Here is a 115343-nt window from a genome sequence, read left to right as displayed (position 1 = left end):
GAACACCGCATCGGCTAACGCGCCAGTCCCGCCCCTTTGCCCACGAATGCCCGCCCCGGGAGGCGACGCAGGCGCGGAAATCGGCGCTGCTTTCGCAAACCCGAGTTCCTCCAGCACCTCGTCAGGCGTCTCGACGAGCTTTGCCCCCTGCTTGATCATTCGATGACACCCGCGCGACAGCGGCGCGTGGATCGAGCCGGGTAACGCAAAGATGTCGCGGCCCATCTCGTTGGCGAGCCGCGCGGTGATGAGCGAGCCCGAGCGCATGGCCGCCTCGACAATCAGCACGCCGCTGACCAGCCCGGCGATCAGCCGGTTGCGCTGCGGGAAGTTGGCGGCGCGCGCCGGCGTGCCGAGCGGCCATTCCGACAGAATGGCGCCTTGCGCGGCAATCTGCCTTGCGAGCGCGTGATGCGCGGACGGATAGACGAGATCCGCGCCCGTGCCGATTACCGCGACCGTACTGCCGATACCGTCGAGTCCGCCGCGATGCGCCGCGCCGTCGATTCCTTGCGCGAGTCCCGACACGACGGTCACGCCTGCCGTGGAAATCGTGCGCGCGAAGCGCTCCGCATCTTCCAGACCTTGCGGCGTCGCGCTGCGGCTGCCTACCAGCGCGACCGCACGCCTGTGCAGCAGCTCGAGCCGCCCCTTTATATATAGCAGCGGCGGCGGGTCGGGCATGGTCAGGAGCGCGGGCGGGTAAGCCGGGTCGTCGAGCGTCACGATCTGATTGCCGGGCAGTTCCCGCCAGGCGATCACCGCGTCGAGCTGGGCGTCGAATTCAGGGCCGGTGGGAGCCAGCGCCGCGCGCGCCGCGGCCTCGCCAGCAATCGCGGCGAGCGTTTCATGCTCCTGCTGCAAAATCGCCGCGGGGAGGCCGAAGGCGCTCAGCAAGAGGCGCAGCGCCGCGGGTTTGAGTCCCGGCGCGAGAGAGAGCCGCAGCCACGCGGCAAGTTCCAATTCCGTTGAAGGCAAGGTGTGCATTGCGGGTCGATCCTCCTGCAGGGCCAGCGGGCAGGCGGGCGCCATGCTAAAATTTTCATCATCCGAAATAACGGTAGCGCCGCGCCCACCCGCGCGGGCTCGTCGTCTGCGCGCGGGGCGCGTTGAATCGAACCGGTTCGACAGCATCTATCGTGTGCGTATTGCGACGGGCCCACAACCTGGCCGAATGGCCAACGCGAGCCTTCCCGCGGTCAGCGGCGCCGAAAATCACACTCGAAATCATGGCCTTACTGAACATCCTCAATTACCCGGACAAACGGCTGCACAAGGTTGCGAAGCCGGTTGAAGAGGTCAACGACCGTATCCGCCGCCTCGTCGCGGATATGGCGGAGACCATGTACGCGGCGCCGGGCGTCGGCCTCGCGGCCACCCAGGTCGACGTGCACGAGCGCGTGATCGTGATCGACGTATCGGACGCGCACGATCAGCTGCTCGCTTTCATCAACCCGGAAATCATCTGGTCGAGCGACGAGAAAAAGCTGTCGGAAGAGGGCTGTCTCTCGGTGCCCGGCATTTACGACAATGTGGAGCGCGCGGAGAAAGTGCGCGTGCGCGCGCTGAACGAGAAGGGCGAAACGTTCGAGCTGGACTGCGAGGGCTTGCTCGCCGTGTGCATTCAGCACGAGATGGATCACCTGATGGGCCGCGTGTTCGTCGAATATCTGTCGCCGCTCAAGCAGACGCGCATCAAGAGCAAGATGAAGAAGCTCGCCCACGCAATGTGATGCGCGCCTGTTCCGATACCCGCCGCCTCTCCCGCTCATGAGTCATTCGTTGCGCGTTGTCTTCGCCGGTACGCCGGAATTCGCCTCGGCTGCGCTGGCCGCCATCCACGGTGCCGGTTTTCCTGTGCCGCTCGTGCTCACGCAGCCCGACCGGCCGGCGGGGCGCGGCATGAAGTTGCAGGCGAGCCCCGTGAAGCGCTACGCCGTGGAGCACGGGCTCGCTGTCGCGCAGCCGCCGTCGCTGCGCCGCGCGGGCAAGTATCCGGGCGAGGCCGCGGCTGCCATCGAGCAGTTGCGCGCCACGCCGCACGACGTGATGGTGGTGGCCGCTTACGGCCTTATCCTGCCGCAGGAAGTGCTCGATATCGCGCCGTTCGGCTGCATCAACATTCACGCGTCGCTGTTGCCGCGCTGGCGCGGCGCGGCGCCGATTCACCGCGCGATCGAGGCAGGCGACGCCGAAACCGGCATTACCCTCATGCAGATGGACGCCGGCCTCGACACGGGCGCCATGATCTCCGAAACGCGCACGCCCATTTCCGCCGACGACACCACCGCCAGCTTGCACGACCGCTTGGCGCAAGACGGCGCAAGGCTGATCGTCGAGGCACTCGCCGAGCTGGAACGCAGCGGCAAGCTGAGCGCTACACCGCAACCCGCCGACGGCGTGACCTACGCCGAGAAAATCGGCAAGCACGAAGCCGCGCTCGACTGGCGCCGCCCGGCCGCGGCGCTGGCGCGTCAGGTGCGCGCATTCGACCCGTTTCCGGGCGGCGTGGCGACCCTTGAGGACGGCACGGCGATCAAGATCTGGGCCGCTTCCGCGGAAGTCGTGAAAAGCACCGCGGCGCCCGGCACGCTCATCAGCGTTTCTCCCGAAGGTGTGCTCGTGGCCTGCGGCGAAGGCGCGCTGCGTCTCACGCAACTGCAAAAACCCGGCGGCAAACGTCTGCCGGTGCGCGAATTCCTGGCCGGCTTTGCGCTCGCGCCGGGGCAGCGTTTCCAACTTCCGGCGGCAAATTAACACGGGGCGGCGGCGCTCCGCCATCGTCCGTTCGGCCGATGGCGAGCGGCCCCCGCCGGGCGCGCGCCGCGCGTTAGAATTCTCGTTGCGCAGCCAGTTTTTCGAGGATTCCCATGTTCGGCATCACCCATTTCGAGTTTTTCGTCGTTGCCGTTTTCCTGCTGAATGTCACGCCCGGGCCGGATACGGCTTATATCGTCGGGCGTAGCGTCGCGCAGGGCCGCGGCGCCGGGCTCATGTCCGCGCTCGGCATTTCGGCGGGCTGCTGCGTGCACTCACTGGCTTGCGCGTTTGGCCTGACGGCGCTGCTCGCGGCGTCGGCCACGGCATTCACGGTCATCAAGTTCGTGGGCGCGATCTATCTGATTTATCTGGGCGTGCGCCTCATTTTCGCGAAGCCTGCCGCCGACGAAGCCCGCGGCGAAGCACGCGCGGCCGGCGCGCCCAAGTCGCTGCGTCAGCTTTTCTTGCAAGGCTTCTGGACCAATGTGCTGAACCCGAAGGTCGTGCTCTTCTTCGTGTCGTTTTTCCCGCAGTTCGTGGCCGCGGGCACGGAGCAGAAGGCGCTCGCCTTTCTCACGCTCGGCGCGGTGTTCGTGGTGATGAGCATGATCTGGAACAGCTTCGTCGCGTGGATCGCCGGCAGTGTGACGCAGCGCTTCTCCGGCAAGCCCTCGGTGAAGAAGTGGCTCGACCGCGGCGTCGGCAGCGCCTTTGTCGGCTTGGGGATCAAGCTCGCCACCGCATCAAGATGATTGAATTTTCCGTGCGCGCCCATATCTAACATTTCGCTTACAATCGGGCGCCGCGATGATGCGGCACAGAGATAAACCCCGCGTTAGGGCAAGGAGTGGCAGACATGTTCAATTGGGTCAAAACCGCGATGTTGATGGCCGCGATCACGGCCCTTTTCATCGTGATCGGCGGAGTGATAGGCGGCTCGCGCGGCATGACGATCGCGCTCGTCATTGCGCTCGGGATGAATTTTTTCTCGTACTGGTTCTCGGACAAAATGGTCTTGCGCATGTACAACGCGCAGGAAGTCGACGAAACCAGCGCGCCGCAGTTCTATCGCATGGTGCGTGAGCTGTCCACGCGGGCCGGCTTGCCGATGCCGCGCGTGTATCTGATCAACGAAGACGCGCCGAACGCCTTTGCCACCGGCCGCAATCCGGAGCATGCGGCGGTTGCCGCGACCACCGGCATTTTGCGCGTGCTGTCCGAGCGCGAAATGCGCGGCGTCATGGCGCACGAACTCGCGCACGTGAAGCATCGCGACATTCTGATTTCGACGATATCGGCCACCATGGCCGGGGCGATTTCCGCGCTCGCGAACTTCGCGATGTTCTTCGGCGGCCGCGACGAAAACGGGCGGCCGGCGAATCCGATTGCGGGCATTGCCGTTGCGCTGCTCGCGCCGATCGCCGGCGCGCTCATCCAGATGGCGATTTCGCGCGCGCGCGAATTCGAGGCGGATCGCGGCGGCGCGCAGATTTCCGGCGACCCGCAGGCGCTCGCCTCGGCGCTCGACAAGATTCATCGCTATGCGAGCGGTATTCCGTTCCCCGCGGCGGAACAGCATCCCGCCACCGCGCAGATGATGATCATGAACCCGCTGTCGGGCGGCGGCATCGCCAATCTGTTTTCAACGCACCCGGCGACGGAAGAACGCATCGCGCGTTTGATGGAAATGGCGCGCACCGGGCGCTTCGAATAAGCGCAGGCGCGCGGCTGCCTAAGCGTCGGGTCAAGGCGGGTCTTCGGACTCGCCTTTTTGTTTGCCGAAACCGGCCTGCACCGGCTGCCCAGGCCTGCCGGCGGCCCGCGCGCCGCGCCACGCTACAATGTGTGTCCATTGTGCCGTGCCTACCGCGCGGTCTGCCTTTGCCTTCCCATGATCCCAAAGTCTTCTTCGCGTTCTGCTTCCTCGCCGGCGCGTCCGCGCGAATCCCGCTTGTCCGTGTTGCATCTCGCGCCGGAGTCGCTCGGCTTTGCGCTTGACTGCGCCGCGCAGGCCGTCGGCGCCGTGCGTCTGGGCGCGGCGTTGCCGGCCGCGCTGCAATCCGTGTTCGTGTCCGCGCCCGAGGGCAGTGCCGCTGCCGCGCGCGGCGCGGTGCAGGACATCGCGTATCGCACGATGCGGCGTTTCGGCACGGCCGAGTGGCTGATCGCGAGGCTCGTCAAGAAGGCACCGCCGCCGCACGTGGGCCATGTGCTGGCCTGCGCGCTCGCCCTGTTGATCGACGACGAAGCGAGCGCCGCCTACACGCCGTTCACGGTGGTCGACCAGGCGGTCAGGGCAATTTCGGCGCGCCGCGAATTCTCGTTTGCGAAGGGGCTCGTCAACGCCGTGCTGCGCAACTTCCTACGCGAGAGGGATGTGCTGCTGACAGAAGCGCAAGCCGACGAAGTCGCGCATTGGAACTACCCGACATGGTGGATCGATGCAGTGAGACGCGCATGGCCCGACGCATGGCAAGACGTGCTCGCGGCCGGCAACACGCAAGGTCCGCTCACGCTGCGCGTGAACGCGCGTCATTCGACGGTCGAGGCGTATCTGCACGTCCTCGAGCAGCATCACATTGCGGCGAGCAAAGTCGGCGAATACGCGGTGAAGCTCGCGACGCCGATGCCGGTCGATCGTATTCCCGGTTTCAACGAGGGCGTGGTCTCGGTGCAGGACGCCGGCGCGCAACTCGCCGCGCAGCTGCTCGGCGTGCGTGACGGCATGCGCGTGCTCGACGCGTGTGCGGCGCCGGGCGGCAAGACCGGGCATCTGCTGGAACTCGCGAACCTGCAGCTGGTGGCGCTCGAAAGCGACGTGTCGCGCGCGCGGCGCATCGGCGAAAACCTGCAGCGGCTGAAACTGGAAGCCGAGGTGCGGATTGGCGACGCCGGTGCGCCGTCCAAATGGCACGACGACATCGACCAGCCGTTCGACCGCATTCTCGCCGACGTGCCGTGCTCGGCGTCGGGCATCGTCCGGCGTCATCCGGACATTCGCTGGTTGCGCCGTGCATCCGATATCCCCGCGCTCGTCGAGGAACAGCGGCGCATTCTCGACGCGCTCTGGCCGCTTGTGAAACCTGGCGGCGAATTGCTCTACGTTACGTGCTCGATCTTTCCCGAAGAAGGCGAGTTGCAGGCGCAGTGGTTTGGAAACAAGCACCAGGATGCGGTACGATTGGACGCGCCGGGGCAACTTTTACCCTCAGTCGCCCGCGCGCCCGCCGACCCATCGGCCGGTTCTCATGCCGGAGAATTCGCTGAGCCCAGCGCCGGCACGAACTCAGACCACGACGGATTTTTCTACGCGCGCTTTCAGAAACGGTGACCATCAAACGCTTCTTCCCGCTTCGGCTCGCCGCCGTGCTTTGGGTCGCGCTGGCCGTCTGGCTTGCGCTGCCGGGCGCGGCGCACGCCGACTCGATCGCCGTGCAGCGCGCTTCGCTGCAGGCCGACAACACCGGTTGGAGCCTCGACGCGCGTTTCGACTTTGAGTTGAACAGCAATCTCGAAGATGCGGTCAATAAAGGCATTCCGCTGTACTTCACGACAGATTTCGAACTGAGCCGGCCGCGCTGGTACTGGTTCGACGAGCAGCCGGTCAACGTGTCGCAAAGCCTGCGGCTGTCGTTTCAGCCGCTCACGCGCGAATATCGGGTGTCGAGTGTGTCGTCCGGCGGGTTGCAGCTCGGCTTCTCCACGCTCAAGGACGCGCTCGCGGTCATCAAGCATGTGTCCTCTTGGCACGTGATCGATCGCAACGACGTGCATGTCGGCGAAACGTACACCGCCTCGGTGCGCATGCAGCTCGACATCGCGTTGATGCCCAAGCCGTTCCAGATCGACGCGGTGAACAATCGCGACTGGAACCTCGCTTCCGAATGGAAGCGCTTTACTTTTACGGTGACCGAACGTGCTAAATAAAGTGCGCTCCGCCACCAGCGTCAGCAGCATCGTCGTGCGCGTGCTGGTGTCCACGGTCGCGGTGACGGCCGTGCTGCTGCTCGTGCTGCTCGCGGCGGCAAGCGCGAACACCGAATTCTTCGACCGCTATTACCAGTGGCTCTATGCCGCGAATCTCGTCGTCGCGATGATCTTCCTGCTGGTGGTGGCGACGCTCGTCGTCATCATCATTGCGCGATTGCGCAAGGGCAAGTTCGGCACACGGCTGCTCGCGAAGCTGGCGTTTTTCATGGCGCTCGTCGGGGTGGTGCCGGGCGGCATCATTTATGTGGTCTCGTATCAGTTCGTGTCGCGCAGTATCGAATCGTGGTTCGACGTGAACGTGGAAACCGCGCTCACCTCCGGCCTCAATCTCGGCCGCGGCATGCTGGACGCGTCGCTGTCCGATCTGCAAACGAAGGCGCGGCTCATGTCGGAGCAGCTCGCGAGCGCGGACGCCGCCGGCACGACGCTCACGCTGCTGCGTCTGCGCGACCAGTTCGGCGTGCAGGACGCGACCATCGTCGAGCCCACGCGCAGCATGTCCGGCGCCACGCCCGACATGCACGTGGTCGCGCAGGCGTCGGGCAATTTCGCGACGCTCGTGCCGAGCGACCTGCCCACCCAGCTGATGATCGACCAGGCGCGAGGGCGCGGCTATGCGGCGATTGAAGGCGAAGTGGACGGCGATCCGCACGCGCACGGCAGCAAGGGCGCGCTGCGCCTGCGCGTCGTGCAGCGCATTCCCGATTCGAACGCGGCGCTTCTGCAACCCACGGAGCGTTTTTTGCAACTGACGCAGCCGGTGTCGCAGTCGCTCGCGCGTAATGCCGACGCCGTGCAGCGCGCCTATCGCGAGTATCAGGAGAAAGCGCTCGGGCGTACCGGTTTGCGCAAGATGTACATCGGCACCCTGACGCTCGCGCTCTTTCTCGCCACCTTTATCGCGATGATGCTCGCGCTTGCGCTCGGCAATCAGCTCGCGCGGCCGCTGTTTCTGCTCGCGCAGGGCACGAAGGAAATCACCGAGGGCGATTACACGCCGAAGCGCGAGATCAAATCGCGCGACGAACTGGGCTTTCTCACGCAGTCGTTCAATGCGATGACGCGGCAACTCTCCGAGGCGCGCGCGGCGGTCGAAAACAACCGCATCGCGCTCGAGCATTCGAAGGCCTATCTGGAGAGCATTCTTGCGAACCTGACGGCGGGCGTGTTCGTGTTCGATCGCCAGTTCCGGCTCACCACCGCGAATCGCGGCGCCGAGCGCATCTTCCGTCAGCAGTTCCAGGAGGTGCTCGGCTCGGCGCTCGAAAAGATCGGCGTGCTGAGCGAATTCGGCGGCATGGTGCGCAAGGCGTTTGCGGACCGCGAAGCGGCCAGCGGCGACGCTCATGACGACGGCGGGCATTGGCAGCAGCAGTTTTCGATTCAGGTGGCGGGCGAATCCGAGCCGCTCACGCTGCTCGTGCGTGGCGCGCGCCTCGTGTCCGCCACCGATCCCGACGCGCAGGACCTGCAGACATCCGGCTACGTGGTCGTGTTCGACGACATCTCCGACGTGATCTCCGCGCAGCGCTCCATCGCGTGGGGCGAGGTCGCGCGGCGGCTCGCGCACGAGATCAAGAATCCGCTCACGCCGATTCAGCTTTCCGCCGAGCGCCTGCAGATGAAGCTGGCCGACAAGCTCGCGCCGTCGGATGCGGACGTGCTCAAGCGCGGCGCGACCACGATCGTCAATCAGGTCGCCGCGATGAAGCAGATGGTCGACAATTTCCGCGACTACGCGCGCACGCCGCCGGCCGTGCTTGCGCACCTGCAATTGAACGATCTGGTGAGCGAAGTGCTGACGCTTTACGGCATCGAAGAAGGCAAAGGCGCGATTCAGGTCGAGCTCTCGGAACTGCCCGCCATTCGCGGCGATGCGACGCAATTGCGGCAGGTGATCCACAACCTGCTGCAGAATGCGCAGGACGCGGTGGCCGAGGTCGAGCGCCCGCGTGTGCTGCTCGAGACGAGGACAGTAGAATACGGAGACCCCGACGCGGAAGGCAAGGCGCGCGTCGCGGTACGTCTGACAGTGTCGGATAACGGTCCGGGTTTCCCCACGCGCATTCTCACGCGCGCATTCGAGCCCTACGTGACGACGAAGGCCAAAGGCACGGGCCTGGGTCTTGCGATGGTCAAGAAGATCGTCGACGAACACGGCGCGCGCATCGACATTCGCAATCGCATGAAAGCGGGCGATGTCATCGAAGGCGCGCAGATTTCGATTCTCTTCCTTCAACTGGCAGACGACGCCGCGGCTCCCGAAGCGGGACCGCGTCCTGCGCATGGCGGCACGTCGCAGGGAAAGACAAAAGCAACAGTGCAGACAAAGGCAGCGTAAATGGCAACCATCCTGGTGGTAGATGATGAAATGGGCATCCGGGAATTGCTCTCGGAGATCCTGAGCGACGAGGGGCATGTCGTGGAGGCAGCGGAAAACGCGCAGCAGGCGCGCGAGTTCCGTTTGCGTCAGGCGCCGGACCTGGTGCTGCTCGACATCTGGATGCCCGATACCGACGGCGTCACGTTGCTCAAGGAATGGGCCGCGCAAGGGCAGCTCACCATGCCGGTCATCATGATGTCCGGTCACGCGACCATCGACACGGCAGTCGAAGCAACCAAGATCGGCGCGCTTAACTTTCTGGAAAAACCGATCGCGTTGCAGAAGCTGCTGAAGGCCGTCGAGCAGGGTCTCGCGCGCGGCACCGCGGCCGTGGCGCCGGGCGGTGCGGCCGCGAAATCCGCCATGCCGATGAATTCGTCGACGGTCGCTTCCGCGGCGGCGTTGCCCATGCTGTCCGCCGACGGCCACGGCAGCGGCGTGCTCGCGGCGCAAACGGCATCCATCTCGTTCGACATTCCGCTGCGCGATGCCCGCGACGCATTCGAGCGCGCGTACTTCGAGTATCACCTCGCGCGCGAGAACGGCAGCATGACGCGGGTCGCGGAAAAGACGGGACTGGAGCGCACGCATTTGTATCGCAAGCTCAAGCAGCTCGGCGTGGATCTCGGCAAGAACAAAGGTGAGTGAGCGCGGCGGCGCGGCGGGCGAGCATCGCGTGTGCAGATTTTTTGGAGAAGGGGCTTGCCCAGTAGATGACCCTTTGATATTATTTCGTTCTTCGTTGGCCCGGTAGCTCAGTTGGTAGAGCAGCGGATTGAAAATCCGCGTGTCGATGGTTCGATTCCGTCCCAGGCCACCAGGATTCAGCCCCAGGAAATCGCAAGATTCCTGGGGCTTTTCCTTTTGCGGTGAGGTTTGTTGGTTCGGCGGTTGTTGGTTCGGTGGCCGATCCTGCGCCGGGCGCGCCCGGCGAGCTTCGGCGTCGCGTGATAAAATCGCGCCAGTTCAAGGACTTGCATGAGAGTGCGGCGCCCGCCGAATGGGTTCATGAGGCGTTCATGGGCGAGCGGTCAGTCTGCGATCCGCACGAAACCCCTCGCCCGACGATCAACGGTATAAGGGCCCAGCAGCTTTGCAGCCAGAGGCGCGGCCTATACTGCTTTGGGCCGGCAGCAGTGCCGGCTCGCGTCGCGCCGCGTTGCTTGCATGGTGCACCTCGCGCAGCGCGACGCGGCACTCATCATTCACGGAGTTTCACGGTGATCCGCAAAGACGCTAAACGTAGCGCTCTGGTGCTGTTTTCCGGCGGCCAGGATTCCGCCACGTGCCTCGCATGGGCGCTTGAACGCTATGAGACGGTCGAGACGCTCGGCTTCGATTATGGTCAGCGGCATCGCGTCGAACTGGAGTGCCGCGAGGGCTTCCGCAACGCGGTGGCGCGCACGTTCCCGGCGTGGGGTGAGCGCCTCGGCGACGATCACATGGTCGATCTGTCCGTGCTCGGCGCGATCAGCGAAACCGCCATGACGCGCGAAATCGAGATCGAGGCCACGGCCAACGGTTTGCCGAACACCTTCGTGCCGGGCCGCAACCTGATGTTCATGACGATTGCTGCGGCCATCGCTTATCGGCGCGGTTTGCAGGTGCTCGTCGGCGGAATGTGTGAAACGGACTTCTCGGGCTATCCCGATTGCCGCGACGACACCATGAAGGCGCTGCAGGTCGCGCTGAATCTGGGCATGGACTCGCGCTTCGTGCTCGAAACTCCGCTCATGTGGCTCGACAAGGCGGACACGTGGCGCCTCGCACACGAGCTGGGCGGCGATGAACTGGTGGAACTGGTGCGCGTGGAAACGCATACCTGCTATGTCGGCGAGCGCGCGGAGTTGCACGCATGGGGCTTCGGCTGCGGCGAATGTCCGGCCTGCCGCTTGCGCAAGCGTGGCTACGAGGCTTGGCTCGCGGGCGAGAGGGTAACCGAGCCGGTGTGAGCAACCCGCGCAACGGCGCGGCTTCGGCAATCATTCGTAGGTACACAAGCTCGACAAGGTACGCGAGTACAAGGACAAGGCACAGGGCGGTAAGCATGACGTACGCGGTCAAGGAAATCTTCTACACGTTGCAAGGCGAGGGCGCGAATGCCGGGCGCCCCGCCGTGTTTTGCCGCTTTGCCGGCTGCAATCTGTGGTCGGGCCGTGAGGAAGATCGCGCCGAGGCCGTATGCCGCTTCTGCGACACGGATTTCGTCGGCACCGATGGTGAAAACGGCGGGAAGTACCGCACCCCCGAAGAGCTCGTGCAGATGATCGCGTCGCAATGGCCGGAAGGCGAGGGCCAGCGCTTTGTCGTGTGCACGGGCGGCGAGCCGATGTTGCAGATCGACGCGCCGCTCGTCGACGCGCTGCACGCAGCGGGCTTTGAAATCGCCATTGAAACCAACGGCTCGTTGCCGGTGCTCGAGACAATCGACTGGATTTGCGTGAGCCCGAAGGCCGACGCGCCGCTCGTCGTGACTAAAGGCAACGAGCTGAAGGTCGTGATTCCGCAGGACAACCAGCGTCTGTCCGATTACGCGAAGCTCGACTTCGAGTATTTCCTCGTCCAGCCCATGGACGGTCCGTCGCGCGACATCAACACCAGGCTCGCCATCGACTGGTGCAAACGCCATCCGCAATGGCGCCTGTCGATGCAGACCCACAAGTATCTGAACATTCCCTGATTTGCCGTGCTGACGATTACACGAAAACTCGAATTCGACGCGGGTCACCGCATTCCCGATCACCGTAGCCAGTGCCGCAATCTGCACGGCCATCGCTATGTGCTCGAAATCACGCTGCAAGGCGATCTCGTCGACACCGAAGGCGCGCCCGATCGCGGCATGGTGATGGACTTCGCCGACGTGAAGTCGCTCGCTGTCGAGCATCTCGTCGACAAATGGGACCACGCGTTCCTCGTCTACGAAGGCGACTCGCAGGTGCGCGGCTTTCTCGACACCATGGCCGGGCACAAGACGGTCGTGCTCGACCGCATTCCGACGGTGGAAAATCTCGCGGCCGTCGCGTTCGAGGTCCTCGCGAACGTCTATGACGCGCACTACGGCGTGAACCTGCGGCTCCATAAGGTGCGCCTGTACGAGACGCCGAACTGCTGGGCCGACGTGGTCCGCGACTAACGTCCGTGCGCGCTGCGCTGGGCAGACCGACCCAGCCGCCGCGTTATTGTCACGGTATGATCGCTCCATAACCACACGGAGCGAGACATGCCGGTCACCGCATTGCGCCGCAGCAGGCAGAAAGGCCGCCCACGTCCGGGCGCGGCTCGTTGGCGCGCTTATTGGAAAGGCGCGCTGACCCGCTTCCCGGATCCTGACGCAGTTCAACGTCACGGAGCGCGGCCATGAGCACCTTCACGAATCCCCTCAAGCAACGTCTGAAAGAAGCGGATCCGCTGTTCGGCCTATGGCTGTCGCTCGGCAGCGACGCCGCCGCAGAGGCACTCGCGCACGCCGGCTTCGACTGGCTGCTGATCGACATGGAACATGCGCCCAATGACAGCGGCGACGTCACATCGCAATTACGCGCCATTGCGGCCGCGCATCTGCCGAGCGAACCTGTGGTGCGTCTGCCGGCTCGCGAGCCGTGGCTCGTCAAGCGTGTGATGGATGCCGGCGCGCGCACGCTGATGTTTCCGAATATCGAGTCCGCCGAAGAAGCCGCGCACGCCGTGCGGCTCACGCAATATCCGAGCGCCGAGGCGGTGAACGGTCTGCGCGGCGTCGCGGGCGCCGTGCGCGCCGCGGCATACGGCATGCGGCGCGACTATGTGCAAACGGCCAATGCGCAGATTGCCACCATCGTGCAGATAGAGTCGGCGCGCGGTCTGGATGAAGTGGAAAAGATCGCGGCGACGCCGGGCGTCGATTGCCTGTTTGTCGGACCCGCCGATCTCGCCGCGAGCCTCGGGCATCTCGGCGATTCGAAGCACGCCGACGTGCAGGCGGCGATGGCACGCATTGTCAGCGCCGCGGACAAGGCGGGCATTGCCGCCGGCATTTTTTCGATGGACGCCGCGAGCGCAAGGCAGCATCGCGACGCCGGTTTTCGTTTTATCGCTCTGGCCGCCGACGTCATGTGGATGTTGCGCGCAACCCGCCAGGCGTTGCAGGAGGTGAGAGCATGAAGTGGCTGATGCAAGGCGTGGTCGCGCGGGTAGCGCTAGCGGCGGCGTTGACGACGGGTATGGCGGCGCAGGCGCAGGCGCAGGAGCGCATCGCCAAACCGAACGATCCCGAGACGCAAACCGCGGTCGCCGACTACAACGCCGGCAACCTGACCGCGGCGCTTGCCGAGTTCCGCAAAGCCGCCGAGCGCGGCAGCCGTCTCGCGCAGTTCAATTACGCGATGATGCTGCTCAATGGCGAAGGCACCGCAACCAACGTCGACGAAGGCAAGAAATGGCTGCGCAAGGCCGCCGACGCCAACATGTCGCACGCGCAATACGTGTACGGCAAGATGTACGACGATGGCGAGTTTGTCGGGCGCGATCCGGTCGAGGCGCACCGCTGGTTTCTGAAGGCGGCGCAACAGGGACACGTGCAGGCGGAGCTCGCGCTCGCCAATCAGTTCCTCGACGGACGCGGCACCGATCGCGACAACAAGCAGGCGTTCGTCTGGTACAAAAAGGCCGCGGAAGGCGGCGACATGACCGCGCAGTACGTGACCGGCTCTTTCTACGAGCGTGGCGGCGACGGCGTGGACAAGAATCTGAATGTGGCGCGAGCTTATTACGCTGCGGCCGCCGCGCAGGGCGATCCGGCGGCGCGCCTGAAGTATCAGCAGCTGAGTGCGCAGTTGCGCGATCACAAGGAAGTGAAACCGCAGTAAGCGAAAGGGGCGCGTCACACGACGCGCCCCTTGTTTTCGCGGGTTGCCGCAGGCAATGTTCCTTTGCCTAGCTCTGCATCAATCGCTTTTGACGCGCGACGCTCATGATGAGGCCGATTGCCACGCCGAGCGTCGTGAGCGCGGTGCCGCCGTAGCTCATGAACGGCAACGGCACGCCGACCACCGGCAGGATGCCGCTCACCATCCCGATATTGACGAACGCGTAGGTGAAGAACGCCATGGTCAGCGAGCCGGCGAGCAGGCGCCCGAAGAGCGTCGCGCCGTTGGCCGCGATATACAGTCCGCGCGCGATGAGCAGCATATAAAGCGTCAGCAGCACGATGCCGCCCGCGAGCCCGAATTCCTCGGAGAACACGGCGAAAATGAAGTCCGTGTGCTTTTCGGGGATGAACTCCAGATGCGCCTGCGTGCCCTTCAGCCAGCCTTTGCCGAGCGGGCCGCCCGAGCCGATGGCGATCACGGCCTGAATGGTGTGGAAGCCTTTGCCGAGCGGATCGGAAGTCGGGTCGAGCAGCGTGCAGATGCGGTGCTTCTGATAGTCGTGCATGAGCGGCCATTGCACTTCGGGCTGACAGATCTTGTCCTGGAACGCCGCAATGGATGCCACCGCGATCACGCCCGCAATCAGCACGGGCACGATCAGTTTGAAGCTCAGGCCCGCGAAATAAATCACGAAAAAGCCGGCAGCGAAGACCAGTACCGCTGTGCCGAGGTCGGGCTGCTTGGCGATCAGCCCAACAGGCACGGCAAGAATCAGCAGTCCGACCAGATAGTCGTACCAGCGCATCACGCCTTCGCGCCGCTGGTAGTACCAGGCGAGCATCAGCGGGGTCGCGATCTTCAGAATCTCCGAGGGCTGGATGACCACGCCCACGTTGATCCAGCGCTTCGCGCCCTTGCGCGTGAGGCCGAACAGCGCGACCGCGACCAGTAACGCGATCCCGAATGTATAGAGCGGCACCGCGAAGCGCATCAGCGTGGTGGGCGGCACGTTGGCGAGCGCCCACATCAGCACGAACGTCAGCATGATGTTGCGCAACTGGTCTTCCACGCGGCCCGGCACGTCCAGACTCGCGCTGTACAAGGTAACGATGCCTACGCACAGCAGCAGAAACACAATCAGTGCGAGCGGGCGGTCGAAGCCCGCAAACATCCGCTTGATGCGGTCGAGCCAGGCGCGCTTGTCGAATTGCATGCCTTTCTCCTTATTCGTCGATGCCGCCGGAAACCGGCTGGCGTGGCGACGCGGGCTCAGTGCCGCTATCGCGCGATGAGGTCCGGGCCGCATTCGCTGCGGGGCGCGCGGCAGCCGCGGGTGCAGATTCGCTTGCGGGCCTCGGCTGACGCGGGGCGCCCGATTTGTGCGAGGTCGCGTTCCTTGCCGCCGACGCCGGCGCGGGCGGGTTTGGCGCGGTGGCGGCCGTGGGTGCTGCGGCGCTTGCCGCCGCGCCTGTCGTCGATGTGGACCGGCTGCGCGGTAATGCGGCGTTTGCGGCGGGCGCAGTCGGTTTCGATACCGCAGGGACGGCCGCCGAAGCTGCCGCCGCCGGCCCCCCCGACGCGCCGTCCGCCGCGGAGGCGGCAGATGCCGCCGCAGCCGCAGCCGCAGCCGCAGCCGCACCGGGCATCGGCAGCGCGGTATAGCCCGCCGCGATCTTGACCGGCTGCCCGGCTTCCTGTGGCGCCGGCGCAGTGCCGACTTCGGGCGCGGACGCGTCCTCGGTAGCGGAGGCCGCCGCCGCGACGGCTGCCGCTGCGGCGCCCGGCTTGTTCTTGCCGACGAGGTAGTAGTCGAGCACCTTGCGCGCAATCGGGCCGGCGGCCTCTGCGCCCCAGCCGCCGTTCTCGACGATCAGCGCGAGCGCGATCTTCGGCTGCTCGGCCGGCGCGAAGGCGATGAAGAGCGCGTGGTCGCGCAAATGTTCGGCGATCGCGTGACCCTTGTAGTTGGCGCCCTGCAGCGAATACACCTGCGCCGTGCCGGTCTTGCCCGCCGCCAGATACGGTGCGCCGATGAACACCTTCGACGCCGTGCCGTTCGTTACGACGCCTTCCATGGCGTGCTTGATGATGTCGATGTCCGACTGCTTGACCGCGATCTTGTCGCTCGGATCGCGCACGACCGGACGCGTGTCTTTGGTGATCGGGTTCTCGATGTCGCGCACGAGGTGCGGTTTCATCACGACGCCGTTGTTCGCGAGCGTGGCCGTGGCGTGCGCGAGTTGCAGAATCGTGAAGGAGTTATACCCTTGGCCGATGCCGAGGCTGATCGTCTCGCCTTCGTACCACTTCTGCTGTTCAGGCTTGCGGTACGCCTTGCGCTTCCATTCCGTGGACGGCAGGATGCCGCGCGCCTCGCCCGCGATGTCGATGCCGGTGATCTGGCCGAAACCCCACGGCTTCATGAAGTTCGCGATGTTATTCACGCCGAGGTCGTGCGCGAGCATGTAGAAATATGTGTCGTTCGACACCACGATCGCGCGGTTCATGTCGACCCAGCCCTGACCGGAGCGCACGTCGTTGCGGAACGTGTGGCCGCCGAAGGTGTACGAGCCAGGATCCTGGAAGCCCCAGCCCGGCGTGCGCTTGTGCAGCGTCAGCGCGGCGAGCGCCATGAACGGCTTGTAGGTCGAGCCCGGCGGGTAGGTGCCGTGCAGCGGCCGGTTCAGGAGCGGGTGGTCGGGCGAGTTGTTGAGCTCGTCCCACGTCTGCTGATCGATACCGTCGACGAACGAGTTCGGGTCGAAGCTCGGCGCGGAAACGAACGCAAGCACGTCGCCGGTGGACGGCTCGATAGCGACGAGCGCGCCGCGGCGGCCCGCGAACGCCTGCTCGGCGACCTGCTGCAAGCCGATGTCCAGCGACAGCACGAGGTTGTTGCCGGGCGTAGCCTGCGTGCGGGACAGCGTGCGCACGGGCCGGCCGCCGGCGGTGACTTCGACTTCCTCGAAACCGGTCTGGCCGTGCAGCTCCGTCTCGTAACTCTGCTCGACGCCGATCTTGCCGATGTAGTCGGTGCCCTTATAGTTGTTTGCGTCGAGGCGCGGATCGTAGTGTTCCGGGTCGCTGTCGTTCTGGTCGCTCGCGTCGTCAATGCGTTCCTGGTCGCGCTGCGAAATCCGCCCGATATAGCCGATCACGTGCGCGGCCGTCGGCCCGAGCGGGTATTGGCGGAACAGGCGCGCACGCACTTCGACGCCGGGAAAACGGAAGCGCTGGGCGGTGAAGCGCGCAACTTCGTCGTCGGTGAGACGCGTGCGGATCGGCAGGCTTTCGAAGTTCTTGGAATCTTCCTGCAGCTTCTTGAAGCGGCGGCGGTCGCGGGCGTCGATCGAGACGACCGTGGCCAGATCGTCGATCACGCTTTCGAGCGGCGCGTTGAGCTTGGACGGCGTGATTTCGAGCGTGTACGCCGAGTAGTTCTTGGCCAGCACGACGCCGTTACGGTCGGTGATGATGCCGCGATTCGGCACGATGGGCGCGACGGAAATGCGGTTTTCGTCGGCCTGCAGCGAGTACTTGCTGTAGTGCCACACCTGCAGGAACAGGAAACGAAAGCCGATCAGCCCGAAGCAGACGAACACGAACAGACCCGCCGCCGCGACGCGCAGGCGGAACTTCGAGAGCTGTTGCTGGGTGTCCTTGAATTCGGTCATGCTATTTCAGCAAAAGGCCGGACGACGGCCATCATGAGTGTGCGCCTGATCCGGGCCGTGCCGGAAGGCATGAACGACCATGGGCGTCGAGCGGGCGGAAGAGGTGCGTTTCATGGCAACGGCCTGCGCGCGTGGCGCCGCGTTAAATGGGCCGCGTATCGTCGGGGTCGGCGGGGCGGCGCTGCGGCATTAACAGCAGCACGCTCGCGACCGGCCACAGTGCGGCCTCGACGAACCCGTCGATCAGATAACCCCAGCCAGGAAACGCCGCGCCCGTCAGCAGACGGATCACGAACGGCACCAGTTGCGCGGTGACGAGAAGCGGCATGACCGCGAAAGTCTGCACGCCGAGCGACATCCACAGCACGCGGCGGTGGATCGTGATCGCGCCATACGACAGCAGCGTGTACGCCAGCGCATGCTCGCCGAGCAGGCTTGCGTTGTGCACGTCCATCAGCAGGCCGAGCAGAAACGCGATGCCCATTCCGACCTTGCGCGGCTGATGGACGTTCCAGAACAGCAGCACGAGCGCGACGAAGTCCGGCACGCCGATCAGGCGCCCCCACGGCATCAGGTTCAGCAGGAACGCCGCGGCGAGGCTGAACGCGATGAAGTACGGATTGACCGGCTGCAGAATGTATTGCGGACGGTTCATGGTTTTGCCCCCGGCGCGGCTTGCGGCTTCGCTTTTTCAGCAGCGGCGGATTTTTCCGATGCCGCGGATTTCTGGTCGGCGGCGCCTGCCTTACCCGTTTGTGCCGTTTGTGCCGTTTGTGTGCTTTGGCCCGCCGCCTTGTCTGCCGGCTTTTCCGCCGGTTTTTCGCCCGGTTTCGCGGATTTGTCCGCGGCGGCCTTGCTGTCGGCTGACTTTGCGCCTTTCTTCGCCTTCGCGTCTTTCGCGGACACTTCAGGCTCCTCGACAGGACGCGGCGGCACGTCGTTCACGTAGTGCAGCACCAGCAACTGACGCGCGCCGCGCACCGGCGCGATGGGCAGGCAGATCACGCGGGCAAAGGCGGTGTCCGCCTGCCTGTCGACCCGCACCACCTTGGCGACGGGCAGACCCGGCGGATAGACGCCGTCGAGGCCGCTCGTGACGAGTTCGTCGCCCGTTTGCACGTCGGCGCTGATCGGCACGAAGCGCAGGTCGAGCGTGTCGCCCTTCGGGGTGCCGTAAATCACGCTGCGCAAACCGGTGCGCACGATCTGCACCGGCACGGCCTGGTCCTTGTCGGTCAGCAGCGTGACTTCCGCCTGCAGCGGGAACACGCGGGTCACCTGGCCGATTACGCCGTCTTCATTGACGACCGGCGAGCCGTTCTGAATGCCTTGCTGCGCGCCGCGGTTGATCACGACCTTCTGCGTGAACGGATCGCGCGTGTCGTACTGGATTTCCGCGGGCAGCGACTGCGTGGTCGCGCGCTGCGACAGCTGCAGCAATGCGCGCAAATGCGCGTTTTCGGCGGATAGTTCGGCGGCCGTATTGGCCTGCTGCGAAAGCTGGAGGTTTTTGGTGCGCAGCTTCTCGTTGTCGCTGCGCAGCGTGGCGCTCGTTACCGCGAGGTCGGCGGCGCCCATGAAAACGTCGCGCGGCACGAGCGCCGCGCGCTGCAACGGATAAAGACCCGCGCCGAGCACGCCGCGAACGATTTCGAGCGTCTTGAAGCGTGCGTCGGAGATCAGCAGGGCGAGCGCCAGCACGACGAAAAACACGAGTCGTGCGAGGGCGGACGGGCCTTGCTTGAACAGGGGCGGCGGACTGTATTCCATGGTCGGCGCCGGGGGCGTAAGCGGTTGGGTGAGGCGGCGGCGCGCTGAGAACGCGGTTCAGCGTGCGGACGCTGAGCGGCCGAACCAATGGCAAACCGGCCCGCATGGGGCCGTTTGCCAGATCCGCGCTACTGACATCGAACTCGCTCGCTTACTCGTACGAGAAGATGCTGCCGAGCTTGTCCATGCGCTCGAGCGCCATGCCGGAGCCGCGCACGACGCACGTGAGCGGGTCTTCGGCGACGAGCACCGGCAGGCCCGTCTCTTCCGCGAGCAAACGGTCCAGGTCGCGCAGCAGTGCGCCGCCGCCCGTGAGCATCATGCCGCGTTCGGCGATGTCCGCGCCGAGTTCCGGCGGCGTTTGCTCGAGCGCGATCTTCACCGACGAGACGATCTGGTTCAGCGGGTCGGTGAGCGCTTCGAGAATTTCGTTGCTGGAGATGGTGAAGCTGCGCGGAATGCCTTCCGACAGATTGCGGCCCTTCACTTCCATTTCCTTCACTTCCGAGCCCGGGAAGGCCGAGCCGATTTCCTTCTTGATGGCCTCGGCGGTTTGCTCGCCGATCAGCATGCCGTAGTTGCGGCGGATGTAGTTGACGATAGCTTCGTCGAACTTGTCGCCGCCCACGCGCACGGAGCCCTTATAAACGATGCCGCCGAGCGAGATCACGCCGACTTCCGTCGTGCCGCCGCCGATGTCGACCACCATGGAGCCGGTGGCTTCCGACACCGGCAGGCCCGCGCCGATTGCGGCGGCCATGGGTTCTTCAATGAGATACACCTGCGAGGCGCCCGCGCCGTGTGCGGCTTCCTTGATGGCCCGGCGCTCGACCTGGGTCGAACCGCACGGCACGCAAATGATGATGCGCGGCGACGGCGAAAACATGCGCGATTCGTGAGCCGTTTTGATGAACTGCTTGATCATCTGCTCGGTCACCGTGAAGTCGGCGATCACGCCGTCTTTCATGGGGCGGATCGCCTCGATGTTGCCTGGCACCTTGCCGAGCATCTGCTTGGCTTCCTTGCCGACTGCCTGGATGGTCTTCTTGCCGTTGGGTCCGCCTTCCTGGCGGATGGACACGACCGACGGTTCGTCAAGAACGATGCCCTTGCCACGCATGTAGATGAGCGTGTTGGCGGTACCGAGGTCAATCGCCAGATCGTTGGAGAAGTAGCTGCGCAAAAAACCGAACATTCAAAATCCTGTCTCGCTTGGGGCCGGGCCTCGCAACGTTTGCGCAGGGCGGCAGCGGAAAAAATAACAGCTTCAACCGGGCGAAGCGGCGCCACAGGAACTTGAAGCTGCGAGGGAGTCTACCGGAGGCCGGTGCAAAGCCAGGCCAGAAATATCCGAACCATCTTCACGAAATGTCCAGAATGGCCTTGGTAAGTCGGTCCGGGTTTGGGTCGAACGCGTAATGATACCTTATAATTTTGGTTGTTTTGAAGGAAACGGACGGCACTTTTTGCCGCCGCTGGCCCCTTTTTCGAGGTCTTCCTCCAACGTCGTAACTCGCTGTTGCAGCGCTCTTTTTGTGCTGCGGCGGTCCGCCACTTTTTCCGGTGACTGCATGGCTTTGACCCTGACCGATGTTAAGCGCATCGCGCATCTCGCGCGGCTCGAACTGGCCGACGCCGACGCCGAACACACGCTTGTCCAGCTCAACGAGTTTTTTGGCCTCGTCGAGCAGATGCAGGCGGTCGACACCACGGGCATCGCGCCGCTTGCCCATCCGATCGAGCAGATCGAGGACGTCGCGCTGCGCCTGCGCGACGACGCGGTGACCGAAACGATCGACCGCGAAGCTTTCCAGCGCCACGCGCCGGCCGTGCAGGACGGGCTGTATCTCGTGCCGAAGGTGATCGAGTAATACGCGCGCGGCGAGCCCCGCCCGGCCGGCAGGCTGCACGGGCGGCTTGCCGCTTTCGGGCTGGCGCTCGCAGGTTCGCTTTTCGCCGATACCTCGGCCCGGTTCGCCGGCGGGCAATCGAACGCCTCCACGGCAGCGCGATCCGCGCTGCCGCGCTTTCCAGGACATCACGCAATGCATGAAAAAAGTTTGACCGAACTGCGCGCCGCGTTGACGGCGAAGGAATGCTCCGCAGTCGAGCTGGCGCAGCTTTATCTGAAACGCATCGAGGCGGCGAGCGGCCTCAATGCATTCATCCAGGTCGACCCGGACCTTACCCTCGCACAGGCCAAAGCCGCGGACGCGCTGCTGCACGCGGGTCACGGCGGTCCGCTGACCGGCGTGCCCATCGCGCATAAGGACGTGTTCGTGACGAAGGGCTGGCGCTCCACCGCCGGCTCGAAAATGCTGTCGAACTACGAAAGTCCGTTCGACGCGACCGTGGTCGAGCGTCTCTCCAACGCCGGCATGGTGTGCGTCGGCAAGACCAACATGGACGAGTTCGCGATGGGCTCGTCGAACGAAAACTCCTACTTTGGCGCGGTGAAAAATCCTTGGGATCGTCAGGCGGTGCCGGGCGGTTCGTCGGGCGGTTCGGCTGCGGCTGTCGCTGCGCGCCTCGCGCCCGCAGCAACCGGTACGGATACGGGCGGCTCGATCCGCCAGCCGGCCTCGTTCTCGGGCATCACCGGCATCAAGCCGACCTACGGCCGCGTGTCGCGCTACGGCATGATCGCGTTCGCTTCGTCGCTGGATCAGGGCGGGCCGATGGCGCAAAGCGCCGCGGATTGCGCGCTGCTGCTCAACGCCATGGCCGGCTTCGACGAGCGCGATTCGACGAGCCTCGTGCGCGACGACGAAGACTACACGCGCTATCTCGGCCAGCCCTGGCAGCAAGGGGAGGCGGCCAAGCCGCTCGCCGGCTTGCGCATCGGCTTGCCGAAGGAATATTTCGGCGCCGGTCTCGCCGACGACGTCCGCGCATCCATCGACGCCGCGCTGAAGCAATACGAGGCGCTCGGCGCCACGCTCGTCGAGGTATCGCTGCCGAAGACCGAGCTGTCCATTCCGGTCTATTACGTCATCGCGCCGGCGGAGGCCTCGTCGAACCTGTCGCGCTTTGACGGCGTGCGCTTCGGCCATCGCGCCGCGGAATACCGCGATCTGCTCGACATGTACAAGAAGTCGCGCGCGGAAGGCTTCGGGCCCGAAGTGAAGCGCCGCATCATGGTCGGCGCCTACGTGCTGTCGCACGGCTATTACGACGCGTATTACCTGCAGGCTCAGAAAATTCGCCGCATCATCGCGCAGGATTTCCAGCAAGCGTTCAAGGAATGCGACGTCATCATGGGACCGGTCGCGCCGTCGGTGGCGTGGGATCTGGGCGCGAAGGGCGACGACCCGGTGCAGATGTACCTCGCCGACGTCTACACGCTGTCGGTCAGCCTTGCCGGCTTGCCGGGCATGAGCGTGCCGTGCGGCTTCGGCGCGGGCGCCAACGCGCAGCGTCCGGTGGGATTGCAGATCATCGGCAACTATTTCAATGAAGCCCGGATGCTCCAGGTGACCGACGCGTTCCAGCGCGCGACCGACTGGCACCGCAAGGCACCGGCAGGAGTGTGAGCACCATGACCAAGCAATGGGAAGTCGTGATCGGTCTGGAGACCCACGCGCAGCTGTCCACGCAATCCAAGATTTTCTCGGGCGCGCCTACGCAGTTCGGCGCCGCGCCTAACACGCAGGCCTGTCCCGTGGATCTGGCCTTGCCGGGCACCTTGCCGGTGATGAACCGCGGCGCCGTGGAACGCGCAATCCAGTTCGGCCTCGCAATCGGTGCAACGGTCGCGCCGCGCAGCATCTTCGCGCGCAAGAACTACTTTTACCCCGACCTGCCGAAGGGCTATCAGATCAGCCAGTACGAGATTCCCGTGGTGCAAGGCGGCCAGGTGACGATCCAGGTGCCGGCCAACGAGAAAGCGGGCACGGCAGCCTACGCGAAGGTCGTCAATCTCACGCGCGCGCATCTCGAGGAAGATGCCGGCAAGTCGCTGCACGAAGACTTCGCGGGCATGACGGGCATCGACCTGAACCGCGCCGGCACGCCGCTGCTCGAAATCGTCACCGAGCCGGAAATGCGCAGCGCGGCGGAAGCGGTGGCTTACGCGAAGACGCTGCACACGCTCGTCACGTGGCTCGGCATTTGCGACGGCAACATGCAGGAAGGCTCGTTCCGCTGCGACGCCAACGTGTCGGTGCGCCCGCTCGGTCAGGCGGAATTCGGCACGCGCGCCGAGATCAAGAACCTGAACTCGTTCCGTTTCCTTGAAGAAGCCATTCAGTACGAAGTGCGCCGCCAGATCGAACTGATCGAAGACGGCGGCACGGTGGTGCAGGAAACGCGTCTCTACGATCCGGACCGGCGCGAAACGCGCTCCATGCGCAGCAAGGAAGACGCGCACGATTACCGGTATTTCCCCGATCCGGATCTGATGCCGCTCGTGATCGACGCGGCGTGGGTCGAGCGCGTGAAGCGCGAAATGCCGGAACTGCCGGAGGCGATCCAGCAGCGCTTCGTCTCGCAATACGGTTTGACGCCGTACGACGCCAACGTCCTGACGTCGAGCAAGGCGACGGCCGCGTACTTCGAAGCGGTGGTCGAGAAGCTTGGTGCGGCCAATGCGAAGGTCGCGGCGAACTGGGTGATGGGCGAGGTGTCGTCGCAACTGAATCGCGAAGGCCTCGACATTGCTGAATGCCCGGTGTCGTCCGCACAGCTCGCGCTGGTGCTGCAACGTATTGCCGACGGCACGATCTCAAACAAGATCGCGAAGGAGATTTTCCTCGCCATCTGGGAAGAGAAGGCGACGGACGACGTCGCGGCCGACCGCATTATCGAAGCGAAGGGCCTGAAGCAGATTTCGGATACCGGCGCGCTCGAAGCGATCATCGACGAGGTGCTGGCCGCCAACCAGAAGTCGGTCGAGGAATTCCGCGCGGGCAAGGAGAAGGCGTTCAACGCGCTGATCGGCCAGGCGATGAAGGCGACCAAGGGCAAGGCGAACCCGGCGCAGGTGAACGAACTGCTGAAGAAGAAGCTGGGCTGATGCCCGGTTGAACTCAGTTTGCAGCCAGGTTCAAGCCTGGCCCGCGAGCTGACAAAATGCGCTCGAACGCAGATAGCTGAAGCGCTCGCTTCGGCGCCCGCGGGCTGTTGCCGGAAACGAAAGTGCGGGCAACGGCCCGTTTCATTTGCAAGCCCGCTTTGGCGTACCGGGCGCAGATTACGGAGTGTGTGGATGGCGAAGCAACCCGATCTCGACGATTTCCGCGTGCCTTACTTCGACGGCAAGAAGAAAAACAAATTTTCCCTCGACGACTTCGATCCCGCCGCGAAGCCTTTTTCGACGGGTACGAAAGAGTCTGATCGTCAGCGGCTTTCGGAAATCGGCGCGGAGCTCGACGTCTTCCAGGAGCGATTGCATGCGCAGCGAAAACGCCGCGTGTTGCTGGTGCTCCAAGGTATGGACACGAGCGGCAAGGACGGCACGATTCGCGCCGTGTTCCACGAAGTCGATCCGCTCGGTCTGCGCATCGCGCCGTTCAGGGCGCCCACACCCGACGAACTCGCGCACGATTTCCTGTGGCGCGTGCACGCGCAAGCGCCCGCGGCGGGCGAACTCACCATCTTCAACCGCAGCCATTACGAAGATCTGCTCGTGCCGACAGTGCTCGGCAGCATCGACGAAAACGCATTCGACGTGCGCTGCCGCCACATTCGCCAGTTCGAGGAACTGCTCGCCGACAGCGACACGACGATCATCAAGTGCATGCTGCATATTTCGAAAGACGAGCAGCGCGAGCGGCTGCAGGCGCGGATCGACGATGAAACCAAGCACTGGAAATTCGACGTGTCGGACCTCGACGCGCGCAAGCAGTGGGACAAATACCAGGCCGTCTATCGTGACACGCTGGCCGCGACTTCCACCGAATACGCGCCGTGGTACGTGATTCCCGCGGACTCCAAAACGCACCGCAACGTGATGGTGGCCGAGTTGCTGTTGCGCACTTTCCAGGGGCTGAAGCTCGACTATCCGCCGGCCAAAGAATCGCTGAAAGGCGTCAAGGTCGAATAGCCGCGGGCTTCGTCAGCGAGGCATCGAACACGAATCTGAAACCAAGCGAACACAAAGGAACGACATGTTGCGAGTGATTACCGCCAACCTGAACGGCATCCGCTCAGCGGCAAAGAAGGGATTCTTCGACTGGTTCGGCGAGCAGAATGCCGACGTGCTGTGCGTGCAGGAAATCAAATGTTCGCAGGACGACATGACGCCGGAATTCATGGCGCCGCACGATTTCACCGGCTATTTCCAGCATGCGGTGAAGAAGGGCTATAGCGGCGCCGGCGTCTATACGCGCCACGAGCCGGACGAGGTCGTGATCGGCTTTGGCAGCGAGGAGTTCGACCCCGAAGGGCGCTATGTCGAACTGCGTTTCGGCAAGCTGTCCGTTGTGTCCGTGTACGTGCCGTCAGGCTCGAGCGGCGAAGAGCGTCAGCAGGCCAAGTACCGTTTCATGGACGAGTTCATGCCGCATCTCGCCGAACTCGCGCGCGAGCGGGAAGTGATCGTGTGCGGCGACGTGAATATCGTCCACAAGGAAATCGACATCAAGAACTGGAAGAGCAACCAGAAGAACTCCGGCTGCCTGCCGGAAGAACGCGCGTGGCTCACCAAACTGTTCGACGAAGTGGGTTACGTCGACGTCTTCCGGACCCTCGATCAGCGGCCCGAGCAATACACGTGGTGGAGCAATCGCGGCCAGGCGTATGCGAAGAACGTGGGGTGGCGGATCGATTATCAGATTGCGACGCCGGGCATCGCGAGCACGGCGAAACGCACCGAGGTGTTTCGCGACATCAAGTTCAGCGACCACGCGCCGCTGACAGTCGACTACGACCACGACGTGAAGAAGTAAGGTTCAGGTTTCGCGGGGCGCGGTTCAGACGCGTGCGATGAAACGCAGGCGTCCTCCTAATCGCGCGCCAGCTTGCGGCGCGGACGGCCCATGCCGGCGTAATCCGGCAGCGCATCCACGGTTTTGCCGATAGCCTTCGCGTAAAGCGGCAGCATGTCCGGCAGGCGCTTGATGATGTCCTGGCGCCGCGCCGGCGGGTACGGATGCACGTAAATAAAGCCCTGCTGATTGCTGCGCGTGGCCTGCGCGAGCTTGTCCCACAGCGTGACCGCCGCGCGCGGATCGAAGCCGGCGCGCGAGGCGATGTCGCTGCCGATCACATCGGCTTCCGTTTCGTCCGTGTTTTCGTACTTCATTTCGAGCAGCCGCGAGCCGATGCCGAGCGGCGCCATGCCGAGGTCCGCAAGGCCGAACAACTGCGGAATGGTGCCCGACGAATCCAGCTGGCTCGCCTGCAACTGGCCGAGCCGCTCGCGCGCATGTTCGCGCAGTGCGTGGGCAATCTCATGGCCCAGCAGCATGCCGAGTTCGTTGTCGTTCAGACGCGCGCGGTCGAGCAGGCCGCCGTACACGACGATCTTGCCACCCGGCAGACAGTACATGCGGATGTCCGGCGAGCGCACCACGGCGATGTCCCACTTCCAGCCTTTGGCGCGCTCGTTCCATTTGAGCGAGTAGGGCACCATCTTGTCGACGATCGAGCGCACGCGCGTAACGTGCGCGTCCGTTTCGCCGTAGAGACGGTTGGCGTGCTCGGCACCGTACGCGATCTGGCTGAACTCTTCGGCGGCTTGCGCCTCCAGCATCGGCGATGGAATCAGGTTGCGGAACACCAGATAGCCGCCGTAGCGCAACTGGTTGTTGGGGCTGTACGGCGCGGACGCAGGTGCGGCGGCCGGCGGCCTGGCCGCGCCCGCGGGCGACGACGTGGCTGCCGTCGCCGCCGCTTTCGCGTTCGGAGAGGGTTGCGGCGATGATCCCGGCGAGGCGCCCGCGGCCGGCGCGCTGCCCGAGTTGGCTGTGCTATTTGCGGCTGGTGCGGCAGGCGGCGCGCTTTCGGCGCCGGCAGCGGCCGCCGCGGATTTCGCAGTGGCGGCCGGTGCTTGCGGCGCCGCGGCGGTTGCAGGATTGGCCGTGTTCGCAGACGTCGCCGTAGTGGCGCTGTTCGCGGCTGCTGCGGTCGCCGCTGCATCTGCACCGGACGGCATCAGCAAACCGCCGATAAAGCTCAGACAGCCTGCGCTCAGCACAGCACCGAGCGCGCTGCGGCCAGCGTCGCGCCCCGTGCCGGAGCCGGCGCGCAAGCACAAGGGCTTGTGGTCAAAAAGCGCCTTCACGACCGGACTCTCCACGGCGCGATGCGCAACAGCAGCAGCATGCCCGGCACAGCGAGCGCGGTGCAGACGATGAAATAGTCGAACCAGCCGATTTTCGCGACCACATAGCCGCTCGCCGCCGAGGCCAGCGTGCGCGGCACCGAGGCGAGGCTCGTGAACAGCGCGAACTGGGTGGCCGTGTAACGCGGGTCGGTCGTGCTGGCGATGTACGCGGTAAAGGCCGCCATCGTCAGACCGGTGGAAAAGGTCTCGAAACCGTAGACGAGCGCAAGCGCAACCGAGCGCGGCTCCAACTGCACCGACCAGTCGATGCCGACCCACGACAGCAGCTTCGTCGTGCCTTCGCTGATTCCTACCGCGATGTCGTAAATTGCCGTCAGGCCGGGCGAAGCCGGCCCGAGGTGCGCGAGCCATGCAAAGCCGAGCGTCGACACCATCTGCAGAATGCCGAAAATCCACAAGCCCCGGCCGATGCCGATTTTCATGAGCCACACGCCGCCGACAATGCCGCCCGCGAGACTCGCACCGAATGCCGTCGTTTTCGCGATCACGCCGATCTGCGTGCGCGAGAAGCCAATGTCGAGAAAGAACGAGGTGGACAGCGTGGTCGCCATCGTGTCCCCGAGCTTGTAGAGAAAGATGAAGCCGAGCACGAAGAGCGCGCCGCGCCAGCCGTCGCGCTCGAGGAATTCACGGAACGGCTGCACGATGGCTTCGCGCAGATTCTTGGGCGGCGTGCCGTGCACTTCGGGTTCGCGGACTACGAGCGTCATGACGATTCCCGGCAGCATGAAGGCGCCCGTCACCATGAAAACCGTCGTCCACGGCAAATGATCCGACAGAATAAGCGCCAGCGATCCGGGCACCAGCGCCGCAATCTTGTAGGCGTTCACGTGCACGGCATTGCCGAGACCTTGCTCCGTGTCGCTCAGCAACTCGCGCCGGTAGGCGTCGATCGAAATATCCTGGCTCGCGCCGAAAAACGCGACGAGCGCTGTCAGTGCGGCGACCGTCCAGATGGAGTCGCGCGGCGACACGAATCCCAACGCGGCGATGGCGCCCGCGACGAGAATCTGCGTGACGAGCATCCAGCCGCGGCGCCTACCCGGACGCCAGCCGGGCAGCCGCGGGACGTAGCGGTCCATGAGCGGCGCCCAGATGAATTTCCATGTGTAGGGAAACTGGATCAGCGCAAAAAGACCGATTTCCTTCAGATTGACGCCTTCCGAGCGCAACCAGGCTTGCACCAGATAGACGAGCGTGAACAGCGGCAATCCCGACGTAAAACCGAGAAAGACGCAGATCAGCATGCGCGTATTGAAAAACGCGCGCCAGCCGGGATGTTCTTGGTGAGCGGTAAGTGCGGGCGCCTCGTGCGGCGGGTTCGACATGTGAATAAGTTGCGTTAGCTTTTCTTGACGCGATAGACCGCAAGACTACCACGCCAGTTCACCCCCCACCGCACCGTCTGACCGTCGTGCAGCACGACGCGGTCGAGAATCTCGATGCCGACTTCGGGCGCGAGCGCTTCGAAGTCCTTGATGGTCAGCACGCGCACGTTCGGCGTGTTGTGCCATTGATAGGGCAGCGACTTCGACACCGGCATGCGTCCTTGCAGCACCGAGAGCCGATGCGCCCAATAGCCGAAGTTCGGAAACGATACGATGCATTCGCGACCGACGCGCACCGTTTCGCGCAGAATTGCAGCGGTCTGATGAATGGTTTGCAGCGTCTGCGACAGAATCGCGAAATCGAAGCTGCCGTCCTCGAAAAGGCGCAGGCCGTCTTCGAGATTCTGCTGGATCACGTTGACGCCGTTTTGCGTCGCGGCCAGCACGCCCGCGTCGTTGATCTCGATGCCGTAGCCCTGCACGTCCAGCTCCTCGCTGAGAAGCGAGAGCAGCGAGCCGTCGCCGCAGCCCAGATCCAGCACCGTGGCGCGCGGTTCCACCCAGCGGGCGATGGCGCGGAAGTCCGGGCGCAGCGCCAGATAATCGAGTGCTCGCTGGTTCATGCGTTCACCTCGTTTGCAATGCGTTCGTAGTAGGCGCGCATCAGGTTGTGATAGCGCGCGTCGTCGAGCAGAAAGGCGTCGTGGCCGTGCGGCGCGTCGATTTCCGCGTAGGTGACCGTGCGCTTGTGATCCAGCAGCGCCTTCACCAGCTCGCGCGAGCGGGCCGGCGCAAAACGCCAGTCGGTTGTGAAACTCGCAATCAGATATTTCGCCGTGGTGTGCGCAAGAGCCGCTGTCAGATCGCCCTCAAACGCCTTGGCAGGATCGAAGTAATCCAGCGCGCGCGTGATGAGCAGATAGGTGTTCGCGTCGAAATAGTCGGCAAACTTGTCGCCCTGATAGCGCAAATACGACTCCACTTCGAACTCCACGTCGAAATTGAAGTTGTAGGCGTCGAGCGCGCCTTCCGCGCGGCGCAGCGACCGGCCGAATTTCTCGGCCATGTCGTCGTCCGACAGATAGGTGATGTGGCCGATCATTCGCGCGACGCGCAAGCCGCGTTTCGGCTTCACGTTGTGCGCGTAGTAGTTGCCGCCATGGAAGTCCGGGTCCGACAGAATCGCCGAGCGCGCCACTTCGTTAAACGCAATGTTCTGCGCGGACAGCTTCGGCGTGGACGCCACCACGATGCAATGCGCGACGCGCTCCGGATACATCATGCTCCACGCGAGCGCCTGCATGCCGCCGAGGCTGCCGCCCATGACCGCCGCGAAGCGCTCAATGCCGAACTGATCGGCGACGCGCGCCTGCGCATTGACCCAGTCTTCCACGGTGACGACCGGGAACGTCGCGCCGTACGGCTTGCCCGTGGCCGGATCGATGCTCATGGGGCCGGTCGAGCCGAAGCACGAGCCGAGATTGTTGACGCCGATCACGAAGAACCGGTCGGTATCGAGCGGCTTGCCGGGGCCGACCATGTTGTCCCACCAGCCGATGTCCTTCGGATTGTCCGCATACACGCCCGCCACGTGATGCGACGCGTTGAGCGCGTGGCAGACGAGCACCGCATTGCTGCGCGCGGCATTGAGCGTGCCGTAGGTCTCGACCATCAGGTCATAGCCCGCGAGCGAGCTGCCGCTTTGCAGACGCAACGGCTCGGGGAAATGCATTTTTTGTGGAGCGACGATGCCGATCGATTCCATTCATTCCGCCATTTGACAAATACAGGGCGGCTAGACGGCGTCGGCAAAGCACGGGGGAAAACGACTTGTGCGCGGCTGACGACCTCTTTAGCCGCATTTATAGTGAACCGGGGAGTGATTCCACTGGTTCGCGCGCCCGCAATCGAGTCAGCAAATCGGCGCGTATGACGTATTCAGTTCTGAAGCGCGGCGCCCGATACCGGAAGAGGGTTTGAGGCAGATGCAGCGCCGCAGTCAGGCGCAAAGTATAGCGGAAAATTCCGCGCGGCAGCGTCTGGCTGACTGTCGGTGCGCCGTCCCGCGCACTACTGCAAGATCACGCGCAATTGCGGGTCGGCCTCGTCGGCGGGCAGGCGCACAAAGCCGCTGCGGACAAAGCGATGCCAGCGCCCAATCACATAGCTGAGCAGCAGGCTCGCGCGGATGGCGGGATCGTAGTCCGCCGGCACGAGCGCCGGTGCGTGTTGCGCCCCGGCGCCGGCATTCGCCGCGGCGACGCGCAGGCATTGCTTGAGCGAAGCTTCCACACGCTCCAGCATCTGATTGACGCGCGCCGTCAGCCGTTCATGTTCGCCGACGAGCGCTTCGCAGGTCAGCACGCGCGTCATGCCAGGATTTTTCGCAGAGAAATTCAGAAGCATCAGCGCGATGGCGCGCGCCTGCAGCACGCCATTGTTTTCCTTGTCGACGATCTGATTGATCAGGCCGAAGATGGTCTGCTCGATGAACTCGATGAGTCCTTCGAACATTTGCGCCTTGCTCGCGAAGTGCCGGTAGAGCGCGGCTTCGGATACGCCAAGCCGCGCGGCAAGCGCCGCGGTCGTGATCTTTTCGCTTTTGGGCGCTTCCAGCATTGCGGCGAGCGTCTGCAGGATGTGCACGCGGCGCTCGCCGGGCTTCAGGCGCTGCGCGCGCGGGACGGCCGGCGCAGCGGGTTCGGGTTCGGCTAGGGCTTCGTCAGGCTTGTCGATCGGCTGCATGGCTGTCGTCCCGTCTGCTGGCGCTTCAATCGAACGGAGCGGGTGCTCAGTCGTAGCGATTTTAACGAACGAATGCTGCGATCCACATAATGCGGGCGGCCCGTGCCCGGCAGCCGCGTGGGCACGCCGTCCGCATGCGGTTTGCGCGGCAGGTGGCCGGTGATCCACACCGTGCGGATGCCGAGCCGCCGGTAGTTCTTCAGGTGCGAGCGCGTGTCTTCGACGAGAATCACGTCCTTCAGCGACACATGGGTGTCGCGCATCGCCTTGCGCAGCATCGCGTGGTCGGGCTTCGCGCGCCAGCGGCGCCGGTCGCGCATGTGCTCGATTGCGATGACCTGCTCGAACAGACGCTCGATGCGCAGTTGCGCGAGCACCGCGCGCGCATAGGCCTCCGGTGCGTTGGTCAGCACGATCTTGCGGCCCGGCAACGCTGCCACGAGACGTGCGACGCCGCGCTCGTGGCGAATCATGGAGCCGAGATCGGGAAACGTGTGTACGACTTTGAGGAAGTCGGTGGCATCGAGCGGATGGTGGCGCGTGAGGCCGAGGAGCGCCGCGCCGTAGCGCTGGGTGTAGCCGGTGCGCAGACGGTTCGCTTCGTCGAGTTCCACCTGCAGCGCGTCGACGATGTACTGCGTCATCGCCTGATTGATTGCGGGGAAGATCGCGTGCGACGCGTGGTGCAGCGTATTGTCGAGATCGAACAGCCAGACCGGGCGACCACCTGCGATAAGCGGACGACGGCGCCGGGAAGTCGGAGTGCGCATGGGAAAGAGGGCGGTTCAGGCGCCGGCGCCGCGATTAGCATGCTACCGGGCTGTGAATGGAACGGGGCGCGACTGGGGCGTAACCGGGCGCCTGATCTGGCGTGATGCGGACCCGGTGCCGACCCGGCGACCGATCCGGCGCGGCGCAGACGCCGCGCAGCCCACGGGGCGGCATACGAGGCGGCACACGAGGCGGCACACGAGGCGGCACACGAGGCGGCACACGAGGCGCGTTACAGCAGCGCGCTTCATATGCCGGTCGGCCGCTGCAATCAATGCGAGCGGATCATCGTGCCGAACGGCTGTTCGGTGAGAATTTCCAACAGCACCGAATGTTCGATGCGCCCGTCGATAATGTGCACCGAGCGCACGCCGCTCTTCGCGGCGTCGAGTGCGGACGAGATCTTGGGCAGCATGCCGCCCGAGATGGTGCCGTCGGCGAACAGGCCGTCGATTTCACGCGCGGATAGGTCGGTGAGCAGATTGCCTTCCTTGTCCATCACGCCGGGAATGTTCGTCATCATCACGAGCTTTTCGGCGTTCAGCACCACCGCCAGCTTGCCCGCGACGAGGTCGGCGTTGATGTTGTACGACAGCCCGTCTTCGCCGAAGCCGATCGGTGAGATGACCGGAATGAATGCGTCGTCCTGCAGTGCCTTCACCACGGCCGGATTAATTGCCTCGACTTCGCCCACCTGGCCGATGTCCACATACTGCCCGGGATTGTCGCGGTCCGGCATCAGCATCTTGCGCGCGTGGATCAGGCCGCCGTCCTTGCCGGTCAGACCCACTGCGTGACCGCCGAAGTGATTGATCAGCGTGACGATGTCCTGCTGCACTTCGCCCCCGAGCACCCATTCGACGACTTCCATCGTCTCTTCGTCGGTGACGCGCATGCCCTGAATGAACGTGCCCTGCTTGCCGACCTTCTTGAGCGCCTGGTCGATTTGCGGACCGCCGCCGTGCACGATGACCGGATTGATGCCGACCAGCTTGAGCAGAATCACGTCGCGCGCAAAGCCCTGCTTCAGCCGCTCTTCCGTCATGGCGTTGCCGCCATATTTGATGACCACGGTCTTGCCGTGATACTGGCGAATGTAAGGCAGCGCCTCGGCCAGGATTTCAGCCTTCAGGGTGGGCGCAATCTGCGAAAGGTCGGGAAGCTCGGACATGGCGGCAGGCTCGGGCACGGAACAGTTGAAACAGGGCGAATTGTACAGGACTGGCGCACTGCAACAGGGTTTTCGACACGCGTGGGCGGCGGCGCGCAACGCGCCGTTTCCGCACTGCGACACCGCGGTTTGCAGCGCGATCCGACGGCAAAGCGTAGCGCGCAAACGGCGCGCCTGTGAATTAGCCGAATGGACGACTCACGGTAGGACGCGAGCCGTGGCATCATTTCTTCGTCGATGTCCCCCGAGAACGCCGTCTGTCATGAAACCGTCTGCCTCCCGCTCTCAGGGCAGCGCGCGTTGCCCGCGCTGCGGCAATGCGTTTGACTGCGCGATGCAAAAAGAGCCGTTCGACTGCTGGTGCCGCCAGATGCCGGCGCTGCCGCGCGACTGGCTGGACCCGGCCGGCCGTTGCCTATGCCCGGAATGCCTCGCCGCGGAAATCGCCCGGGCGGCTCAGCCTGAGCCCGGCGGCGGCTGACCGTGAGCGGTTTACCGGGCGCTGAGGCCTGCCCACGCTAGCACGGCGCGGCGGCGTGCCGGGCCGCGAGTGCATCCAGATCGCGGGTGAGCGCCGCAAGCGCCGGCTCCCACTCGCCGAACCGCGGCTGCCGGTACAGCGTCGCGCTCGGGTACCACGGGTTGTCGCGTCGGTCGACGAGCCACACCCAATGCGGATTGACGTCGAGCAGCACCCAGGTGCGCTGCCCGAGCGCGCCGCTCAGGTGCGCAACGGAGGTGCAAACGGTAATGACCAGGTCGAGTGCGCCGACAAAGGCGGCGGTGTCGTCGAAAGTCGCGAATTCGGCGGTGTAGTCGGTCATAGGCAGACCGGCGGCGCTTGCTGCCGCGACCTCCGCGCCCGCACCCGGCTGCAACGAGTAGAACGCCACGTTGCGCAGGTTGGCGAAGTGCGTCGCATAGCGTTCCCAGCCGACACGGCGAAACGGATTGCGTTGGTGCCCCTGACTGCCGGTCCATGCGAGCCCGACCTTGAGCCGCGGCTCGCCGGCGAGCCGCTCGCGCCAGCGCGCGAGGGCAGCAGCGTCCGCGTGCAGATAGGGCGTGGCAGCGGGAATGGTCGCCTCGCGCGTGCCGAGAATCAACGGCAGGCTCAGCAGTGGAATCTCGAAGTCGAAAGACGGCAGCGTTTCGACCCCGCCGCCCGCCGAATAATGATCGACATGGCCGCCGAGGCTGCGCGCGAGGAGCGCGCCCATCTGCGGGAACGAGTTCCATGCAAGGCGGCCGCCTTCGCGATGCGCACGCTCGGCCACAAGCGGAATGTAGCGACTGAACTGCAGCACGTCGCCCATGCCTTGCTCGCCCCACACGAGCAGTGTCTTACCGGCAAGCGGCTCGCCGCGCCACGTGGGCGCGGGCAGGGCCGGACGATGGCCGTGCAGCTCCGCCGAGCCGCTCCAGCGTGCTTCATGCGAGAGCCAACCGTTCGCATGATCGCCGCGCATGAGTTGCAGCATGGCCAGATTGGAGCGCATGAAGGCGTCGGCGGGCGCGAGCGCGCAGGCAGTTTGCGCGGCTTGCAGCGCTGTGTCCCAGCGTTGCGCTTCCCGTAGCGTCAGCGCATAGTTGTTGTGCGCAAGCGGGTTGAGCGGCGCGCAGAGCACGGCGCGCTCGCCGGCTTCCAGCGCGCGCGGCAAATCCATGTTCTTGCGATAGGCTCCCGCGAGATTGATCCACGCATTGCCGTCGGCGGGATCGTGTTGGACCGCCTCTTCGAGCAGCGCGATCTGCTCGTCCAGACCGTGATGGGTGAACGCAAGCGCGCCCGCGAGATTGCAGCGCAGCGAGGGTAGCGCCGGGTTCAGTGCGAGCGCGCGTCGATACGGGGCCAAGGCGTCGTGGTGCTGCCCCGCCATCTGCAATGCGTAGCCGAGACGGAAGTGCGCATGGGCGTTGTGCTCGTCGAGTTGCGCAATAATGGCGGCCAGTTCGATTGCATCGCCATGTCGTTGCTGTTCAATCAGCGCGTGGGTGAGCGAAGCGAGCGACTCGTCGTCGAGCGGACGCAGTTGTGCGGCGGCATGGAGCGCCTCGGCCTCGAGCACCCGCGCGCCGGTGCGGCGAGCCGCGGCACCTTGCCGCAAAAAGTTAAGGAAAGCTGACGAGATGTCGGGGTTGACCATGGTTGATTGCAGCCGAACGACCGGCCTCGCGCTGACAAAGCGACTATGGTAGCGCCGCGCGGCGGCGGCATCATTCGGAAGCATCCGAACAGGTAAACTGAAGTCATGCATCGTATAACTAACACCGGCCGCGTCAATCTCGGCCATCTGTTCTGGCTGCGCAGCCTCGCGATCATCGGGCAACTGCTGACTATCGCGTTCGTGCAGATCTTCATCGGCGTGCATTTGCCGTTGCCGGCCATGTTGCTCGTCATCGCGCTCGAAGTGATTTTCAACGGGCTCACATGGTGGCGCGTCGCGCAGCAGCGGCCCGAGTCGAATATGGAGTTGTTCGGCCAGATCTGGGTCGATCTCGGCGCATTGTCGGCGTTGCTGTTTCTGTCCGGCGGCACCACCAATCCGTTTGTGTCGCTATATCTGCCGTCGCTCGCGATTGCGGCGGCCGTCCTGCCGTGGCAGCTCATGGCCTGGCTCGCCGCGTTTGCCGTGGCCTGCTACGCCGTGCTCGGCTTCGATTCGGTGCCGTTGAATCTCGACAATCCCGCGAACCTGTTCGACTACTACCGTGCTGGCATGTGGGTGAACTTCATGGTGAGCGTGGGGCTAATCGCGTGGTTCGTCGCGCGCATGTCGCGAGCCCTGCGGCTACGTGACGCAGCGCTCGGAGAAGCGCAGCAGCGCTTGCTCCAGGACGAACGCGCGGTCGCGCTGGGCGTCCAGGCGGCGACCGTCGCTCACGAAATCGGCACGCCTCTGTCTACAATTGCGATGCTGTCCGAAGAACTCCGCGACGCCGCGCGCACCGACAAGGGACTCGCGCCGTACAGCGCCGATCTCGAACTGCTCGAACAACAGATGAGCTTGTGCACGTCGGCGCTTGCGAGATTGCGCAGCCGCGCAACGACCAGCACGCAGCGTCAGCCGGTGGACGAATGGCTCGAATCGTTCGCCGAGCAATGGCGCTTGCGCCATCCGCATGTGAAGTTCGAGCGGCTCGGCGCTCCGCCCGCGGATGTCAGCCTTGACGACACGGTAGCCGTCAGCCAGATTCTGACGATTCTGCTCGACAACGCGGCGCGCGCGAGTCGCGATCACGTCACGCTGTCGTGCAGGTTGGCGGCGCGCGGCGACCAGATCGAACTGGAAGTCTGCGACGCGGGCCCAGGCATTCCGGCTGCGCTGCGCGGCTCGCTCGGAAACATGCCCGTGGAGAGCACGCAGGGCGGGCACGGCGTCGGTTTGTATCTGGCGTTTTCGGCGGCGGCGCGTCTGAAAGGGTCGATCGAATTGACAGACGTCAGTCCAACCAGGCCGCGCGGTACGCGCGCGGTTTTGCGGCTGCCGCTCACCGAGCGCAAAATTTCCGGTCCGGGCCGTCAAGGCGCCGCGCCATCCAACACGGAGAAACAGGCATGAGCGAAATGAATTTTCTGGTGATCGACGACGACGAGGTGTTCTCCGGCATCCTCGCGCGCGGTCTCACGCGGCGCGGCTACACGGTGAGCGAAGCGCACAACGCGGACGAGGCCATCAGGCTCGCCAACCAGCAGAAGTTCAGCCAGATCACCGTCGACTTGCATCTTGGCAACGACTCCGGCCTCACGCTCGTCGCGCCGTTGCGCGACCTGCAACCCGACGCGCGCATGCTGGTGCTGACGGGCTATGCGAGCATCGCCACCGCGGTACAGGCGGTGAAAGATGGTGCGGACAACTATCTGGCAAAGCCCGCCAACGTCGAAACCATCTTGTCTGCACTGCAAAGTGAGGCGAGCGCGTTGCAGGCCGAAGAGGCGATCGAGCATCCCACGCCACTTTCCGTTGCGCGTCTCGAGTGGGAGCACATTCAACGCGTGCTGGCGGAGCACGGCGGCAACATTTCGGCCACGGCGCGCGCGTTGAACATGCATCGCCGGACCTTGCAGCGCAAGCTCGCGAAGCGGCCGGTGAAGCAGTAGGCGGCGGTTTGTTTATGCCTTTCCCCTGAATCGGAGTGCAAGCGGTTCTGGCGAGCGCGGCGCGTCACAGTGCTTGGCCAACACAGCAAAACAACGCCAAACAAAACACCAAACGAAACGGGCTGCTCTTTTAAAAGCAGCCCGTCTTTGCTTCGCCGTTCAGGCTTCAGATCAGAGCACGTAACGCGACAGATCTTCGTCTTCGGCTACTTCGTTCAGTGCGCGGTCCACATACGCGGCGTCGATCTGCACCGTCTTGCCGGAATGATTGCCGGCGGAAAACGAGACTTCCTCCAGCAGTTTTTCGATGACCGTATAGAGACGCCGCGCGCCGATGTTTTCAGTCTTTTCGTTCACCGAATAAGCAATTTCCGCCAGGCGGCGAATGCCGTCGTCCGCGAATTCGAGGTGGACGTCTTCGGTTGCGAGCAATGCCTGGTATTGCTTGACGAGGCTCGCGTCCGTCGACACGAGGATCGACTCGAAGTCTTTGACCGACAGCGAATCGAGTTCCACGCGGATCGGAAAACGGCCTTGCAGCTCCGGAATCAGATCGCTCGGCTTGGCAAGATGAAAAGCGCCGCTCGCGATGAACAGGATGTGATCCGTCTTCACCATGCCGTACTTAGTGTTGATCGTGGTGCCTTCCACGAGCGGCAGCAGATCGCGCTGCACGCCCTGACGGGACACTTCGCCGCCGCCGGCTTCGCTGCGCGAGGCGATCTTGTCGATTTCGTCGAGGAACACAATGCCGTTCTGCTCGACGTTCTGCACCGCCTTGGTTTTCACCTCTTCGTCGTTGAGCATCTTGCCGGCTTCTTCGTCGGTGAGCACCTTGAGCGCCTCTTTCACCTTCATCTTGCGGCGCGTTTTCTTGCCGCCGCCGATGTTGGCGAACATCGAACGGATCTGCTCGGTCATGTCTTCCATGCCCGGCGGCCCCATGATGTCCATGCCGACTTGCGGCTGCTCGACGTCGAGCTCGATTTCCTTGTCGTCGAGAAGACCTTCGCGCAGACGCTTGCGGAACGTCTGGCGCGTCGTGCTGCCTTCGTCGGCGGTGTCCGCGGCGCTCGAACTCGAGCCGAAACCGACGGGCCGCGCGGTGGGCAGCAGTATGTCGAGAATGCGGTCTTCGGCCTGATCTTCGGCCTTGGTCCGCACTTTGCGCATTTCCGATTCGCGCGTCTGCTTGACCGAAATTTCGATCAGATCGCGCACGATGCTGTCGACATCGCGGCCGACATAGCCCACCTCGGTAAATTTGGTAGCTTCGATCTTGATGAACGGCGCGTCCGCGAGCTTGGCGAGGCGCCGCGCGATTTCCGTTTTGCCGACGCCGGTCGGTCCGATCATCAGAATGTTTTTCGGCGTGATTTCCTGGCGCAGCGGCTCTTCGACCTGCTGACGGCGCCAGCGGTTGCGCAGCGCCACGGCAACCGCTTTCTTCGCGCGGGCTTGGCCGATGATGTGTTTGTCGAGTTCCGAGACGATCTCGGCGGGGGTCATGGTGCTCATCGTGGCTCCTTACTCGATCGTCTCGATGACGCGGTTGTGGTTGGTGTAGATGCACATGTCGCCGGCAATTTCCAGCGACTTCTCCACAATTTCGCGCGGCGACAACTGCGTGTTGTCCGCGAGGGCCCTCGCTGCGGCCTGCGCATAAGCGCCGCCGGAACCGATCGCGCAAATGCCGCCTTCGGGATCGAGCACGTCGCCGTTACCGGTGATGACGAGCGTGGTGGTCGCGTCCGCCGTGATCAGCATGGCTTCCAGACGGCGCAGCATGCGGTCCGTGCGCCAGTCTTTCGCGAGCTCGACCGCGGCGCGCGTGAGATTGCCCTGATGCTTTTCCAGCTTCGCTTCGAAGCGGTCGAGCAGCGAAAAGGCGTCCGCCGTACCGCCCGCGAAGCCCACCAGAACCTTGCCGTTGTAAATGCGCCTGACCTTCTTGGCACCGCCTTTCATGACGATGTTGCCGAGCGTCACCTGGCCGTCGCCGCCGAGCGCGACTTTGTCGCCGCGGCGCACGGAGACGATCGTCGTGCCGTGAAATTGCTCCATATGCGTTCCTCTTTGCAAAGCGGGTAGGACGCGGCAGCGCGATGCGCGACCGCATGAATGCCTGGAAGCGGACGGCGCGCGACGCGAATTTGAGCCGCCTCGCGCGCTCGTGCAGCGCATGTCGGAATTATTTTAGGGCGCGCGCGGGCATATCAAGAGCCGGCAAACGGCATAGGACAAAAGAAAAAGGCGCACGGATCACCGTGCGCCTCTCGACGAAGCAGCGTTTGTGGGCACGGCGCCGAAGCCGCGCCGCCGGCGTTCAGTCGCCGAACAGCTTCTGGCGCAGTTCGCGGCGCTCCTGCGCCTCGAGCGACAGCGTGGCCGTGGGCCGTGCGAGCAGACGCGGAATGCCGATCGGCTCACCGGTTTCCTCACACCAGCCGTACTCGCCCGAGTCGATGCGCGCGATGGACTGCTGCACCTTCTTCAGCAGCTTGCGCTCGCGGTCGCGCGTGCGCAGTTCGAGGGCATGCTCTTCCTCGATCGTTGCGCGGTCGGCCGGGTCCGGCACGATTACCGTTTCGCGCAGGTTTTCGGTCGTCTGGCCCGCATTGCGGAGAATGTCCGCCTGCAGCTGTTCGAGCTTGTTCTTGAAGAAAGCGAGCTGATCCTCATTCATGTAATCCTTGTCGCTCATCTTCAGGATTTCGGCTTCGGTCAAGAGTCGTTTCGTCGTCATCTGGCTTACTTCTTCAATGTGAGGCAAAACTCTACATAGTGCCCGCACTTTCGTATTGCCCGCAAGGCGCCTGGGGCGCGCGGCACAAGGCTGGCACGGACGATGACCTGTCGTGACGCCGAAGCGCCTCACGCCCGCCTCGGGCGTCGCAACGCCAATGCGGGGCCGAACTCCTCTGGAAACCGGTTCTCAAATGCTCCTGAGGTATTTGCTCCGGGGCAGCGAGTCTCCTCTGGCTGCTACGGGCATTGTCGGCGAGTCCCCGGATAAGATTTTCCGGCGCCGCTTCAGGCCCGGCGCGCAATATGTCATGACCGCGCACTGACCGGGCAAATCGTTCTCATTCTCCAGTGGGCACGTATTGTAACTGAATCGCAATCGGGCGCCGCAACTGGTGGAAATCCCTCTGCGGCGCACCGGTATCCCGAAAATATAACGCGCGAACGGTCAAAAAGCGATGGTTGGGCGCACACTAATACAGCAGGGTTTTCACGCGTTTTTCATACGTGTGCGCCACCGCACATTTCGCGGCGGCGGTTTCGCCGCCGCGGCGCTCAGACGAGGCAGGCGTCGAGGCCGTCGGTAATCAGGTCCTGCGGCAATTCGATTCCGATAAAGACCATTTTGTTGGTCTTTTTCTCGGCCGGTTGCCATTTGGCCGCGAGGTCGCTGCCCATCATCTGATGCACGCCCTGAAACACGACTTTGCGGTCGACGCCCTTCATATACAGCACGCCCTTGTAGCGCAACAGGCGCTCGCCGTAGATCTGCAGAATGCCGCCGAGAAAATCTTCAAGCTTGTTCGGATCGAACGGGCGGTCGTTGCGGTACACGAACGACTTGATCTTGTCGTCGTGATGCGCGTGATGACGATGACCGTGGTCATGACCTTCGTGGTCGCAATGGCCATGATCATGGTCGCAATTCGCGTGGTCGTGATCGTGGTCGTGCGTGTGGCCGTGCTCGTCGTGCGCATGAGCGTGGCTGTGCGCGTGTTCGTCCTCGGCGAGGAAGTCCGGATCGATCTCGAGCTTCGAATTCAGGTTGAAGCCGCGCAGATCGAAGATTTCCTTGATGTCCGCCTCGCCGAAGTTGACCACCTTGATCGCCGCCTTCGGATTCATATGCAGCAGCCGGTGGCGCAGATCGCCGAGCTGCTGTTCGTCGACGAGATCGGACTTCGTGATGAACAACCGGTCGGCGAAACCGACCTGACGCTGCACGACTTCATGCTCGTCCAGTTGATGATTCGCGTGCTTCGCGTCGACCAGCGTGATAATCGCGTCGAGCAGGAATTCGTTGGCGATCTGGTCGTCCATGAAGAAGGTCTGCGCGACCGGGCCGGGATTCGCGAGACCGGTGGTTTCGATTACCACGCGGTCGAAGTCCAACTTGCCCGACTGTTTTTGCGCGGCCAGGTCGCCGAGCACGCGCGACAGGTCGCCGCGGATCGTGCAGCAGATGCAGCCGTTGCTCATCTGGATGATCTGCTCGCCCGTGTCCTGCACGAGGATGTCGTTGTCGATGTTCTCTTCGCCGAACTCGTTTTCGATCACGGCGATCTTCATGCCGTGCTTTTCGTTCAGGATCCGCTTGAGCAGGGTGGTTTTGCCGCTGCCGAGAAAGCCGGTCAGGATGGTGACTGGAATCATGTTGTTCGCCTATTGAGTCGTGAAACGATGCGTAATCGTATGCATAAGGTATGCATGAGCCGGGCGCGGCAGCCTTGCGGCGCGCAGCCCGTCCAGCCGGTTATTGAAACATATCTGCCCACGCGGCGCTGGCAGGCGGCATCCGGCAGCCGCCGCCACGCGCGCTTCGACACGAAATAACCGTGAAGTTATAGGCGATCAGGCGATTTGCAACAGCAGGCCCTTCAGATATTCGCCTTCCGGAAATGCGGTCAGCAACGGATGATCCACCCCCGCGCCAAGGCGCTTGAGAATGCGCGCATCGACGCGTGCGTCGGCTGCGGCGCCCGCCACGATTTTCTGAAACAGCTCGGAGTCGATCGCGCCCGAGCATGAGTACGTGAACAGCAGGCCGCCTGGGCGCAGCAGCTTGAGCCCGGTCAGGTTGATGTCCTTGTAGGCGCGCGACGCGCGGTCCACATGTTCGCGCGACGGCGCGAATTTGGGCGGATCGAGCACGATCAGGTCGAAACGCTCGCCTTCTTCGTAGAGACGCCTGAGCGTCTTGAAGGCGTCCGCGTCGAGCCAAGTCGCGCGCCCGGCGTCGAAACCGTTCGCCGCGACGTTTTGCTGAGCGAGCGCGAGCGCTTCGCCGGAGGAATCGACGGAAACGACCCGCTTCGCGCCGCCTTTGAGCGCCGCGAGCGAGAAACCGCCGGTGTAGCAAAAGCAGTTCAGCACCTCGCGGTCTCGCGCGAACTGCTGCACGAGCAGGCGGTTGTCGCGCTGGTCGACGTAAAAGCCCGTTTTGTGGCCGTTGCGCACGTCGACGTGATAGCGCACGCCGTTTTCGCTGGCGATCAGCGCGTCCGACGGCGGCTCGCCCGCCAGCACGCCGGTCATCTGCTCGAGCCCTTCCTTCTGACGAATCGACACGTCAGAACGTTCGTACACGTTCGGACAGCCGGTCGCGCCGACGAGCGCGGCGACAATCGCGTCTTTCCACGCCTCGACGCCCGCGGCCATGAACTGGCAGACGAGCTGGCTGCGCTGGCCTTCGTCCTCGGCAACGTAATGGTCGACGATCAGGCCCGGCAGGCCGTCCGCTTCGCCGAAAATGAGCCGCACGGCGCCGGTGTCGCGCACCATCGCCTGACGATGCGCGAGCGCGCGCTGCACGCGGCGCTTGAAAAACGCATGGTCGATCGGCTCCGTTTCGTCGAAGCTCCACACGCGCGCGCGGATCTGCGAGTGCGGGCTGTAGGCGGCGCGCGCGAGAAACCGGCCGTCGTGCGCGCGTACCAGCACGGTGGCGCCGGGCGCGGGGTGGCCGTCAATCCGGTCGATCGCGTTTGCATAAATCCACGGATGGCGGCGCAGCAGGGATTTTTCTTTCGACGGTTTCAGCGTAACGGTATTCATCGGGTGTGCAGGGCAATGGGCCGCGCGGCTTTCTGCGCACGCGGCGGATGAAGCGGGGCGGTGACTGTCGAGCCGCAAAAAAGCGGCATCAGTCGCGTTTTTTGGCGCGCGGATGCGCCTGATCGTAGACGTGCGCGAGATGCTGGAAGTCGAGCCCTGTGTACACCTGCGTCGCCGTGATGCTGGCGTGGCCGAGCAGTTCCTGCACGGCGCGCAGGTCGCCGCTCGACTGCAGCACATGCGTGGCAAAAGAGTGCCGCAGCACATGCGGATGCACGTTGGCGGGAATGCCGGCGACGAGCGCCGCGCGCTTCACACGCTCGCGCACCACGTTCGGCGACAGGCGATTGCCGCGCGTCGACAGAAAGAGCGGATGCGGATCGTGCTTCACCATCTCGTCGCGCACGGCGAGCCACGCGTTCAGCGCTTCGAGCGCTTTGCTGCCGACCGGCACAATGCGGCGCCGGTTGCCTTTGCCGAGCACTTCGACTTCCCCGGAATCCAGCTTAAGCCAGCCGGCGGAGCGATGACCGTCGACGTCCGCGAAACGCACGTCGAGACCGACCAGTTCCGACAGACGCAGCCCCGACGAGTAGAAGAGTTCGAGCATCGCGTGGTCGCGCAAACCTTCCGCCGAGGCGGCGGGCGGGCTTTCCATCAGACGGTTGGCGTCGTCGACGGAAAGCGCCTTGGGCAGCGCTTTCGCTTGCTTCGGCGCGCGCACGGTGGCGACCGGATTGGCCGGCAGATCGACGCGGCCCGCCAGCCAGCGGTAAAACGCGCGCCATGCCGACAGACGGTGACTGATCGAGCGCGCCGTCAGTCCGCCCGCGTGCGCCCGGGCCACGGCGCCGCGGATGTCGACGGCTGTCAGACTCTGAAGCGGCCGGCCTTTTGCGAGGAGCCGCAACTCTGCCAGTTCGTGCGCGTAGCCGCGCAACGTGTGCGCCGACAGCCGCCGCTCGTGTTCGAGATTCGACAGATACGCGGCGATGGAGTCGGTTTCGGTCACAATGGGCGGGTTTCTCGGGAGATCGCTTAAGTCCAGCTGGCTACTGAGGCGTGCACTTGCGGCTCAGCGCGGCAACAGACGGCTCAGCGCAGCGCTCGCAAGCGCGCCGATCTGCGTGAGGAAGTCTGTGGCCATGCCATCGTGAAAGCGCCGAGCATCGGCGGAACCCATGACGAGCAGGCCGAAAGCGGAGGCTTCCTCCCCGGTTTCGGGCGCGCGCAGGGCGAGCAGCGCAATCGACTCCGTGGCGTGCGCCGGCTCCGGCGCAGCGCCGCCCGACGGGCTCTCGTCGGCTGCGCCGGCGGCCGGCACGAGCCACTGCGCTGCCTCGAAGCCGGTGTTCGCGCCGCAATATGGCGCCGCCAGGCTGTTCGCGAAGATGCGCACTTCTTCGCCGACGTGGCGCGCGAAGTCCGCCTGTGCGTATTGCTCCGCGACGTCCCAGACGCGCAGCGCCGCTTGCGGCACGTCGAAGATTTCGCGCAGACCGTTGGCGATGGTGCGCGGCAGCGCGTACGGATCGCGTTCCGCCATCACGCGAATGGTCCAGCGGTTGAACTTGGAGGCAATGCTGTCATTCTCGTGGCCGTAGCGCAGCAGTTCGGCGAGACGGCGTTCGAGGTGCTTGTTCTTGTCGCGCAGCATTTCCATCTGCCGCTCCTGCAGCGACACTGCGGCCTTGCCGTGCGGGTTCGCGAGCCGGATGGTCGCGAGCACTTCCGCGTGTTCGGCAAAGAATTCGGGGTTGGCGAGCAGATATTCGGCGACTTCGCGATCGTTCATGGTTTCGGCTAAAGGACTACGGGACGACGCCTTGATGCGACGCGTCGGTCAATGAGTTAATGAATCGGTCCGGCCCGCGTGAACGCGCACGTTCAGTCGGCCAGTTCGATCTCGCCCTGAAAAACGGTGGTGGCCGGCCCCGCCATCAGGAGCGGTTCGCTTGCCTTGTTGCTGTCCCACGAAATGGTGAGCGTGCCGCCATGCGTATGGACCAGCACCGGCGCGTCGAGCAGTCCGCGGCGAATGCCCGCGGCCACGGCCGCGCACGCGCCCGTGCCGCACGCCAGCGTTTCGCCGGCGCCGCGCTCATAGACGCGCAGCCTGATTTCGCTGCGGCCGACAATCTGCATGAAGCCTGCGTTCACCCGCTGCGGGAAGCGCGCGTGCCGCTCGATCACCGGGCCTTCGACGAGCACCGGAAACGCCTCGACGTCGTCCACCACTTGCACCGCGTGCGGATTGCCCATCGACACGACGGAAATCCAGCGCGTCGTGCCGTTCACGTCGAGCGGCCAAAGCGTGTCCGCGCCTTCGCGGCGTCCTTCGAGGCCTTTGGTGGCGAAGGGCACGCGTTCCGGCTCGAACACCGGCAAGCCCATGTCGACGAGCACCTCGCCGTTTTCCTGCATGGTCAGCGTGATGGTGCCTTTCTGCACTTGCACGCGCACGCTGCGCTGATCGGTCAGGCCGCTGTCGCGTACGAACTTGACGAAGCAGCGTGCGCCGTTGCCGCAATGCTCGACCTCGCCGCCGTCGCAATTGAAGATGCGATATCGGAAATCGACGCCGTCCACCGTGGGTTTTTCGACCAGCAGCAACTGGTCGGCGCCGACGCCGAAGTGACGGTCGGCGAGCGCGCGCACCTGCGCCGGCGTCAGGTTGACCGGTTGCGTGTAGCCGTCGAGCACGACGAAGTCGTTGCCCGCGCCGTGCATTTTGGTGAATTTCAGTTTCATCGCGCTATTGTAAGTGACAGGCCTGCCAGTGCGCCGAACCGTGGCGCTAGTAAACGCTCGGCACGCCCGGCGGCCGGGTCTTGAAACGCTTGTGGACCCAGTAATACTGCTCCGGCATCGACGGAATCTGTTCTTCGAGGAACGCATTCATGCGCCGCGCGTCGGCGTCGTCGTCGCCGGTCGGGTAGTTGTCCCACGGCTTGAACACCTTCAGGCGATAACCCTTGTAGTTCGGCAGCACTTCGCCGATGAACGGCACCACTTGCGCGTGCCCGACTTTCGCGAGACGGCCGACCGCCGTCAGCGTGCAGGTCGGCACGCCGAAGAACGGCACGAAGGTCGAATTGCGCGCGCCGTAGTCCATGTCCGCGCCGAGCATGACCGGCTTCTTTTCGCGCAGCCAGCGCAGCACGATGCGCGCGCTGTCGGCGCGGCTTGCCATGTCGGCGCCGAAACGCGCGCGCGCGGCCTTCGCGACTTCCTCCAGCTCGGGGTTCGACATCGGCTGATAAAGCGAGCCGCAACGGCGCTTGAGCGAGTAATTCAGAAAGATCGAGCCCGCCTCGATGCCCACGAAGTGAAAGCCGAGAAAGAGCGTGGGCGGCAGGTTCGGGTCGGTGAGGTCGATCGCGCTGTCCACCTGGATCAGCTTTTCGAGCTTCTTCGCCGAGCCGAACCATTGCACGCTGCGCTCCAGATAGCTGCGGATCGCGTGACGGAAATGCTTTTGCGCGACTTCCTCGCGGCGCGCGTCGCTCCACTCGGGAAAGCACAGTTTTAAGTTGATGTGGACGATGCGCTTGCGCCGGCTCGGAATCTGATAGAGCAGCCAGCCGAGTCCGTCGCCGAGACGGGCGACGAAACCATAGGGCAGCAGGGCAAACAGTTTCAACAGGCCGATCGCGAGCCGGGGGCCGAAGCGGCTCAGCATGCCGCCTCCAGGAAGGCGCGAGGCGTGACGCGGTTAGGGAAAGCAGAGAAGTTGACGTAATACCGCACTCGTGGGCACTCTGTGACAATCATTGGAAGTCGCTATAATAAGGGCTTCGCCGAGTTAATAGACAACTTGCGGGGCGAAGCCAGGCGGCGCGGACCATGTGATTCGCGCCGGCCGGTAAGGTAATCCGCTAAAGCGTCGCCGCTTCAGACCCCCGGAGCTGGCTACGTGACCATCAACCGTAACCACAAAACAGGAGTCTGCAACGTGGCAAACGACTATCTCTTCACCTCCGAATCCGTTTCCGAAGGCCATCCCGACAAAGTCGCGGACCAGATTTCGGACGCGATTCTCGACGCCATCCTGTCGCAGGACAAATACTCGCGTGTCGCGGCGGAAACGCTGTGCAACACGGGTCTCGTGGTGCTCGCGGGTGAAATCACCACGACCGCGAACGTCGACTACATTCAGATCGCGCGCAACACGATCAAGCGCATCGGCTACGACAACACCGACTACGGTATCGACTACCGCGGCTGTGCGGTGCTGGTCGCCTACGACAAGCAGTCGCCGGACATCGCCCAGGGCGTGGACCGCGCGCACGACAACAACCTCGACCAGGGCGCCGGCGACCAGGGCCTGATGTTCGGCTACGCGTGCGAGGAAACGCCTGAGCTGATGCCGCTGCCGATCCACCTGTCGCATCGTCTGGTCGAGCGCCAGGCCAATCTGCGCCGTGACGGCCGCCTGCCCTGGCTGCGCCCGGACGCGAAGTCGCAGGTCACCGTGCGTTATGTCGACGGCAAGCCGCATTCCATCGACACGGTGGTACTCTCCACGCAGCATTCGCCCGATATCGACCTGACCACGCTGCGCGAAGCGGTGATCGAAGAAGTCATCAAGCCGACGCTGCCTGCCGAGCTGATCAAGGGCGACATCAAGTTCCTCGTGAACCCGACTGGCCGGTTCGTGATCGGCGGCCCGCAGGGCGACTGCGGTCTGACGGGCCGCAAGATCATCGTCGATACGTACGGCGGCGCGGCACCGCACGGCGGCGGCGCGTTCTCGGGCAAGGATCCGTCGAAGGTGGACCGCTCGGCAGCGTATGCCGGCCGCTACGTGGCGAAAAACATCGTGGCCGCGGGCCTCGCGTCGCGCTGCCTGATCCAGGTGTCGTACGCCATCGGCGTCGCGCAGCCGACCTCGGTCATGGTCAACACGTTCGGCACCGGCCGCGTGTCGGACGCGACCATCACGCGCCTCGTGCAGGAACATTTCGACCTGCGTCCGAAGGGCATTATCCAGATGCTCGACCTGCTGCGTCCGGTCTACGAGAAGAGCGCGGCTTACGGTCACTTCGGCCGCGAAGAGCCGGAATTCACGTGGGAAGCCACGGACAAGGCGCTGGCGCTCGCGGAAGCCGCCGGTACGGAGCCGGTCGCCGCGCTGGCGGATTAACGCGAGGCGCAGACTGCTTCAGTGCAAAAAACCCCGCCGGCTTGCGCCAGGCGGGGTTTTTTTATGGGTTTCCGGTTTCGTGTCGCTTCGCGTCTGGCAACACCCGACGTCGCGCCGTCAGCCGCGCCAAGCCGGCGCGTCCATCACGCGCGCGAGGGAAAGCGCTGTTTAACGGCTCGCGAACGCGAACGCAAACCAGCCGGTGCTGCCGTTCGTCGACATGCGACGCGGACGGCGGCTCGCGCTTTGCGACCTGGCGGCCGGGGCGCGCTGCGTGGCGCTCAGACGCAGCGGCGTCGGCTTGCGCAGCAGTGTGCGCAGCGAGAAGCGGCGTGAGGCGCCGCGCGCGCGCAACGCGGAGAAGAAACTGTTGAACCAGGTGCGGAAGCCGTCGACCGCTTTCGCATCGCGCCATTGTTCGCCCAGCGCGCGCGTGCGCGTGGCGTGATGACGCAGGGCGCGGACGACGTGACGGCGCGCCGGACGAGCGGCTTTCAGGGCGGCTCGGGTAAAACGGGTGCTCAGAAGAGTATGCATGGCTTTACAAACAGGCAGCGTGTCGCGCAATGAAATGTGCGCCAATAGCAGCACCAAGCATGCCAATGGCGCTCTCGCGGCGGACGACGCCGGAGCCCGGGATTCGGTGAAGAACTGCGCGGCGACACACTGCGCGGTGGACGGCGCCTTCTGGCTCGACGGCCGGTGCGGCGCAAAAGCAGGCGGGAATAGCGATCAACATGCGTGCAGGCTACACGTGAATCGTGACGCCCGAAAGTCGGTTTTTACCCTGCGCGTCAGGGTTTATACGGAGCGCTAACGAACCCGCGCCGCATTCGACACCCGGGAGAATGCCTGCGCCGCAGGACGATTTCCGTGCGCGGCTGCACAGCCCGCGTGCGTGAGCAAGCGGCATGCCGCATGCAAATAGTGCGAGCCTGGGCGACCTGCATCAACGGGACTGCGCGACGCGCAGGCGAAACAGCAGGCAGTATGATCGCGCCCGTTTTACAATCGAAAATCGGTTAGTCGACGGTCACGGAACACCATGTCACTCCATTCGAAGAAAGAGCAGATTCACACACTGCGCGAGCAGGGCTTTGTCGTCGTGCCGGGCCTCGTGTCGGCCGAACGGTGCGAGGAAATGAAACAGGTCGCGCAACGTCAGCTGGAAGAAGCTGCCGCGCCGATCGAGTTCGAAGCGGATCTGCAATATCCCGGTGCGCCGTCGTCGAAACTCGCGCCCGGCGGTCATACCGTGCGGCGCCTGCTGGACGCCTATGGACGCGACCGCAGCTTCGCAGAGTGGGCGACGGCTCCGGAAATTCGCGGCTGGACGGAGCTGTATTTTGGCGAAGAGCCGCGCCTGTCGCGCGCGCATCACAACTGCATGATGACGAAGCACCCGGCGTACGGCAGCCTGACCGGCTGGCACCGCGACGTGCGTTACTGGTCGTTCGAGCGCGACGATCTGGTTTCGGTATGGCTCGCGCTTGGCAATGAAACCGTCGACAACGGCGCGCTGTGGTTCGTGCCCGGCTCGCATAGCGCCGCCTTCACCGGCGAGCGCTTCGACGAGGCCAAGTTCTTCCGCTCCGACCTCGAGGAAAACCAGGCGTGGATTCGCGCGGCGGTATCGCCCGAACTGAAAGCCGGCGACGTGGTTTTTTTCCACTGCAACACGCTGCACTCGGCGGGCAAGAATCTGAGCGATCAGGTGAAGTTTTCGCTGGTGTTCACCTATCACGGCGCGAGCAATGTGCCGTTGCCGGGAACGCGGTCGGCGGCGAAACCTGAAATTGCATTCTGAGCGCGGCTGCGCTTAACGGCTACCTTCTCGGTTGCTACTTCTTTTTGCGGCGCGTGCTGTGCAAGCCGAACATGCAGTCATGCGCCTACGCGGCGCGCGTGACAGCACCGCCGCCTTCACTGTCTAGCGCTTGCGCCCCGACAGCGCCATGCCCGTAATGCCCGCGAGCGTGGCCACCACGCCGCCCACGATCAGCATGATCGCCTTGTTCGACGGCGAGCCGGTAAAGACGCGCGAGACGTCGCTGCTCACCGAGTTGAACGCCTGCCCGCCGAAATACAGCAGCAATACGCCGCCGACAATCAGTGCAATCGAAATCGCCTTCGTCATTTAACGCTCCGTCAATCTGATCGGCGAAAGTGTAGGGGAGGTGCAAGCCCGCGTCCATCCCGTGGGGCGCTGGCCTGCACGGCTTGCGTCGATTGGCTACCATAGCGGTCTGGCCGCACATAAAAACACACTCACAGCAGCACGCCTCCCGCAGCATGCGATTGCCCCAGCCCGACATGACCGGGCGACATCACCCTCAAGGACACCAGCAATGGCTTACGAAGCAGCTTCAGAACGCTATTCGGACATGCAGTACCGCGTGTGCGGCAAGACGGGGCTCAAACTCCCCGCGCTGTCGCTCGGCTTGTGGCACAACTTCGGCGACACGACACCGCTTTCCACCCAACGCGAGATTCTGCGCACGGCTTTCGACCTCGGCATCACGCATTTCGATCTGGCGAATAATTACGGCCCGCCGTATGGCAGCGCCGAAACCAACTTCGGCCGCCACTTCAAGGACGACTTCAAGCCGTATCGCGACGAACTGCTGATTTCGTCGAAGGCCGGTTGGGATATGTGGCCGGGTCCGTATGGACAAGGCGGCGGTTCGCGCAAGTACGTGCTCGCGAGTCTGGACCAGAGCCTGAAGCGCATGGGCCTCGACTACGTCGACATTTTCTATTCGCACCGCTTCGACGCGAACACGCCGCTCGAGGAAACCGCCGGCGCGCTGGCGAGCGCCGTGCAGCAGGGCAAGGCGCTCTACATCGGCATTTCGTCGTATTCGGCGAGCAAGACGCTCGAAATGGCGAAGCTGCTGGCTGAGTACAAGGTGCCGCTGCTGATCCATCAGCCCGCGTACAACATGCTCAATCGCTGGATTGAACGTGAACTGCTCGACACGCTGGAACAGGTGGGCGCGGGCACGATTGCGTTCACGCCGCTCGCGCAGGGTCTGCTCACCGGCAAGTATCTGAACGGCGTGCCGCAGGACGCGCGCGTCAACAAGCCGGGCGGCGGGTCGCTCAAGCAGGAGCATTTGAGCGCGGAGAATATCGAGCACGTACGCAAGCTCAATGAGATCGCGCAGCGTCGCGGACAAAGCCTCGCGCAAATGGCGTTGGCGTGGGCGTTGCGCGATCCGCGCGTGACCTCTGTGCTGATCGGCGCGAGCCGTGCCGAGCAGGTGCGCGAAAACGTCGGCGCGTTGAAGAACCTGGCGTTCTCGGCAGACGAACTCGCGGAAATCGACCGCTATGCAACGGAAGGCGGCATCAACCTGTGGGAGAAACCGTCGACGGATCAGGCGATCTGATTCCCGCGACGCTGCCGCCACGCAGATGAAAAGAAAGCCGCCGGACAGGCGGCTTTTTCGCTAGACGAGCGCGGGCAAGCCTTCGACCAGCACGACGGCGAACACGACACCGAGCAGCGCACCCAGCACGCGCAGCGCGTTGTGCCGCAATTCCGTCTTGCAAGGCAGCGCGCCCACGAATAGCGCCCCCGCCAGCGCCATCGGAATGACCAGAATGAAGTCGCCAATCGTGAAGTAGGTCGTCATACTCGTCTCCTTTTGTATCGGCCGCGAAGGCAGCGGCTCGGTTTGCGAGCCGTGCGCTGCGAACGCGCGATTTGAGTATAGGTGACGCGTGACGCGGCGTTGGTGCGTCGGCGAGCGTGCCGGCGCTGATTCGCAAGCCGCAGAAGCCAGCGCCTGTAAGGCTTGGCGTCGTTGTCGCGACGCAGCAAAGCACGCGTTAAAAAGTGAAGCGTTTGCTTACGCAGTCCTTTCTTTTTATCGACTTTCGATGCAGCGCGGATGGTGGCGATTGACCACCGTCGCTTAGATCGGGCTCAACTGTGAGCCGCGTCCAGCCGACGCAACCTCAGCGCAGCAACCATGCCCGTCGCGAGCAGCGCCGCAACCAGTCCTGCCACGCCGCCCCATCCATAACCGGCCCACATGTGGCCGCCATACGACCCGACCACGCTCGAGCCAACGTAATACGCGAGCAGATAAAGCGCGGCGGCCTGGCCTTTGGCCTCTTTCGCGAGGCGCCCCACCCAGCCGCTCGCCACCGCGTGACCTGCAAAGAACCCAAACGTCACGCATGCGATGCCGCCGACAATCGCCGCGAGCGGACTGAACAGAGTGAGCGCGAGACCTGCGCCCATCAGCAGCAAACTGGCGGTGAGCACGCGTGCGCGCCCGAACGTGTCGGCCATGCGTCCGGACCACGGCGACGCGACCACGCCGGTCAGATACACGACGAAGATCGCGCCGATCGCCGTTTGACTCAGGCGATACGGCGGCGCGAGCAGCCGGTAGCCGATGTAGTTGTAAAGCGTGACGAAGCTGCCCATCAGCACGAAGCCGAGCAGGAACAGCAAGGGCAAGCCGGGCCGCGTGAACTGCCGCAGCAGCGCGCTGCGATGATGCGTGAAGCCGAGCCCGCGCCGCGGCACGAAATGACGCGACGGCGGCAGCAGCGCGCGAAACGCGAGCATCGACAGAATGCCTAGCACGCCGATCGTGCCGATCGCGACGCGCCACGAAAACAGATCGGCGACCACGCCGGTGATCACGCGCCCGGCCATCCCGCCGATTGCCGTGCCGCCGACATACAGGCCCATTGCGAGGCCGAGGCCGTCGGGGTGCACCTCTTCGGCGAGGTAGGCCATGGCGACGGCCGGCACGCCGCCGAGCGCGAGACCTTCGAGCGCGCGCAACAGGAGCAACTGATGCCACTGCGGCGCAATTGCCACGCCGATGGTCAGCAGCGCCGAAACGGTCAGCGACAGCGTCATCAGCTTGTGACGGCTCCAGCCTTCGGAGACAAAGCCAGCGGTGAAGATGGAGAACGCGAGTGCCGCGGTCGACAGCGAAACGGTCAGGCTGCTTTGCGCAGGCGTCACATTGAACGCCGACGAAAACGACGGCAACAGCGGCTGCACGCAATACAGCAGCGAAAACGTGGCGTAGCCGGCGAACAGCAAGGCGATGCTCGCGCGCCAGTAGGCACGGCTGCCGCGTTCCAGGTAAGGAGTGTCGTGGGCGTTGGGCACGTCAAGAAAGAAAAAGCGGAATAGGCGGGGCACCCGGCTTAGAGCCGGAGCATGAGCGAAGTATCTGCCCGCTGCAGACATCCACGAAGCTTCGCGCCGGCGCCGCGCATGCAAAGCAGTTAAGGATACGCTGAAAATCAGCGCCACGCGTGCCTGAGCCGCGCGAGCCCGGCCGACGCGCCTCGTTTTTGATATCTGCGGCCAGCAGGGTTTATGATGGTCTCGTTGCGATGCCGCGCGTCGCGACGGATCAGCCGAAACGACGGGCGAAACGCCTTCACTTCCGGGGATCAAGGGCCCCGCAAAACGGGAACAATGACTCGTAGCTCTCACGCGTATCCACGCGCAACAGTCTGGGTGCGTACGCAACGTTAGTGCGAAGCGGCGCTTTTATCATCACCTTGACCGGCATGAATTCATAAAGCCGGCTATGGGAGAACGGGGAAACATCATGCAAATCGGTTCCATTGTCCGATCGGTGCATATCGCCGTGCCGCAAGGCGCGCGCGGAATCGTCATGCGCATTCTCGGCGACATGGCCATGGTGGCGTGGTATGCCGGCGAGCCCGGCGCTTCGCCGCAACTGAACACCGAACCCTTTTTCCTCGAAGACCTGATCGACACCGGCGAACTCGTGCGTCCTTCGAGCGCGCAAATGCATTAAGGCGGTTGTGGTTTCGCGCGTCGGCAGTTTGTCTCAGCGACGCGCGCCGCAGCTTGCGTCGCACTCGTCTTTGACGGCGGCGCGGCGCACAATGCGGGCATGAACGACATTCTCGATCCGCAGGACGGCGCCGCGCGCGCCGTGCCTTTCGCCCGGCTCCAGCCGGAAATCGTGCTCGACGCGCTGGACAGCGTGCTCGCCACCGTCGGCGTACGCACCGACGGGCGCCTGCTGCCGCTCAACAGCTACGAAAATCGCGTGTATCAGGTGGGCGTCGAAGACGGCCCGCCCGTGGTCGCGAAGTTCTATCGCCCGGAGCGCTGGAGCGACGCCGCCATCCTCGAGGAACATGCGTTCGTCGCCGAACTGGCCGCGCGCGAAATTCCCGCGGTGCCGGCGCGAGTCTTCGAGGGCCGCACGTTGCATAGCTTCGACGGCTTCCGCTTTTCGATCTTCGAGCGCCGCGGCGGACGCGCGCCCGACCTGGATCGCCGCGATACGCTCGAGTGGCTCGGACGCTTTATCGGCCGGATTCATGCGGTCGGGCAGACGCAGAACTACTCGGAGCGTCCCGCGCTCGACATTCAGACTTTCGGCTACGAGCCGCGCGATTTCCTGCTCGCGCACCGTTTCGTTCCCGACGACGTGCGCGGCGCGTGGGAAACCGTCGTCAATCTGGCCCTGGAGGGCGTCGAGCGCGCATTCGAGCGCGCCGGCGACATCCGCCTGCTGCGCATGCACGGCGATTGTCATCCGAGCAATGTCTTGTGGACGGACGCGGGCCCGCATTTCGTCGACTTCGACGACAGCCGCATGGGCCCCGCCGTGCAGGATCTGTGGCTGTTGCTGCCGGGCGAGCGGGCCGAGGCGTCGCGCGCGCTCGCCGATCTGCTCGCCGGTTACGAAGACTTCTGCGAGTTCGAGCCGCGCGAACTACATCTGATCGAAGGGTTGCGCACGCTGCGGCTGATTCACTACCAGGCGTGGCTCGCGCGCCGCTGGGACGACCCCGCGTTTCCGGCGGCGTTTCCCTGGTTCAATACGCAGCGATACTGGGAAGACCGCATCCTTGAAATGCGCGAGCAGCTCGGCGCGATGCAGGAAGGGCCACTCTGGCCGGTGTGACGGTGCGCATTGCGTCACGCCACGCCGCGATTGAGCAAACACGCCAATTGTGTAATGATAGCCATTCTCAATTGAAGGGCATCGCCAGCTTCCTGTCACATATCACCTCCTCTGTGACTGCCAGCCAGCCTCTCAACGGAAGGGCTCTGTGCCGCTAGCCGGGGCCGTCCGCTTTCCTTTGTCGAATTCCTCCGCTGCCGGTTGGTGAGCGCGCGCCCGTGCGTGCGCGGGCGGCGGCTTAACCTGCTGCACCGGAGCATGGATGTGAACGCGCCTGAATCGATCGATATGAAACCTGCTGCCGACGGCGCCTCGCGCTACGTCGTCCACGACGAGCCGCCCGGCCGTCATTTGATGGACGGCGCCGGGCAGGCGGCGCGGCGTCAGCGTTCGAGGCGCGCGAACTTCATCAAATGGCTGCGCAAGGTGCATGGATGGGTCGGCCTGTGGGGCGCGGTGCTCGGGCTGATGTTCGGCGCGACCGGCTTCCTGCTGAACCATCGCGCCGGTCCGATGAAGGTGCCGACGGGCCAGCCGCAGGTCGAAGAATTGCAGATGGCCATGCCCGACAAGCCGTTCCATTCGCCGATGGACATGGCGAAGTGGCTCAAAGGCGAGCTGAAAATAGACGGCAAGCCCAGCAGGATGAAACGCGAGCCGGCGCATCCTGTCGCGTGGGGTGACCGCAGCACCGTTCAGCCGGAGTTCTGGCAGGTGTCGTTCGCCGCGCCAACGCAAAACGTGCAGGCCGAGTACTGGGTCGGCAACGGTTTCGTCGCGGTGAAACGCACGCAAAACTCCTTTCTCGCCACCATGACGAACCTGCACAAGGGCGTCGGCCTAAGCATCGGCTGGATGCTGCTGGTCGACACAATCGCGGGCTCGCTGGTTCTGCTTTCGCTGACGGGCGTGCTGCTGTGGACCGAGCTGAACAAACGCCGCGTGGTGGGCGTCGTGCTGGTGGGCGGATCGATCGTCGCCGCCGTGGTGTGCGGCCTGATGTGAGTTTGGCCGCGCCTCGCGTGCGCGCCGCTGTGGCGAGCGCTCGGACGCCTACGCGGCCACCATGTAGACGTCGCCGCGGCCAACGCTCAAACGCCTACGGGCTGCAAGCGGCGCCACCCGAGGCCGCGATCTCCCGCGCGGCCTTTGCGCCTTCCACCTGAAGCAGCGTCGGCAGCGACACGCCGTTTTTGGCCGCCGTCACTTCGGCGAGAATCGACACGGCAATCTCGGGCGGCGTGCGGCTGCCGATATAAATGCCCACGGGTCCATGCAACCGGGCCAACTCGGCTTCATTGAGATCGAATTCCTTGAGCCGCTCGCGGCGCGCCTGGTTATTGCGCCGTGAACCCAGCGCGCCGACATAGAACGCCGGCGTCTTCAGCGCTTCCATCAAGGCCAGGTCGTCGAGCTTGGGGTCGTGCGTGAGCGCGATCACCGCGCAGCGTTCGTCGAGTTTCATGTCGAGCACGGTGTCGTCCGGCATGGTTCGCACGATCTTCGTGCCGGGGATGTTCCACTCTTCCGTGTACTCCTCGCGCGGGTCGCAAACCGTCACCTGATAGTCGAGCCCCACGGCGATGTTGCACAGATAGCGCGACAACTGTCCCGCGCCGATCACGAGCATCCGGTAACGCGGGCCGTGAATCGTCAAAAGGCGCTCGCCGTCGAAATCCACGCCGTCGGTGGCCAGCGCCTTGCCGAGCCGCGCCTCGCCCGAGCGCATGCTGAGTTCGCGCGCGACAAGCCGTCCTTCTTCCACCGCATGGCAGAGTTCGGCGATGCCGCTTTGCCGCGTCAACGGTTCGAGCACGAGCTGGATCGTGCCGCCGCAAGGCAGTCCGAAGCGATGCGCTTCTTCAGCGGTGATGCCGTATTTCACCGCTTCGGGATGCGTTTGCTCGATACCTCTTTGCCGCACGCGATCGATCAGGTCGTCTTCGATGCAGCCGCCCGAAACCGAGCCGACCACGAGTCCGTCGTCGCGCACTGCGAGCATCGCGCCCTCGGGCCGCGGCGACGAGCCCCACGTCTTGACCACCGTCACCAGTAGCGCGCGATGTCCTTCGTCAAGCCAACGTGCGCTGGACTTCAGGACTTCGAGATCCACGCTGTCCATGATTTCTTCCTCTTCGTGGCATCGCCGCCGGACTCGCCGTCCGCGGCCTCGGCCGATGCGGTATTGTGCCCCGTGGCGTCGGCGGCTGCAGTGAGGGCGCCGTCGCCGGCGGTGTCCGCCTCGGCGAGACTCGCGTTTTCGCCACTGAGCTGCGCGCTGAAGCGCTTGAAGAATTCCCCGGCGATCTTGCGCGCGGCGCCGTCGACGAGGCGCGAGCCGATTTGCGCCAGCTTGCCGCCGACCTGCGCGCTCGCCGTGTAGCTGAGTTGTGTCGCCGCGTCGCCGTCGGCTTCGAGCGTGACGCGCGCGCTGCCCTTGGCGAAGCCGGCCGCGCCGCCCTGACCCTCGAACACGATGTTGTACGCGTTCGGCGCGTCGATGTCGGTGAGTTGCATGCGTCCTTTGAAGCGCGCCTTGACCGGTCCGACCGCGGCGCTGAGCGCGACCAGGTAGGCATTCTCGCCATCCGGGTCGATGCTTTCGCAGCCCGGAATGCAGCCGCGCAAAATTTCCGTGTCGTTCAGCGCCTCCCACGTGCGTTGCTGGGAAACCGGCAGCGTATGAGTTTCGGTCAGTTCCATGAACTTGCTCCTGCGGTTGGCGTGGCGAGATCGCCCGGACGCGGCGCGCGCGTGAGCTGCGCGAGGTCGTGGCCGAACGCGGCGAGGCTCTCCAGATTATGAACCGGGCGATGCGCGTCGACATACGGCAGGATCGCCTGCACGCCGCGCGCCTTCGGAGAAAAGCCGCTGAAACGCAGCAGCGGGTTGAGCCATACGATTCGATGCGCGAAGCGGCGCAAGCGCGCCATTTCGGTGTCGAGCACGTCGATCGCTTCGTGGTCGAGGCCGTCGGTCACGAGCAGCACGGTGGCGCGCCCGGCCAGCACGCGTCGCGCCCAGCGCCGGTTGAATTCCGCGAGCGCCGCGCCGATGCGCGTGCCGCCCGACCAGTCGACAACCTGCTCGGTGAGCGCCGCCATCGCCACATCGGGGTCGCGCTCGCGCAGCGCGCGCGTCGCGTTGGTGAGCCGCGTGCCGAACAGAAACACCTGCAGACGTTCGCGCGACTGCACGAGCGCATGGCAGAAGTACAGCACGGCGCGCGAATAACTGCTCATCGAGCCGGAGATGTCGAGCAGCAGCACGAGCGGCGGCTTGCGCTCCACCGCCGCGCGATATTTCCACACGGTCCAGTCGCCGCCCGCGCGCACGGCTTGCCGCGCACTCGCGCGCAAGTCCGCATGCGTGCCGTGCGACGCGGCCTTCAGACGCCGCGTCGGTTCCGTCGCAAGCGGCAGACGCTGGGCGCGAATCAGATGACGCAGCGTGCGCCACTCGTCGGCGGAAAGGGTGTCGAAGTCGCGATGACGCAGCCGCTCTTCTGCGCTGAACGTCAGATGTGCGCGCAGCTCCCGCTGCTCGGTTTCCTGCGGCTGGCGCGCGTGCGGCGAGGGCGGCGCGCGGACCGCGAGCGCGTCCGCGAGACGATTGTTGCGTTTGGGCGGCGGCAGGCCGTCGCGCACTTTCGGCAGCAGCAGCGCGCGCAGCTTGCCTTCCCAGTCCGTATCGCGCCAGAAGAGCGCGAACGCGGCATCAAAAAGCTCGCGTTCGTCGGGCGCGGAAACGAGCGTCGCGGCGAGGGCGGCACGCACATCGTCGCGGCGCGCGAGATCGATCCAGTGCAGGGCGGCGAGCGCATCGACCGCATGGGCAGGTGACATGGGCAGGCCCGCGCTGCGCAGCACGCGCACGAAATGCACGACGTTGCGGGCGAGCGTAGGCGTGTCGGTTTCGAGCGGCCCGGCGGCGACGCTCGTTGCGGCTGTCGCGCTTTCAGCGCGCGCGGCGCCACGGTCGTTCGGGCCTTTAACGCGAGTCGGCGTCGTCATGCTCGCTATCCCGGCGCGGCGAGGCACGCTGCGATCTGCGCCGCGTCGACACGTGCCAGATCGTCCTGATACTTGAGCAGCACGCCGAGCGTGTTCTGCACCGATTGCGGATCGAGCTCCGTCACCGACAGTGCTTCCAGCGCGCGGCACCAGTCGATCGTTTCGGCGATGCCCGGCGCCTTGAAGAGATCGATGCCGCGCAGCCGGTGCACGAAATCGACCGCGCGCCGCTGCAATTCCGCCGATGTGTGAGGCGCGCGCGCTGCCACGATCTGAAGCTCGCGGTCGCGGTCCGGATAACCGATCCATTGATACAGGCAGCGGCGCTTCAACGCGTCGTGCACTTCGCGCGTGCGGTTGGACGTCATCACGACGAGCGGCGGTTGCGCCGCGCGCACGGTGCCGTACTCGGGAATGGATACCTGAAAGTCGGACAGCAGTTCGAGCAGAAACGCTTCGAACGGTTCGTCCGCGCGGTCGATTTCGTCGATCAGCAGTACCCGCCGCGCACCCGGATGATTTTCGTCGGGCATCAACGCTTGCAGCAGCGGGCGCTTGAGCAGGAATTCGCCGCGGTACAGGGTGTCGTTATCGGGCCGCTCGCCCGCGGCTTCGGCAAGCCGCAGCGCCATGATCTGGCGCGGGTAGTCCCATTCGTAGAGCGCGCTCGCGGTGTCGAGGCCCTCATAGCATTGCAGCCGCAGCATGGTCGTGCCGAGCATGCCCGCCGCCGCTTTGGCGAGTTCCGTCTTGCCGACGCCAGGTTCGCCTTCGACGAAGAGCGGCCGCTCCATGCGAAGCGCGAGATACAACGCCGTCGCCAGTTCGCGGCTCGCAAAGTAGTTTTGTGCGGCAAGTTGCGCGAGGGTGTCGTCGATTGAAGCGGGATGCATGACGTTCCTGAAATCCGCGCGCTCAGCGGCGTGCCTGAGCGAATACAGCCGGCGCGAGCGTGCAGACCCGCGCCGGTTGTCAATACAAAGGATGGCTAACTAGTTGCCCTCGCCACCGCGCGCGCCGAGAGTACCGGAATCAGGTGGGCGCGATACTCGGCGCTCGCGTGCATGTCGTCGTTCAGATCCGTAGCCGGCAGGCTGACCGCGCGCGCGGCCTCGGGCGTGAAGTTCGCCGTCAACGCGCTTTCCAGTTCGGACACGCGAAACACCGAGGACGCCGCGCCCGTCACCGCTACGCGCACGCCGCTCGCGAACTTCGCCACGAACACGCCCACGAGTGCGAAGTGGGACGCGGGATTGCGGAATTTCTCGTACGCCGCGCGCTCGGGCACCGGAAATTCGACGGCGACGATCAGTTCGTCCGGCTCCAGCGCGGTCTCGTACATGCCCACGAAGAAGTCGCTCGAAGGAATACGCCGGCGTTGCGTGACGATGGTGGCGTCGAGCCCCATTGCCGCGGCCGGGTAGCAGGCGGCCGGATCGTTGTTGGCGAGCGATCCGCCCAGCGTGCCGAGCGCGCGCACCTGCCGGTCACCGATATGCGCGGCGAGGTCCGCGAGCGCCGGCAGCACGCGGCGCAATTCGGCGTGCTCCGCGACATCCGCGTGACAGACGGCGGCGCCGATCTTCACCATGTTCGCGTCGACGGTGATCGACTTGAGCGCGGGAATGCGCGTCACGTCGATCAGTTGCGACGGCTGCGCGAGACGAAGCCGCATGGTCGGCAGGAGGCTCTGTCCGCCCGCGAGGAACTTCGCGTCGCTGTCGGCGGCAATGGCTGCGGCGGCCGCTTGCGGGTCCGTCGCGCGTTGATACTCGAATGAATACATGTCGAATGCTCCGCTCAGGATCTCAAAGGGCTGCCTGCTTCGCCGCGTGAATGGCCGACCACACGCGATGCGGCGTGGCGGGCATCTGCAGATCGGTCACGCCGAGTGGCGCGAGCGCGTCGATGATCGCGTTGATCACGGCCGGCGGCGAGCCGATCGCGCCCGCTTCGCCGCAACCTTTGACGCCGAGGGGATTGTGCGTGCACGGCGTGCCCTTCGCGGTCTCGACGGTGAAGTCCGGCAAGTCCGACGCGTGCGGCATCGCGTAATCCATATACGAGCCGGACAGCAACTGGCCGCTTTCCTTGTCGTACACGCAGCGCTCCAGCATGGCCTGGCCGATGCCTTGTGCGAGGCCGCCGTGCACCTGGCCTTCGACGATCATCGGGTTGATCACGTTGCCGAAATCGTCCACGGCTGTGAACTGCTGGATCTGGCACACGCCCGTGTCCGGATCGACCTCGATCTCGCAGATGTACGCGCCCGACGGATACGTGAAGTTGCTCGGGTCGTAGAACGCGCTTTCTTCGAGGCCCGGCTCCAGCACTTCGAGCGGATAGTTGTGCGGCACATAGGCTGCGAGCGAAATGTCGGCGAAGGCCTTCGTGCGATCGGTGCCGGCCACGCGGAACACGCCGTCCTTGAACTCGATGTCTTCCGCGGCCGCTTCGAGCAGATGCGCGGCGATCTTCTTCGCCTTCGCTTCGATCTTGTCGAGCGCTTTCATGATCGCCGAGCCGCCGACCGCGATGGAGCGCGAGCCATACGTGCCCATGCCGAACGGAATGCGCCCGGTGTCGCCGTGCACGATCTCGACGCTTTCGAGCGGAATGCCGAGCCGGTCCGCGACCACTTGTGCAAAGGTCGTTTCGTGCCCCTGGCCGTGACTGTGCGAGCCGGTGAACACGGTGACGGAGCCGGTCGGATGCACGCGGATCTGCCCGACTTCGAAGAGACCCGCGCGTGCGCCGAGGGCGCCGGCAATGTTCGACGGCGCGAGTCCGCACGCCTCGATATAGCAGGAATAGCCGAGGCCGCGCCGCTTGCCGTTCTGTTCGGATTGCCGGCGGCGCGCTTCGAAGCCCTTCACGTCGGCGAGTTCGAGCGAGCGCGCGAGGATCGTTTCGTAGTCTCCCGTGTCGTAAGTCAGGCCGACCGGTGTCGCATACGGAAATTCGCGGATGAAGTTGCGGCGGCGAATCTCGGCCGGGTCGATCTTCATCTCGCGGGCGGCCGTTTCGACGAGCCTCTCCACCACGTAGGTCGCTTCGGGGCGGCCGGCGCCGCGATAGGCATCGACGGGAACGGTGTTCGTGAAGACGGCCTTCACCTCCGCGTAAATGGCGGGCGTCGCATACTGGCCGGCGAGCAGCGTCGCGTAGAGGATGGTGGGCACGCTGGAGGCGAAGGTGGACAGATACGCGCCCATGTTCGCGATGGTGTGAATGCGCATGCCGAGAAACTTGCCGTCGGGGTCGAGCGCGAGCTCGGCTTTCGTCACATGATCGCGGCCATGCGCGTCCGACAGGAAGGCTTCCGAGCGTTCGGCGGTCCACTTCACCGGACGGCGAATTTTCTTCGACGCCCATGTGAGCGCAACATCTTCCGCGTACAGAAAGATTTTCGAACCGAAGCCGCCGCCGACATCGGGCGCGATCACGCGCAACTTCGACTCCGGCAGCGACAGCACGAACGCGGCCATCAGCAGGCGCTCCACGTGCGGATTCTGATTCGCGACGTAGAGCGTGTAGCTGTCGTCCTGCGGCGAATAGCTCGCGTTGACCGCGCGCGGTTCGATCGCGTTCGGCACGAGGCGGTTGTTGACGATGTCGAGTGTGGTGACGTGCGCAGCTTTGGCGAAGGCGGCGTCGGTGGCCGCTTTGTCGCCGTGGCCCCAGTTGTAGCAGACGTTGTCCGGCACTTCGTCGTGCACGGCCGGCTGGCCGGGGTCGGCTGCATGCGCGGTGTCGACTACGGCGGGCAGCACTTCGTAGTCGACCTCGATCAGCTCGGCGGCGTCTTTCGCGGCCTTGATCGAGTCGGCGATCACGAGTGCGACCTGATCGCCGACGTGGCGCACTTTCGTATGCGCGATGATCGGATGCGGCGGCTCGTTCATCGGCTTGCCGTCGGTGCTGTGGATGAGCCAGCCGCACGGCAGGCCGCCGACGTTTTCCGCCGCCATGTCCTTGCCGGTGAAGATGGCGACCACGCCCGGCGACTGCTTCGCCGCCGTGGTGTCGATGCTGTTGATCCTGGCGTGCGCGTGCGGCGAGCGCAGAAATACCGCGTAGGTCTGCTGAGGCAGCAAGATGTCGTCGGTGTACTGGCCGTTGCCGGTCAGGAATCGATAGTCTTCCTTACGTTCGACGGAAGCGCCGATCAGGTTGGGCGTGTCGGGTGCGTTCATCGTCGGCTCCTCAGGCGGTGGTTTGCGCGGTGGCGGTGGCGCTTGCGGTTGCGCTCCCCGCACCCGACGACTTCATGCCCTCGGCGCCCTCGAGCACCGCCTTCACGATGTTGTGATAGCCGGTGCAGCGGCACAGATTGCCGTCGAGCTGCGCGCGCACGTCATCGCCGGTGAGGTCGGGCTGACGCGTCACGAGCGAGATGGCGCTCATCACCATGCCGGGTGTGCAGAAGCCGCATTGCAGCCCGTGGCAGTGCTTGAAGGCGGCTTGCATGGGATGTAGCGCGCCGTCTTTAGTGAGGCCTTCGATGGTGGTCACCTGCGCGCCGTCTGCCTGCGCTGCGAGGATGTTGCACGATTTGATCGCCCGGCCGTCCAGGTGGACGGTGCATGCGCCGCACTGGGCCGTGTCGCAGCCGACGTGCGTGCCGGTCAGGCGGAGTTGATCGCGAAGGAACTGAACAAGCAGGGTGCCGGGCTCGACTGAAGCGCTGATGGGCGCGCCGTTCACCGTCAGACTAATGCTGATCGCCATGAAGTCGTCTCCTTGTGGGGGGAAACCGGACCGCTCTTGTTCTGCCTTCAGCCTGCCTGTTCGTTGGGTCCGATTAGGGTGCTGCGGTTTTTTTATGAGTCTGCCGAAAAGTAAAGCACAAATTGGGCGGGGGCGCTATGAGGGGTTTTTTGTTTTTTTGCATGGTTTTTTAAAACCCTTGGCCTTTCCTTGTTGTCACGGTGGTCTATTAGCGTTGCCCCTGTGCGGGGCGGCACCTACTTTCTTTGCATGCCGCAAAGAAAGTAGGCAAAGAAAGCGGCTTTACACCGCCAGCTCATAAGTGGGTCCCTCGCTTGGAGGGGGCAGTGGTGCATCTGGAATCTGTGTTTTCGCGCACTCAGCGCTAGTGACAAGGCAGTCATGCTTCCCGCCTCGCACTGCGTGCTCGCCGGAAGGGTCGGGCCCAACACCGCCTGCTCGCGGCTGGCGCGCGGGGGCTATCGGCTTCGCCTCGGCGCAGAGGCGAAGGACAAGGCAGCGCGGGGCGGAGGCCGCACAGGCGTGGCGCTTGCGGAGGAGCGGTCTGGTTGATCACAGATTGGGAATGCCGACCAAACGAAAAGGAATGGCGGCACGAGCTGTTTATTTTCCGGGACCGGACGGCCCGTCGTCTGAAGCGGAGCGGCGCGAGCGACGACGATGGTTTGGTGAATGACCCCTGCGGCGCGCGAAGCGCCGCCGGAAGCATGACTGCCTTGTCACCAGCGCGGAGTGTGCGAGAGCACGGATTCCAGATGCACCACTGCCCCCTCCGAGCCAGGGGACCCGCTTATGAGCTGGCGGTGTGAAGCCGCTTTCTTTGCTTACTTTCTTTGCGGCGGCAAAGAAAGTAAGTGCCGCCCCGCACAGGGGCAACACTAATAGACCACCGTGAATTCAAGGAAAGGCCAAGGGGTTTCAAAAAACCATCCAGAAGCACAAAAAAAAACCAACCCCGCCGCAGGCGATTCAACCCGCCAACTTCGACCGCCTCCGCGAATATCCAAAATAAATCACCATCCCCACCACCAGCCAAACCAGAAACGCCACCCACGTCACGGCCTGCAGATTGACCATCAAAAACAGACACGACGCGACAGCGAGCACCGGCACCACCGGCACGCCCGGGCAGCGGAACGCACGCGGCAACTCAGGATGCGTCCTGCGCAAAACCAGAACCGCAATCGACACCATCGAAAACGCCGCCAGCGTGCCAATGTTGATCAGTTCCGCCAGTACGTTCAGCGGCACGAGCGCCCCGATCAATCCGAAGAAAATGCCGACCAGCCACGTCGTAAAGAACGGCGTTGCAAAACGCGGATGCACGCGCGAAAGCCGCGCGGGCAACAAACCGTCGCGCGACATCGCGAAGATTACGCGCGTCTGGCCGTAAGCCATCACGAGGATCACCGTCAGCATGCCGAGCACCGCGCCCAGATCGATGAAGCCCGCCACCCACTTCTGACCGGCCACCTGCAGCGCGTACGACACCGGGTGCGAAATGTTCGCGAATTGCGCCGACGGCACAATGCCCGTCACCACGGCGGCCACCGCGACATACAGCACCGCGCACACGCCGAGCGACGCGATGATGCCGATGGGCAGATCGCGCTTCGGGTTTTTCACCTCTTCGGCGGCGGACGAGACCGAGTCGAAGCCGATGAACGCGAAGAACATGACCGCCGCCGCGCCGAACACGCCGTTCCAGCCGTTCGGCATGAACGGATGCCAGTTCGCCGGCGTCACGTGGAACACGCCCACGGCGATCACGAGCAACACCACCGTCACTTTGATCGCGACCATGATGTTGTTGATCCGCGCGGACTCGCGCACGCCGACCGACAACAGCGCCGTAATGGCCATCATCACGAGGAACGCGGGCAGATTGAAGAGCGTCTCGTGGCCGGGCAGCGCGCCCGGCGCCGCCGTCAGCGCGACGGGCAAGGAGACGCCGAAACCGGACAGGAGCGACTGCAGATAACCCGACCAGCCGACGGAAACAGCGGAGGTGGCAAGCCCGTATTCCAGCATCAGGTCCCAGCCGATAATCCACGCCGCCAGTTCGCCGAGCGTCGCGTACGAGTACGTGTAGATGGAGCCCGCGACCGGAATGGTCGACGCGAATTCTGCATAGGCGAGCGCCGCGAAGCCGCACGCGACGGCCGCGATCAGAAACGAGATCATCAGCGCCGGGCCGGCCTGGACCGCGCCCGTGCCCGTCAGCACAAAAATGCCGGTGCCGATAATGGCGCCGACGCCGAGAAACGTCAGATCCAGCGCGCCGAGCGCCTTCTTGAGCCCGGCGTTCTGGGCGCTCGTCGCGAGCATGTGCTCGACGCTCTTCTTGCGAAACAGGGACATTGGCGGGGGTCTCCAGTAGTGCACGCGTGTTGCGCGCCGAATGTCGGGGAAACCCGCGATTTTAGCGGATGCGCGCGCATGCACCTTTTTGGGACACACAGGCAGTTCGGGTGCCGAAAGCCTGTCGCCGCCGCGATGACAACCGGGCCGGAGAAAGCGCCCGCCGCGCGGCGAAGGCGCCGTGGCCGGGCGAGTTCAGCCCGCCATCGCCGGATTGAGGTCGACGAGGCGGTTGCTCATCACATAGAAAGTGAGCTCCGCGTTGTTGCGCAGCTTCATTTTTTCGAGCAGACGCGTCCGATACACGCTCACCGTTTTCACCGACAGCGACAGCGCCTCGGCAATGTCCGTCAGCCGTTTGCCCGACGCGAGCATGCACAGCGTCTGGTATTCGCGGTCGGACAGCTTTTCGTGCGGCAACTGCTCGCCGTCGAAGGACACGTAATCGGCAAGCGCCTCCGCCATCGCGGGGCTCACGTATTTGCGGCCGGCGGCGACCTGCTGGATCGCGCCGATCATCTGGGCGGCGTCGACGGTTTTCGACAGATAGCCGGCCGCGCCGGCCTTCAGCGCGCGCACTGCGTATTGATCCTCGCGATACATCGAAAACATCAGCACCGCGAGGCGCGGCGCCTTGCGCTTGATGCGCTTGAGCACTTCGACGCCGTTCATGTCCGGCAGGGAGATGTCGAGCAGCACCACGTCGTAGCTGTGGGCGGCAACGGCGTCGAGCGCCTCCGCGCCCGACTGCGCCTCGGTGACCTCGCGCGCCACGCCGCGATCGAGCAGCAGTTGACGCACGCCCTGGCGAACCACGGCGTGATCGTCGGCGAGGAGGATGCGCAGGCTCATGACCGGGCGCTCACGATTGCACGGCGCGCAGGCCGGCGGGTTGAGCGTCGGCGAGCATCGCGTCCCACGCAAAGCGCGCGCGCACGAGCGTGCCGCGGGCGCCTTCGCGCTCGCCGCGCCGCGTCGGGCTCGAAGCCGGCTGTTCGCCGCGCCGGGCGGTCACGCGCAGCGTGCCGTCGAACGCCGCGCAGCGCGCCTTCATCCCGCTCAGGCCGAAATGGCCGCTTCTGCGATGCGCGTTGCGCGAAACGCCGACGCCGTCGTCAGCGACGATCAGCGTCAGATGGCGGCGGCTGGTTTCGATGCGCACGTCGGCGGATTCGGCGCGCGCGTGTTTGGCGATGTTGTTCAGCGCTTCCTGCGCGACGCGAAATATGGCCAGCGCCGCATCGGACGGCAGACGCGTGAGACGCAGGTCAGCCGCGCAGACGAAGCTCGTGCGCAGCTGGGTGCGCGCGGCGAAGTCGCCCGTCCACTGGGCGAGCGCACCGACAATCCCGGCTTCGAGCGCAGGCGTATGCAGTTCGGCCACCGCTTGACGCGTCGCGGCGCACACGGCGTCCAGCGAGCGGTTGGCTACGGCAAGCGCCGCGGAGCATTGCGCGGGCGCCTCGGCGGGCAGCCACGTTTCGACGCCGGCGAGCGCGAAGCGTGTCGCGGTCAACTCCGCGCCTACGCCGTCGTGCAGTTCGCGCGCGACGTGGCGGCAGGCCGCTTCCTGCGCCCGAACCAGTTCGGCGGACAGTTCGCGCACCCGCGCCCGCAAGCGCGCCAACTCGCGCTCGACCCGCGCCGCGGCAGCTGCGGCCGCGCCGAAAGCGCCGCGCGGCGACGGGGTGGAAGGATGGCTTGCGAAGGGGACGACCGTCGGCGTATCCATGACCTTCACTCAGAAAGCGGCGTGGAGAGCGAAAGAGTGGCGCGTCGGCGCCGCGAAGACAAAAGAACACATAAGGTCTCTGGCCTCCAGAATGGCCGTATCAGAGCAGCACGACGGGCAAATCACTACGCAGCCACGTAACGAAATTTACATTCAGTAACATACGGGTCGTACCATGAGCGGCGTTTAAATCGACTGACGGTGCGCCGCGATCATATCGTAAAAAAACAAAAAATACAGTCCCACCAAGGGTTAGCGCCAATCTTTCGTGTAATGGTTGACGTCGCCCCGAGCGTCTTATGTAGGAAGAATGCCGACAGCAAATGTCAAAGGTGGGACGCGCAATTGTAACGGCGAAAAAAAAGGAGCCGGAAGGCTCCTTTGCTTGATTCGCGGCGCCAGCCGCGAAAAACCGCTTAACCGACGAACGCCTTTTCGACCACGTAATGGCCCGGCGCATTGTTGCTGCCTTCCTGGAAGCCCATGTCGTCGAGCAGCTTGCGCGTGTCGCGCAGCATGTGCGGGCTGCCGCACAGCATGACGCGGTCGTCTTCCAGCGAGAAGCCCGGCACGCCGAGGTCGGCGAAGAGTTTTTCGGTTTCGATCAGCTCGGTAATGCGGCCGCGGTTCTGGAACGCTTCACGCGTGACCGTGGGGTAGTACAGCAGCTTTTCCTGCACCAGTTCGCCGAGGTGCTCGTGCGCCGGCAGGTGGTCGGTGATGTATTCCTTATACGCCAGTTCGTCGACGAAACGGCAAGTATGCGTGAGGATCACGCGCTCATAGCGGTCGTAAATGTCCGGATCTTTGATGATCGACATGAACGGCGCGAGCCCCGTGCCGGTGGACAGCAGCCATAGCGTCTTGCCGGGCAGCAGGTTGTCGGCCATCAGCGTGCCGACCGGCTTCTTGCCGATCAGGACTTGGTCGCCCACCTTCAGATGCTGCAACCGCGACGTGAGCGGGCCGTCTTGCACCTTGATGCTCAGGAATTCGAGGTGTTCTTCGTAATTCGCACTGGCGAGGCTGTACGCGCGCAGCAGCGGCTTGCCGTCGACTTCGAGGCCCACCATCGTGAACTGGCCGTTTTCAAAACGGAACGACGGATCGCGCGTGCAGGTGAAGCTGAAAAGCGTATCGGTCCAGTGATGGACGCTCAGGACGGTTTGTGAATTCAGGTTGCTCATGGCTTCGTGGATAGTGCGAAAACAAAGGCGGCCAGTCGTTCAAGCCGGCCGGCACGGCAAGGGCAATGCTGCGCTCGCCCGCGAGCGGGAACGGCGCGCAATCCGTTATTTTACCGCGCCCGCTGCCGACGGCCCGAGGCGCGGCGATTGAGCGCGAGAAAGCAGATCAGAAACGCAAATCAAAAAACGCAATTCAAAAGCGAATGATGCGGTCGAGCGGCTGTTGCCAGGCGGCGCTCGTCAAGCTCGTCAAGCGGGTTACCGGTGCTGGAAGCGTCGGCGCCGGGTCCGTCGGATTCCAGTTACGACTGGCGACGGAAAGTACCTGGCGTGATTGCAGCCGCGCGTCACCAAGGGTACGGCGAAGGGCGAGGGCCGCGCAGGGCGGCAGCCACCGGCTGTCCGGCTGGCGCCGGGTAGGCGCGCCGCGTGGGCAGCATTTTCAGGATGATACCCAAAGCTGCCGTGCGGCGCAGCATAGACCCTGCCACTAAAGCAGGCAAACACTCGGGGAAATGCGCCAACGGCAGGCGCATGGCGGTGTGCCGAAGCCCAGCGGGGAAGCTGCGGCGAAGCGGATGTTCGAAGCCGCGGTGCACCGAGCCGCGGTTGTTACGTGGTTCTCAGTCAGCCCGTTCGGACGTTCCGGACGCAATCGCACTTACAAAGACGCGATGGCAGCGCCCCTGCGCGATTCGGCGCGGCGCGCATTCAGCGCCATCACTCCACGCGCAGCCGCGCCATATACGGCAAGTGATCCGACAGCCATGCGGTTTCCTGCGTCGGCTGGATCCACTCGACCGGTTTCATGCCGCGCACGAACATCTTGTCGAGCGCAAGCGCGGGCGAAAATGCCGGGAACGTGCGCCCCGATTCGCCGAGCAGTGTGGCGACTTCCTGCAGGCCGTGCTCGGCGAAAAGCGGCACCGAGTCGTTGCGCCAGTCGTTGAAATCGCCGGCCAGCACGAGCGGGCCGTCCGGCGCTTCCTTCGTGATCCAGTGGGCGATCCAGTTCATCTGACGCAGGCGCGCCGAGCGCGTCAGCGCGAGGTGCGCGCACAGCAATGTGACCGAGTGGCCGCCGAAAGTCGCGCGCGCGACCAGCAACCCGCGTTTTTCGAAGCGATGCGCGGAAATGTCCCACCGTCCGCCCAGATCCAGCGGATGCGGCGACAGGATCGCATTGCCGTGCCGCCACGACGGCTTGAACACGTTCGGCCCGAGCGCGATTTCGAGCTGCAGCGCCCGCGCGATTTCGGTCGCCTGGCAATGCCAGACATCGTTCAGAGGATCGGTGACGGGCGCGCCGAAGCTGCTCGCGAGGACGGGCGACGGCATGCGGCGCGCCATCGCTTCCTGCAGGAAATAGGCGTCTGCGTGGGTCGACTGAACCCAGCGCTGCATGGCCTGCCAGGCCTGAAAGCCGAGCGGCGTGCGGCCCTTGTGCAGGTTCCAGCTCACCGCCACGAAATCTTTAGGTGCTGCGCTTTCGCGGATCAATTCTTCGGGGTTTCGCATGCCGCGTTATCCACGTTCTGTTTTCGGGGCTTCGAGTATTCGTGCGTTGTTCGTGCGACGTTCAGGTTGGCGCTTTTGCTTCGCTTTTCAACCTTTCGCTTACGGCTTGACCGCAGTTCGTATGCAGCTCCTCCGCCGCTGTTCACTTTGCCGCGCTGGCCGCAGTGGCCGCACTGGCGGCGCCGGTTGTGCTAGCGGCGACGGTGCCGTTCGCGCCATTCGTCAGGCTAGCCCGCACGCGGTAGACGAGCGTCGGATCCTTGTCGACGATCGTCCAGTTTGTCCATTGACCCGCCGTCACCTTCAGGCCCGGATGGCTCGCGCTCACCTGGCGGGGCTGCGGCGGCAGCTTGCAGCCGGTGTCGGTCTGGCGCGCGGCGGGATCCTCCAGGGTTTCCTGCGCCTCGATGGAGAGCGTCACTTCGTTGCCGTCCGCGCGCAACGGCGACACCGTCAGCGTGCGCGACAGGTCGATACTGCCTGCCGGCTGATCCTTGCAGCCGACGTTATGCTGCACGACCGTGTGATGCGTGTCCGTGCGCGCCTGGCCGACCGTGGTGGTGCCGCCGAACGTATCGATCTGCTGGCCGTCGCGCAACACCTGCAGCTCCCACTGCACGACCTGCTGCGACGGCCGTTGTTGTGCCTGCGCAAGCAACGAAGTGCCGAGCAGGACAGCCGCGATACTGGTTTTCCACATAGAACACATCTCCGGTGACTGCGTCCGGCAGCCTGGTCAGAGGGTCATCTTACGCCTGATGAGCGGAACCCTTTTTCTGACACGTTAAACAGGGCCGGGTTCAGCAACAATGCATTTCGACGCGCGCCGGGAATCCCTGCCGCCGGGCCCCGCGCGTCGCCGTCCGACTCGTTCGTTAGCAGCAGAGCCGCATGACTGCTGGCTTGCGTGCCGATCTGTCCTCGTTAAACTGGACTTGAAACGGCGTCCAGCGGATGCCGCCAGCAAGGCCAGCCAAACGGGGTGAGCAATGACAACAGCAATGGTCAAACAGGAAATCGCCGTGGCATCGTTCAGTCAGGTGTACGACCTCGATCAGGTCGAGACCGCGCTGAACGACCTCAGCGAGGGCGCAAACGACGCGTTGCGCACCACCTACGAAAAGATGCTGAAAACCGGCAATCTGCGCTTCTGCGTGAAGCCGAACCGCATGCCGTCCATCGACGATCTGATCGGCGCGCTGCCCAACTTCGCCGACCCGCTCGACGACATCCGCAAACAGGTCGCGCTCTGTCTCGAGACCGAGGACCGCCTCGAATTGATGCCGATCCTGCTGCTCGGCGACCCCGGCATCGGCAAGACGCATTTCGCGAAGCAGTTAGCGCGCCTGCTCGGCACGGCTTATCAATACGTCGCGATGAGTTCGTTGACGGCCGGGTGGATTCTTTCGGGCGCGTCGTCGCAATGGAAAAACGCCAAGCCGGGTAAGGTCTTCGACGCGCTCGTGAACGGCAGCTACGCGAACCCGGTCATTACCGTCGACGAAATCGACAAGGCCACCGGCGACTCGCAATACGATCCGCTCGGCGCGTTGTACGCGCTGCTGGAGCACGACACGGCGCAGACTTTCATCGACGAATTCGCCGAGATTCCGATCAATGCCGGCCATGTGATCTGGATCGCCACGGCGAACGACGAGCGCTCGATTCCCGAGCCGATCCTGAACCGGATGAACGTGTATGAAATTCCGCCGCCCGACCGTGACGGCGCGCGCCGCATCGCGCAGTCCATCTACACGGAAATTCGCGGCGCGCACACGTGGGGTCTGCGGTTTCCGGAGCTGCTCGGCGACGCCGCGCTCGACGCGCTCAAGAACGCGTCGCCGCGCGAAATGCGGCGGGCCATTCTGAACGGCTTCGGCGCCGCGCGAATTGACGGGCGCGACGAAATCGGCGGCGGCGACATACGGCTCGATTTTGGCAACCGGCGCCGGCCGATCGGCTTCTGAGCAACCGTGGGTCATTGCCGCGGCCCATGTGGCGAATCCCGGCACGATGCCCGCGGCGTGAGACGGCCTGACGCCGCGCCACACGGCGCGACACCGCGCGACACGGCCTGACACCGCGCTGCGCATCGCCGTCTGTGCGCCGTCGTACAATTTCAGGCGGCGGTTGCAAAACCGTTGCAAACCCGCTGCAAAACGGCAGTGCGTTCGGCAGCGAGCGGTGACGGGCGCTCGTTGGCCGCATGCTGGCCATCTACATGGATGAACGAGGCGGCGCGCGGCGAAGTCGGCTGCGTCGAGGGACATGGATCAGATCGAATGTGTGGTGGTCGGCGCGGGCGTGGTCGGGCTCGCGGTAGCGCGTGCGCTGGCGGCGCGCGGGCGCGAAGTGATCGTGCTGGAAGCCGCCGAGGCGATCGGCGTGGGCACGAGTTCGCGCAACAGCGAGGTGATTCACGCCGGCATCTACTATCCGCGCGGCTCGTTGAAGGCCACGCTGTGCGTGCGGGGCCGTGAGATGCTCTACGACTATTGCGTGGAGCGGCACGTGCCGCATGCGCGCTGCGGCAAGCTGCTCGTTGCGACGTCGAACAATCAGATTCCGCAGCTCGACGGCCTCATGCACAAGGGCCGCGAAAACGGCGTGCTCGACCTGATGCGCATTTCCGGCAGCGAGGCGCAGGCGCTCGAGCCAGCGCTCGAATGCGTTGCGGCGGTGTTCTCGCCGCAGACGGGCATTGTCGACAGTCATCAATTGATGCTGGCGTTGCAGGGCGATGCCGAACGCGACGGCGCGGTGTTTGCGTTTCACTCGCCCGTCGAATCAATCGAGGCCGGCAATGGCCGTTTCGTCATCAAGGTGGGCGGCGCCGCGCCAGCCACGATCAGCGCCGCGTGCGTGATCAACAGCGCGGGGCTGCATGCGAATGCGCTCGCGCGCAGCATCCGCGGACTCGACGCGCGCCACGTTCCGCCGCTTTATCTTGCGCGCGGCAACTACTTCAGCATCTCGGGACGCGCGCCGTTCAGCCGCCTGATTTATCCGATGCCGAACGAAGCGGGACTCGGCGTGCATCTGACCATCGACCTCGGCGGGCAGGCGCGTTTCGGCCCGGACGTCGAATGGGTCGACGCCATCAATTACGACGTCGATCCGCAGCGCGCCGAATCTTTTTACGCGGCGATTCGCGCGTATTGGCCCGCACTGCCGGACAACGCGTTGCAGCCCGCGTATGCGGGCATTCGTCCGAAACTCTCGGGCCCCGGCGAACCCGCCGCCGACTTCGTCATTCAGGGGCCGGCCGCGCATGGCGTGCGCGGACTCGTCAATCTGTTCGGCATCGAGTCGCCGGGGTTGACTGCCTCGCTCGCCATCGCGCAGCGGGTCTGCGAACTGAGCGGACGCGCGTGAGCGGGCTTGGTCATGCGTCACGCGTCATGCAGAACGGTGCGAAGTCGTAGCGATTCGCTTATCTCTATCATTTGACCCGTCACTTTCGCCGGCTTCGTTGCTATGCTTGGGGACCGCTGTCATCAGAACGGCGATCAGTTCAATATAAATGGAGTGAGTCCCCATGAAAGCTTCCCGTCGTACGTTTTTGATTTCCAGTATCGGCGTTGCCTCGTCGCTCGCGCTTTCCCGCCAGGCGTTCGCGGACGCGCCGAAGGTCGCCGAAAGCGATCCGACCGCCCAGGCGCTCGGCTACAAGGAAGACGCCAGCAAGGTGGACAAGGCCAAGTTCGCGAAGTACGCACCGGGGCAGGACTGCGGCAACTGCAGCTTCTATCAGGGCAAGGCAGGCGATGCCTATGCGCCGTGTCCGATGTTCGCCGGTAAACAGGTCGCGGCCAAGGGCTGGTGCAGCGCCTATAACAAGAAGGCCTGATCGCGCGTCTGCCGCGCTGCGCTCATGTTGCGACTCATGTTGCCGTTGATGTTGCGGCTCATGTGCGCTGCAACATGACGGCGTTCCGCAGACGAACCCCCGAAAAAGCGCCTGCCGCCGCGCGCGGCAGGCGTTGTTTTGTGGCTCAAAAACAGGCCTAGCTGCGCGCCTTCATGAGCGGCGGCCGTTTGTCGAACCAGGGCCGCGCGGCCTCCAGTTGCGCGGCGAGGCGCAGCAGCGTCGCTTCGCCGCCGTCGCGCGCCGCGAACTGGACGCCGATGGGCAGTCCGCGGGCATTCCAGTAAAGCGGGATCGACATGGCCGGCTGGCCGCTCAGATTGAACAGTTCGGTGCAGCCCGCCCACGCAAAGGCCTTGTTCGACGCCTCCGCAAGCAGCTTCTTCATCAGCGGTTCGAGCGGCATGGCGCTGACCGCGCGCATCTGCATGCGTTCGGCCGGCGTCGGCTGCATCTCGCCGATCTTGATGGGCGCGCCTGCGAGCGTCGCGCACAGGATCACGTCGTAGCGGCTCAACAGATCGGTCAGACGTTCGGTGATGCGGCGCTGTTCTTCGAGCGCACCCGGTAGGCCGCGCTCACCGAGCTTGCGGCCCACGTGCGCCATCGCCCATGTCGAGATTTCGAACTCCTCGCGCAGCGGCTTGCGTCCGGTGATGCGCTCGGCGTTCAGCACGAGGTCTTCTGCCGTGACGGACCACAGCGTGAGAAACGCGTGACGGACCGCCGCGAAATCGATGCCGAGCGAAATCGGCTCGATGCGATGACCCAGCGAGCTGGCCAGTTGCGCGGCATCGTCGAGCGCGGCGCGCGCGTCGGCGGAAAGCGAGGGGGCGAGCATCGGCTCGGTGACGTAGGCGATATTCAACGGTGTGCACGGCTCGCGGCTCGCGCCGAGGAACGTGTCTGGGGCGCCGAGCGGACGGTCCGCGTTGCCTGCAAGCAGGTCCAGCAACAACGCACTGTCGCGCACGCTGCGCGAGACGGCGTGGTCGACACCGAGTTCGCCCGCCGCGACCGCAGCGGGTATGCGCGGCACGCGCCCGCGCGACGGCTTGAGCCCGAAGAGGCCGCAACACGAGGCGGGAATACGGATCGAGCCGCCGCCGTCCGACGCATGCGCGAGCGGCACCACGCCGGCGGCGACGGCCGCCGCCGCGCCGCCGCTGGAGCCGCCCGGCGTATGGTCGAGATTCCACGGATTGCGGCACGCGCCGAATAGTTCGGGCTCCGTATAAGGCATCTGGCCGAGCTCCGACGTGCTCGTCTTGCCGAAGATGTTGAGACCCGCTGCCTTGGCGAGCGCGACCACCGGCGCGTCGTCGGCGGGAATGAAGTGGCGGTAGTGGCGGCTGCCCATCGTCATCGGCAGGCCGGCGACCGGGGCGCCGAGATCCTTGATCAGGTACGGCACGCCGGCGAGCGCGCTGTGCGTGGCTAGCAGGCCGTCGGCGTGTGCGCCGTCGACATTCCTCGCGTCGTAATGCGACGCGCGTTCGCGGGCCGCCTCATAGTCCTTCAGCACAATCGCGTTGATCGCCGGATTGACCGCCTCCGCGCGCGAAATGGCCGTGTCGAGCAGCTCACGCGCGCTGGCTTGGCGAGTGCGCACGAGTTCGGCGAGGCCGAGAGCGTCATGGGCAAGATAGTCGGATAGCACGGCGGGTGGAGCCTCGCTGTCGGATGTTGGGTGCGGGACGTCGCGAGCGCGGCCGTGATGAACCGCGCCCATTGCATCATTTACAGCCGCTCGCCGAGGAACGTCAACGTGCGGCCGTGCGCGAGCGCGGCGGCGCGCTGGTTGTACGACGCACGGTCCGAACAGTTGAAGCCGTGATCGGCGTTCGGATAGATGTGAAACTCGGTATCGGTGCGGCCCGCAAAGCGCTCCTGAATCTGGCCGACGGCCGACAGCGGAATATGCGCGTCCAGTTCGCCGTAATGAAACTGCATCGGCACCTTGATCTTCGCGGCTTCGTCGAGCTGGTTCTGAATGCCGCCGCCGTAATAGGCGACGGCCGCGTCGACGCTGCCGCGCGCCGCCGCCATATACGCGAGCCGTCCGCCGAAGCAGAAGCCGATCGCGGCGATCTTGCCGGTGACTTCGGGCATCGCTCGCAGCGCTGCGGCTGCGGCGCCGATGTCGTCGGCGGCTTCGTCTGCGTTGAGCTTCTGCATCAACTCGACGCCCTTCGCGCGGTCGGCGCCTTCATACGTCAGCTCGACGCGCGGCTGCACGCGCCAGAAAACGTCAGGTGCAAGCGCGATGTAGCCGTCTTGCGCATATTGGTCCGCGACCGAGCGGATGTGGCTGTTCACGCCGAAGATTTCCTGAATGATGATGACGGCCGGTCCCTTGCCGCTTTTGGGCAACGCCAGGTAGCCGCCGAACGTGTCATTGCCGGCAGGAATGTCGATCCATCGGGAAGTGATGCTCATGGTGTTCTCCATAGTCGCGCGGGCGCGCGAGTTGAGTCTGCGAGTTGAGTCGAATTGAAAGCACGAGGCTCGGATGCCTGAAGCGGGCGGTCAGTTTGCCATCAAAAGAAGGCCGGTGCAGGCTGGCCCTCGCGAGCCTTGCGAGCAGCCTTCAAAGCGTTGTCGGGCGCGGCTCGTCGAGGCAATCTCTTCGGACGATCGAAACGTTCTCGATAATTCATTTTCCCGTTGCGCACGGCCCCGGTAGAGTTCAACGTGGTGGTTCGCCGTGATGGCGAGCAGATTGCGCGAAGGAGAATCGATCATGAGTGAAGGCAATTTTGTGACGCCGTTTGCCGAGCGTTTTGGCTTGCGCGTGCCGGTCGTGCAGGCGCCCATGGCGGGCGCCACGACGCCCGAGCTGGTCGCCGCGGTGTCGAATAGCGGCGGGCTCGGCACGCTGGCCGGCGCGGCGCTCTCGCCGGAGAAAATTGCCAGCGACGTCGCGGCGATTCGCGCGCTGACCGATCGTCCGTTCGGCGTCAATCTGTTCGTGCTGGAGCCGGCCTCGCCCGACGACGCCACCGTGCGCCGCGCGCTGGAGGCCATCGACCCGGTGCGCGCGGACCTCGGCTTGCCGCCGGGCCGGCCGCTCGAACGCTACGCGCCGGATTTTCGCGCGCAGCTCGAGGCGCTGATCGAATCGCGCGTGCCGGTGGCGAGCTTCACGTTCGGGCTGCTTTCCCGCGAGGACGTCGCGCGGCTGCATGCCAACGGCCAATATGTGATCGGCACCGCGACGCATGTCGCCGAAGGTGTCGCGTGGCGCGACGCGGGCGCTGATGCTATTGCCGCGCAAGGCTCGGAGGCGGGCGCGCATCGCGGCACCTTCATCGGTTCGTTTGAAGAAGCGCTCGTCGGCACCATGGCGCTCGTGCCGCAACTCGTCGACGCAACCGGACTGCCGGTGCTCGCCGCGGGCGGCATCATGGACGGACGCGGCATCGTCGCCGCGCTTGCGCTCGGCGCGCAAGCGGCGGTCATGGGCACGGCGTTTCTCACTTCTCGCGAGAGCGCGATTCCGCAGATATGGAAAGAGCGGCTGCGCTCTATCTCCGACACGTCGACTTCGGTGACGCGCGCCATCACGGGCCGCCATGCACGCGGCATCCGCAATCCGCTGATGCAGCGTTTGAGCGACGCCCCGCAGAAGATCGCGCCCTATCCCGTACAAAATGCCCTGACGCAGGAATTGCGGCAAACGGCCGGCCGCGCGCAGAACGGTGACTATCTGTCGCTGTGGTCGGGGCAGGGCGCGCCGCTTGGCCGCGCGCGTGGCGAGAACTTCGGCGCGGCCGAGCTGATGGCCCAACTGGAAGAAGAATGGCGCGCGGCGAGCGCCCGCATCGCCACATTCAAACTCTGATCGCGAGCAAGTCCGACGCGCGCCGCCCCCGCTCGCGGCGCGCCTCGTTTTCAACATGCGTGCCCAGGTCCCGACGTCAGTTCATTGGAAACCTGGTTCGAAACCGCATTCGAAACGTCATTCGGAACCGCATTCGAAACATTAACGGTTCGAGTCGCCAAAAGCTTGAGGTGTTACTCCCCGGCGCATTGTCCATATAGCGCAAACCCGCATGGGACGGTGCTTTGCAGCCCGCGAGGCACGCCGGGACCCGGCGCCGCTGGATAAACGCTATTAGTGTTCATCCCACTTCCTCAAAAAAGTCCCACAAATTAATTTGATAGCCTACACTTGCGCGCAAGTACGGTTTGCCGCCTGTCACAAACAGTCCGGCAACCGTGCTGCCAAGTGCATGAACGATGCAACCGGCGTGGTCGTCCACGGGACTGAGCGACACGTGTTGGGGAAGCGGGGGCACAGGGCGATTACGTTGTTTTTGGGACCGAAACTGGAGACTTACATGAACATCAAGATTCAAAAGCTGTTGCCGATCAGCGCTGCGGCGATGCTGTTCGCAACGTTGGCAACAACGGCCGCGGCGGACACGGTTGTCAAGATCGGTCACGTTGCACCGCTGACTGGCGGTATCGCTCACCTGGGGAAAGACAACGAAAACGGCGCGCGCCTCGCGGTTGAGGAAATCAACGCGAAGGGCCTGACGATCGGCGGCCAGAAGATCACGCTGCAACTCGACGCACAGGACGACGCGGCCGACCCGCGTACTGCTACGCAGGTCGCGCAGAAGCTGGTCGACGACAAGGTCGTCGCAGTGGTCGGCCACCTGAACTCGGGCACGTCGATCCCGGCTTCGAAGATCTATAGCGATGCAGGCATCGTGCAGATCTCGCCGTCGGCAACGAACCCGGCTTACACGCAACAAGGCTTCAAGACGACGTACCGCGTCGTCGCTACCGATGCGCAGCAAGGTCCGGCACTGGCTAACTACGCAGCCAAGGGCCTGAAAGTGAAGAGCGTCGCGATCGTCGACGACTCGACCGCTTACGGCCAGGGTCTCGCGAACGAATTTGAAAAGACGGCCAAGTCGCTGGGCCTGAACGTCATGTCGCATGACGCGACGAACGACAAGGCTGTCGACTTCCGCGCCATTCTGACGAAGATCAAGGGTGAAAACCCGGACGCGATCATGTACGGCGGCATGGACGCCACCGGCGGCCCGTTCGCGAAGCAAGCCAAGCAGCTCGGCCTGCGCGCGAAGGTGCTGGCAGGCGACGGCGTGTGTACCGACAAGCTGTCCGATCTGGCCGGCGACGCGACCGACAACATCGTCTGCTCGGAAGCCGGCATGGCGCTCGAGAAGATGGAAGGCGGTTCGGCGTTCCAGGCGAAGTATCAGAAGCGTTTCGGCCAGCCGATCCAGATTTACGCTCCGTTCACGTATGACGCGGTGTACATCATCGTCGACGCAATGAAGCGCGCTAACTCGACCGATCCGGCGAAGATCCTGGCTGCGATGCCGAACACCGACTACAAGGGTGTCATCGGCGAGACGACCTTCGACTCGAAGGGCGATCTGAAGCACGGCGTGATCTCGTTGTACAACTACAAGTCGGGCAAGAAGACGCTGCTCGACGTAGTGAAGATGTAATACCGCATCGGGGCGGCAGCCGTGCGCTGTCCGCCGCCGGATGTTCAGGAAGGCACGTGACCCTTTGGGCCGCGTGCCTTTTTCTTTTGAGGTTGCAGGGTGTGTGATCGGGCGCTTTGCGCGGGTGCTGACGCAATCGTTTGCGTGCGAGTCGTATGCGTTGCGCGAGCGATTGCTGAGCAGTGCTACTTTCCAGTTGCTGCACGCGTGAGACTTGAATCCATCACGTGTACGACTGAATGCGGTGGGCACACGGCATTAGCCGTAGCGTTAAAAAACAGCGAGCCGGTTGCCCGGCTCGCCACCTCCCTTGCGACGCTTTATTGTTTGCGTCGTTATCTGCTGCTGTTATCCGTTGTTCTTATCCGCTGTTGTTCCCCGCCCGTATGGGTTACTTCTTCGTGGCCAGGTTGCCCAGGCCGCCGAGCAGACCGGCGTCGTTCGTGCCGCCCGTCGAAGTCGCCGTTCCGGTCAATGTGCCGGTCACTGTCGTGAGCAAGCCGGTGATCGGCGCGAGCGGATTGCCGGTCGCGCTGCTTGCGCCGCCGTTGGCCGCGCCAGTGGCCGAGCCGAGTGTGCCGGTTAAGCTCGACACAGTCGACGTCAACGGCGCCAGCGGATTCGCGGCGCCGCCCGAGGCTCCGCTCAGTGCGCCCGTCACCGAGCTCAGCACGCCGGTGAGCGGCCCGAGCGCGCTGCCCGCGCCAGTGCCAGCGCCTAAGGAGCCGCCGCTCAATGTACCGATGACGCTCGTCAGCGGCGCAAGCGGGCTCGTCGAACCGCTGCCGCCGGCGAGACCGCTGCTCAACGTCCCGGGGAGCGCGGTCAACAGGCTGGACAAAGGCGCGAGCGGTGTGCCGCCCAGCGGAGTGCCGCTTGCCGTTCCGCCCGCGGTGAACAGGCTTCCCGTAGCGGTCACCGTGTCGCCGAGCCGGCTGACCACGTCGCCGAGGCCTTGGCCGGCTGCATTGCCGGTCGCGCTGCCGATCTGTGAGCCGGCGCTGCTGAGGCTTTGGCCGAGTGTGGATAGCAGGCCGTTGAGCGGTGAGCCGAGGCCGCTCGTGTCGCCGATGGTTTGAGTCGTCTGCGCGAGTGTCGTCGTGATCGGAGCGATGGCGGTGGTGGCCGGCTGCGTGACTTGCTGGACGGCGCCGCCCGTCAACTGCGCGCCCAATTGCGTGCCGATACCGCTCACGGTGTTGCCGAGCGTCGAGACGGCGCTGCCTAGCGGGGTCGTCAGCGGACTGAGCGGCGCCGTGGGGCCACTGCCGAGACTTGTGACGAGCTGGCCTGCGCTGTTGACGGCCTGGCCCGCGTCATACACGAGGTTGCCGCTGCTCGCGAGCGTGGTGCCGAGCGGGTCGGTGGAACTGCCGAGCTGGCCGAGGCCGTTCGCCACGCCGCTGCCCACCGCCGTCACGCCGTTGCCCAGGTTGGATACGACGCCGCCCAGTGCCGCCGATGTCGGGGCGTTCGTGCCGGGGATCGGCGTGAGCGCAATCTGATTGCCGATCGCGGAGACCGTCTGACCGGCCGCGGTCACGACATTCCCCGTGCTTTGGACGACCTTGTTGATGGGGTTCGCGCTGCTCGGCGACGGCGCGGGGCTCGGACCGGGGCTCGGGCTGGGGCTCGGCGTTGGTGTCGGTGAAGGCGTGGGCGTCGGGGTCGGCGTCGGCGCGCCGCCGCCCGAGCCGCTCTTCAAGCCCGCCGAGGTCAATGTGCTTCCGCATCCTGTCAGGACGATCATCGACGACACACACATCGCGATAGCCGTCAGTCTGAATGTGCGATTCATGGTCTGCTCCCCGTAGTGTGGAAACTGCTGGGGAGCTAACCGCAACGTCTGTGCCATTTTCTGCGGCTGGCATGACGCGACCGCCGAACATCAAGCGGGGCAACGGTTTGCGGGCAGGCGGCGCAAATCGTAAATGACTGCGGCGAAGCGAGTGTGCGCCGGAACACGTTCGCGCGAAGTCCGCGTGTAACGTAACGCGGCGCATTGGCGGACCGAAGTCCGCGAGGGAGACCGTGGGGCGCGCCCGCGCGTCAGCAGGCGAGCACCGCTAGATTTTCAGCCGCTGCAGCACCTTCGGACCCACGATTGCGATCAGCGCGCAGCACACCGCGACCACGGAGAGCCCGATCGACAGGTTCGTCACCTGCGCCACCGCGCCGATTACGACCGGGCCGAACAGCAGCCCGAAATACGCCAGCCCCGCGACATGCGCGAGTCCTTCCGCGGCGTGGATGCCCTTTACGCTAGCGGCGGCCGCGAACAGCACCGGCATCATGTTGGCGAGGCCGAGACCCATCAGCGTGAAGCCCGTCAGCGCCGCGACCGGTGTTGGCAGCAACAGCGCGCCGATCATGCCGACAAGCGCGAGTGTCGCGCTGCCCATCACCAGTTGCGGCGCGCCGAAGCGCGCGCGCACCGCGTCGCCGGCAAAGCGCGCGGCTGCCATGCCGCCGGAAAACGCCGCATAGGCGGCGCTGGCCGAAGCCGGCGTCGCGAGGACGACGTCGCGCATATAAACCGTCGCCCAGTCGTACATGGCGCCTTCGGCGATCAGCGCGACGAGCGCCATCGTACCGAGCGCCCACAACGCGGGCGAGCGCCAGCGGTTCGCGCGCGGTGCCGCCGAATCCGGATGCTCGTCGTGCGGCACATGCGGCAGCACCGACGGGCAGGCGGCGATCAGCACTAGCGCGCTGACGGCCGAGGCCAGCGCGAGATGCACAGCCGGCGCCATGCCATGCGCGAGCAGCGCGCCGCCGACTGCCGCGCCGACCATCCCGCCGACGCTAAACATGCCATGCAACGACGACATGATCGGTTTGCGGAGCGCCTTTTCGACGGCGCTGGCTTCGGCGTTCATTGCGACGTCGAGCGTGGCCATGCCCGCACCGAAGAGGGTCAGCACGATCAGCAGCAACCAGTAATACGGCACGACGAGAATCAGTGCGACGCAGGCCGCCATCACGAGGCCGCCGGTGAGACACGCGCGCCGCGTGCCGACCCGCGCGATCCACGACGCATTGGCCGCCATCGCCCCGATCGAGCCGCCGGCGACCGCGAGGAGCGCGAGCGACAGCAAGGCCGGGCTCAAGTGGAAGCGGTCGCGCACGGTCGGCACATGCACGCCCCACGAGCCGTACACCATCCCGGCGATGAAAAACAGCGCCATCGTCGCCACGCGCGCGCGCTGGCGCGCGGTGTCAGACAGGTTTCGGTGAGCGGCGGGAATGGCGGCGAAGTCGGTCGAGCGATCGGACACGGAAGTCTCGAGTAGAAGAAAGATGCGAAAGAAAGCGCACTGAAAGCGAATTTCCGATTCTAACGAAGCGCACTGTCTTATGCTTGACGCCATCGGATTGCGGGGTTTGACGCGTGTGTTCGCGGCTTTGAGCGCGTCCGGCGGGCTCCGTGTGGTTCGTGCGGCCCTTCGCGCGCTGGTCGGCAACTTTCGGCGAGGACGCACGCCTCATGCCTGAGCGCCGGCGCTTTCGCTCCCGGTTGCCGCCTCCGCCGACGACCGCCCCCAAGCGTTCATTCATCGAGGAAAGCACTTGAACATTCCCGCCCAAGCACCCTTGCACCTGTTGCATACCGCCGCGGTCGGCACGCTCGCCACGCACGCGCGCCAGCCGGAGGGCTTCCCTTATCCATCCGTGCTGCCCTTCGCGCCGGATGAGCAGCATCGGCCGACCATTCTGGTGAGCCGGCTCGCCGAGCACACGCATAACCTGCACGCCGATCCGCGCGCCGGCTTTCTGGTCGTCGACGCCCCGGACGGCGACGTGCTCAACGGTCAGCGCGTCACGTTGCTTGGCCGGTTCGAGCCTCTGGAACCGGCGCCGGGGCTCGTCGCGCGTTATTTGCGTTATCACCCGGACGCGGAACGCTATCTCGTGCTCGGCGACTTCACCTTCTGGACGATGAAACTCGACCGGCTGCGCTACATCGGCGGATTCGGGGCAATGGGATGGCTCGGCGGCGACGAACTCGACCCGCTGCCCGAGCTCGAGCGCGAGGCCGAAGATTCGCTCATCGGCGAGTTTGCGGACGCGCTCGCGAGCACGTCCGGCTACCAGCTGATCGGGGTCGACCGGTATGGCGTCGATTTGCGCAAAGACAGCCAGCGCAAGCGTTTTGCATTCGAAGGCGGGAAGCCCGACCAGGAAACCTTGCACGCCGCGCTAGAAGATTGCATTCGACGGCAAGGCAATTAGGCGTTTATCGCCTATTCGGGAAAACCTTATCGCCAAAAACGACGCGAGGCGGCACTTGAAATATGTTACGACGTTTCATGTCAAAGCTTTCATGAAATGAAATGTTTGCTGTCACAACGTATCTTAATTTTCATGCGCTGATAATTAATCCCATATTTACCGATTCGCGCGCCGCTTGTCTGCAAAATGCGGAGGTAGCTAAATGAAAGGTGCCCCACGACAGCGCACCGCAGCGAAAGTTTTTGAAACGACAAGGTATTAGTTTTACGCCAATGCATTTGTAGTCTTTCTATTTTGTGTTAATCTCGCGTTCAAATTCCGAGGCATGAACACCTTCAAAGGGCAAGCCGGCTTAAGACTGGCAGTCGTTAATCCAAACCACAAGGGAACCTATGTCTTCCTACAAGGAACTACTCGCGCAGCGAGAGAAGCTGGAAAAGCAGATCGAAGAGGCGAAGTCGCGCGAATACGCGGAAGTGCTGAACGAAATCAAACAGAAAATGGCGGACTACGGCATTTCGCTGAGTGAACTCGGGGGCGGCCGCGGAGCCAAGGGCGCCAAAGCCGCTCGTCCGCGCGCCGGCGTCGCGCCTAAATATCGCGACCCGGAAAGCGGCAGCACGTGGTCGGGCCGCGGCAAACCGCCGCGCTGGATTGCAGGTATGGACCGCGATAAGTTTTTGATTCAGAAGTAATCAGGCCAAGGGCTTACTGAGCACTTGCCTGGCATTAATCGGGCGTAATGCCTGTCGCATTAAAGGTAATACGAATGCGAGCCCGTGGTCGCAACCGCGCCGGGCTCAATGGCTAAGGCCGCGTAGGTTTTTCAGACGCGGCCTTTTCGTTGCGGTGCGAAACGCGAGCGACCGCGTGCACCGGTGCTTTGCGCAATTCGAATGCGAATGCTTTTCGTTTCCATAACCGCTTGATTTTAAAAGATCTTTGCGGTGCAAGGCGCTCGCTTTGAACGTTGGGCGGGTAGAATGGGGGAATCGGACGTCCATTTCTTTCCGCCATGCCTTCCGCCGTCATTGAATCCGCTGAAAAACACCGTGTCGCGCGCAAAAGTACGTTTGTCAGTATTGCGCTGAATGCGGTATTGATGGCGCTGCAAATCGCCATCGGCGTGTTCGCGCACTCGCAGGCATTGGTCGCCGACGGTATCCATTCTCTTGCCGACCTGATTTCCGATTTTGTCGTGCTGTTTGCCAACCGGCATAGCGGCGCCAAGCCGGATGCCGATCACAACTACGGCCATAGCCGTTATGAAACAGTCGCCTCACTGTTCCTCGGCGCGCTGCTGATCGCGGTCGGCGTCGGCATGCTGTGGCGTGCCGGCACGCGTCTCGCCGATCTGGAAAGCATCCCCGCCGTTCACCTGAGCGCGCTCGTCGTGGCCGTGCTTGTCCTTATCTCGAAAGAGGGGCTTTTCCGCTACATGCTGCGCGAAGCGCAACGCGTGCGCTCCGCCATGCTGATTGCCAATGCGTGGCATGCGCGCTCGGACGCGGCGTCGTCGCTCGTGGTCGCGCTGGGTATTCTCGGCAGCCTTGCCGGCGTGCGGCTGCTCGATCCGATTGCGGCGGCGATCGTCGGTTTCATGGTGGCGCGCATGGGCTGGATGTTCGGATGGGACGCGCTGCAGGATCTTTCCGACAGAGCACTAGACGAAACCGCCACCGCCGACATGCGCGCGCTACTGCTGTCGACGCCCGGCGTGCGCGACGTCCACGAAATGCGCACGCGCAAAATGGGCGATTTCGCTCTGGTGGACGCGCACATTCTGGTCGATCCGCTGATTTCCGTGTCGGAGGGGCACTACATTGCGGAGACGGCGCGGCTTCGGGTGCTGAACGACAGCCGGGTACTCGACGCGCTGATCCACGTCGACCCCGAAAACGATGCGGTCGCGCATCCGCCCGTCGGTTTGCCGCCGCGCGAGCGGATCGTCGCGGACATCAACGCTGCGTTGGCGGCGGGCAGCGTGAAGGCCGCGGCGGTGAACATTCATTATCTGAGCACGGGGCTCGACGTCGAAGTCGTGCTGCCGGCGCAGCCGTCGCAGGACGCCGACCGCGGGGATGCGCAAGGGCTCGAGCGCGTGGATCTGGCCGCGCTCAAGCGCCGGGTCGGCGCGCGTAAGCTCGAAGTGCTGCGCGAGGTGAACACCCCGTCGACGCAAAGCGGTTCGTCCACGCAAGCCGGCGCAGTGGAGGAGCACCGTCAGCACAGTACGGCGCCTCACGGGACCACGTAACAGGCCTCGCGGCAACCGACGCAAAGCGCGTCTGGCCTTGGCGAACCGCGGCCAGGCCGCCTTTCATAGCCTGGCGGCAGTACACACCGCGCTCACAGGCACACCGACCGACGCCTCAAAGCGGCAACTGCGTATCGAATTTGATCTCGCGCAGCACGACGCTCGTGCGCACTTGCGCCACGGCCGGAATCTTGAAAATGCGTTCATGCAGAAACGTGTCGTACGCCTTGATGTCGGGCGCGACGATCTTGAGGATGTAGTCAGACTCGCCGGTCGTGCTGTAGCACTCGGTGACTTCCGGGCAGGTGGCGATTTCCCGCTCGAACTGTTCGACGCCGCCTTCGGTGTGACGCGTGAGGTGAATATGCGCGAGCGCGCAGACGTGCAGCCCCAGTTTCTCGCGATCCAGCAGCGCGGTGTAGCGCTGGATCACGCCCGATTGCTCCATGTCCTTGATGCGCCGCCAGCAGGGCGTGCTCGACAGGCCGACCTGATCGGATATTTCTTGCACCGAACGGCGCGCGTCCAGCTGCAAAAGGCGCAGAATTTTTTGAGAGAACGTATCGAGTGTCAACTGCGCCTCCGTTTGCGTCGCCGTATCACCGCATGGTAGAGGGCGCGAAAACGAAACGCAATGCAAAACGGCTCCGGCGAGGGAGATTACCTAATTTGCCGGTTCCTCAGCGGGATTTTGACCTGAGCCGTCCCCTTCTTGGTTTGCAGCGATATCGGCGGCCTGCATCGCGCGCAAATCCTTCAGCATGTTGCAGAAAAGCGCGCCTTGTTCGATGGCGTCATCGAGCGCGACATGCGTGTGCGGATGCTCGTCGAACCAGTGTTTCGGAAAGCGCGGCTTGATGTTCTTGCGATACGGCAGCCCGGTCATCGCAAACGCGAGCGTCTTGATGTCGAGCGCGGACCACGAAAACGGGCAGCGTCCGACAAAGCGCATCATGTACCAGAACATGTAGGTGAAGTCGAAGCCGGCCGGCATCGCCACGAACACCGGCTTGCCCGGCAGCGCCTCCACCCAGTCGACATAAGCCGCGAGCGCCTCAGCGGGATGCTGCAGGTCGGTGCGGCACGCTGCCCACGCCTCGGGCTGCGTCTTCCACCAGGCTTCCTGCACCGGATGCGGCGCGGCGCCTTCGAGCAGTTCCAGGTTCGCGGAGAAGGTGGCGATCAGCTGCTTGTCCTCCGTGTAGGCGGCCGAGGCGAAACTCAGCATCGAATGCGGACCGGGAATCGGCCCGTCCGCCTCGACGTCGGTGCTGACGTAGATTTCGCTGCTCATGCGACGGCTCCGTCGGCGACGTACGGATTGCTGCGCCGCTCCGCGCCGAACGTCGACGTGGGGCCGTGGCCGGGCACGAACGTGACGTCGTCGCCGAGCGGCCAGAGCTTTTCGCGGATCGAGCGGATCAGGTCGGCGTGGTTGCCTCGCGGGAAGTCCGTGCGTCCGATCGAACCGGCAAACAGCACGTCGCCCACGAGCGCGAGCCGATGCGCACGGCTGAAAAACACCACGTGCCCCGGCGTATGCCCCGGGCAGTGATAGACCTCGAGCGTTTCGTCGCCGAATTGCACCGTGTCGCCGTCGTGCAGCCAGCGGTCGGGCTCGAACGCCTCGGCAGCGGGAAAGCCGAAGCGCGTGCTTTGATCCGCCAGTTTGTCGAGCCAGAAGCGTTCGTCGGGATGCGGGCCTACGATCGGCACGCCGTAATGCGCGGCGAGCGTTTTTGCGCCGGCGCAGTGGTCGATATGACCATGAGTCAGAAAGACTTTCTTGACGCTCACCTTCTGGCGCGCGATCTCGCCTTGAATGATGTCCAGGTCGCCGCCCGGATCGACGACGGCCGCGCGCCCGGTCGCCTCGCAAACGAGCAGCGAGCAGTTCTGCTGGAACGGCGTAACGGGGATCAAGGTGACTTTCATGAGTGACGGCGACGCGGAGAAAACGTTGATTGTACCGGCGTCTCAACGGTACGCGCCGAGCCTCGTCACACGCCAGCAAGGGCTGGGCCAGCGGGCTTTTGTCTGTCGATTCTTGCAGCAATGGTGAAGATTCATTAAGGTTTTCAGTCGCTTAGCAACACAGAATTCTGTTTTGGGTATAATGGAGTCCATGCACGAGGGAATCGTGCTGCCACAAGGCGATGCGTCCCCATCAAAAATGGGAGCGCGGATCGCCACTCAAGTAAGGGCTGTCGCGGTTTGACGGCCATCAGGTATCGATGCATTCGATGCACACGTCTTGCCCAGCCAGGCGCCGCGCGCCTGCTACGACTCTGACGGTCGTGACGCTGGGTGGGGCCTACGCCGCCGTTCCTGCGTGCTGAGCTTCGCGCGCAAGAACGTGTTTGCCACGTTCGATGGCGGCATGTGGGGTCTGGTCAGGCTGCCGGGGACAGGTTGCGCCAGACGTGAAAATTAACCGTGCGGTAGCGGCTCAGTGAGCTGCGTCCGGGCTTTGACGTTCTGCGCTCATCTCGCGCGGCGCGTTGCCGTCCTTTTGCCGCCGGAGTCGCAGGCAACACGCTCAATTACGCGTGATGCGGCTCGACACTGTGATTGCACGTCTTATGAAAACTCGGTTATCCCGTAGTCTGGGGACTCTTTTTGCCTTTTTTGTGCTGGCCGGCTGCGCGACGCCGCCGGGCGCCGACAACAGCGTCGCAAACGCTGTGCCGCTTCGCACGAAGAATGCGCAAGCCGCCTCCTTCGGACCGCAAGCCTACGGCAGCGCGCCGGCCTCGGACGCCGCCGCCAAAGGCCCGTCGCTGGCCGACGCCAAGCCGCTGACGGATGACGGCACCGGCGTGTCGGACTTTCATCAGACGGGCCGCGCCTCCTGGTACGGCCGCGGCTTCCATGGCCGCCGCACCGCGAACGGCGAGCGTTACGACATGCACGCGCTGACGGCGGCGCACCGCACGCTGCCGCTGGGCTCCTACGTGCGCGTGACCAATCCGGCCACCTCGCGCTCGGTCGTGGTCCGGATCAATGACCGCGGCCCGTATGCGCGAGGCCGCGTGATCGATCTGTCGATGGCGGCGGCGACCATGCTCGACATGCGCCACGCCGGCACTGCGCGTGTGAAGATCGAAGGCCTGACGCAGGAAGAGGCCCGCGCCGCGCGTGAGGAAATGCTGGCGTCCGACTCGGGATCGACCGCGCAGAAATAATTTGGCGGCGGCGCGCGCTGCGTCGCCCGGCATGGCGAAACAACCCGCTGTGCGTGTCAGGACGTAAGAAAGGCCGCTCATCCGTATGAGCGGCCTTTTTGTTTGTGCGGCGCTGCCCTGCGATGGATTGGCAGCCGCTTGCCGTCAGCTGTCTTCCTTCTTGAGCGCGAGCGCGCGCGTGTACAACGCATTACGCGACGCGCCGGTGATCGCCGCCGCCACCTTCGCCGCGCTGCTCACCGTCAATTCTTCCAGCAGCAGTTCGAGCAGCGCGTCGTGATCGTGTTCGCCGGCTGCTTCCTCGCGCGCGCCTTCCACCACCAGCACGAACTCGCCCCGCTGACGATTTGCGTCGGCGGCGAGCCACGTTGGCCCTTCGGCCAGGGTGCCGCGATGCAGCGCTTCGTGTAACTTCGTCAGCTCTCGCGCGATCAGCAGCTTGCGCTCGCCGCCCAATGCATCGGCGAGCGCCTGCACGGTTTCGACAATGCGGTGCGGCGCTTCGTAGAACACCATGGCGTGCGGGTGCCTCGTCAGCGCTTGGAGTGCAGCGGCGCGGGCTTTGGGCTTCGGCGGAAGAAAGCCGAGGAACGAGAAGGTGGCGACCCAGTCGCCTGCCGCGGAGAGGGCGGTGGCGAGCGCGCTCGCGCCCGGCAGCGGGATGACGGCAAAGCCGGCTTCGCGAGCGGCATCGACGAGCTTTGCGCCCGGGTCCGAAATGCCGGGCGTGCCGGCGTCGGACACATAGGCCACACGTTCGCCCGCTTGCAGATGCTCGACGATGCGTTGCGCGGCGGCTCGCTCGTTGTGCTGATGGACCGCGATCAGCGGCTTCGAAATGCCATAGCGCGCGAGCAACTGACCGGTGTTGCGCGTGTCCTCGGCGGCGATGCGATCCACGAGTCCGAGCACGTGCAGCGCGCGCAGTGTGATGTCGGCGACGTTGCCGATCGGCGTGGCCACCACATACAGCGCGGCGGCAGGGTACTGCTGTCCTTGCGCGAGTTCAGGGAGAGGAGTCATGAGGCAGAAAACGCAAACGGACGGAATGAGGCTGTCATTGTGCCACGCAGGGCGAGCCGCGCCGGGCGGCGCGCGTCCTGAGAGTACGCCCCGCGCGAAGCCCGCGCCGAGGCAAGCGCCTGGCGCTGCGATGCACGACAACTTTTCTGGGCAGGCAGGGTCCAAACTCGTCGGCGCGGCTTTCGAGACGCGAGCGCAGGAGTTTTTGCAGCGTCAGCGTTTGCGCCTCGTCGCGCGCAATGTGTCGTGCCGCGGCGGCGAAATCGATCTCGTCATGCGCGATCGGGACGGTGCGCTGGTATTCGTCGAAGTGCGGGCGCGCGCGCAACGCAAGTATGGCGGTGCGGCGGCGAGCATCGGGTGGCAGAAGCGACAGCGTATCGTGCGCGCCGCGCAGCATTACCTCGCCACGCAGGCTTCGCGTGCAGGCGCGCAGCCCGCTTGCCGCTTCGACGTGATTGCTTTCGAAGCGGGGCGGCTCGTCTGGCTGCGCGATGCTTTCCGTGCCGACGAAGTGTGACGCAAGGCGCGGGGAACGCGTGTTAGTGCGATAAACTTGCGCTCGCATGCGAGCTACGGGGCGAGGATTCTGGTGGGCGCGAAACGCAACGGGCGGCACGACAGCGCAAAGCAAGGCGTTTTGGTCCATGCATCCAGATGCCCGCGTGTCCCCGGTTCCGCTTTTAACGCGTCGCGCGCCGGCTTCGCTGCAGCAGCGCGGAGCGCTGCACGATTTCATCAATACGACTTCACAACACGGCTGCGCAGTGCGGCCCACTCGCGGTAGAAGATAGAGACTCGATGTCAGTCGAACGCATTCAACAACACTTCCGCGACAGCGCGGCAGTCAAACTCGAAGCCCTGGAATCCTTGTCGATGCCGATTGCCGCAGCAATCGACACAATGTTCGCTGCGCTTGCCAACGGCAACCGCATTCTTGCCTGCGGTAACGGCGGCTCGGCCGCGGATGCACAGCATTTCGCCGCGGAGCTGATCGGCCGCTTCGAGCGCGAGCGGCCGGGCTTGCCCGCCGTTGCGCTCAGCACCGATACGTCCGTGCTCACCGCGATCGCCAACGACTACTCGTTCGAGCAGATCTACTCGAAGCAGGTCTGGGCGCTCGGACAGCCCGGCGACGTGCTGCTCGCGATCAGTACGTCGGGCAATTCGGCGAACGTGCTCGCGGCAATCGAGGCTGCGCACGAGCGCGAAATGATCGTCGTCGCGCTGAGCGGCAAGGGCGGCGGACGCATGCAGGAAGTATTGAGCGACACCGACATCCACGTGTGCGTGCCGTCGGATCGCACCGCGCGTATCCAGGAAGTGCATTTGCTGACCATCCATTGTCTATGCGACGGCATCGATGCCATGTTGCTGGGCGAAGACTGACACCGATCCGAAGGAGAGCTAGTTGATGAGCGCATTCCGCGTCAAGAAGACACTGGTGAGAACCGTGCTGGTGGTGGGTTTCGCGGCGGGCTTGTCCGCGACGTTGCAGGGCTGCTTTCTCGCGGTCGCGGGCGCGGCGGGCGGCGGCGCGCTGATGGCGACCGACCGGCGCACGCTCGGCGCGCAGACCGAAGACCGCGAGATTCAGGTGAAGGCGCTTGCGCAGATCAGCCAGAACCTGCCGGACTCGGCGCACGTCAACGTGACGGTGTTCAATCGCCGCGTGCTGCTGACGGGCGAAGTGGCGGGCGACGCGTCGAAGCAGCGCGCCGAGAGCATCGTACGTGGCCTGAATAACGTGAACACGATCGTCAACGAACTGGCGATCATGCCGGCGAGCTCGTTCTCGTCACGCACGAACGACACGTATCTGGAAACGCGCGTCAAGACCGCGCTGATCGCCGAGAAGGATATTTCGGCGAACGACTTCAAGGTCGTCGCCGAGCGCGGTTCGGTGTATCTGATGGGCCTCGTCACGATGGACGAGGGCAATCGCGGCGCGGACGTCGCGAGCCGCGTGCCGGGCGTCACGCAGGTCGTGAAGGTGTTCCAGTACATCCAGCCGCAGGAAGCCGCGGCGGCCGCTGCCGCTGCGGCAACTGCGCCGGTTGCCGCGTCGCAGCCGGATGCCGGCGCGGCGACGGTGGGCACCATTCCGGATTCGTCGGTGAGCGCGCGGCCGCTCGAGCAGCAAGCGCCCGCACCGGTCACGAATTCGAATGCGGTGCATCCGGGCAACCCGAAGGCCGCGCAATGAAGCGTGCGGTTGCGGGTGTTCTTATTGTGCTGACGGTAGGCGCGGCGGCGGGCTTGTCCGGCCCCGCAGCATTTGCCGCCGATGCGCCGCGCGGCCAGCGCATTGCCAATGCCAATGCGTGCATGGGCTGCCATGCGGTGGATCGCAAGCTGGTCGGTCCATCGTTCCAGCAGATCGCCGCCCGCTACAAGGGCGACGCCCAGGCGCCCGCCAGATTGGCGCGCAAGGTGAAAGAGGGCGGCTCGGGCGTGTGGGGCATGATTCCCATGCCGGCTCATCAATCTATGAGCGATGCCGACATTCGCGCCGTGGTGGATTGGGTGCTCGCAGGCGCGCCGTCGAAGTGACGTTTTGGGCGGTTTTGCCGCGCCTTGCGGCTTGGCAAAACGGAAAATGCTTGTGCTAGAATTATTTGACGTTGGGGGGGTAGCTCAGCTGGGAGAGCGTCGCGTTCGCAATGCGAAGGTCGGGAGTTCGATCCTCCTCCTCTCCACCAATAAAATCAAAGGGTTACAGGTGATTTACCTGTAACCCTTTTCTGTTTCTTGGGCTCATGTAACTCCAGTGTAACTGGATTTGACCCACGTCGATCAATGTCACTCCATATGGCGGGCGACACCTGCTGTATCGCAGGACGCTTGTTTGTGCGTTCGGCCGGCCCCCCAAAACGCTTTACTATACCGCGAGCTGCCGGATCGGAACGGTAGGGGCGCGGACGTTCCTCTTGGCGTGTGCTGGGCGATCGATGCGCCTAGCGAGTAAGTCGCAATTCGCTGTCCATCATGCTTAGGGAAAAAATCATGCGATCGCTCAAAATCCCTTTCCGGGTTCCTCGTGGCGATGCGATTAAGTTTGGGACGGGCGGCGTCAAAACGCTCTCACTAATCGCCGCCGCCAAGGCAAGGAGGTGATGTGGCAAGACCGCTTACAAAACGCAATGAAGAGGGCGAGCTCTATGTCCGCCCCTCGGTCGTTGAGGCCGAGATTGACGGCGCCATGCTCGACGACCTACCTACCCTCCGGCGCCGGCTTTTGGTTGTTGACAAGGCGGCGTCTGACTTTCTTCGGTCCGAGACTCTCGTTCATTTGATCCGCCATGCCGTGCTCACCGGAAATGCGGAGCGTCGCGATGTAGTGCTCCCGGTGCTGCTGGGGCGGTGCGAGGCTATTCTCAAAGGGAAAGTCTCGTACCGGCTGCCGAATGCTGAGACCCTTCGCGAGTATGTGTTATCGGAGTTTAGCGAGCTGCTCGCAGCGGACGGCACCAAGGAGCAGCTGGACGAACTCGATTTCTACGAATGTCGCTTCAACTTGGCGTTTTGTGCGCTTCGGATCGATGTGGTCAGGCGCGAACTGGCAGAAGTGAACGGGGGGGCCGCCATACCGGACGAAAACGGTTCTGACGAGCCCCAGGCTTACGAAGACGCTGTCGCGGTGCTATCCACATCGCTCGCGAACTCTGAAACACAACAAAGCCCAGTTTACCTAGAAGAACTATTAGCGGCGATCGACGCCTTGCCGCCCGATGAGCGCAAGGCCGTTGTTTTGGTGCATGTCATGGGGTACGACGAGGAGTCGGAAGACCCCGATAAGGTAACGGCGGCGACGCTCTGCAATTGCACTGGACGCACGATCCGTAATCGCCTGTCGCGGGCAGCGGCGAAGCTATCCCGATTTAAGGAGGACGCATGACCTCAATTACGAACCCTGGCGCCCCGTCGCTGCGCGAGGCACTCTACGCGCTCTCAAACGCAAAGCGCGTCCCGGATGCCGAACTCCTTGATAAGCTGGTGCAGCAATATCCTCAGTTTGCCAACGAGCTTACGGAGTTCGCCGTCGAGCTGGCGCTCGACGCACTGCGTGGCGAGGCGCCAGCAGATGTAACGGAAGCCGCTGTCGACCCGAGCCACGTGAGTCCTGCCGTGTCGCGCGCAATGAGCCGTTTCCACAATCGCTTGCATGCCGTGCGACGGGCAGCTGAGCCAACGACAGATCGCGCGTTGACTTCAGAATCTGCTACCAACCCGTTTACTGCGCTTGAGCGAGAGGAGTTTCGAGCTTTCGCGAAGCGAATCGGCGCGAATACCGTTTTCGTGACAAAGTTGCGCGACCGACAGATTGAGCCTGAGACCATTCCCGCTCGGTTTCGGCAGTTCGTCGCTGACGAACTCTCTGCCCCAATAGAAGTCGTGATAGCACATTTTGCGGCCACCGGTGGCTCGACAGCGGCGCGGCAGTTCTACAAAGCTGACGATAAGCCTACTCACGGGAAACGACAGACCTTCGAGGAGGCGGTTAGAAGCTCCGGTCTGACTGCGGAGCAGCAGCAACGGTTGCTGAGTCTCTGACCAATGGACGGGTTCGAGTCAGTTCGCGACGCAGCGAGGCGCCTTCACGATGCGGTCGTCGTAGGCGGGGCGGATCCATTCGATCCAGCCGCGCTGATTGCCGCAGCTGTGGAGCGCTTGAAGCTAGAGCTCGTGTGGCTTCCCGCCGGTGACCCGGCGCTCAAAGGTGCTCGTGCGCTCTTCGATGAACAGAGCGGGACGATTTGCTGCGAAGAGACGGACGATGCAGCTGCCCGCGCGTTGCTGGTCGCCCACGAAATTGGGCATGTCGAGGTGCATGCTGGCTCGCCGTCGTGTACGTCGACAGACATTGATCCCTCCCGGTCTACGGAGGTGGCCTCAGTTGGACTTCAGCGAGTAGAGGATTATGGCGCACGGGAGCGCCGCGAGTTACAAGCGAACGTTTTCGCCCGGGAGTTCGTCTTACCGCAGCGACTAGCGGCAGAGATGCACTGTCGCCAAGATCTCACAGCGACGGATATCGCGGAACGGACAGGGCTGCCACTTGCCCTGGTACGTCAGCAGCTCTTTGATGCTTTGCTTTTGCCGCCCGCATCGCCGTCTGTTGCGGCGCCGGTATCGAACTATACGCCCCGACCAGACCCGTCCCAAGATCGGGCGGCGGCGCACCGCGGCTCCCCATTTCTGCTGCAGGCTGGTCCCGGCACCGGGAAGACGCGGACGCTTATCAAACGAGTTGGTTCGCTTTTGGCTGACGGCATTGATCCTGCAGCTATCCTGATACTGACGTTTTCGAATCGTGCGGCCGGAGAGCTTGCCGAGAGATTGGCACTTTCCGAGCCTGCGGCCGCGCATCGGATCTGGATCGGAACCTTCCACGCCTTCGGGCTTGATTTGGTCCGGCGGCATCACGACCGCTTCGAGCTCTCGCCAAACCCGCCGCTGTTCGATCGGAGCGATGCAATCGAGGTACTCGAGGAAATTCTCCCGACGCTGCCGCTAGTCCACTACCGCAACCTGTGGGATCCTGCGATGGTGCTGCGCGACGTTGTCGGCGCGATCTCCCGGGCCAAGGACGAGCTCACGGATCCAGTGCGATATCGTGCGCTTGCCGCGGCGATGCTCGCCGCGGCGACTGATGACGAGGGACGTCAGGCAGCAGAGAAGTGCCTCGAGGTCGCGCACATTTACGAGCTTTACGAGCAAGCGCTGCGGGCGCGGGGTGCAGTCGATTTCGGCGACCTCATTATGCGTCCTGCCTTACTCCTCGAGTCCGACGCCGAGCTCAGGCTCGCGGCGCAGCTTCGGCACCGGCATGTGCTTGTCGACGAATATCAGGATGTCAACCGGGCGAGCGCACGCCTGCTGAAGGCTGTCGCAGGCAACGGCAAGCGCCTGTGGGTGGTGGGTGATGCGCGACAGTCAATATATCGCTTTAGAGGCGCGTCGTCCGCAAACATGGTGCGCTTCGCGGAAGACTATCCTGAGGCCGTTGCCGATCAACTGAAAGTGAACTATCGATCGACCAGGCAGATCGTCGACGCGTTCGTAACAGTGGCCCCTCGTATGGGAGCCTCGACCGGCATGCTGCCGCTTGCTTTAGAGGCAGATAGAGGTCTCGGCCCCGCGGTGCCGCAAATTCGACGATACGACACGCTGGACCTCGAAGCCGAGGGGATCGCGGCCAGCGTGCGTGAACTGGAGGCAGTAGGAGTAGGTTTGCGCGACCAGGCGGTGCTTTGTCGATCGAATGTGCGACTTAACGAGATCGCAGCCGCGCTTGAGGCCAGAGGCATTCCTGTTCTGCATCTCGGCAGTCTCTTCGAGCGCGATGAGGTTCGCGATCTGCTGGCGCTTTTGAGCCTTGCCGTCGACCCGTTTGGAGACGCGCTGGTTCGCGTAGGTGCCATGAAGCGCTATGACGTGACCCTTCAGGACGTCCATGTCGCGACTCGTCACCTCCGTGCGTTGGGCCGTCCGGCCCTGCTGGGTCTCACGACTTTGTCGGGGGCGGAAGGCCTTTCTCCGGAGGGGGCCGCCGCGTTCGCAAGGTTGGCTGATGATCTTATTCATCTGAAGCCGGGCGTTTCCGCATGGGACTTCCTGTCGACCTACGTGCTCGACCGGACGAATCTTGTCCGTAAACTGGCAGCCGGTGGTTCCGTGACCAAACAGATGAGTGCTATTGCTGTCTGGCAATTCCTGAACTTCGTTCGTGAACAGAGCCCGACCGGATCGGGCCTGCCGATTCAGCGTACTCTCGATCGCGTGCGGCAGCTCGTGCTCCTCGCGGAAGAGCGCGACCTTCGTCAGGTTCCTGCGTCTGCGCTTCACCTTGACGCTGTCAGACTCATGACCGTGCATGGGAGCAAGGGCCTTGAGTTCGAGGCCGTGCATGTTCCTGGCCTCACAGTCCAGAGCTTTCCCTCGAATAATCGCGGTCAGCGGTGTCCGCCGCCTGTCGGTATGATAGAAGGCGCTGAGGGGCTTTCTGTGTCCGACGAGGCGAGGCGTGCCCACGACAATGAAGAGCAATGCCTCTTTTTTGTCGCGCTGTCGCGCGCGCGGACGCACCTTCGCCTCTGTCTCGCGCGGAAGCAACCGAACGGAAACAACCGCTCCGCATCACCCTTCCTGAGCTGGTTACCGTCAAGCTTGGTGGGCGAGGTTTCCTCTCCCGCGATCCTGCCAATGCCGTCCAACGCACCGAGGCCGCAACCAATCAGCATTTTGCGCGGTGCCGCCTGGAGCATCACCGACAGCCGGCTGGTTGCGTACGAAAAGTGTCCTCGCCGCTTTTTTTACACTCACGTCATGGGGCTCGGCGGGGCGAGGAAACGGACGGCGTTCACGCAGACGCACGATTGCCTGTACGACTTTATTCGTTGGCTGGCGGATGCCCGCCGCACGGCTGATCCCACGATCGAGCAAGTGGAGGCGGCGTTCGAAGTTATTTGGCGCGAGAAGGGACCGATTGATCACGCCTTCTGTGAGGACTACAGACGGCTCGCTACTCGTCTCCGAGATGCTTTGATCCGCGCTGGGGCCGGGCGTCGTTTCCGTGAGGCGGAGCCGCTTGCGATCGACTTCCCTAGTGGTCGGGTGATTGTTGAACCAAACGAGCTGGCTGAGATGCCGGACGGGACTGTCGTCATTCGCCGGGTTCGCACCGGCCATCGACGCAGCGATGAATACGATCGCCTTGAGTACTCGCTCTATCATCTTGCGGTCCAAGGCCGGTTCGGGGGCCGCGTTGTCGTGCAAGCCTTACACCTGACGGACGAAACGGAAGAAACCGTGATGGTCTCCACGACGAAGATCGGCAACCGGACGACCAAGAGCGACAGCATGCTCGCGCGGATTGCGCAGGGCTGGTTTCCGCCCGAGGTCGACCCCGTCACCTGCCCGCGCTGTCCACATTTCTTCATTTGCGCAGCTACGCCACACGGGTCGATCACGCTGTCATAAAGAATATTGATTTCTGGCTTTCCGGGTTTCGAGTCTCCGTCCGATCAATGAGGTAAGGGACGCAGAGGGGCATGGGGCTCCGCACTTCGATCCCTGGAGCGCAAAGCCATCATGAAATCCATCGATCTGTTCTATCAGGGCGAAGGGCTCGGTGAAATCGCACATATCGAGCTCGAGTCCGACGTTACGTTCGCCCTTTTCAAGTCAATTGTCGTTGAGAAACACGGCCTCTCCCCCGACGTGATGCTCTTCGTCGAGGACGACGACGAGGCGATTGACGAAGCCATCCTGCTCAAGGAACGTGCGAGCTCCAAGCGGCTCAAGGTGCACTTCCACCGCTGTCGCCACGTGGAGGTGACGGTCACCTTCAACCAGGAGATGGTGAAGGATCGCTTCTCTCCCAGCGCAACTGTCGCCCGCGTGAAGCGCTGGGCCGCCGAGAAAAAATTCGGCATGTCCGAGGAAGAGGCAGGTGAGCACGTCCTTCAGATTGCTGGCACGCACGACCGACCAACCCCCGGGTTGCACATCGGATCTCTGACCGACGGGAAGACCTGCAGCCTTGCCTTCGATCTGGTCCCCGACGAGCGTGTGAATGGTGCATCCGGGAGCCAGGCGTGATCGGGCCCGACCAGCGGGCTTTCGAGGCGGATGCAGCGAAGGCTGCGTTTCGCCTCGGCGAACTCGAGGGGCGCTGGCGTCTCGTCGAAGTGACCTGGCCCTTCGCTTTTGTCGGCGTGACAGCGAAGGACGGGCGCGAGTACATCCTGCGTTTTCACTGCGCCGGTTACCCGCAGATCGCTCCAACGAGCGGGCCGTGGGATCTGCTGCTGAACCAGATCCTCGCATTTGACCTGTGGCCTCGTGGCCGAGGCGGACGCGTATCGGCCGTTTTCCGCACCGATTGGAAGAATGGCTCAGCGCTTTATCTACCATGCGACCGCGAAAGCTTCACTGGCCACATCAACTGGCTTCATGAGATGCCGTCGAAAATCTGGCGCCCAGCTCACGGAATCGTCCAATATTTGGAGCTCGTTCATGAACTTCTTCAGTCCCGCGACTATGCGCCGCCTCTTCGCGCCGCGGCATGAGCTGTCGTGCTCGTGGCTGCTGTGGCAGCGCCTTCGTGCGCAATTGCGCGACAGGGGCCGCAACCGCACCCGGGAGAGCGGCGCGTTTCTGCTCGGGCGCCGCGAAGCCGATCAGTTACGTATTGTTGACTTCGTCCTTTACGACGATCTCGATCCGCATTGCCTTGACAGCGGCATCGTCCATTTCGATGGCCGTTATTTCAGCGAGCTGTGGGCGATATGCAAGGCGCGCGGCCTGTCAGTTGTGGCGGACGTTCATGTTCATCCCGGTAGCTCTGCACAGAGTGAGTCTGACCGCGCCCACCCGATGATTTCCAAGGCGGGTCATATCGCGCTCGTCATCCCGCGCTTCGCCGCAGGGAGCCCGCCGCGATGCGACATCGGGATCTATCGCTATCTCGGTGGCAAACGCTGGGCGACAGTCCCGCCGGACGACCGCCGCAGGTTTTTTCATATTGGGTTCTGATGGAGCGCAACCGCCATGACGCAATACAGTACTGCAGACTCGCTTCACCGACTCGTAAAGCACGCGATTGATAGCGGCACTGCTAGGAGCGTAGCTGAGGCTGAGGCGATCTTCCAAAGCTTTCGGCTCAAGGTGGAACTCGACCCATCTGCGGCGGCCGATCCAGCGCATCAAGCTGCGCTTCTCACGACGATCACCGTTGGGCGTCGGATCTTCCTGGGGGGGGTGAGCGTTGCGGGACCCCTCGAATCGGAGCTTTCGATCGCGATGCCGCTGGGGCCGACGCTGCGAGACGCGGTGTTGGCGCTCGGCGGCGTACTGGAAACGGGTAACGACGTCGTGCCGACAATCGTGATCGGCGGCAGCACCGGCGTACGGCGTGAAGGATTCTGCGTTCGAACCGCCGTTGCTGGCTGGAGGGGCGGCGTCCTGCCAGTTCATTCGGAGCTGATGCCACAGGGCACACGTGCAATGCCGCTGGCAGGGATGCTCGCCGCCGCGCTTGCGGTCAATGAGGCTTACTTGTTTGCTAGCGGCGACAAGCCCATCGCGGGGCGTCGTGTCGTTGGCCTATCCCTATGGCGGCCCGGCCCGGGGCAGGACTGGCTCGAGGAGGATGCGAGCGAGCCCGCATTGACATATTTACCCTCGCGCCTCTGGCTAATCGGTTTGGGTCACCTCGGACAAGCTTACCTGTGGGGACTTGGTCTCCTGCCATATCGTGATCCAGACGCGGTTTCCCTGGTGCTCCAGGACGTCGATACGGTTACTCCGTCGACCGAGAGCACCTCCATTCTGACCGACGCGAGCATGGTCGGGCAGAAGAAGACGCGCGCAATGGCAGCGTGGGCTCACCGACACGGATTCGCTGCCTCGATCCAGGAGCGCGTCTTCGCTGCTGACTTCAAGCGGCAGTCCGACGAACCGGCGATCGCCCTTTGCGGTCTGGATAACGCTGCTGGGAGGCGGGAACTCGACCAGGTCGGCTTCGACGTGATCGTCGAGGCGGGGCTGGGCCGAGGGTATCGCAACTTCCGCACCATGCGGTTGCATACGTTGCCGGGGCGACGACCAGCGGCCGAGCTCTGGAAGGCAACGGCCAAGGCGGAGCAGCTGGAAGACAATCCAGCTTATACAAAGCTTGTAGCGGACGGCGTGCTCGACCGGTGCGGGATGACGTTGCTTGCGGGAAAAGCTGTCGGAGCCCCCTTCGTGGGGGCGGCGGCCGCGACATTGGCACTCGCTGAGGTGCTCCGCCTGCTGCATGGCGGTCACGTCCACCAGATGATCGATCTCGACTTGCTCAGTCCGGACCAGCGTACGGTGTCTCTCCACGCGGGCGATTTCAGCCGCTTTAACCCCGGATTCACGATGTCCGTTTAGCAAAGCGAAGGAGCGCGAGCGGTCAGGACGAGCTCCGGGTGTTTTCGCGCCGGGGTACGACTTCAAGTTCTCTTAAGCGCGCCCGTAAACCAAGGGTAGGCAATTCAAGGCATCAACGCTGTACGCGAGATGCATCGACGTCGCCATCTGTCGCAGCATTCTTTAACCCGCGCGGTCTGCGTCCCATCGTGCAGGCCGCAATTTGACAAGAAAGTCAGAACGTAAAGAAAGCCTCATGGCATCCAATCTCTCTTGGCTTGATCACGACGCTGCGGCGGCCCAACGCAGCCTGCGGTTACTCTCGTTCTTCGACGAGCGTGAGGCACGCGACGAGTTGGGTATCGGCGGAATCCGTGACTCTATTGCGGATCAGCTTTTTCCCGGCACGTCGACGATTCAGACCCGCCTCCGCTATGTGTTCTTTGTGCCCTGGCTCTTCGACCAGCTCGAAGCCAGATCGACGGCTTCCGCGGCCTTTCCGGGTGCCGCACGTGCCGCGGAAGTTCGCCTGCTGAAGGCGCTGCTCGAAAACACGTCTCCGGATGAGCCGGGCGTGATCGGCCGCGAAGCGGGTGGGGAGCTGAAACGGTTTCCAAGCTCCGTTTATTGGGCCGCATTGGGTACTTGGGGCATGCGCCGGGCGCGCATGTCGCTGCAGCAGTATTTCGCGTTGGCCGACAGGCGTCACGCGCTGCGGCGTACGCAGCGCAAGCGCGACGACAACGAAGTTCACGACGGCGATCCGGGTGGTCGCGCGTGGGACTCGCAACTCGTCAAGCTGCGCCCCGAAGACTTCCCGGCTGGGGTCGGTCTCGAGCTGACACGTGAAGAGGCTGGGTTTCTGCTCGATCGCTGGCGCAGACAACATCCCGGGTCACTGCTCACCTGGCTCGCCTTGGACCTCGCGCAAGGCGGCGAGATGCCAGAGGCGGAGAACATCTGGGATCATCCGCGCAAGCCAGCCTTTCCCCCAGAGATTCAGGTATTGATCGACGACGCGCGCCGTTTCAACGTGCTGATGCACGGCGCCGCGCTTTTGTACAACCTGCAGCTCGCGGAGCTCGAGCGCCGCTACGTCGGTGACGTCGATCTCGCCGCACACTACCGTGCGCAGCTCGACGCCTGGGCCGAAAACGAATTGCCTGCTTGCGGCGCGTGGGATCTCGAAGCGTTTTGGAAGCGGGTGCTCGGCAAAGGCCACACCATCACCGAGTCGACGCGGGAGTTCGTTCGCACATGGCTGACGCTCGCGTTGCGCGAACGAGCGCAGATCGCCGAATCGCGTGCTTGCCGGGAACTCGTCGAGGCCCGCGAGCGGAGGCTCAAGGACAAGCGATCGCGGTTTGCAAACACCGCCGCTCGGTCGCAGTGGGGGGGCCGTGCGGGACTCGCGCCGCTTGGCTATCGCTGGGCTGTGGCAAGCGATTTTCTGCGTGAATGGCACGCAGGCTGGAGGTCCGCATGATCAGTCCCGAACAACGCAGCATGTTGACCGACGCATTGACGCCACCCAACGAGTATCGCTTCGACAGCGGCGTCGCGACGACCTACTCGCTCGACCTCATCACCTTGTTGACGTTGCCGTTGCATCTCGCGCGCGCCGATCTCGAAGAGATCTCGCCCGACCGACCCGATCCGTTGCCGGTCCTGGAAGCGCTGCGGCGCATGGGGGACCGATTAACCGTTTTTTGCCAGCGCGGTCGGCTCCAGATCCCGCGCAAGGCAAACGCCTTGCTCGGCCTCCTCGAGGGCATGGTTCACGAGGCTCATGCGCCGCACGGTGGCGCCTTTCACCCGAAGGTCTGGCTGCTGCGATTTGTACCCCGCGACGCGAGCCGCGAAGGGCCGGCGATGCTGCGCCTGCTCGTGCTGACGCGCAACCTGACCGACGACCGTTCGTGGGACCTCTCGCTCCGGCTTGAAGGCGTACCGGGAAAAAGAAAGCTCGACGAAAACAAACCGCTCGCGCGTTTCATCGAGCGAGTTCGAGAAATGAGCACGAGGGATGTGAGCGCGGCGCGCAGTGAGCAGATCGAACAGCTCTGTGCGGACGCTCACCGCATGGAGTGGGAGTTCCCCGGCCAGTTCGAATGCGTGCGTTTTCACGCGCTCGGCATCGAGCGTAGAGCGACGAGCTGGTTGCCTGTACCGGAGAGCGACTCGCGCTGGGACGAGTTGAGTGTGGTGTCGCCGTTCGTTACGCCCGATGCCCTGCGCGATCTCGCAGCGCTCGCAAAGGAGCCGCTCTTTCTCGTTTCGCGCGGGGAGGAGTTGGACAAGCTCGCTTCGCCGGCGGGCTTCTCGAGCGTCTACGTGCTGAGCGACCAGGCAGCCAGCGGAGATCTCGAGGACGACGACGGCCCGCAGCGTCAGCGCGGACTCCATGCGAAGGTCTATATCGGCCGCCGCGCGTGGTACACACATCTCTTCGTCGGCTCTGCGAATGCAACAGCCCCTGCGCTCGTGGATGGCTCGAACGTGGAGTTCATGGTCGAGCTGATCGGCCGCGCGAGCAAAGTCGGCACGCCGGGGGATTGGGCTGATAACGAGGGCCTCGGTCCGTTGCTCGTCCCCTATGTGCGCTCGGAGCCCGCGGATCCTGCGACGATCGAGGACGAGCGCAAGCTCGAAAAGCTGCGTGAAGCACTGGCTTGGGCCGATCTCTCGCTCCACTGCGAGAAGTGCGAGGAAGGGTGGGCGGTCGACCTGCACGGACTCGACGGCGTCCCTTGCGGCGGGGTGACGGCGCGCACGTGGCTCGTGACGCAGGATGAGGAGCGCGCGGTTCTGATCGGCGACGCACATTCGTCAGACTCGAGTTACGCGCGCGTGCGCCTGGGCGTTTTCGCGCCTCAGCATGTCACGTCGTTCACCGGCTTTGCACTCGAGCTCGGCGACGCGAAGCTGAGCTTCGCTCTGCAGCTACCGCGCCACGGCGGACCCGAGGACCGAGATCTGGAAATTCTGCGCGCGGCCATTCGCAACCGCGAGGGATTGATCCGCTATTTGTTGCTGCTTCTCGGCGACTGGATCGGCGACGACGGCAATGGCCAAGGTGGCGGCCCGCTGCTCGGCGACGGGCTCGGCCCTTCGCAAGACGAGATCCCGCTGTTCGAGATGCTCGCGCGGGCTTTCGCGCGCGAACCGGAAAGACTTGCGCACGTGCGCGAGCTCGTGAACCGGCTGCGCGAGGAAACCACAGAGCGTGATCCGATCCTGACCAACGACTTCCTTGCCATCTGGTCCGTGTTCGAAGCGGCTTTGACAATAAAGGATGGAAAATGACGCGCAATCTCCAGGCGAGCACGCTCACGAGAGGCTTGAAGGACTTTCAGCGGCAGACGGTCGATTATGCGTACGCGCGCATGTTCAACGAAACGGATCCGGCCATGCGCTTCCTGGTGGCGGACGAGGTGGGCCTTGGCAAGACCATGATCGCGAAGGGCGTAATTGCACGAACCATCGATCACCTGGAGCATACAGGGGAGCGTGTCGACATCGTCTACGTTTGTTCGAACGCCGAGATCGCGGCGCAGAACATCAAGCGACTCCTGTTGCCGGGGCAGTCGAGGCTTCCTCATGCCACGCGGCTGACCCTGTTGCCGCTGATCGCCAGCAAACTGCACGAGAGCCAGGTAAATCTGGTGAGCTTTACGCCGGGAACAACGTTTGGCAAAAAGCAGGGCGGGGGCCGCCGGACGGGACGCAAGGAAGAGCGGCGTCTCATCTATCAGATGCTCCGGGACCTCGACAGCGTGCACGATCGAGGGCTCCGCCATGCACTGCGTGGCGGAGCCGGCAAGAGCTGGGACATCGATGCGCAGGAGACCATCGCGTACGACGAGAAAATCGCACGGACCTATCGGCAAAGCGTTCGCAAGAATTCAGTGCTTTTCAAGAATCTGCGTGAGATCGCCGAAGTGTACAGCGATCGCCGCATGAAGGTGAGCGACGCGGACCAGCAGCGCTGCATGGAATTGATCGGTGATCTCCGCGCAATGCTCGCGCGGGTGTGTCTTGTCGCCCTAAAGCCCGCGCTTGTCATCCTCGATGAATTCCAGCGCTTCAACGACCTTTTCGACGATCCCGATACAGAAGACAATCCCGCCGCAGAGCTCGCACACCAGCTCTTCAATTACGAAGGCCGGGCGCGCGTTCTCCTGCTCTCCGCTACGCCGTACAAGATGTACGCGCGCGACGACGAGGACGAGGACCACTATGCGGACTTTCTTCACACGATGCAGTTCTTGTTTCCGGGCGACCGGCAAACGATCGTCACGCTGAAGGCTGATATCGATGCGCTCCGCACAGGTCTGCTTGGCGCGCAGAGTGCCGCCGGGCTCGACTCGCTGGAGCCGGTGAAGAACCGCATTGAGACAACGCTCAAGCGAGTGATGTGCCGGACCGAGCGCGTCGAAGCGACGCTACGCGCGGATTCGATGATCAAGGAAAAGCTGCTCGTGCCGCGCTTGTCCGGGCGCGATCTGATGGACTTCCGCGCGCTTGAGGCGATGGCACGCGAACTCGAAGAGCGCGAGACGATCGAGTACTGGAAATCGAGCCCTTATCTGCTCAATTTCATGGGGCAATACCGCTTCAAAGAAGCGCTCTGCGCGCACGCTGACCGCAAGGCGTCGGGCATCCACGAGATGTTTCCGCAGCAGGACATTGCGCTGCTGAAAAAGCAGGACCTCCAACGCTACAAGCGCATCGATCCCGGCAATGCACGCCTGCGGGCCTTGATTGACCGGATCGACGAGGACCGGCTCTGGAAGCTGTTGTGGATGCCGCCGTCGCTGAACTACTGGCGTGCGGGTGGCGAATATAGGCAAGTCGGGCCTGTTAGCAAGCACCTTGTGTTTTCCGCTTGGAATGTGGTGCCTGACGCCCTTGCTGCGCTGCTGTCTTTCGAAGCCGAGTGCCGCCTGATGGAGGGCGTGGAGCGCGACGTGAAGTATGCCGACATGCCACGCCGCTTCAGGCCGCAGCTGCGTTTCTCCGGCATACGGGATGGTCGGCCGGCCGGCATGTCTGCGCTGCTTCTGGCATTTCCGTCGCAAGCGTTGGTGGAGCTTGTGGACCCGCTGAAGTTGCGCAGCGACGCGGAGCCGATGCTAACTTTCGAGGAAATGCGCGCGCGTGCAATGGATCTGATCGTGCCTGTCGTCGAACCGCTGCTCGACGTCAGCGTGACTGACGGCCCCGCCGACCGGCGCTGGTACTGGGTGGCGCTCGCCCGGCTCGAGGCCGCCCGTCATCCCGCGGCCAACACCTGGTGCATGGAGCGCTGGGCGGAGGCGCGCAATGCCCGGCAAGACGATGACGCGGATTCCTCGAGTGGGTTCAACACGCACGTAAGCCATTGGCTCGACGCTTGGGGGCGCAGGATCGAAGGACTTGGGCGCGTGCCATCTGACCTCGCTGAAGTTCTCGCCGGCGTGGCACTTGCCGCACCGGCAACCTGCGCGCTGCGCACGCTCGCGCGTCTGTGGCCGCAGGGGCAAACGACCGCTGAGATGCTCGACGCCGCCGCACGCATTGCGGAGGGACTGCGCAGCCAGTTCAATTCTCCGCGCGCGGTCGCGATGTTGAAGGCGGTGGAGGACGAAGACTCGTACTGGCAGGGCGTGCTCCAGTATGGCGCGGACGGCAATCTGCAGGCGCTCCTGGATGAGTACGCGCATATCCTGTTCGATTCGCACGGGCTTGGCGAGCGCACGGCCGCGGTGGGCTGTGAGACGCTTGCCGATGCCATGTACGAAGCGATGTCGCTCAGAAGTGCGACGTTGCGGCCCGACGAGGTCGGGATGCAAGATGGCCGCCTACGTGTGACGCCCTTCGAGCCTGCAATTCGCACACATTTCGCGTTGCGTTTCGGGAGCCAGGACGAGGAGGAAGGCGCGGTCGCGCGCAAGGAATCGGTGCAGGCGGCGTTCAACTCGCCTTTTTGGCCGTTCGTGCTGGCGTCGACGTCGATCGGCCAGGAAGGGCTCGATTTCCACAGTTGGTGTCATTCGATCGTGCATTGGAACCTGCCGTCAAATCCGGTCGACATGGAGCAGCGCGAAGGGCGGGTCCATCGCTACAAAGGCTACGCGGTGCGCAAGAACGTGGCGCGCTGCCACGGCGAGATGGCGTTAGGACGCTTGGTCGGCGGACGCGGTGATCTTTGGAATGCAATCTTCGATCTGGCCGTCGAAAGCCGTCCTGTTGGCTCGGACGATTTGATTCCGTACTGGATCTATGAAATCGATGGGGGCGCTCACATCGAGCGCATTGTGATGGCGCTCCCCCTCAGCCGCGACGAAGCGCGCTACCGACGCCTGAAGCGCAGCCTCGCGCTCTATCGCATGGTATTCGCCCAGCCGCGTCAGGAGGACCTACTGGCATGTCTTGAGCAGACCATGAGCGCGGAGGACGTGGCGCGCGCGGTGGGACGCTGGCGGATCTCGCTGCGCCCCGGCCCCGGCGTGCAGCGCAATTGAGCATACAAGCCGGTGATATCGCAAGTCGCGAAGAAACAACCGATGCAGGGGAAGGGGAAATCAAGATGGCTACCGAACTTCAAGCGCCATTTAATGCCGAAGAGCTTGCACCCGCAGATGCAGTTGCACAGCTGATGCGTCAGCGAATCGAGCAATACCTGGCGGCCCGAAGCGATCCAAGTCTCTATCAAAGCGTTCGAAACATGTCGCAGTTTGTCTCCGACGACTACGGCGGCCGCTTTCTCGTCGAGCTTATCCAGAACGCGCATGACGCACACCACCCATCGCGGACAGACGGCGAGATCGCCATCGTGCTGGCATCCGAAGGTGATTACGGGTGCCTGTACGTAGCAAATCGCGGCATTGGTTTTTCGGCCAAGAACCTCAAGGCCATCACCAACATTGCGCTGAGCAGCAAGCCTGTCAATGCAGGGATTGGTAATAAAGGAATCGGCTTTCGAAGCGTATTGCAAGTTTGCAATTGGCCGGAGATCTATTCAGTACTCGGCGAAGGCGGCAGCGGTACTTTCGACGGTTTTTGCTTCCGGTTCGCGACCGAGGATGATTTGCGGGAGCAACTGACTGACAGGTCGGATGATGTAGCGCAGGAAATGGCGCAAAACCTGCCGTGCTGGCATATTCCCGTTCCGGTAGAGCCCGGCGCAAACGTCTCGAGGTTTGCATCGGCAGGCTTCGCAACGGTCGTCCGTTTGCCACTCAAGTCGGCCGATGCCCTCGAAGCGGTCCGTACGCAACTCGATTCACTTCTGGGGCTCAATGCGCCACTTCACTTGTTCCTGGAGAGAATTGCGTGCATCTCGCTTGAGCGGGGTACGGGGCAGCCCATCTTACTCGAGCGATCCGTGCTGCAGTCGTCGTCACTCCGCCCTTCGGGATTCAAGGTCGACTCGCCCATTGACGTGTCCAAGGTTCGCCTCGGTACCTCAGAATTTGTCGTCGCGCACTGGGACATTGATGACAAGCTGTTCAGAAATGCCCTGCAGGCCAGTCTTGAGAAGAACGAAGTGCCAGAGAGTTGGAGGGATTGGGAAGGCGCTGCGCGAGTCAGTATCGCCGTCCCGCTCGGAGCACCCCTAGAGTTTGGAAGACTCTACTGCTTTCTGCCCTTGGGGGAGGAGGGCAAGGCCCCGTTCGCCGGCTATATCAACGCAAACTTCTACACAAAGATGGATCGGCGCAAGGTCGACTCATCAATCCGTCTCAATGACCTCTTCATTCGGATGGCCGCTTGGCTGAGTTGCCAGATGATCTGGTTCCTCGTCGACAACGACTGGTTTTTTGCGGCGAACGCGATTGTCAGCCTTTTGTGCTGGGATAACGCGTATCTAGAAACGCTGAAACACGCGATGGGCAACAACGGCCAGGGCATCTTGAACCGCGAGTTCCTCCCGGTACGTGGTCCCGATGATTCCGTCGGTTGGGCCTCGCCCAACGAGACCTACGGATGGTTTGCACCGCCTGACGCCTGCATGTCCCCGAAGCGAGTCTGTGAGGTTGGTGGCGGCCGCATCTTGATTGAATCCCTCACGTTGAATCAGCGAGGTGCCTTGGACCGGCTGTACATGCGCCTGCGCAACGCCGACTTCAAGCCACCCGCCGGTGTTGTCGCCGGTTGGGTGGAACGAATCGCTGGTCGCATGCATGAGGAGCGTGCCGCGTCAGAACGATGGGCGACGTTCTATGATGAGGTGTCGGTCGCGCTGGCTGGCCATGCGTCATCCCTTTTTGGTAAGCGATTCTTGCTGAGCGTGAGCGGTGATCTGATCAGCAGCGAGCTACCAGCCGCCGGCACCCAAGGTCGCGGCCGGCGGGCTGCGGATGTCTACTTTGCGCCAGTGTTGTCTTTAGACGCGGATGTCGACGACGATGACAGCAAACAATCGCTGCCGCTTGAACGCCTGCCCGCGACGCTCCGCAAAGGGTTCGCCCTACTAAACCGTGAGGTACCGTGGCTGAAGGCCGACGGTGGTTATCGACCAGGTCGATCTTTTCTCATCGATGGCAAGCTTGCGCGTGAATATGATACGCGTGATGTGTTGCGCACACTTGCTGGTATAACTAGGAGCGCCACCTCTGACCACACTCGGCAACAGGCGCTCGAGTGGGCCTTCCGCTTGTGGAATAGCGGGCGATCTCTCTCCGACAAGGAGACGCGCTCGGCGCGCTTTTACGTGCCGACCGCCGATGGCTGGATTGACGCGGAGGCCGCAATGTTTGGCGCCGGATGGGACGTTCCTAATGGCAAGAAGTTGGACGCCTTCCTTCGTATCACCGCCGACAGGTCCGAGGACCTCAAACGGTCGATGGCTCGCCTATTGCCAGAGCATGCAGCGTGGCAGATCAGGCATGGTACGCAAGCTGACTGGGTACGTTTTCTCTCCGCGGCGGGGGTGAGGGATTGCCTGCGCCCAGTTGGCGGTGAAAATGTGAGTGCTGAGCCGACCGGCTTACCGGTTAGTCTACCTTCCTTCATTGTGCAGAATGCACCGGGACTGCCCGAAGGACTGATACCGCATTGGCGCTCTCAGCTCACGCGAGACTGCTCCGGCATGTATTCCTCGCGGCAGTATCGCGCAGAGCTTCGACTCTGGCGTATTCCTGGGCAAAACGAGCATGAAACGTTTCCCCTCGAAGTACGGCGGGATTACGCGGTACAGCTGGTCTTGGCTATGCGGGGGATTGGAGAGGAACATCTCACCTTCCGTGCATTACGCACCGAGAGTGGTGCCGTAGCAGGGGAATCGCACCGCATGTCGACTCTCTTGATGGCATTCCTAACTGGCGCCGAATGGGTGCCTGTCGCCCGGCCTGGGGGGCAGTTCCGATTCGTCAAGCCGATGGATGCATGGTACTTCGCCATCGAGGACGAGCGCCCGCCTCGCTTCGTCGACTTCGTGGCGCACCAAGTGATCGCAGCCATCGACGCTCCGACGCTGGAGTTCCTTCAGAACCGCGCTATGCTTGGGCTGTTCAAGGACGACGACCACCACGCCGAGCGATCGCTCCTGGTCCTTGCGGAAGCGGCGTCAACACGGATTTCTGACATTCGGGATGTGCGTCGGTTCCAGGAGCTGTTTAGACGGCTGTGGAACACGGCACGCCTCGTCGGCACCCCGAAAGCGGGATCACGCGTGCCCGTACTGGTGAACGGTGAGGTCGCTACCGTGTCCAGGACGAGTGATGAATTTACGCTGGCATATTTTGATGACGGGCGGGACGGACTGAAGAAGCAGCTCCTGGAAGAGGTCGGCGAGCCGGTATTTGATTTCGTGCACGGGGATGCAACCGCCTTATGGGAATGGGTCAATGCGAGCGCGCCTGGTAAATTTCGGCGAATATCTGAAGAACCTGCCGAGGTCTACGTTGATGGCACGAAGTTCGATGATCGGACGCCGAGACAGTTGCTCAGCGGCATCGTAGGGCCGTGGATCGTCGACTTTCTTGTTTGTGTAGCCGACCACAAGAGCGGTGCGTTTGTGCATTCAACGCAGAACACACTTGGGCGGATCCGCCGTGCGGCGATGGAACTGACGGTGGTCAGCGGTCAAAGAATAGAGATTGCTCATGGCGACGAGCGGGTTGCACTCCCCTCGTCGATGCGCGGAGCACTCGCACTTCAGCGACCGAGCGGTCCGGTACTCGTCGTTCAAACCGCGGGACGACCACTCACTCTTGATCACCTCGCTTCCGCAGCGGGACAGCTCGCACACGCACTTGGGTCCCGCGAACTGGCTAACGGCCTCGACGCTGCCTTGTTGCGGCTTGCTGCCGCCTTGCGCGATCAGGTCGAAGATGTACTCGACGATTCGACAATTGCCGCAGCGCTGGGCGTAGAAGTCGACGCTCTTCGGGAAACTCGACGACTTATAAGCGGAGACCTTATCGGATTGCTGGACCTTGCCATTCCGCTCTCTGCCTGCGTCGGAACGCCCGAAACGACGTTGCGCCTTCAAGAACTCGCCGCACAGGACGATCCCCAGGACATTGATCTTCGCGCCGCGATGGAAGCCTTGGCTACCAGCGTTGGGATGCCGCTCGCAGAGCTCGACGAGCGGCTGGGGCGCCTAGTCGACCTGCCCGATCTGAGGTCGGAGTTCAAGCTCCCGATCGACCAACTTAACGCAGCCATCGCATCTCTCGGCGGCCGGTACAAGCCCATAAGCAACGAGGCTTTGCACCGCGAAGTGTGGATGCGTCATTTGCGGCAGCGGTTGCCCGCGATCCTTGAGCGACTCCGTGAGCGTGCAACCGGGATGTTCGATCGACGAGAGCAGCTCCACGCGTACGTGGCTGCCAGGGACGGCGCGCTTGCCGTATCGCCTGACGCGGCGTGGTTCACGACTTACGACGACCTGCCCGAGCAGGTGATGGATGCCCATATCGATCTGTGGATCAACGATCGGATGCCAGCCGGCGGCGCGGAGATGCCGCTCACGCTTAACCTCAACGAGACTAGAACGTCAAACGGGACAAGGCTGCGCGACTTCTGGGTAAAGTTCTCTCCTGTGCTCTCTGCGTGGGTTCGCGCGCCGGGCACGTCCGCGACCGAAGAGGTGCGCCAAGCTTGGGGCAATCAGGAGACGTCGCGCGACACCTGCAACGCACACGCTCGTGACGGGGGTTGGCTCGACTTCCGTGTGCTCGATGAGGAACAGATCGCGAGTTGGTTGACGCTGGATAGAATCTGGCCGGTCGGACGTGCACCAACCCTGGACCTCGCGGTATGGGGCCTGTCTTCCGAGAGCATGGCCAGCAGCGAAGAGCGCGAAAAGGCCGAGCGGGAGGAGCAGCGACGCCAGAGAACCCAGGTGGAGTTCGCCGGCGTGAAGCTGTCAGCGCTGGAGGGTGGGTATCCCGCACTCGCTGCTGCGGTCGCCGCGGTTGCTGACCAAGCGGCCGCACTGAAGCTGGTCTCCTCGAGTGATGCCAAGCTCGAATTGATGGACCCCCCTAGGCCGAGCGGGGGGCCTGGCGGAGGCTCTGGTCAGCGGGGATCCAGATTGGCCGAGGGTGGAATGTCCGACGAGCAGAAGCGAGCCGTTGGGCTAATTGGCGAGCTTTGGGCATGCGAATGGCTGCGTCGTCGGCACCGGCTCGAATCGATCGATGAAAGCATGTGGGTATCCCGATACCGCAACTCGGTGCTCAACACGAGTGGCGGCTCCGACGAGTGGGGATACGACTTCATCGTCGCAACGAAGAGTCGGACCTACTACTACGAGGTCAAGGCGAGCACAGGTGATCCGCATCGATTCGAGATGGGGCCCACCGAAATCTTCGCTGCGCAGCGTTATCGGTCCGATCGCGACCACCGGTATCGGATCCTCTACCTTGCCTATGTGAGCGACCCATCTCGGTTGACCGCTACACTCCTGGCCAACCCCTTCTCCGGCAAGGCGGTCGGGAAGTTTCGCGCAGTTGGCACGGGCAGCGTTGTCTACGAGTTCGATCCTAAGCTCTAGCGCGGGAGGATTACCGGACATTGACCACTATTCGGCAAGACATCAGAGCGCGATCAATCGCTCGAGTTTTCGCATATGTGTTTACTCTCGCTAAAGAGCGAACGATGCTGTAAGGATGACGTAGAGATGTCGTCTGTCAGAGTCGAGCGCAATCTATTCGACTCTGACAAACGATCGCAGGCAATGCGCTTACGTGCGACCGATTAGCATGTAGCGGACCGTAACCGGCTAGGCCACCATGACGTGCGCCGATCTGGATCACGAGCCTGGCCCAGGATGATCCAACGCCTGTCGTGCCTATGGTTCGAGAGCCTGTCCTCGCGGGCGGCGATCACGGTTCGTTGTGCGGATCGGATCGGGGGCATCAAGCCCTGCAGTGTTTGGGATTGCTTCAACCAGTACAGGTCGCTGCTCTGAAAACGGCATGATGGACGAGCGTCCATGCAAGGCTCCTGCTGCGGTTCCGCGAAGCAACGCCGCGTAAGAACTCGCATGTCGGTCGTCCGGTTCGTTGAGTAATCAGACCCGCACTTATTACAGGATTTCTGTCAGTACTGAAAGCGCAAAAAGCATGTCAACTATCAAACCCGAGATGTGCGATTCACAGGAAACGTCACATCTAGTCGTCAGCCTGTACCAGTTGCTCGACGCCATAGCAAGCAAGATTGAACTCCCAGACAACCTTGAACGCGAGATCAGGCAGCGTTGTTTAGCTAATCGTCCACACTGCGGCTTCTACCCAGAAGAAAATCATCTGCATGCGATGAAGGCGGAATTTTTGGTCGGTCTTCTAAGATCGATTTCCCAATCATTCAGAGCGGCCGCAATTTTCGATTTTCATCTACGGGAAAGTGCGTCGGGACGGCCCGCGTGGAGAAATTGGCTTCTGACAGGGCAGGCTGCCTGTCTTGAGTCGGACGAACAAGCACGCGCTATGTCGGCGCTATCTCGAATATTGCAAGGAGACGAGCAGTATGTGCTCGCATATCTTGATGAAACTTTCCCTGTCAGTCTCCATAAGGGTTTTGAGGAATTCGAAGAGATAAGGTCAAGTCTGGTGTATGGGCAGTTGATAGCGGGCGACGTCAAGCGGCGAGTTTCTGCTGACCCGGTTGATCGTCTTGCACCGGCTCGCCGTCCTGGAAGGCAA

At 63.9% G+C, this 115343-nt stretch carries 101 protein-coding genes and 2 tRNA genes (1 of these 103 running past the window's edge); 55 read left to right on the top strand and 48 right to left on the bottom strand.

The window, feature by feature from the left end; translation table 11 throughout:
- On the bottom strand, positions 1-987 hold the 5' portion of the coding sequence (gene dprA, locus HV711_RS16545) for a DNA-processing protein DprA (RefSeq protein ID WP_035482036.1). 360 nt of this gene lie to the left of the window's left edge; only the first 987 of its 1347 coding nucleotides appear in the window; the start codon lies at positions 985-987; the stop codon falls past the left edge of the window.
- Between the two features lie 242 nt (positions 988-1229).
- Between dprA and def the strand changes: the two genes are divergently transcribed.
- The 14 genes from def to HV711_RS16475 all read left to right on the top strand — a co-directional run bounded on the left by def (position 1230) and on the right by HV711_RS16475 (position 13977).
- Positions 1230-1733 carry a peptide deformylase gene (gene def / locus HV711_RS16540; RefSeq protein ID WP_013586808.1) on the top strand — a complete coding sequence of 168 codons (504 nt, stop codon included), beginning with the start codon at positions 1230-1232 and terminating at the stop codon, positions 1731-1733.
- 37 nt (positions 1734-1770) lie between these two features.
- Positions 1771-2757 carry a methionyl-tRNA formyltransferase gene (gene fmt / locus HV711_RS16535; RefSeq protein WP_028362085.1) on the top strand — a complete coding sequence of 329 codons (987 nt, stop codon included), beginning with the start codon at positions 1771-1773 and terminating at the stop codon, positions 2755-2757.
- 113 nt (positions 2758-2870) lie between these two features.
- On the top strand, positions 2871-3512 hold the full coding sequence (locus HV711_RS16530) for a LysE family translocator (RefSeq protein ID WP_035482032.1): 642 nt from the start codon (positions 2871-2873) through the stop codon (positions 3510-3512).
- Positions 3513-3616: 104 nt separating this feature from the next.
- On the top strand, positions 3617-4474 hold the full coding sequence (gene htpX, locus HV711_RS16525) for a zinc metalloprotease HtpX (protein WP_013586811.1): 858 nt from the start codon (positions 3617-3619) through the stop codon (positions 4472-4474).
- A gap of 177 nt (positions 4475-4651) precedes the next feature.
- The gene (rsmB, locus tag HV711_RS16520) at positions 4652-6091 is read left to right on the top strand and encodes a 16S rRNA (cytosine(967)-C(5))-methyltransferase RsmB (RefSeq protein WP_028362083.1); all 1440 of its coding nucleotides are present in this window, start codon (positions 4652-4654) and stop codon (positions 6089-6091) included.
- The gene (locus HV711_RS16515; RefSeq protein WP_013586813.1) at positions 6088-6687 is read left to right on the top strand and encodes a DUF4390 domain-containing protein; all 600 of its coding nucleotides are present in this window, start codon (positions 6088-6090) and stop codon (positions 6685-6687) included. Before rsmB ends, HV711_RS16515 begins: the two co-directional genes overlap by 4 nt.
- Complete coding sequence (locus HV711_RS16510; RefSeq protein ID WP_013586814.1) at positions 6677-9091, top strand: sensor histidine kinase; 2415 nt, start codon at positions 6677-6679, stop codon at positions 9089-9091. Before HV711_RS16515 ends, HV711_RS16510 begins: the two co-directional genes overlap by 11 nt.
- Positions 9092-9781, top strand: coding sequence for a response regulator transcription factor EsaR (esaR, locus tag HV711_RS16505; RefSeq protein ID WP_013586815.1), 690 nt, complete (start codon positions 9092-9094; stop codon positions 9779-9781).
- Between the two features lie 96 nt (positions 9782-9877).
- Positions 9878-9953: transfer RNA gene (locus HV711_RS16500), tRNA-Phe, on the top strand.
- A gap of 400 nt (positions 9954-10353) precedes the next feature.
- Positions 10354-11085 (top strand): 7-cyano-7-deazaguanine synthase QueC, encoded by a 732-nt coding sequence (gene queC, locus HV711_RS16495; protein ID WP_035482029.1) that lies wholly within the window; start codon positions 10354-10356, stop codon positions 11083-11085.
- Between the two features lie 95 nt (positions 11086-11180).
- A complete protein-coding gene (gene queE, locus HV711_RS16490) occupies positions 11181-11813 on the top strand; it encodes a 7-carboxy-7-deazaguanine synthase (protein WP_013586817.1) in 633 nt (210 codons plus the stop codon).
- 6 nt (positions 11814-11819) lie between these two features.
- Positions 11820-12266 (top strand): 6-carboxytetrahydropterin synthase QueD, encoded by a 447-nt coding sequence (gene queD / locus HV711_RS16485; protein ID WP_013586818.1) that lies wholly within the window; start codon positions 11820-11822, stop codon positions 12264-12266.
- A gap of 224 nt (positions 12267-12490) precedes the next feature.
- A complete protein-coding gene (locus HV711_RS16480; protein ID WP_013586819.1) occupies positions 12491-13273 on the top strand; it encodes an HpcH/HpaI aldolase family protein in 783 nt (260 codons plus the stop codon).
- Complete coding sequence (locus HV711_RS16475) at positions 13270-13977, top strand: tetratricopeptide repeat protein (protein WP_035482027.1); 708 nt, start codon at positions 13270-13272, stop codon at positions 13975-13977. Before HV711_RS16480 ends, HV711_RS16475 begins: the two co-directional genes overlap by 4 nt.
- A gap of 67 nt (positions 13978-14044) precedes the next feature.
- Here HV711_RS16475 and rodA read toward each other — a convergent pair whose 3' ends face one another.
- The 5 genes from rodA to HV711_RS16450 form a co-directional block, all read right to left on the bottom strand.
- Positions 14045-15193: a rod shape-determining protein RodA gene (rodA, locus tag HV711_RS16470; RefSeq protein WP_013586821.1), complete on the bottom strand. Its 1149-nt coding sequence runs from the start codon at positions 15191-15193 to the stop codon at positions 14045-14047.
- A gap of 10 nt (positions 15194-15203) precedes the next feature.
- Complete coding sequence (mrdA, locus tag HV711_RS16465; RefSeq protein WP_035482025.1) at positions 15204-17654, bottom strand: penicillin-binding protein 2; 2451 nt, start codon at positions 17652-17654, stop codon at positions 15204-15206.
- 142 nt (positions 17655-17796) lie between these two features.
- Positions 17797-18309: a rod shape-determining protein MreD gene (gene mreD, locus HV711_RS16460; protein WP_013586823.1), complete on the bottom strand. Its 513-nt coding sequence runs from the start codon at positions 18307-18309 to the stop codon at positions 17797-17799.
- The gene (gene mreC / locus HV711_RS16455; protein WP_035482023.1) at positions 18306-19424 is read right to left on the bottom strand and encodes a rod shape-determining protein MreC; all 1119 of its coding nucleotides are present in this window, start codon (positions 19422-19424) and stop codon (positions 18306-18308) included. The genes mreD and mreC overlap by 4 nt, the downstream gene beginning before the upstream one ends.
- A 151-nt stretch (positions 19425-19575) precedes the next feature.
- Positions 19576-20619 carry a rod shape-determining protein gene (locus HV711_RS16450; RefSeq protein WP_004189550.1) on the bottom strand — a complete coding sequence of 348 codons (1044 nt, stop codon included), beginning with the start codon at positions 20617-20619 and terminating at the stop codon, positions 19576-19578.
- A 376-nt stretch (positions 20620-20995) separates the two neighbouring features.
- Between HV711_RS16450 and gatC the strand changes: the two genes are divergently transcribed.
- The 5 genes from gatC (at position 20996) to HV711_RS16425 (ending at position 26311) form a co-directional block, all read left to right on the top strand.
- Entirely contained in the window at positions 20996-21295 is a 300-nt protein-coding gene (gene gatC / locus HV711_RS16445; protein ID WP_035482022.1) for an Asp-tRNA(Asn)/Glu-tRNA(Gln) amidotransferase subunit GatC, read from the top strand.
- Between the two features lie 174 nt (positions 21296-21469).
- A complete protein-coding gene (gene gatA / locus HV711_RS16440; protein WP_035482020.1) occupies positions 21470-22957 on the top strand; it encodes an Asp-tRNA(Asn)/Glu-tRNA(Gln) amidotransferase subunit GatA in 1488 nt (495 codons plus the stop codon).
- Between the two features lie 5 nt (positions 22958-22962).
- Complete coding sequence (gatB, locus tag HV711_RS16435) at positions 22963-24438, top strand: Asp-tRNA(Asn)/Glu-tRNA(Gln) amidotransferase subunit GatB (RefSeq protein ID WP_013586827.1); 1476 nt, start codon at positions 22963-22965, stop codon at positions 24436-24438.
- A gap of 192 nt (positions 24439-24630) precedes the next feature.
- A complete protein-coding gene (locus HV711_RS16430; protein WP_028362078.1) occupies positions 24631-25467 on the top strand; it encodes a PPK2 family polyphosphate kinase in 837 nt (278 codons plus the stop codon).
- A gap of 64 nt (positions 25468-25531) precedes the next feature.
- Positions 25532-26311 carry an exodeoxyribonuclease III gene (locus HV711_RS16425; RefSeq protein ID WP_013586829.1) on the top strand — a complete coding sequence of 260 codons (780 nt, stop codon included), beginning with the start codon at positions 25532-25534 and terminating at the stop codon, positions 26309-26311.
- Between the two features lie 56 nt (positions 26312-26367).
- Here the strand turns inward: HV711_RS16425 and HV711_RS16420 are convergent, their stop codons facing one another.
- The 7 genes from HV711_RS16420 to argB form a co-directional block, all read right to left on the bottom strand.
- On the bottom strand, positions 26368-27648 hold the full coding sequence (locus HV711_RS16420; protein WP_082201495.1) for a M48 family metallopeptidase: 1281 nt from the start codon (positions 27646-27648) through the stop codon (positions 26368-26370).
- Complete coding sequence (locus HV711_RS16415; protein ID WP_013586831.1) at positions 27645-29039, bottom strand: AmpG family muropeptide MFS transporter; 1395 nt, start codon at positions 29037-29039, stop codon at positions 27645-27647. The genes HV711_RS16420 and HV711_RS16415 overlap by 4 nt, the downstream gene beginning before the upstream one ends.
- A 14-nt stretch (positions 29040-29053) precedes the next feature.
- Complete coding sequence (gene metW, locus HV711_RS16410) at positions 29054-29662, bottom strand: methionine biosynthesis protein MetW (RefSeq protein ID WP_013337743.1); 609 nt, start codon at positions 29660-29662, stop codon at positions 29054-29056.
- Positions 29659-30804, bottom strand: a complete 1146-nt coding sequence (metX, locus tag HV711_RS16405) for a homoserine O-succinyltransferase MetX (protein ID WP_013586832.1) — start codon at positions 30802-30804, stop codon at positions 29659-29661. The genes metW and metX overlap by 4 nt, the downstream gene beginning before the upstream one ends.
- 305 nt (positions 30805-31109) lie before the next feature.
- Positions 31110-31784, bottom strand: a complete 675-nt coding sequence (slmA, locus tag HV711_RS16400; RefSeq protein WP_035482017.1) for a nucleoid occlusion factor SlmA — start codon at positions 31782-31784, stop codon at positions 31110-31112.
- Complete coding sequence (locus HV711_RS16395; RefSeq protein ID WP_028362076.1) at positions 31751-32554, bottom strand: pyrimidine 5'-nucleotidase; 804 nt, start codon at positions 32552-32554, stop codon at positions 31751-31753. Before HV711_RS16395 ends, slmA begins: the two co-directional genes overlap by 34 nt.
- Before the next feature lie 272 nt (positions 32555-32826).
- Positions 32827-33726, bottom strand: coding sequence for an acetylglutamate kinase (argB, locus tag HV711_RS16390; protein WP_013337747.1), 900 nt, complete (start codon positions 33724-33726; stop codon positions 32827-32829).
- Between the two features lie 262 nt (positions 33727-33988).
- Between argB and HV711_RS16385 the strand changes: the two genes are divergently transcribed.
- Positions 33989-34207 (top strand): cysteine-rich CWC family protein, encoded by a 219-nt coding sequence (locus HV711_RS16385; protein ID WP_035482016.1) that lies wholly within the window; start codon positions 33989-33991, stop codon positions 34205-34207.
- Between the two features lie 37 nt (positions 34208-34244).
- Here HV711_RS16385 and HV711_RS16380 read toward each other — a convergent pair whose 3' ends face one another.
- Complete coding sequence (locus HV711_RS16380) at positions 34245-35873, bottom strand: tetratricopeptide repeat protein (protein WP_035482072.1); 1629 nt, start codon at positions 35871-35873, stop codon at positions 34245-34247.
- 105 nt (positions 35874-35978) lie between these two features.
- Between HV711_RS16380 and HV711_RS16375 the strand changes: the two genes are divergently transcribed.
- Together HV711_RS16375 and HV711_RS16370 are read left to right on the top strand one after the other, a co-directional pair.
- Entirely contained in the window at positions 35979-37289 is a 1311-nt protein-coding gene (locus HV711_RS16375; RefSeq protein WP_013586836.1) for an ATP-binding protein, read from the top strand.
- The gene (locus HV711_RS16370) at positions 37286-37828 is read left to right on the top strand and encodes a response regulator transcription factor (RefSeq protein ID WP_006050519.1); all 543 of its coding nucleotides are present in this window, start codon (positions 37286-37288) and stop codon (positions 37826-37828) included. Before HV711_RS16375 ends, HV711_RS16370 begins: the two co-directional genes overlap by 4 nt.
- Positions 37829-37999: 171 nt before the next feature.
- Here HV711_RS16370 and hslU read toward each other — a convergent pair whose 3' ends face one another.
- The 9 genes from hslU to HV711_RS16325 all read right to left on the bottom strand — a co-directional run bounded on the left by hslU (position 38000) and on the right by HV711_RS16325 (position 47309).
- On the bottom strand, positions 38000-39346 hold the full coding sequence (gene hslU / locus HV711_RS16365) for an ATP-dependent protease ATPase subunit HslU (RefSeq protein ID WP_035482015.1): 1347 nt from the start codon (positions 39344-39346) through the stop codon (positions 38000-38002).
- A 9-nt stretch (positions 39347-39355) separates the two neighbouring features.
- Entirely contained in the window at positions 39356-39892 is a 537-nt protein-coding gene (gene hslV, locus HV711_RS16360; RefSeq protein WP_013586838.1) for an ATP-dependent protease subunit HslV, read from the bottom strand.
- A gap of 262 nt (positions 39893-40154) precedes the next feature.
- Positions 40155-40574: an RNA polymerase-binding protein DksA gene (dksA, locus tag HV711_RS16355; RefSeq protein ID WP_007179681.1), complete on the bottom strand. Its 420-nt coding sequence runs from the start codon at positions 40572-40574 to the stop codon at positions 40155-40157.
- A 554-nt stretch (positions 40575-41128) separates the two neighbouring features.
- Positions 41129-42226: a CobW family GTP-binding protein gene (locus HV711_RS16350; protein ID WP_028362073.1), complete on the bottom strand. Its 1098-nt coding sequence runs from the start codon at positions 42224-42226 to the stop codon at positions 41129-41131.
- Between the two features lie 198 nt (positions 42227-42424).
- Positions 42425-43627: a class I SAM-dependent rRNA methyltransferase gene (locus HV711_RS16345; RefSeq protein ID WP_013586840.1), complete on the bottom strand. Its 1203-nt coding sequence runs from the start codon at positions 43625-43627 to the stop codon at positions 42425-42427.
- A gap of 88 nt (positions 43628-43715) precedes the next feature.
- Positions 43716-44639, bottom strand: coding sequence for a tyrosine recombinase XerC (xerC, locus tag HV711_RS16340; protein WP_028362071.1), 924 nt, complete (start codon positions 44637-44639; stop codon positions 43716-43718).
- Between the two features lie 63 nt (positions 44640-44702).
- Positions 44703-45422, bottom strand: a complete 720-nt coding sequence (locus tag HV711_RS16335; protein WP_028362070.1) for a DUF484 family protein — start codon at positions 45420-45422, stop codon at positions 44703-44705.
- A gap of 92 nt (positions 45423-45514) precedes the next feature.
- Positions 45515-46378, bottom strand: a complete 864-nt coding sequence (gene dapF, locus HV711_RS16330) for a diaminopimelate epimerase (RefSeq protein ID WP_013586843.1) — start codon at positions 46376-46378, stop codon at positions 45515-45517.
- A gap of 46 nt (positions 46379-46424) precedes the next feature.
- Positions 46425-47309: a lipid A biosynthesis lauroyl acyltransferase gene (locus HV711_RS16325; protein WP_015001396.1), complete on the bottom strand. Its 885-nt coding sequence runs from the start codon at positions 47307-47309 to the stop codon at positions 46425-46427.
- Positions 47310-47582: 273 nt separating this feature from the next.
- Between HV711_RS16325 and metK the strand changes: the two genes are divergently transcribed.
- On the top strand, positions 47583-48773 hold the full coding sequence (gene metK, locus HV711_RS16320) for a methionine adenosyltransferase (protein WP_013586845.1): 1191 nt from the start codon (positions 47583-47585) through the stop codon (positions 48771-48773).
- Between the two features lie 168 nt (positions 48774-48941).
- On the opposite strand, the gene HV711_RS16315 is transcribed toward metK, so the two are convergent.
- Positions 48942-49310: a hypothetical protein gene (locus tag HV711_RS16315; RefSeq protein WP_013586846.1), complete on the bottom strand. Its 369-nt coding sequence runs from the start codon at positions 49308-49310 to the stop codon at positions 48942-48944.
- Between HV711_RS16315 and HV711_RS16310 the strand changes: the two genes are divergently transcribed.
- Together HV711_RS16310 and HV711_RS16305 are read left to right on the top strand one after the other, a co-directional pair.
- Positions 49309-49590: a hypothetical protein gene (locus tag HV711_RS16310; protein WP_175145155.1), complete on the top strand. Its 282-nt coding sequence runs from the start codon at positions 49309-49311 to the stop codon at positions 49588-49590. The two genes, HV711_RS16315 and HV711_RS16310, sit on opposite strands and share 2 nt — an antisense overlap.
- A 228-nt stretch (positions 49591-49818) precedes the next feature.
- A complete protein-coding gene (locus tag HV711_RS16305; RefSeq protein WP_035482014.1) occupies positions 49819-50580 on the top strand; it encodes a phytanoyl-CoA dioxygenase family protein in 762 nt (253 codons plus the stop codon).
- A gap of 123 nt (positions 50581-50703) precedes the next feature.
- Here HV711_RS16305 and HV711_RS16300 read toward each other — a convergent pair whose 3' ends face one another.
- A complete protein-coding gene (locus HV711_RS16300) occupies positions 50704-50910 on the bottom strand; it encodes a DUF3185 family protein (RefSeq protein ID WP_013337762.1) in 207 nt (68 codons plus the stop codon).
- A 211-nt stretch (positions 50911-51121) separates the two neighbouring features.
- Here HV711_RS16300 and mgrA point away from each other — a divergent pair, with 211 nt between their 5' ends.
- Positions 51122-52165: an L-glyceraldehyde 3-phosphate reductase gene (gene mgrA, locus HV711_RS16295; protein ID WP_035482012.1), complete on the top strand. Its 1044-nt coding sequence runs from the start codon at positions 51122-51124 to the stop codon at positions 52163-52165.
- A gap of 60 nt (positions 52166-52225) precedes the next feature.
- On the opposite strand, the gene HV711_RS16290 is transcribed toward mgrA, so the two are convergent.
- Both HV711_RS16290 and HV711_RS16285 read right to left on the bottom strand, forming a co-directional pair.
- Positions 52226-52411 carry a hypothetical protein gene (locus HV711_RS16290; protein ID WP_006050504.1) on the bottom strand — a complete coding sequence of 62 codons (186 nt, stop codon included), beginning with the start codon at positions 52409-52411 and terminating at the stop codon, positions 52226-52228.
- Between the two features lie 293 nt (positions 52412-52704).
- Positions 52705-53949 carry an MFS transporter gene (locus HV711_RS16285; protein ID WP_051224376.1) on the bottom strand — a complete coding sequence of 415 codons (1245 nt, stop codon included), beginning with the start codon at positions 53947-53949 and terminating at the stop codon, positions 52705-52707.
- A 418-nt stretch (positions 53950-54367) separates the two neighbouring features.
- On the opposite strand from HV711_RS16285, the gene HV711_RS16280 reads away from it, so the two are divergent.
- The 3 genes from HV711_RS16280 to HV711_RS16270 all read left to right on the top strand — a co-directional run bounded on the left by HV711_RS16280 (position 54368) and on the right by HV711_RS16270 (position 56710).
- Positions 54368-54580 (top strand): hypothetical protein, encoded by a 213-nt coding sequence (locus tag HV711_RS16280; protein WP_006050502.1) that lies wholly within the window; start codon positions 54368-54370, stop codon positions 54578-54580.
- A 99-nt stretch (positions 54581-54679) separates the two neighbouring features.
- Positions 54680-55705, top strand: a complete 1026-nt coding sequence (locus HV711_RS16275) for a serine/threonine protein kinase (RefSeq protein WP_035482009.1) — start codon at positions 54680-54682, stop codon at positions 55703-55705.
- 264 nt (positions 55706-55969) lie between these two features.
- Positions 55970-56710, top strand: a complete 741-nt coding sequence (locus tag HV711_RS16270; RefSeq protein ID WP_028362065.1) for a PepSY-associated TM helix domain-containing protein — start codon at positions 55970-55972, stop codon at positions 56708-56710.
- Positions 56711-56804: 94 nt separating this feature from the next.
- On the opposite strand, the gene HV711_RS16265 is transcribed toward HV711_RS16270, so the two are convergent.
- From HV711_RS16265 to HV711_RS16205, 13 genes are all read right to left on the bottom strand, one after another.
- Positions 56805-57827 carry an XdhC family protein gene (locus tag HV711_RS16265; RefSeq protein WP_013586852.1) on the bottom strand — a complete coding sequence of 341 codons (1023 nt, stop codon included), beginning with the start codon at positions 57825-57827 and terminating at the stop codon, positions 56805-56807.
- Entirely contained in the window at positions 57800-58408 is a 609-nt protein-coding gene (locus HV711_RS16260) for an SRPBCC family protein (RefSeq protein ID WP_035482006.1), read from the bottom strand. The genes HV711_RS16265 and HV711_RS16260 overlap by 28 nt, the downstream gene beginning before the upstream one ends.
- Positions 58399-59718, bottom strand: coding sequence for a vWA domain-containing protein (locus HV711_RS16255; protein ID WP_035482003.1), 1320 nt, complete (start codon positions 59716-59718; stop codon positions 58399-58401). Before HV711_RS16255 ends, HV711_RS16260 begins: the two co-directional genes overlap by 10 nt.
- Before the next feature lie 5 nt (positions 59719-59723).
- The gene (locus tag HV711_RS16250) at positions 59724-60611 is read right to left on the bottom strand and encodes an AAA family ATPase (RefSeq protein ID WP_035482000.1); all 888 of its coding nucleotides are present in this window, start codon (positions 60609-60611) and stop codon (positions 59724-59726) included.
- 95 nt (positions 60612-60706) lie between these two features.
- On the bottom strand, positions 60707-61504 hold the full coding sequence (locus HV711_RS16245) for an FAD binding domain-containing protein (protein ID WP_035481997.1): 798 nt from the start codon (positions 61502-61504) through the stop codon (positions 60707-60709).
- 22 nt (positions 61505-61526) lie between these two features.
- On the bottom strand, positions 61527-63914 hold the full coding sequence (locus tag HV711_RS16240) for a xanthine dehydrogenase family protein molybdopterin-binding subunit (RefSeq protein ID WP_028362060.1): 2388 nt from the start codon (positions 63912-63914) through the stop codon (positions 61527-61529).
- Between the two features lie 10 nt (positions 63915-63924).
- On the bottom strand, positions 63925-64449 hold the full coding sequence (locus HV711_RS16235) for a (2Fe-2S)-binding protein (protein ID WP_035481994.1): 525 nt from the start codon (positions 64447-64449) through the stop codon (positions 63925-63927).
- Between the two features lie 969 nt (positions 64450-65418).
- Entirely contained in the window at positions 65419-66810 is a 1392-nt protein-coding gene (gene bcaP, locus HV711_RS16230) for a branched-chain amino acid transporter BcaP (protein WP_028362455.1), read from the bottom strand.
- Positions 66811-67005: 195 nt separating this feature from the next.
- Entirely contained in the window at positions 67006-67662 is a 657-nt protein-coding gene (gene rqpR / locus HV711_RS16225; protein ID WP_035481992.1) for a response regulator transcription factor RqpR, read from the bottom strand.
- Positions 67663-67672: 10 nt separating this feature from the next.
- Positions 67673-68542 (bottom strand): sensor histidine kinase, encoded by an 870-nt coding sequence (locus tag HV711_RS16220; RefSeq protein ID WP_035481990.1) that lies wholly within the window; start codon positions 68540-68542, stop codon positions 67673-67675.
- A gap of 416 nt (positions 68543-68958) precedes the next feature.
- Complete coding sequence (locus HV711_RS16215; RefSeq protein WP_013586862.1) at positions 68959-69729, bottom strand: ferredoxin--NADP reductase; 771 nt, start codon at positions 69727-69729, stop codon at positions 68959-68961.
- Positions 69730-70449: 720 nt separating this feature from the next.
- Entirely contained in the window at positions 70450-71247 is a 798-nt protein-coding gene (locus HV711_RS16210) for an endonuclease/exonuclease/phosphatase family protein (protein WP_013586863.1), read from the bottom strand.
- A gap of 142 nt (positions 71248-71389) precedes the next feature.
- Positions 71390-71947, bottom strand: coding sequence for a hypothetical protein (locus HV711_RS16205; RefSeq protein ID WP_035481987.1), 558 nt, complete (start codon positions 71945-71947; stop codon positions 71390-71392).
- A gap of 289 nt (positions 71948-72236) precedes the next feature.
- Between HV711_RS16205 and HV711_RS16200 the strand changes: the two genes are divergently transcribed.
- The 3 genes from HV711_RS16200 to HV711_RS16190 all read left to right on the top strand — a co-directional run bounded on the left by HV711_RS16200 (position 72237) and on the right by HV711_RS16190 (position 75097).
- Positions 72237-73214 (top strand): AAA family ATPase, encoded by a 978-nt coding sequence (locus tag HV711_RS16200; protein WP_035481985.1) that lies wholly within the window; start codon positions 72237-72239, stop codon positions 73212-73214.
- Between the two features lie 301 nt (positions 73215-73515).
- Positions 73516-74622 (top strand): NAD(P)/FAD-dependent oxidoreductase, encoded by a 1107-nt coding sequence (locus HV711_RS16195; RefSeq protein ID WP_013586866.1) that lies wholly within the window; start codon positions 73516-73518, stop codon positions 74620-74622.
- A gap of 163 nt (positions 74623-74785) precedes the next feature.
- The gene (locus HV711_RS16190) at positions 74786-75097 is read left to right on the top strand and encodes a high-potential iron-sulfur protein (RefSeq protein WP_013586867.1); all 312 of its coding nucleotides are present in this window, start codon (positions 74786-74788) and stop codon (positions 75095-75097) included.
- Positions 75098-75254: 157 nt separating this feature from the next.
- Here the strand turns inward: HV711_RS16190 and HV711_RS16185 are convergent, their stop codons facing one another.
- Positions 75255-76775: an amidase gene (locus HV711_RS16185; RefSeq protein WP_035482070.1), complete on the bottom strand. Its 1521-nt coding sequence runs from the start codon at positions 76773-76775 to the stop codon at positions 75255-75257.
- 80 nt (positions 76776-76855) lie between these two features.
- The gene (locus HV711_RS16180) at positions 76856-77554 is read right to left on the bottom strand and encodes a dienelactone hydrolase family protein (RefSeq protein WP_028362461.1); all 699 of its coding nucleotides are present in this window, start codon (positions 77552-77554) and stop codon (positions 76856-76858) included.
- Positions 77555-77858: 304 nt separating this feature from the next.
- Between HV711_RS16180 and HV711_RS16175 the strand changes: the two genes are divergently transcribed.
- Positions 77859-78959: an NAD(P)H-dependent flavin oxidoreductase gene (locus HV711_RS16175; RefSeq protein ID WP_035481983.1), complete on the top strand. Its 1101-nt coding sequence runs from the start codon at positions 77859-77861 to the stop codon at positions 78957-78959.
- Positions 78960-79458: 499 nt separating this feature from the next.
- Positions 79459-80604, top strand: a complete 1146-nt coding sequence (locus HV711_RS16170) for a branched-chain amino acid ABC transporter substrate-binding protein (RefSeq protein WP_013586871.1) — start codon at positions 79459-79461, stop codon at positions 80602-80604.
- A 391-nt stretch (positions 80605-80995) separates the two neighbouring features.
- Here the strand turns inward: HV711_RS16170 and HV711_RS16165 are convergent, their stop codons facing one another.
- Positions 80996-82402, bottom strand: a complete 1407-nt coding sequence (locus HV711_RS16165) for a collagen-like triple helix repeat-containing protein (RefSeq protein WP_035481981.1) — start codon at positions 82400-82402, stop codon at positions 80996-80998.
- 268 nt (positions 82403-82670) lie between these two features.
- Positions 82671-83882: an MFS transporter gene (locus tag HV711_RS16160; RefSeq protein ID WP_035481979.1), complete on the bottom strand. Its 1212-nt coding sequence runs from the start codon at positions 83880-83882 to the stop codon at positions 82671-82673.
- 292 nt (positions 83883-84174) lie between these two features.
- Here HV711_RS16160 and HV711_RS16155 point away from each other — a divergent pair, with 292 nt between their 5' ends.
- The 3 genes from HV711_RS16155 to HV711_RS16145 all read left to right on the top strand — a co-directional run bounded on the left by HV711_RS16155 (position 84175) and on the right by HV711_RS16145 (position 87094).
- A complete protein-coding gene (locus HV711_RS16155) occupies positions 84175-84837 on the top strand; it encodes a HugZ family pyridoxamine 5'-phosphate oxidase (RefSeq protein WP_035481977.1) in 663 nt (220 codons plus the stop codon).
- 392 nt (positions 84838-85229) lie between these two features.
- A complete protein-coding gene (locus HV711_RS16150) occupies positions 85230-85532 on the top strand; it encodes an H-NS histone family protein (RefSeq protein ID WP_013586875.1) in 303 nt (100 codons plus the stop codon).
- A gap of 320 nt (positions 85533-85852) precedes the next feature.
- The gene (locus tag HV711_RS16145) at positions 85853-87094 is read left to right on the top strand and encodes a cation diffusion facilitator family transporter (RefSeq protein WP_035481975.1); all 1242 of its coding nucleotides are present in this window, start codon (positions 85853-85855) and stop codon (positions 87092-87094) included.
- A gap of 115 nt (positions 87095-87209) precedes the next feature.
- On the opposite strand, the gene HV711_RS16140 is transcribed toward HV711_RS16145, so the two are convergent.
- The 3 genes from HV711_RS16140 to HV711_RS16130 all read right to left on the bottom strand — a co-directional run bounded on the left by HV711_RS16140 (position 87210) and on the right by HV711_RS16130 (position 89029).
- Positions 87210-87668, bottom strand: a complete 459-nt coding sequence (locus HV711_RS16140; protein ID WP_006050474.1) for an Lrp/AsnC family transcriptional regulator — start codon at positions 87666-87668, stop codon at positions 87210-87212.
- Between the two features lie 90 nt (positions 87669-87758).
- Positions 87759-88388, bottom strand: coding sequence for a 3'-5' exonuclease family protein (locus HV711_RS16135; protein ID WP_013586877.1), 630 nt, complete (start codon positions 88386-88388; stop codon positions 87759-87761).
- On the bottom strand, positions 88385-89029 hold the full coding sequence (locus HV711_RS16130; protein ID WP_035481973.1) for an MBL fold metallo-hydrolase: 645 nt from the start codon (positions 89027-89029) through the stop codon (positions 88385-88387). Before HV711_RS16130 ends, HV711_RS16135 begins: the two co-directional genes overlap by 4 nt.
- Before the next feature lie 647 nt (positions 89030-89676).
- On the opposite strand from HV711_RS16130, the gene HV711_RS16125 reads away from it, so the two are divergent.
- A complete protein-coding gene (locus tag HV711_RS16125) occupies positions 89677-90279 on the top strand; it encodes a septal ring lytic transglycosylase RlpA family protein (RefSeq protein ID WP_425195027.1) in 603 nt (200 codons plus the stop codon).
- A 144-nt stretch (positions 90280-90423) separates the two neighbouring features.
- On the opposite strand, the gene rsmI is transcribed toward HV711_RS16125, so the two are convergent.
- Positions 90424-91302 carry a 16S rRNA (cytidine(1402)-2'-O)-methyltransferase gene (rsmI, locus tag HV711_RS16120; RefSeq protein ID WP_035481970.1) on the bottom strand — a complete coding sequence of 293 codons (879 nt, stop codon included), beginning with the start codon at positions 91300-91302 and terminating at the stop codon, positions 90424-90426.
- A gap of 37 nt (positions 91303-91339) precedes the next feature.
- On the opposite strand from rsmI, the gene HV711_RS16115 reads away from it, so the two are divergent.
- From HV711_RS16115 to HV711_RS16035, 17 genes are all read left to right on the top strand, one after another.
- Positions 91340-91822, top strand: a complete 483-nt coding sequence (locus HV711_RS16115; RefSeq protein WP_035482068.1) for a YraN family protein — start codon at positions 91340-91342, stop codon at positions 91820-91822.
- 281 nt (positions 91823-92103) lie between these two features.
- Complete coding sequence (locus HV711_RS16110) at positions 92104-92691, top strand: phosphoheptose isomerase (RefSeq protein ID WP_015001429.1); 588 nt, start codon at positions 92104-92106, stop codon at positions 92689-92691.
- Positions 92692-92716: 25 nt separating this feature from the next.
- Positions 92717-93508 carry a BON domain-containing protein gene (locus HV711_RS16105; protein WP_013586883.1) on the top strand — a complete coding sequence of 264 codons (792 nt, stop codon included), beginning with the start codon at positions 92717-92719 and terminating at the stop codon, positions 93506-93508.
- Positions 93505-93855, top strand: coding sequence for a c-type cytochrome (locus tag HV711_RS16100; RefSeq protein ID WP_013586884.1), 351 nt, complete (start codon positions 93505-93507; stop codon positions 93853-93855). The genes HV711_RS16105 and HV711_RS16100 overlap by 4 nt, the downstream gene beginning before the upstream one ends.
- Before the next feature lie 73 nt (positions 93856-93928).
- Positions 93929-94004: transfer RNA gene (locus HV711_RS16095), tRNA-Ala, on the top strand.
- A gap of 416 nt (positions 94005-94420) precedes the next feature.
- On the top strand, positions 94421-95200 hold the full coding sequence (locus HV711_RS16090; protein WP_035481968.1) for a hypothetical protein: 780 nt from the start codon (positions 94421-94423) through the stop codon (positions 95198-95200).
- On the top strand, positions 95197-95856 hold the full coding sequence (locus HV711_RS16085; protein WP_035481967.1) for a hypothetical protein: 660 nt from the start codon (positions 95197-95199) through the stop codon (positions 95854-95856). The genes HV711_RS16090 and HV711_RS16085 overlap by 4 nt, the downstream gene beginning before the upstream one ends.
- Before the next feature lie 3 nt (positions 95857-95859).
- Positions 95860-99285 carry an ATP-dependent helicase gene (locus HV711_RS16080; RefSeq protein ID WP_035481966.1) on the top strand — a complete coding sequence of 1142 codons (3426 nt, stop codon included), beginning with the start codon at positions 95860-95862 and terminating at the stop codon, positions 99283-99285.
- 111 nt (positions 99286-99396) lie between these two features.
- Positions 99397-99906, top strand: a complete 510-nt coding sequence (locus HV711_RS16075) for a hypothetical protein (protein WP_035481965.1) — start codon at positions 99397-99399, stop codon at positions 99904-99906.
- Positions 99903-100376, top strand: coding sequence for a DUF7665 family protein (locus HV711_RS16070; protein ID WP_035481964.1), 474 nt, complete (start codon positions 99903-99905; stop codon positions 100374-100376). The genes HV711_RS16075 and HV711_RS16070 overlap by 4 nt, the downstream gene beginning before the upstream one ends.
- Positions 100324-100842: a Mov34/MPN/PAD-1 family protein gene (locus HV711_RS16065; protein WP_175145153.1), complete on the top strand. Its 519-nt coding sequence runs from the start codon at positions 100324-100326 to the stop codon at positions 100840-100842. The genes HV711_RS16070 and HV711_RS16065 overlap by 53 nt, the downstream gene beginning before the upstream one ends.
- Before the next feature lie 15 nt (positions 100843-100857).
- Positions 100858-102225: a hypothetical protein gene (locus HV711_RS16060; protein WP_051224371.1), complete on the top strand. Its 1368-nt coding sequence runs from the start codon at positions 100858-100860 to the stop codon at positions 102223-102225.
- A gap of 235 nt (positions 102226-102460) precedes the next feature.
- Positions 102461-103690 carry a DUF6361 family protein gene (locus HV711_RS16055; protein ID WP_035481963.1) on the top strand — a complete coding sequence of 410 codons (1230 nt, stop codon included), beginning with the start codon at positions 102461-102463 and terminating at the stop codon, positions 103688-103690.
- Positions 103687-105510 carry a phospholipase D family protein gene (locus HV711_RS16050; protein ID WP_035481962.1) on the top strand — a complete coding sequence of 608 codons (1824 nt, stop codon included), beginning with the start codon at positions 103687-103689 and terminating at the stop codon, positions 105508-105510. Before HV711_RS16055 ends, HV711_RS16050 begins: the two co-directional genes overlap by 4 nt.
- A gap of 80 nt (positions 105511-105590) precedes the next feature.
- Positions 105591-108710, top strand: coding sequence for a helicase-related protein (locus HV711_RS16045; RefSeq protein WP_244142698.1), 3120 nt, complete (start codon positions 105591-105593; stop codon positions 108708-108710).
- 65 nt (positions 108711-108775) lie between these two features.
- Positions 108776-114193, top strand: coding sequence for an ATP-binding protein (locus tag HV711_RS16040; RefSeq protein WP_175145151.1), 5418 nt, complete (start codon positions 108776-108778; stop codon positions 114191-114193).
- Between the two features lie 571 nt (positions 114194-114764).
- Positions 114765-115343: hypothetical protein (locus HV711_RS16035; RefSeq protein WP_175145149.1), on the top strand; the 579-nt coding region annotated here is incomplete at its 3' end.

Source organism: Paraburkholderia phenoliruptrix (genome assembly GCF_902859825.1).
Lineage (GTDB): Bacteria > Pseudomonadota > Gammaproteobacteria > Burkholderiales > Burkholderiaceae > Paraburkholderia > Paraburkholderia phenoliruptrix.
The sequence above is the reverse complement of the archived record's forward strand: the minus strand, read 5'-3'. Positions and strand labels throughout refer to the sequence as shown.

Coding starts and splice junctions, on each gene's coding strand:
- def (WP_013586808.1), top strand. CDS start 1,230: ATGGCCTTACTGAACATCCTCAATTACCCGGACAAACGGCTGCACAAG.
- fmt (WP_028362085.1), top strand. CDS start 1,771: ATGAGTCATTCGTTGCGCGTTGTCTTCGCCGGTACGCCGGAATTCGCC.
- HV711_RS16530 (WP_035482032.1), top strand. CDS start 2,871: ATGTTCGGCATCACCCATTTCGAGTTTTTCGTCGTTGCCGTTTTCCTG.
- htpX (WP_013586811.1), top strand. CDS start 3,617: ATGTTCAATTGGGTCAAAACCGCGATGTTGATGGCCGCGATCACGGCC.
- rsmB (WP_028362083.1), top strand. CDS start 4,652: ATGATCCCAAAGTCTTCTTCGCGTTCTGCTTCCTCGCCGGCGCGTCCG.
- esaR (WP_013586815.1), top strand. CDS start 9,092: ATGGCAACCATCCTGGTGGTAGATGATGAAATGGGCATCCGGGAATTG.
- queE (WP_013586817.1), top strand. CDS start 11,181: ATGACGTACGCGGTCAAGGAAATCTTCTACACGTTGCAAGGCGAGGGC.
- HV711_RS16480 (WP_013586819.1), top strand. CDS start 12,491: ATGAGCACCTTCACGAATCCCCTCAAGCAACGTCTGAAAGAAGCGGAT.
- HV711_RS16475 (WP_035482027.1), top strand. CDS start 13,270: ATGAAGTGGCTGATGCAAGGCGTGGTCGCGCGGGTAGCGCTAGCGGCG.
- rodA (WP_013586821.1), bottom strand. CDS start 15,193: ATGCAATTCGACAAGCGCGCCTGGCTCGACCGCATCAAGCGGATGTTT.
- mrdA (WP_035482025.1), bottom strand. CDS start 17,654: ATGACCGAATTCAAGGACACCCAGCAACAGCTCTCGAAGTTCCGCCTG.
- mreD (WP_013586823.1), bottom strand. CDS start 18,309: ATGAACCGTCCGCAATACATTCTGCAGCCGGTCAATCCGTACTTCATC.
- mreC (WP_035482023.1), bottom strand. CDS start 19,424: ATGGAATACAGTCCGCCGCCCCTGTTCAAGCAAGGCCCGTCCGCCCTC.
- HV711_RS16450 (WP_004189550.1), bottom strand. CDS start 20,619: ATGTTCGGTTTTTTGCGCAGCTACTTCTCCAACGATCTGGCGATTGAC.
- gatC (WP_035482022.1), top strand. CDS start 20,996: ATGGCTTTGACCCTGACCGATGTTAAGCGCATCGCGCATCTCGCGCGG.
- gatA (WP_035482020.1), top strand. CDS start 21,470: ATGCATGAAAAAAGTTTGACCGAACTGCGCGCCGCGTTGACGGCGAAG.
- gatB (WP_013586827.1), top strand. CDS start 22,963: ATGACCAAGCAATGGGAAGTCGTGATCGGTCTGGAGACCCACGCGCAG.
- HV711_RS16430 (WP_028362078.1), top strand. CDS start 24,631: ATGGCGAAGCAACCCGATCTCGACGATTTCCGCGTGCCTTACTTCGAC.
- HV711_RS16425 (WP_013586829.1), top strand. CDS start 25,532: ATGTTGCGAGTGATTACCGCCAACCTGAACGGCATCCGCTCAGCGGCA.
- HV711_RS16415 (WP_013586831.1), bottom strand. CDS start 29,039: ATGTCGAACCCGCCGCACGAGGCGCCCGCACTTACCGCTCACCAAGAA.
- metW (WP_013337743.1), bottom strand. CDS start 29,662: ATGAACCAGCGAGCACTCGATTATCTGGCGCTGCGCCCGGACTTCCGC.
- metX (WP_013586832.1), bottom strand. CDS start 30,804: ATGGAATCGATCGGCATCGTCGCTCCACAAAAAATGCATTTCCCCGAG.
- slmA (WP_035482017.1), bottom strand. CDS start 31,784: ATGCAGCCGATCGACAAGCCTGACGAAGCCCTAGCCGAACCCGAACCC.
- HV711_RS16395 (WP_028362076.1), bottom strand. CDS start 32,554: ATGCGCACTCCGACTTCCCGGCGCCGTCGTCCGCTTATCGCAGGTGGT.
- argB (WP_013337747.1), bottom strand. CDS start 33,726: ATGTCCGAGCTTCCCGACCTTTCGCAGATTGCGCCCACCCTGAAGGCT.
- HV711_RS16385 (WP_035482016.1), top strand. CDS start 33,989: ATGAAACCGTCTGCCTCCCGCTCTCAGGGCAGCGCGCGTTGCCCGCGC.
- HV711_RS16380 (WP_035482072.1), bottom strand. CDS start 35,873: ATGGTCAACCCCGACATCTCGTCAGCTTTCCTTAACTTTTTGCGGCAA.
- HV711_RS16375 (WP_013586836.1), top strand. CDS start 35,979: ATGCATCGTATAACTAACACCGGCCGCGTCAATCTCGGCCATCTGTTC.
- HV711_RS16370 (WP_006050519.1), top strand. CDS start 37,286: ATGAGCGAAATGAATTTTCTGGTGATCGACGACGACGAGGTGTTCTCC.
- hslU (WP_035482015.1), bottom strand. CDS start 39,346: ATGAGCACCATGACCCCCGCCGAGATCGTCTCGGAACTCGACAAACAC.
- hslV (WP_013586838.1), bottom strand. CDS start 39,892: ATGGAGCAATTTCACGGCACGACGATCGTCTCCGTGCGCCGCGGCGAC.
- dksA (WP_007179681.1), bottom strand. CDS start 40,574: ATGACGACGAAACGACTCTTGACCGAAGCCGAAATCCTGAAGATGAGC.
- HV711_RS16350 (WP_028362073.1), bottom strand. CDS start 42,226: ATGATTCCAGTCACCATCCTGACCGGCTTTCTCGGCAGCGGCAAAACC.
- HV711_RS16345 (WP_013586840.1), bottom strand. CDS start 43,627: ATGAATACCGTTACGCTGAAACCGTCGAAAGAAAAATCCCTGCTGCGC.
- HV711_RS16335 (WP_028362070.1), bottom strand. CDS start 45,422: ATGAACGATCGCGAAGTCGCCGAATATCTGCTCGCCAACCCCGAATTC.
- dapF (WP_013586843.1), bottom strand. CDS start 46,378: ATGAAACTGAAATTCACCAAAATGCACGGCGCGGGCAACGACTTCGTC.
- HV711_RS16325 (WP_015001396.1), bottom strand. CDS start 47,309: ATGCTGAGCCGCTTCGGCCCCCGGCTCGCGATCGGCCTGTTGAAACTG.
- HV711_RS16310 (WP_175145155.1), top strand. CDS start 49,309: ATGGCTTTACAAACAGGCAGCGTGTCGCGCAATGAAATGTGCGCCAAT.
- HV711_RS16315 (WP_013586846.1), bottom strand. CDS start 49,310: ATGCATACTCTTCTGAGCACCCGTTTTACCCGAGCCGCCCTGAAAGCC.
- HV711_RS16305 (WP_035482014.1), top strand. CDS start 49,819: ATGTCACTCCATTCGAAGAAAGAGCAGATTCACACACTGCGCGAGCAG.
- HV711_RS16300 (WP_013337762.1), bottom strand. CDS start 50,910: ATGACGAAGGCGATTTCGATTGCACTGATTGTCGGCGGCGTATTGCTG.
- mgrA (WP_035482012.1), top strand. CDS start 51,122: ATGGCTTACGAAGCAGCTTCAGAACGCTATTCGGACATGCAGTACCGC.
- HV711_RS16290 (WP_006050504.1), bottom strand. CDS start 52,411: ATGACGACCTACTTCACGATTGGCGACTTCATTCTGGTCATTCCGATG.
- HV711_RS16280 (WP_006050502.1), top strand. CDS start 54,368: ATGCAAATCGGTTCCATTGTCCGATCGGTGCATATCGCCGTGCCGCAA.
- HV711_RS16275 (WP_035482009.1), top strand. CDS start 54,680: ATGAACGACATTCTCGATCCGCAGGACGGCGCCGCGCGCGCCGTGCCT.
- HV711_RS16265 (WP_013586852.1), bottom strand. CDS start 57,827: ATGGACAGCGTGGATCTCGAAGTCCTGAAGTCCAGCGCACGTTGGCTT.
- HV711_RS16260 (WP_035482006.1), bottom strand. CDS start 58,408: ATGGAACTGACCGAAACTCATACGCTGCCGGTTTCCCAGCAACGCACG.
- HV711_RS16255 (WP_035482003.1), bottom strand. CDS start 59,718: ATGACGACGCCGACTCGCGTTAAAGGCCCGAACGACCGTGGCGCCGCG.
- HV711_RS16250 (WP_035482000.1), bottom strand. CDS start 60,611: ATGCATCCCGCTTCAATCGACGACACCCTCGCGCAACTTGCCGCACAA.
- HV711_RS16245 (WP_035481997.1), bottom strand. CDS start 61,504: ATGTATTCATTCGAGTATCAACGCGCGACGGACCCGCAAGCGGCCGCC.
- HV711_RS16240 (WP_028362060.1), bottom strand. CDS start 63,914: ATGAACGCACCCGACACGCCCAACCTGATCGGCGCTTCCGTCGAACGT.
- HV711_RS16235 (WP_035481994.1), bottom strand. CDS start 64,449: ATGGCGATCAGCATTAGTCTGACGGTGAACGGCGCGCCCATCAGCGCT.
- bcaP (WP_028362455.1), bottom strand. CDS start 66,810: ATGTCCCTGTTTCGCAAGAAGAGCGTCGAGCACATGCTCGCGACGAGC.
- rqpR (WP_035481992.1), bottom strand. CDS start 67,662: ATGAGCCTGCGCATCCTCCTCGCCGACGATCACGCCGTGGTTCGCCAG.
- HV711_RS16220 (WP_035481990.1), bottom strand. CDS start 68,542: ATGGATACGCCGACGGTCGTCCCCTTCGCAAGCCATCCTTCCACCCCG.
- HV711_RS16215 (WP_013586862.1), bottom strand. CDS start 69,729: ATGAGCAACCTGAATTCACAAACCGTCCTGAGCGTCCATCACTGGACC.
- HV711_RS16210 (WP_013586863.1), bottom strand. CDS start 71,247: ATGCGAAACCCCGAAGAATTGATCCGCGAAAGCGCAGCACCTAAAGAT.
- HV711_RS16205 (WP_035481987.1), bottom strand. CDS start 71,947: ATGTGGAAAACCAGTATCGCGGCTGTCCTGCTCGGCACTTCGTTGCTT.
- HV711_RS16200 (WP_035481985.1), top strand. CDS start 72,237: ATGACAACAGCAATGGTCAAACAGGAAATCGCCGTGGCATCGTTCAGT.
- HV711_RS16195 (WP_013586866.1), top strand. CDS start 73,516: ATGGATCAGATCGAATGTGTGGTGGTCGGCGCGGGCGTGGTCGGGCTC.
- HV711_RS16190 (WP_013586867.1), top strand. CDS start 74,786: ATGAAAGCTTCCCGTCGTACGTTTTTGATTTCCAGTATCGGCGTTGCC.
- HV711_RS16180 (WP_028362461.1), bottom strand. CDS start 77,554: ATGAGCATCACTTCCCGATGGATCGACATTCCTGCCGGCAATGACACG.
- HV711_RS16175 (WP_035481983.1), top strand. CDS start 77,859: ATGAGTGAAGGCAATTTTGTGACGCCGTTTGCCGAGCGTTTTGGCTTG.
- HV711_RS16170 (WP_013586871.1), top strand. CDS start 79,459: ATGAACATCAAGATTCAAAAGCTGTTGCCGATCAGCGCTGCGGCGATG.
- HV711_RS16165 (WP_035481981.1), bottom strand. CDS start 82,402: ATGAATCGCACATTCAGACTGACGGCTATCGCGATGTGTGTGTCGTCG.
- HV711_RS16150 (WP_013586875.1), top strand. CDS start 85,230: ATGTCTTCCTACAAGGAACTACTCGCGCAGCGAGAGAAGCTGGAAAAG.
- HV711_RS16145 (WP_035481975.1), top strand. CDS start 85,853: ATGCCTTCCGCCGTCATTGAATCCGCTGAAAAACACCGTGTCGCGCGC.
- HV711_RS16135 (WP_013586877.1), bottom strand. CDS start 88,388: ATGAGCAGCGAAATCTACGTCAGCACCGACGTCGAGGCGGACGGGCCG.
- HV711_RS16130 (WP_035481973.1), bottom strand. CDS start 89,029: ATGAAAGTCACCTTGATCCCCGTTACGCCGTTCCAGCAGAACTGCTCG.
- HV711_RS16125 (WP_425195027.1), top strand. CDS start 89,677: ATGAAAACTCGGTTATCCCGTAGTCTGGGGACTCTTTTTGCCTTTTTT.
- rsmI (WP_035481970.1), bottom strand. CDS start 91,302: ATGACTCCTCTCCCTGAACTCGCGCAAGGACAGCAGTACCCTGCCGCC.
- HV711_RS16110 (WP_015001429.1), top strand. CDS start 92,104: ATGTCAGTCGAACGCATTCAACAACACTTCCGCGACAGCGCGGCAGTC.
- HV711_RS16105 (WP_013586883.1), top strand. CDS start 92,717: ATGAGCGCATTCCGCGTCAAGAAGACACTGGTGAGAACCGTGCTGGTG.
- HV711_RS16100 (WP_013586884.1), top strand. CDS start 93,505: ATGAAGCGTGCGGTTGCGGGTGTTCTTATTGTGCTGACGGTAGGCGCG.
- HV711_RS16085 (WP_035481967.1), top strand. CDS start 95,197: ATGACCTCAATTACGAACCCTGGCGCCCCGTCGCTGCGCGAGGCACTC.
- HV711_RS16080 (WP_035481966.1), top strand. CDS start 95,860: ATGGACGGGTTCGAGTCAGTTCGCGACGCAGCGAGGCGCCTTCACGAT.
- HV711_RS16075 (WP_035481965.1), top strand. CDS start 99,397: ATGAAATCCATCGATCTGTTCTATCAGGGCGAAGGGCTCGGTGAAATC.
- HV711_RS16065 (WP_175145153.1), top strand. CDS start 100,324: ATGAACTTCTTCAGTCCCGCGACTATGCGCCGCCTCTTCGCGCCGCGG.
- HV711_RS16060 (WP_051224371.1), top strand. CDS start 100,858: ATGACGCAATACAGTACTGCAGACTCGCTTCACCGACTCGTAAAGCAC.
- HV711_RS16055 (WP_035481963.1), top strand. CDS start 102,461: ATGGCATCCAATCTCTCTTGGCTTGATCACGACGCTGCGGCGGCCCAA.
- HV711_RS16050 (WP_035481962.1), top strand. CDS start 103,687: ATGATCAGTCCCGAACAACGCAGCATGTTGACCGACGCATTGACGCCA.
- HV711_RS16045 (WP_244142698.1), top strand. CDS start 105,591: ATGTTCAACGAAACGGATCCGGCCATGCGCTTCCTGGTGGCGGACGAG.
- HV711_RS16040 (WP_175145151.1), top strand. CDS start 108,776: ATGGCTACCGAACTTCAAGCGCCATTTAATGCCGAAGAGCTTGCACCC.